The organism is Bacillus salipaludis (assembly GCF_004358205.1).
Map to the genome: position 1 here is coordinate 1 of NZ_SMYO01000015.1, position 92336 is coordinate 92336.

General features: G+C 38.3%; 78 protein-coding genes and 4 pseudogenes. 59 read left to right on the forward strand and 23 right to left on the reverse strand.

Translation table 11 applies throughout. The features are described 5' to 3' along the window. Positions 1-380 precede the first annotated feature (380 nt). Positions 381-920 carry an ECF transporter S component gene (locus E2K98_RS23835; RefSeq protein WP_133338620.1) on the reverse strand — a complete coding sequence of 180 codons (540 nt, stop codon included), beginning with the start codon at positions 918-920 and terminating at the stop codon, positions 381-383. Positions 921-1090: 170 nt separating this feature from the next. On the opposite strand from E2K98_RS23835, the gene E2K98_RS23840 reads away from it, so the two are divergent. From E2K98_RS23840 to E2K98_RS23880, 9 genes and pseudogenes are all read left to right on the forward strand, one after another. Further along, positions 1091-1939: a pyridoxamine kinase gene (locus tag E2K98_RS23840; RefSeq protein WP_133338622.1), complete on the forward strand. Its 849-nt coding sequence runs from the start codon at positions 1091-1093 to the stop codon at positions 1937-1939. 195 nt (positions 1940-2134) lie between these two features. Beyond that, positions 2135-2314 carry a hypothetical protein gene (locus tag E2K98_RS23845; RefSeq protein WP_133338624.1) on the forward strand — a complete coding sequence of 60 codons (180 nt, stop codon included), beginning with the start codon at positions 2135-2137 and terminating at the stop codon, positions 2312-2314. Between the two features lie 596 nt (positions 2315-2910). Further along, positions 2911-3548, forward strand: a pseudogene (locus tag E2K98_RS23850) (DUF3885 domain-containing protein). A gap of 448 nt (positions 3549-3996) precedes the next feature. Further along, a complete protein-coding gene (locus E2K98_RS23855) occupies positions 3997-4698 on the forward strand; it encodes a GNAT family N-acetyltransferase (protein WP_133338626.1) in 702 nt (233 codons plus the stop codon). Between the two features lie 152 nt (positions 4699-4850). Further along, positions 4851-5130 (forward strand): annotated as a pseudogene (locus E2K98_RS23860) (DUF2200 family protein); the annotation flags it as partial. Between the two features lie 49 nt (positions 5131-5179). Continuing rightward, positions 5180-5929: an NAD(+)--rifampin ADP-ribosyltransferase gene (gene arr / locus E2K98_RS23865; RefSeq protein WP_133338628.1), complete on the forward strand. Its 750-nt coding sequence runs from the start codon at positions 5180-5182 to the stop codon at positions 5927-5929. A 419-nt stretch (positions 5930-6348) separates the two neighbouring features. Continuing rightward, positions 6349-7983, forward strand: coding sequence for an acetolactate synthase large subunit (locus E2K98_RS23870; RefSeq protein ID WP_133338630.1), 1635 nt, complete (start codon positions 6349-6351; stop codon positions 7981-7983). Positions 7984-8018: 35 nt separating this feature from the next. After that, entirely contained in the window at positions 8019-9452 is a 1434-nt protein-coding gene (locus E2K98_RS23875; RefSeq protein ID WP_133338632.1) for an aldehyde dehydrogenase family protein, read from the forward strand. 223 nt (positions 9453-9675) lie between these two features. Next, positions 9676-9969, forward strand: a complete 294-nt coding sequence (locus E2K98_RS23880; protein WP_133338634.1) for an HNH endonuclease — start codon at positions 9676-9678, stop codon at positions 9967-9969. 187 nt (positions 9970-10156) lie between these two features. Here E2K98_RS23880 and E2K98_RS23885 read toward each other — a convergent pair whose 3' ends face one another. The 4 genes from E2K98_RS23885 to E2K98_RS32130 form a co-directional block, all read right to left on the reverse strand. Then, positions 10157-10585: a pyridoxamine 5'-phosphate oxidase family protein gene (locus E2K98_RS23885; RefSeq protein WP_133338636.1), complete on the reverse strand. Its 429-nt coding sequence runs from the start codon at positions 10583-10585 to the stop codon at positions 10157-10159. A gap of 183 nt (positions 10586-10768) precedes the next feature. Next, complete coding sequence (locus tag E2K98_RS23890; protein ID WP_235824918.1) at positions 10769-11818, reverse strand: DUF3231 family protein; 1050 nt, start codon at positions 11816-11818, stop codon at positions 10769-10771. A 232-nt stretch (positions 11819-12050) separates the two neighbouring features. Continuing rightward, entirely contained in the window at positions 12051-12194 is a 144-nt protein-coding gene (locus E2K98_RS31160) for a hypothetical protein (protein WP_165976357.1), read from the reverse strand. A gap of 98 nt (positions 12195-12292) precedes the next feature. Beyond that, positions 12293-12421, reverse strand: a complete 129-nt coding sequence (locus E2K98_RS32130) for a hypothetical protein (protein WP_268884132.1) — start codon at positions 12419-12421, stop codon at positions 12293-12295. Positions 12422-12637: 216 nt separating this feature from the next. On the opposite strand from E2K98_RS32130, the gene E2K98_RS23895 reads away from it, so the two are divergent. Next, the gene (locus E2K98_RS23895) at positions 12638-13807 is read left to right on the forward strand and encodes a glycosyltransferase family protein (RefSeq protein WP_133338638.1); all 1170 of its coding nucleotides are present in this window, start codon (positions 12638-12640) and stop codon (positions 13805-13807) included. A 73-nt stretch (positions 13808-13880) separates the two neighbouring features. Here E2K98_RS23895 and E2K98_RS23900 read toward each other — a convergent pair whose 3' ends face one another. Beyond that, the gene (locus E2K98_RS23900) at positions 13881-14078 is read right to left on the reverse strand and encodes a hypothetical protein (protein WP_133338640.1); all 198 of its coding nucleotides are present in this window, start codon (positions 14076-14078) and stop codon (positions 13881-13883) included. Positions 14079-14394: 316 nt separating this feature from the next. Here E2K98_RS23900 and E2K98_RS23905 point away from each other — a divergent pair, with 316 nt between their 5' ends. Beyond that, positions 14395-14613, forward strand: coding sequence for a hypothetical protein (locus E2K98_RS23905; RefSeq protein ID WP_133338642.1), 219 nt, complete (start codon positions 14395-14397; stop codon positions 14611-14613). 509 nt (positions 14614-15122) lie between these two features. Here E2K98_RS23905 and pdxR (E2K98_RS23910) read toward each other — a convergent pair. Next, positions 15123-16574, reverse strand: coding sequence for a MocR-like pyridoxine biosynthesis transcription factor PdxR (gene pdxR, locus E2K98_RS23910; RefSeq protein WP_133338644.1), 1452 nt, complete (start codon positions 16572-16574; stop codon positions 15123-15125). Positions 16575-16705: 131 nt separating this feature from the next. Between pdxR (E2K98_RS23910) and E2K98_RS23915 the strand changes: the two genes are divergently transcribed. Both E2K98_RS23915 and E2K98_RS23920 read left to right on the forward strand, forming a co-directional pair. Then, the gene (locus E2K98_RS23915; RefSeq protein ID WP_133338646.1) at positions 16706-17323 is read left to right on the forward strand and encodes a LysE/ArgO family amino acid transporter; all 618 of its coding nucleotides are present in this window, start codon (positions 16706-16708) and stop codon (positions 17321-17323) included. 157 nt (positions 17324-17480) lie between these two features. Next, the gene (locus tag E2K98_RS23920; protein ID WP_165976358.1) at positions 17481-20408 is read left to right on the forward strand and encodes a right-handed parallel beta-helix repeat-containing protein; all 2928 of its coding nucleotides are present in this window, start codon (positions 17481-17483) and stop codon (positions 20406-20408) included. Between the two features lie 149 nt (positions 20409-20557). Here E2K98_RS23920 and trmL read toward each other — a convergent pair whose 3' ends face one another. Then, on the reverse strand, positions 20558-21028 hold the full coding sequence (trmL, locus tag E2K98_RS23925; RefSeq protein ID WP_133338650.1) for a tRNA (uridine(34)/cytosine(34)/5-carboxymethylaminomethyluridine(34)-2'-O)-methyltransferase TrmL: 471 nt from the start codon (positions 21026-21028) through the stop codon (positions 20558-20560). Positions 21029-21115: 87 nt separating this feature from the next. Continuing rightward, positions 21116-22390: an MFS transporter gene (locus tag E2K98_RS23930; RefSeq protein WP_133338652.1), complete on the reverse strand. Its 1275-nt coding sequence runs from the start codon at positions 22388-22390 to the stop codon at positions 21116-21118. Positions 22391-22537: 147 nt separating this feature from the next. On the opposite strand from E2K98_RS23930, the gene E2K98_RS23935 reads away from it, so the two are divergent. Continuing rightward, positions 22538-23452: a LysR family transcriptional regulator gene (locus tag E2K98_RS23935; RefSeq protein WP_235824919.1), complete on the forward strand. Its 915-nt coding sequence runs from the start codon at positions 22538-22540 to the stop codon at positions 23450-23452. A gap of 195 nt (positions 23453-23647) precedes the next feature. Here the strand turns inward: E2K98_RS23935 and E2K98_RS23940 are convergent, their stop codons facing one another. After that, positions 23648-24688 (reverse strand): NAD(P)-dependent alcohol dehydrogenase, encoded by a 1041-nt coding sequence (locus E2K98_RS23940; protein ID WP_133338656.1) that lies wholly within the window; start codon positions 24686-24688, stop codon positions 23648-23650. Between the two features lie 261 nt (positions 24689-24949). On the opposite strand from E2K98_RS23940, the gene E2K98_RS23945 reads away from it, so the two are divergent. The 11 genes and pseudogenes from E2K98_RS23945 to E2K98_RS23995 all read left to right on the forward strand — a co-directional run bounded on the left by E2K98_RS23945 (position 24950) and on the right by E2K98_RS23995 (position 33860). Continuing rightward, the gene (locus E2K98_RS23945; RefSeq protein ID WP_133338657.1) at positions 24950-25366 is read left to right on the forward strand and encodes a MerR family transcriptional regulator; all 417 of its coding nucleotides are present in this window, start codon (positions 24950-24952) and stop codon (positions 25364-25366) included. A gap of 201 nt (positions 25367-25567) precedes the next feature. Beyond that, on the forward strand, positions 25568-26740 hold the full coding sequence (locus E2K98_RS23950; RefSeq protein ID WP_133338658.1) for an MFS transporter: 1173 nt from the start codon (positions 25568-25570) through the stop codon (positions 26738-26740). 397 nt (positions 26741-27137) lie between these two features. Next, positions 27138-27536 carry a DoxX family protein gene (locus E2K98_RS23955; RefSeq protein WP_133338660.1) on the forward strand — a complete coding sequence of 133 codons (399 nt, stop codon included), beginning with the start codon at positions 27138-27140 and terminating at the stop codon, positions 27534-27536. A 65-nt stretch (positions 27537-27601) separates the two neighbouring features. Next, positions 27602-28570, forward strand: a complete 969-nt coding sequence (locus tag E2K98_RS23960; RefSeq protein WP_133338662.1) for a ring-cleaving dioxygenase — start codon at positions 27602-27604, stop codon at positions 28568-28570. A 26-nt stretch (positions 28571-28596) separates the two neighbouring features. After that, on the forward strand, positions 28597-29574 hold the full coding sequence (locus tag E2K98_RS23965; RefSeq protein WP_133338664.1) for a ring-cleaving dioxygenase: 978 nt from the start codon (positions 28597-28599) through the stop codon (positions 29572-29574). A gap of 8 nt (positions 29575-29582) precedes the next feature. Further along, positions 29583-29729, forward strand: a pseudogene (locus E2K98_RS23970) (family 1 glycosylhydrolase); the annotation flags it as partial. Positions 29730-29983: 254 nt separating this feature from the next. Beyond that, positions 29984-30877, forward strand: a complete 894-nt coding sequence (locus E2K98_RS23975) for a DMT family transporter (RefSeq protein WP_133338666.1) — start codon at positions 29984-29986, stop codon at positions 30875-30877. A 491-nt stretch (positions 30878-31368) separates the two neighbouring features. Further along, on the forward strand, positions 31369-31944 hold the full coding sequence (locus tag E2K98_RS23980; protein WP_133338668.1) for a LysE family translocator: 576 nt from the start codon (positions 31369-31371) through the stop codon (positions 31942-31944). Positions 31945-31969: 25 nt separating this feature from the next. After that, on the forward strand, positions 31970-32749 hold the full coding sequence (locus E2K98_RS23985) for an AraC family transcriptional regulator (protein WP_133338670.1): 780 nt from the start codon (positions 31970-31972) through the stop codon (positions 32747-32749). 33 nt (positions 32750-32782) lie between these two features. Continuing rightward, complete coding sequence (locus E2K98_RS23990; RefSeq protein WP_235824920.1) at positions 32783-33217, forward strand: MBL fold metallo-hydrolase; 435 nt, start codon at positions 32783-32785, stop codon at positions 33215-33217. 265 nt (positions 33218-33482) lie between these two features. Beyond that, positions 33483-33860 carry a hotdog domain-containing protein gene (locus E2K98_RS23995; protein WP_133338672.1) on the forward strand — a complete coding sequence of 126 codons (378 nt, stop codon included), beginning with the start codon at positions 33483-33485 and terminating at the stop codon, positions 33858-33860. A gap of 137 nt (positions 33861-33997) precedes the next feature. On the opposite strand, the gene E2K98_RS31165 is transcribed toward E2K98_RS23995, so the two are convergent. The 4 genes from E2K98_RS31165 to E2K98_RS24005 form a co-directional block, all read right to left on the reverse strand. Beyond that, positions 33998-34171: a hypothetical protein gene (locus E2K98_RS31165; RefSeq protein ID WP_165976356.1), complete on the reverse strand. Its 174-nt coding sequence runs from the start codon at positions 34169-34171 to the stop codon at positions 33998-34000. Positions 34172-34496: 325 nt separating this feature from the next. Beyond that, positions 34497-34649 (reverse strand): hypothetical protein, encoded by a 153-nt coding sequence (locus tag E2K98_RS31170; protein WP_165976359.1) that lies wholly within the window; start codon positions 34647-34649, stop codon positions 34497-34499. Between the two features lie 279 nt (positions 34650-34928). Beyond that, positions 34929-35201: a hypothetical protein gene (locus E2K98_RS24000; protein ID WP_133338674.1), complete on the reverse strand. Its 273-nt coding sequence runs from the start codon at positions 35199-35201 to the stop codon at positions 34929-34931. Positions 35202-35538: 337 nt separating this feature from the next. Then, positions 35539-36087, reverse strand: a complete 549-nt coding sequence (locus tag E2K98_RS24005) for a TetR/AcrR family transcriptional regulator (protein ID WP_133338676.1) — start codon at positions 36085-36087, stop codon at positions 35539-35541. A 217-nt stretch (positions 36088-36304) separates the two neighbouring features. On the opposite strand from E2K98_RS24005, the gene E2K98_RS24010 reads away from it, so the two are divergent. The 5 genes from E2K98_RS24010 (at position 36305) to E2K98_RS24030 (ending at position 42188) form a co-directional block, all read left to right on the forward strand. Next, positions 36305-37060 (forward strand): carboxymuconolactone decarboxylase family protein, encoded by a 756-nt coding sequence (locus E2K98_RS24010; protein ID WP_133338678.1) that lies wholly within the window; start codon positions 36305-36307, stop codon positions 37058-37060. Between the two features lie 30 nt (positions 37061-37090). Beyond that, a complete protein-coding gene (locus tag E2K98_RS24015) occupies positions 37091-37954 on the forward strand; it encodes an aldo/keto reductase (RefSeq protein ID WP_133338680.1) in 864 nt (287 codons plus the stop codon). A gap of 117 nt (positions 37955-38071) precedes the next feature. After that, a complete protein-coding gene (locus E2K98_RS24020; protein WP_133338682.1) occupies positions 38072-39244 on the forward strand; it encodes an MFS transporter in 1173 nt (390 codons plus the stop codon). 218 nt (positions 39245-39462) lie between these two features. Further along, positions 39463-40440, forward strand: coding sequence for an aldo/keto reductase (locus E2K98_RS24025; RefSeq protein ID WP_133338684.1), 978 nt, complete (start codon positions 39463-39465; stop codon positions 40438-40440). Between the two features lie 293 nt (positions 40441-40733). Beyond that, positions 40734-42188 carry a DEAD/DEAH box helicase gene (locus E2K98_RS24030; protein WP_133338686.1) on the forward strand — a complete coding sequence of 485 codons (1455 nt, stop codon included), beginning with the start codon at positions 40734-40736 and terminating at the stop codon, positions 42186-42188. A gap of 127 nt (positions 42189-42315) precedes the next feature. Here E2K98_RS24030 and E2K98_RS24035 read toward each other — a convergent pair whose 3' ends face one another. Next, positions 42316-42732, reverse strand: a complete 417-nt coding sequence (locus E2K98_RS24035; RefSeq protein WP_133338688.1) for a DUF1284 domain-containing protein — start codon at positions 42730-42732, stop codon at positions 42316-42318. Positions 42733-43129: 397 nt separating this feature from the next. Here E2K98_RS24035 and E2K98_RS24040 point away from each other — a divergent pair. Beyond that, positions 43130-44496 (forward strand): IS1182 family transposase gene (locus E2K98_RS24040; RefSeq protein ID WP_133338690.1). Its coding sequence is split into 2 segments (ribosomal slippage): positions 43130-43844 and positions 43844-44496, totalling 1368 coding nucleotides; the frame shifts between segments, so codons are not numbered across the junction. 269 nt (positions 44497-44765) lie between these two features. Here the strand turns inward: E2K98_RS24040 and E2K98_RS24045 are convergent. Then, a complete protein-coding gene (locus E2K98_RS24045) occupies positions 44766-45563 on the reverse strand; it encodes an HAD family hydrolase (protein WP_133338692.1) in 798 nt (265 codons plus the stop codon). Between the two features lie 266 nt (positions 45564-45829). Further along, positions 45830-46759, reverse strand: coding sequence for a carbon-nitrogen hydrolase family protein (locus E2K98_RS24050; protein WP_268884134.1), 930 nt, complete (start codon positions 46757-46759; stop codon positions 45830-45832). Positions 46760-46856: 97 nt separating this feature from the next. Here E2K98_RS24050 and E2K98_RS24055 point away from each other — a divergent pair, with 97 nt between their 5' ends. Next, the gene (locus tag E2K98_RS24055; RefSeq protein WP_133338694.1) at positions 46857-47735 is read left to right on the forward strand and encodes a LysR family transcriptional regulator; all 879 of its coding nucleotides are present in this window, start codon (positions 46857-46859) and stop codon (positions 47733-47735) included. Between the two features lie 93 nt (positions 47736-47828). On the opposite strand, the gene E2K98_RS24060 is transcribed toward E2K98_RS24055, so the two are convergent. Then, the gene (locus tag E2K98_RS24060) at positions 47829-48698 is read right to left on the reverse strand and encodes a LysR family transcriptional regulator (RefSeq protein WP_133338696.1); all 870 of its coding nucleotides are present in this window, start codon (positions 48696-48698) and stop codon (positions 47829-47831) included. 198 nt (positions 48699-48896) lie between these two features. Between E2K98_RS24060 and E2K98_RS24065 the strand changes: the two genes are divergently transcribed. The 6 genes from E2K98_RS24065 (at position 48897) to E2K98_RS24090 (ending at position 55085) form a co-directional block, all read left to right on the forward strand. Continuing rightward, a complete protein-coding gene (locus E2K98_RS24065) occupies positions 48897-49790 on the forward strand; it encodes a DMT family transporter (protein ID WP_133338698.1) in 894 nt (297 codons plus the stop codon). A 198-nt stretch (positions 49791-49988) separates the two neighbouring features. Beyond that, complete coding sequence (locus E2K98_RS24070; RefSeq protein WP_133338700.1) at positions 49989-50573, forward strand: nucleotidyltransferase family protein; 585 nt, start codon at positions 49989-49991, stop codon at positions 50571-50573. A gap of 198 nt (positions 50574-50771) precedes the next feature. Next, positions 50772-52934: a xanthine dehydrogenase family protein molybdopterin-binding subunit gene (locus E2K98_RS24075; protein ID WP_133338702.1), complete on the forward strand. Its 2163-nt coding sequence runs from the start codon at positions 50772-50774 to the stop codon at positions 52932-52934. Then, positions 52931-53407, forward strand: a complete 477-nt coding sequence (locus E2K98_RS24080) for a (2Fe-2S)-binding protein (RefSeq protein ID WP_133338704.1) — start codon at positions 52931-52933, stop codon at positions 53405-53407. Before E2K98_RS24075 ends, E2K98_RS24080 begins: the two co-directional genes overlap by 4 nt. Then, on the forward strand, positions 53392-54270 hold the full coding sequence (locus E2K98_RS24085; protein WP_133338706.1) for an FAD binding domain-containing protein: 879 nt from the start codon (positions 53392-53394) through the stop codon (positions 54268-54270). The genes E2K98_RS24080 and E2K98_RS24085 overlap by 16 nt, the downstream gene beginning before the upstream one ends. 20 nt (positions 54271-54290) lie before the next feature. After that, positions 54291-55085, forward strand: a complete 795-nt coding sequence (locus E2K98_RS24090; RefSeq protein ID WP_133338708.1) for an XdhC family protein — start codon at positions 54291-54293, stop codon at positions 55083-55085. Between the two features lie 207 nt (positions 55086-55292). Here E2K98_RS24090 and E2K98_RS32135 read toward each other — a convergent pair whose 3' ends face one another. Beyond that, complete coding sequence (locus tag E2K98_RS32135) at positions 55293-55421, reverse strand: hypothetical protein (RefSeq protein WP_268884133.1); 129 nt, start codon at positions 55419-55421, stop codon at positions 55293-55295. A 264-nt stretch (positions 55422-55685) separates the two neighbouring features. Here E2K98_RS32135 and E2K98_RS24095 point away from each other — a divergent pair, with 264 nt between their 5' ends. Together E2K98_RS24095 and E2K98_RS24100 are read left to right on the forward strand one after the other, a co-directional pair. Further along, complete coding sequence (locus tag E2K98_RS24095) at positions 55686-56021, forward strand: DUF1904 family protein (protein ID WP_133338710.1); 336 nt, start codon at positions 55686-55688, stop codon at positions 56019-56021. Positions 56022-56045: 24 nt separating this feature from the next. Further along, positions 56046-57203 carry a pyridoxal-phosphate-dependent aminotransferase family protein gene (locus E2K98_RS24100; RefSeq protein WP_133338712.1) on the forward strand — a complete coding sequence of 386 codons (1158 nt, stop codon included), beginning with the start codon at positions 56046-56048 and terminating at the stop codon, positions 57201-57203. Positions 57204-57284: 81 nt separating this feature from the next. Here E2K98_RS24100 and E2K98_RS24105 read toward each other — a convergent pair whose 3' ends face one another. The 4 genes and pseudogenes from E2K98_RS24105 to E2K98_RS24120 form a co-directional block, all read right to left on the reverse strand. Next, the gene (locus tag E2K98_RS24105) at positions 57285-58211 is read right to left on the reverse strand and encodes a D-alanine--D-alanine ligase (RefSeq protein ID WP_133338714.1); all 927 of its coding nucleotides are present in this window, start codon (positions 58209-58211) and stop codon (positions 57285-57287) included. 4 nt (positions 58212-58215) lie between these two features. Continuing rightward, positions 58216-59664 carry a MocR-like pyridoxine biosynthesis transcription factor PdxR gene (pdxR, locus tag E2K98_RS24110; RefSeq protein WP_133338716.1) on the reverse strand — a complete coding sequence of 483 codons (1449 nt, stop codon included), beginning with the start codon at positions 59662-59664 and terminating at the stop codon, positions 58216-58218. Between the two features lie 268 nt (positions 59665-59932). Further along, entirely contained in the window at positions 59933-60601 is a 669-nt protein-coding gene (locus tag E2K98_RS24115) for a YjbE family putative metal transport protein (RefSeq protein WP_133338718.1), read from the reverse strand. Between the two features lie 327 nt (positions 60602-60928). Beyond that, positions 60929-61832: pseudogene (locus tag E2K98_RS24120) on the reverse strand (DMT family transporter). 149 nt (positions 61833-61981) lie between these two features. On the opposite strand from E2K98_RS24120, the gene E2K98_RS24125 reads away from it, so the two are divergent. The 19 genes from E2K98_RS24125 (at position 61982) to E2K98_RS24210 (ending at position 91454) form a co-directional block, all read left to right on the forward strand. Next, positions 61982-63394, forward strand: a complete 1413-nt coding sequence (locus tag E2K98_RS24125; RefSeq protein ID WP_165976360.1) for an aminotransferase-like domain-containing protein — start codon at positions 61982-61984, stop codon at positions 63392-63394. A gap of 378 nt (positions 63395-63772) precedes the next feature. Continuing rightward, complete coding sequence (locus tag E2K98_RS24130) at positions 63773-65251, forward strand: amino acid permease (RefSeq protein WP_133338722.1); 1479 nt, start codon at positions 63773-63775, stop codon at positions 65249-65251. A 178-nt stretch (positions 65252-65429) separates the two neighbouring features. Further along, the gene (mutM, locus tag E2K98_RS24135; protein WP_133338724.1) at positions 65430-66239 is read left to right on the forward strand and encodes a bifunctional DNA-formamidopyrimidine glycosylase/DNA-(apurinic or apyrimidinic site) lyase; all 810 of its coding nucleotides are present in this window, start codon (positions 65430-65432) and stop codon (positions 66237-66239) included. 149 nt (positions 66240-66388) lie between these two features. Continuing rightward, the gene (locus E2K98_RS24140; RefSeq protein WP_308914293.1) at positions 66389-67057 is read left to right on the forward strand and encodes a helix-turn-helix transcriptional regulator; all 669 of its coding nucleotides are present in this window, start codon (positions 66389-66391) and stop codon (positions 67055-67057) included. A gap of 17 nt (positions 67058-67074) precedes the next feature. After that, on the forward strand, positions 67075-67890 hold the full coding sequence (locus tag E2K98_RS24145) for a pyruvate, water dikinase regulatory protein (RefSeq protein WP_133338756.1): 816 nt from the start codon (positions 67075-67077) through the stop codon (positions 67888-67890). A 3-nt stretch (positions 67891-67893) separates the two neighbouring features. Continuing rightward, a complete protein-coding gene (ppdK, locus tag E2K98_RS24150; RefSeq protein WP_133338728.1) occupies positions 67894-70560 on the forward strand; it encodes a pyruvate, phosphate dikinase in 2667 nt (888 codons plus the stop codon). Positions 70561-71261: 701 nt separating this feature from the next. Then, complete coding sequence (locus tag E2K98_RS24155) at positions 71262-71453, forward strand: YbxH family protein (RefSeq protein WP_026576670.1); 192 nt, start codon at positions 71262-71264, stop codon at positions 71451-71453. A gap of 124 nt (positions 71454-71577) precedes the next feature. Further along, a complete protein-coding gene (locus tag E2K98_RS32385; protein WP_407921227.1) occupies positions 71578-71643 on the forward strand; it encodes a hypothetical protein in 66 nt (21 codons plus the stop codon). Between the two features lie 206 nt (positions 71644-71849). After that, the gene (locus tag E2K98_RS24160) at positions 71850-74432 is read left to right on the forward strand and encodes a DEAD/DEAH box helicase (protein ID WP_133338730.1); all 2583 of its coding nucleotides are present in this window, start codon (positions 71850-71852) and stop codon (positions 74430-74432) included. Positions 74433-74826: 394 nt separating this feature from the next. Next, positions 74827-75900, forward strand: coding sequence for a Wadjet anti-phage system protein JetD domain-containing protein (locus tag E2K98_RS24165; RefSeq protein WP_133338732.1), 1074 nt, complete (start codon positions 74827-74829; stop codon positions 75898-75900). Continuing rightward, positions 75891-77399 carry a hypothetical protein gene (locus tag E2K98_RS24170; protein ID WP_235824921.1) on the forward strand — a complete coding sequence of 503 codons (1509 nt, stop codon included), beginning with the start codon at positions 75891-75893 and terminating at the stop codon, positions 77397-77399. The genes E2K98_RS24165 and E2K98_RS24170 overlap by 10 nt, the downstream gene beginning before the upstream one ends. A gap of 3 nt (positions 77400-77402) precedes the next feature. Then, entirely contained in the window at positions 77403-78149 is a 747-nt protein-coding gene (locus E2K98_RS24175) for a DUF6063 family protein (RefSeq protein WP_133338736.1), read from the forward strand. Beyond that, positions 78127-82590 carry a hypothetical protein gene (locus tag E2K98_RS24180; RefSeq protein WP_133338738.1) on the forward strand — a complete coding sequence of 1488 codons (4464 nt, stop codon included), beginning with the start codon at positions 78127-78129 and terminating at the stop codon, positions 82588-82590. Before E2K98_RS24175 ends, E2K98_RS24180 begins: the two co-directional genes overlap by 23 nt. 123 nt (positions 82591-82713) lie before the next feature. After that, positions 82714-84054, forward strand: a complete 1341-nt coding sequence (locus E2K98_RS24185; RefSeq protein WP_133338740.1) for a 3' terminal RNA ribose 2'-O-methyltransferase Hen1 — start codon at positions 82714-82716, stop codon at positions 84052-84054. A 2-nt stretch (positions 84055-84056) separates the two neighbouring features. Beyond that, positions 84057-86651, forward strand: coding sequence for a polynucleotide kinase-phosphatase (locus E2K98_RS24190; RefSeq protein ID WP_407921226.1), 2595 nt, complete (start codon positions 84057-84059; stop codon positions 86649-86651). A 119-nt stretch (positions 86652-86770) separates the two neighbouring features. Next, positions 86771-88045: a LysM peptidoglycan-binding domain-containing protein gene (locus tag E2K98_RS24195; RefSeq protein WP_133338744.1), complete on the forward strand. Its 1275-nt coding sequence runs from the start codon at positions 86771-86773 to the stop codon at positions 88043-88045. 323 nt (positions 88046-88368) lie between these two features. Further along, positions 88369-89844: a D-alanyl-D-alanine carboxypeptidase/D-alanyl-D-alanine endopeptidase gene (gene dacB, locus E2K98_RS24200; RefSeq protein ID WP_133338746.1), complete on the forward strand. Its 1476-nt coding sequence runs from the start codon at positions 88369-88371 to the stop codon at positions 89842-89844. A gap of 173 nt (positions 89845-90017) precedes the next feature. After that, positions 90018-91016 (forward strand): zinc-dependent alcohol dehydrogenase family protein, encoded by a 999-nt coding sequence (locus tag E2K98_RS24205; protein ID WP_133338748.1) that lies wholly within the window; start codon positions 90018-90020, stop codon positions 91014-91016. A 132-nt stretch (positions 91017-91148) separates the two neighbouring features. Further along, positions 91149-91454: a hypothetical protein gene (locus tag E2K98_RS24210; RefSeq protein ID WP_133338750.1), complete on the forward strand. Its 306-nt coding sequence runs from the start codon at positions 91149-91151 to the stop codon at positions 91452-91454. The last annotated feature ends 882 nt before the right edge of the window (positions 91455-92336 follow it).

Here is a 92336-nt window from a genome sequence, read left to right on the forward strand (position 1 = left end):
TACCCCTCATCGCTTACAAAAGATGCAAAATGCCTGGAATGCATCCTCTTGATAAACATTGTAACATTTGGTAAGCCGTATGCCTTAATAGGGCACGTACGGTTTGATAAGGGGGAAGCCTCGAGAGAGGTTTCCCTACTTTCTCTTTTTCCACTAACGGTGCATGTTACTTGAAGAAGGATTTTAAGTGAAAAGGGGGAATTTATAGTAAAAAAATATAGACCCTACTTGTTGAATTAACAAGTTCGTTTCTGTAATAGGTTTCACTGGGCGGTTAGTGAAAAAATTCAAAAGAAAGTGAGAAATAAAAATGGGGCCAGTGTGCCTGACCCCCAGTGTTTTCGAAAGAAATGGTAAATCTATTTCTTTTTGTGTTTATTTTATCGGTTAAAATAAGGAACTTTTTTCAATGCAGCACTAACCGGAAGGGCAACAATAACTCCTAATACATTTTGAACGACGTCACCAGGGATCGAAGCTACGGGTGCAACCCAATTACCGTAAAGAATAACTTCACCAATGTAATAAACAGCGATCATTACTGGCATTGAAACGATTGCTCCAATTAAATTGAAAGCAAGGCTATTGCCATTACGGCCATTTGACCAAGCTATTTTACCAACGATATATCCCTGCAGAGCACGGGAAACAAAGGTAATAGGTGCCCACAACGCCCAACCGCCGGCTAGATCAAATAATGCCATTCCGATCGCACCAGCAAGAGCCGCCTTTTTAGGACCAAAAAGAATAGCTGCGATAAAAAGCATTGCAGTCCCTAGATGAACTAAACCTCCATTTGCAGCAATTGGCAGTTTAATATTCAAGAAAGTAGATAGGAAAACAAGTGCAATTAACATGGCAGTAAGAATTAAATCAAATGTTTTGTAACCTGGTTTTGAATAAGTTTGTGTAGTTTGCATAGTTCTAACCCTTCTTAACTGAATTTTCTATGATTTTAGCAAATCACTGGCATATATAAAAGTGTCAATTTATTAAAAAACTATATGGTCAGTTAGAAAGGAATTTTCCAAATTCTTTATTTGTGGTAATATGAAAAAAGTTTAAGACGGACAGCTTTATGGGGGTTATTATGAAGAAAGTTGCTGTAATACAGGATTTATCATCTTTTGGAAAATGTTCATTAACAGCCGCGATTCCGGTTCTTTCGGTAATGGGTGTACAGGCATGTCCTTTACCAACGGCCATATTAACGGCGCAAACCGGTTATCACAGTTTTTATTGTGAAGATTTTACATCTAAAATGAAATATTTCATTGAGGAATGGAGCAAGCTTGAGGTTACCTTTGATGGAATCCATACAGGATTCGTTACGGGTGAAGAGCAAATTAAAAATATTTTTCTTTTTTTAGAGAAGTTCCAAACAAAGGAAACCCTTTTACTTGTTGATCCAGTAATGGGGGATTTAGGAGAAGTTTATAAGCTTTTTACCGATGAATTACTGGTACTTATGCGAGAACTTGTAAAGCGTGCTGATGTGATTACACCAAATGTTACGGAGTGCTGTTTATTATCCGGAATATCTTATGAAAAGTTGCATCGCTATTCAAATGAAAGGGACTATATTAAAGCGGTCGATGAGGCAGGGAATATTTTGCAGCAAGAAACTGGCGCTCAGGTTATTATTACTGGAATGAATCCACCGTCAGCAGATACCGATAAGCAGTATATCGGAAATATGTATTTGGACGGAAACAAAACCTTTTATCGTGCGATGGAGTATAACGGTATGAGCTATTCTGGTACAGGTGATTTATTTGCATCGGTGATTATGGGAAGCATGATGCGCGGGGAGAGTTTGGAAAAATCTGTACAGCTTGCAGAGGCATTTCTAACAGCGGCCATTCAGGATTCTTCCAAAGGGCAAGTTCCTAGCGTAGAAGGAGTTAACTTCGAGAAATATTTGAAAATGCTATTATAAAATGTCTATTATCTGTTAGAACCATAGAAACCGGACAAAAAAGCCAACAAACAGAATAAAAAGGCAATGACAGAAGTAAATATTTTAATAAACTTAGATCGATTGCGTGCGACACAAAAATTGTAACAAAACATTCACAAGGATTTTTCATAAAAATGCAGAATTACTCTGTATAATCTGAAAGGTTGTGAATGTATGAAAAGTCCAATGGCAGCCGTTTCTGCGTATGAAGAAGATGGAATTTATTTTAGGGTCTATCAAGTGAGACACCGGATTAAGGTTTATGCTCGAAGGGGCAAAAAAGCCGTAATCGAACACGGCAGCACACCAGTCCAAGCTGCTGTTAAAGCAAAAAGAAGATTAATGTCACTGTGAATATAGACCTATGCCGACTCAATAGAGATTCGGTAATTTTGTTGGAAATCCTGTTTGTAGCGCCTTTACTGGCGCTTTTTATTTTATATGTGCTTCAAAGGGTTATATTGAATAAATTCATAAATCAGAACTTTAATAAATAAGTCATATTCTATAAGTTTTTGAAAAATTGCACTTAAACCAAACGGAGACAAAGAGTTGCTGATCAGGCTGCCATTTATACAGCTTTTCTTATATCACTAAAGGGCGGGATAGTTTTGAAGAAGAGGCTGGGGAACCTTAATGGAAAATGTTTAATAAATGGAGTAGAAAAGAGGTAATGGTATGGGGCAAATAAGGTTAATAATTTCAGCTATATTATCTTTGATAGTATCAATATTGAATTTTACAGACCACAGATATGTATACGGTATATTTGGAGTAATTATATTTGTTTTTGTGGTAATTGAACTGATCAAACAATTAACAAGCAAAAGGATAAGTTCTTAAACAAACGAGTAGCTTTTGTTAAACACAAGGTTGCAGCGGCAGTCTTCTTTTTTATTTAGTTGTTAAAGGACAATGGGTTTAATGAAGGAAATAAAGGAGGTGGTGAAATGAAAATAAGCCACTTTATGAATAAGAATTTCCCCAATTTAGAGCTTAGACCGCCTTTGTTTTATAGTTGGGATATTGGAATTCGTTTTGAACTAGGGGTGGAGTGGAAAAGAGAATATGATTATCCTGACAACCCTTATATAGTGGGGTGTTATAAACGGGCTATTACTTTATTCGAAGCCTTAATTCTCCATCAGAGGAACTTTTTGTCGTCATGGATGTAAATGATTTTAATAAAGGCAAAAATATTAGACATCAGTTAAAAAACTTTTCTCGCTATGTTGAAAAATCATTATTGTTCAGGGTGAAACATCAAGCAATGCCTTATATATTCCCAGAGGATAATGAAGAAGGTACATTTAAAACTCATAGATTTTCTCTATACTGCAAAACATCTGATTTTAAATACATTCCATTGTTAAAAGCAATTTGCAATCGAGACTTAGGGTTAAAGCCAAGTATTTCCCATAGAGTTTACTTCATAAATATCAATAAGAAAACTATCTTTCACGTGTACGATGACAGAGGTTGTGATCTATTAGCGGCATCAGTCGAAACAATTAGAGATATTTATGAAAAATACAATGATTGGATTTTAGATTATGATAGGAATGAAATAGTGAAGGTGTTTAAATAATGGAATATAGTTCCTCTTCTTTTGCAAGCTGGGGGCTTATGTATAAACATGCGTGTTTGCATACGGACATATTTTGATTTTCCAATGTCATAGCAAAAAGAAGAAAGGGGATATTTTCATTTGGAGAAATCCACTCTCGTCTTTACAGACTACTTTTTTCATATATTTTCATAGTTTAAATCTTACACGAATTAGAATGATTTCTGAAAGAAAAATGGCAAAATAGTGAGATGCCTTTCATCACTTCATGGTAAAATTATACTGTATTTATAAATTATAGGGGGCGTATAGTTTGGGGCAGTCCAGCAAGTTTGTTTTGTTTAGGGTTTTTCTTTGCTGGTTTCGGCGTTTTTATTAAACTATCAAGAATGCTAAAAAAATCAAATAAGAAAGTTAGGTAAAAGCATCAAATAGCAGCCAACATAATGTAAAGAAATGTGGTGATTAAATGAATCAGAGAATAAACAAATACAATCAGCCAATTGGTGAGGAGTTGTCCAATTGGCAGAAAAGAAAATTCCCTTCAGATATCTATTATGTCGGAAAGTATACCATTGTCACTAGATTATCTCGTACACATACCAGAGATCTCTATAACGCCTATAAAAATTCTCACCCTAGTAATTGGACCTACTTAACCGACGAACAACCTCACGACTATGAAGCGTTTGAAAAGACATTACTCGAAAAAATAGAAAGCAGCACAAACATCTATTATGCCGTGTTAAATAAAGAGACAAACAAACCGCTTGGGATCTTTAGTTTAATGAGGATAGATCAGGCAAATGGGGTGATCGAAGTAGGAAGTATTAATTTTTCGGATGAATTAAGAAGAACAAGAATGTCTACCGAAGCACACTATTTATTAGCCATGTATGTATTCGAAGAACTCCAATACCGGCGCTATGAATGGAAATGTGATTCCCTTAATGCTCCTTCCATTCATACAGCAAAACGTTTAGGATTTCAGTTTGAAGGCACCTTTAGAAATGCCATTATCTATAAAAACCGCTCACGAAACACCAGCTGGTTTTCAATGCTAATTGAAGAATGGCCTCTACATAAACAAGCATTCACTCAATGGTTGGCAGAGGAGAACTTTGATGACAAAGGAGTTCAGGTTCAAAGATTAGAAGCATTTAAGCAATAAGAACAAAATTGCATGCTTATTTATTAAAGCAAACGAGCGCTTTAAATGAAGAATTTGTGATTGACATTCAATGAGTTTCTTTAATGAAAGTGAGAAGGATCTAACGATGAAGCTTTCTTATAATGGACAACTAATTACAACAAAAAGCGGAGAAAAAGGGCCGCATAAAAGAAGAAATCGATGCAGTCATTTGTTGGCTGACTGGATATGATGAGCATAGTTTGCAAGAGCAAATTATGAAGAATATTGTTTATGAAACTTTTTTAGTCAAGCCCGCAAATAAAACCCAATGCTGCCAAAATTACAGGCGTGATTTGTGGTCATCGAGTTGAGAAATTCAAAGACCCGCTCATGCAGAAAATAAGGAAGCTTGACAAACTAATCGACGAATTATCAAAGTGCAAGCCAATGGAGAAGATTTTGAGAAGTTAAATTCCCGGGTGTACTCATAATAACAATCAATTAATTTGGAGGTAATTAGATGAATATAAAATTTGATCCAAATAACGTCGTTATTAAACTCTGTATGAGTGGGATGGGATTGGAGGATAGTGGAAATATTGAAGATGCAGTCAAGGTGTATCATAAAGCATGGCACGAAGCAACAGACGACTATGAAAGGTTTATTGCAGCTTATCATTTAGCTCGTCAACAAAAGAGTATTACAGACAAATTAAAATGGATGGAAACATCTCTTCAGTGTGCACTAAAAATAAATGATGATAATGTGAAGAGTGCATACTCAACGTTATATTTAAACATTGCCAAATGTTATGAGGAGTTGTGTGATACTGAGAATGCAAAAAGAAATTATGAATTGTCAAATTCATCTAAGGGTGCACCTTCTGATATAGGACCATTTTACCATGGGACAAGGGCAGATTTGAAGGATGGTGATTTACTAACAGCAGGTGGAAATTCAAATTACAAACCTGGGCTTAAAATGAACCACATTTATTTCACTGCTAATGTCAATGGCGCAGGACTTGCTGCAGCTTTAGCAAAAGGAGAAGGAAGAGAACGAGTTTATATAATAGAACCAATAGGTGAATTTGAAAACGACCCAAATGTTACTGACAAAAAATTTCCTGGTAACTTAACACGTTCTTATCGTTCAAAAGAACCTTTAAGAATTATTGGTGAAGTAACAGAATGGGCGAAACTGACAACTTTGGAGCGACGTGAATGGCACGAAAATTTAGCTAAAAACAAGGGCGAAATTATTAACTGAACATAATTCAAGATGTTACAATGCAAATGACTTTTTGAAAATAGAATAAATACCGCCCCAAGATGAAAGAAAATATTATCTAACTGGTTGCTGCGTATCCAGTTTCAATTGCTGAGTTTGCAATGGTATCCTTCACCAGCACCCCATGTGTTGCCACACACACTCAGCACATGTGCGAGAGTGGGAATAAATGAGTATATAATAAAGACGTCAAAACACTTACAAAGGTTGTTAAATCGACTTTTGTGAGTGTTTTTTTATAATCCACTGAAAATCAATCATCGATGTTCCGTATAGGAAGCTTTGGATGATGAATTTCATCCTTAGTAATCTTGAAGACCACCATTACATAAATTCATCCTTCCAAGAAAAAACTATCCATATCATAAACCACAGTTCAATTGATTGGAGGAGGCAAATTGAAGGCTTCGGATTTATTTGTGAAATGTTTAGAAAATGAAGGGGTTAAGTATATATTTGGCATTCCTGGTGAGGAAAATACTGATTTTGTTGATTCCCTTATTGGTTCTGATATTGAATTAATTCTTGTTCATCATGAACAAGCTGCAGCTTTTATGGCTGATGTTTATGGCAGACTTACAGGAAAACCGGGGATTTGTCTGGCAACACTTGGGCCAGGGGCAACCAATTTACTAACGGGGATCGGGGACGCCTATCTTGATCATGCGCCTGTTGTCGCGATTACGGGTCAGGCTGGTCTAGAACGAATCCATAAGGAATCCCATCAATATGTCGATATTATAGGTGTTTTTGAGAAAGTAACAAAATGGAATCAACAAATCCGGGTAGCCCATACCATCCCTGAAATCGTCAGAAAAGCCTTTAAAAAAGCTGTCCTTGAAAAGCCTGGTGCAGTTCATATTGAACTTCCCGAAGATATTGCCATGGAAGAAACGGAGGGCAAACCGCTTCCAGTTACACCAAATCCAGCTTCCAGTCCGACAAAAAGCGAAATCATAAAGGCTGCGATGGCCATTAATCGTGCGAAAAAACCAATCATCTTAGCGGGGAACGGAGTCATTCGCGATAGAGCAACGGATGCGTTAAGGGAATTTGCTGAAGCAAAGAATATACCGGTTGTAAATACCTTTATGGCAAAAGGGGTTTTGCCTTCTAATCATCCCTTAACCCTTTATACGGTGGGGATGCAGGCGAAAGATTATGTGCTTTGTGGATTTGACCAAGCTGATCTGATTATTACTGCCGGCTATGATTTTGTTGAATATTTGCCAAAATATTGGAATGATGAGGCAATGAATCCGATTATCCATATTGATAGTCTTCCTGCAGAAGTAGACGCCTACTATCCTCTGGAAGCAGAATTAGTCGGGAATGTAAAAGAGGGGTTAGAAGCATTAAGTCCCCTAGTTGAAGGAAAAGAATTATGGCCAGGAGTTAAAAAATTAAAAGCTCAACTGGTTGAAAAACTTCATGCATTGGATGAGCTCTCAGGAAGACCTGTAAAACCGCAAAGAATTATTGCCGATTTGAAAAAGGCTGAGAAAGGCGAAGCCATAATCATTTCGGATGTTGGGGCGCATAAATTATGGATTGCCCGGCTCTACCAGCCCGAAAAGCCGAATCATACCATTATCTCGAACGGATGGGCTTCGATGGGGATTGCGGTACCTGGTGCGATTGCGGCCAAACTGGCCTTTCCCGAAAAACCGGTAGTTGCGGTTACTGGTGATGGCGGTTTTCTTATGAATGGTGTCGAATTGGCAACAGCCAAACGCCTTGGACTGGCATTTGTAGTTGTCATTTTCCATGATTCGAAGTTCGGTTTAATTGAGTGGAAACAGCTGAATAAATTTAATCGCTCAAGTGATATTACCTTTACGGATCCTGACTTTTTGGAGTTCGCAAAAAGTTTCGGCGTGACAGGAGTGAAAGTAACTCATTCTGACGAATTATTACCTGCTTTAGAAAAAGCGATTGCAAGTCAGGAAATTGTACTCATTGATGTCGATGTTGATTATTCAGAGAATGTAAAGCTGTCGAAAACACTTGGGGATTATATTTGCCGATTATAGAAATGATTCGTTACAAGACTGGAGGAAACTGAAGGATGAAGAAAAAATGGCCATTATGGATCGGTGGGAAGTGGCAGGAAGCAAAAACATATGAACCATTGTATAATCCCCATACCAATGAGGAGTTAGCCGAGATCGGACAAGCCGAACCAGCTGATGCTGAGCTGGCTATAACGAATGGACATGAAGCGTTTCAAAAATTCAAATCTTATCCGGCACATGCCCGGGCAGAAATCCTAGCAGAAGTCGCAGACATCATGGAAGAACGCAGTGAGGAATATGCGAAAATCATTGCTCTTGAGGGGGCTAAATCCATTCGAAATGCCCGCGAGGAGATTAGCCGTACTGTTCAGACTTATCAATTTGCGGCAGAAGCAGCAAAGAATAATTATGGAGATCAAATTCCGATGGATGCGGCGATTGGAGGGGAGAATCGCTTTGGCTTTACGATTCATACCCCTATTGGTGTCGTAACGGCAATTACTCCGTTTAATTTTCCTTTTAATCTAGTTGCCCACAAAGTCGGTCCGGCAATCGCAGCAGGGAATTCGATTGTCTTAAAGCCGGCTGAACAAACACCCTTAAGCTCCTTAGTTCTTGCCGAGATTTTTCAAGAGGCTGGGCTGCCTGATGGAGTACTTAACATTGTTCCTGGTAAAGGGGAAGTGTTAAGTGAAGTTTTAACAAGTCATCCTTTTGTAAAAAAAGTAACCTTTACAGGTAGTGTTGAGGTCGGTCATATTATTCAACAGCAGGCAGGGTTTCGTAAACTTACGCTTGAGCTTGGGTCAAATTCCCCGTTGATCATTGATGAAGGTGTTGACCTAGACAAAGTGGTCGAACGAAGTGTGATGGGGTCTTTTTCCTATAATGGTCAAGTATGTATCTCCATTCAGCGAATTTATGTCCATTCATCATTTTATCAAGAATATTTAGATCGATTTATTCGCAGAACGAAAGAGCTTGTGATCGGTTCACCACTTGATGAAAAAACAAACATAACGGCAGTCATTTCGAAAAAATCTTTGGAACGGTTACAGAGCTGGCTGGATGAAGCAGTTATGGAAGGGGCAAAAATTGAGTGCGGCGGAACGGTGGAGGGGAATGTCATGGCACCAACCGTTTTAACGAATGTGAACCGCGATTCAAAAGTATTTCGTTCTGAGATATTTGGCCCAATCGTTTGTATTTTCCCATTTGAAACATTGGATGAAGCGATCAATGACGCGAATGACTCCCGTTACGGATTGAATTCAGGCATCTTTACACCCAGCGTTGAAAAGGCTTTTTATGCAGCGCAGCGCTTAGAAACAGGCGGGGTCATTATCAATGATATCCCAACCTTCCGGGTTGACAACATGCCTTATGGCGGCTGGAAGGATAGCGGTGTCGGAAGAGAAGGCATCAAATATGCGATGAAAGAAATGATGGAGCAAAAATTTATTAGTTTTAAATTGAGTGATGATTAAGTAGCTAGTACCTGACCCCCAGTGCGTTAATGCTTTAACTTGCTGGGGTTCATTTTTATGGTGAATGGGGTAGCTCACATTGTCTTAGAGCTTTGCTGTTAAACTAATCTTTCTGAATAGTAAAATAGAAATACTTATTGAGGTACCGTGGTCTATCAAATGACAATCGTTCCTCTTGGCTTGTTTTCATGATGTAGAAAAAATTTTGAAAGAAGGTAAGACGGTGGGGACATGTGAATTATGCGGAAGAAGTGAGGTTGAGATTACAGTGCATCATTTACTTCCAAAGGAAATGGGAGGAACCTTTGGTGCAACAGCCAATTTCTGCATTCCTTGTCACAAGCAAGTTCATGCACTTTATACCAATGAGGAAATCGCCTCTCGGTTGTCAACTTTAAAGGATTTGCGTGAAGATCATCAATTAAGCCGCTTCGTCAAATGGATTCGAAAGCAAGCTCCAACCAAGTTAATGAAAATTAAGAAATCAAACCAAAGAAAGAGGAAGGAGCTGGGCTAATTTTTTTAAGCCGTTTTCGCCCTAGGGAATCCGATTCGGACACGATTGCTCATGGCTACATTTAAGCTGTCCGAAAAGCCTTTAAATGGAACACTTTTTATACCAAGAACAACAAAGTATACGAAAAGAAACTTATTAAAAGAAAAAAGCACCTAAAATACGGTGCAAATGTTTGCATTTGAGTTTCTCAATTCTCTAAATTGAGTTCTTGTGGTGGTTCACCATTTAGGTTTAAAATGCGGACGGTTTCAGGTTTTATTTCAAGAAAAACGTAGTTTGGATCTTCAGGGCCCTCAAACCATTGTTCAAATGACTTGTTCCAGTATTGTTGTTTCACTTTTGGCGAATCATTAAGAATGGATGTTCCGGAAATTTCAACATAGGAATCGTTTTGGCCTTGTTTTTCGTATCCTAACAAAACTGATACGGAAGGATTTTTCTCTATTTCTTCAATTTTCTCCGTATCCCTTTTCGTTGGTGTATATAAGGTTAAATTATCATTATAAAATGTCATGTACCGGGAATGGGGCTTATTATTTTCAACAGAAGAAAGGACCCCAGTTCTGTGTTCAGTAATAACTTTTAGCACCTTCTCTTTCATTGATGAATCTCTCATTGAATCTACTCCCTTTAATATATTAACATTAATTTTCCTCTTAATAATTTTAAATAAACTGTAAAATTAACCCATATCAAAATGAAAATATTATAAGGAAAAGGAGCAATACAAGTGGAAGTAACTGACGTAATTAAAACACTAAATCAATTTTTAAAAGGACAATATATGGGTATCTGTATCTTAAGCCCTGTCATACGCTTCTGGTGGTGCTTCCAACCAACCCTTACTAATCATGATATTCATACCATCATCGACAAAGGCGCCAATGTTGATAAGAGTTCTTATATACAACATATCGATATCTCTTCTTGCAGTTACCGCCAGTGAGTTTCCAAATGACCTTATTTTCATTGCAAACATATCCACTTTATGAAACAACATTATTTTATCGGAAAAAGGAGGATAGGTAGATGGTGTAACACAATGGTCTAGGTAAGCTGGTGATTGTATGTGTTCAAGATGAAGTTTTTCCTTATATTGTTTTACCGCTTTATCAGTCATGTCTAAACCTCTTTTAAACAAAGCTCTTATCTTTTCATCTTGAACGATTTGATGAAAGCCAAATAATAATGCCATACTTGTGGTGTTATTCTCAATGTTGTCCCAAAGATGAATAATCTCTAATGCCTGTAATGGTCGGACATTTCCAAAATATCCATTTAAGTAGCTTTGTTTATTGATTTTATCAATTCCGTCTGGTATTGGAATGATAGGAGGGGCTGCAATGAATTTTTTTTCCATTAAAATACTATTGATTTGCCCTAAAAGGACGCTTGTACATTCATTACAATAAATAAAAAACTCCCTTACATCCTCTCTCATTACCAATGGAACTGCTACAGCGTATAGGCTCATACCTGCCTTCGCAGCATATTTTAAATAGTGAACATAAAATTCATCTTCATATAAACGAGGGGCTCCAAGATTGACATCATCTTTAGTAAATCCAATTGGGATGGGGAAATTTTCCTTCTTAAAAAATCCTTCTGACCTTTGTATGAAATCCCTCGATAAAGCTAAACCATTTTCCAAAAGCAGCCTAATATCTTCATCCTCGCAATGATGAAGATAATAACTTAAAATTTGAATGGACATGCTGTTTCCCATATAGGTAGCCCAAAGTTTACCAATTTCAAAAGTTGATAACGGTTGGGTCTCATCTAATATTTTTGGATTTATATTTAGCGGTTTCATCACATTCATTGGATTTAAATCTTTATCCGTGGTCATAACTATTCTCCTTTTTCCCGCATTTCTGTTTATGATTTCCATTGGAAAAAATTTAATTCCCACAAATCTGACCTTTTCCTTTAATTAACATTGTTAATGTTTGCTAGTGGGAACGGAACCCCTATAGGCTTTTTGGTTTAAAAACTTTTTTTCTGCGCTATATAAGAAAAATTCCTCCATCCACAAAAAACAAAGCCCCCTCATAACAGAGAAGGGCTTCCACCTTTCATTTTTATGGCTTTATAACTAATTCAGAAAAGTGAACTAGCTTTATATTTAACGGAGAACCTTCATCCACTATTTCACAATAACCGGATGCATATTGATGAAGAATTGTATATTCCTTACCTTCAAAGATTACTAAGATTTTCCCCATTAAATCACATCCCACTATTTTTACACTAATAATACTTGAATGACCTTTAAAAGTCTGTGTCCGTGTAATGACAATTAAGTAATTAAAAATGGAAAGGATTAACCCTTCCCAGTTGAATGTTTGATCTCCACTAATAAACGGACAATGATTAAGCTGAAAATCGTCGACAGAAAGGCTGTCCCAAGTCCGATTTTAATGATTGTGTTATCTTTATTTTTTTGGAACATTTCGCTCGCTCCTTTGGTAAACACTTTTTTGTTATTAGTTCACCCTAAAACATCCAATAATTTTATATAAATTCATGGGAATGAAAGTACTATCGAAAAAAGTAATCATTTCTAGTTTCTCTAGTGTAAATTTCTAGTGAATAGACTTATACCGTTACAAGTTATAGGAAATTCACATATCGATAGATAAACGGAAATAGAAAGGGATGATCGCTTTTGAAGATATTATTTCTAGAAAGTCACCCAATGTGGATTTATGGTTTACCGAATGGTTTTAAAGAAGAAGGGCATACGGTGATGATTTCTGGACCAATAAGTAAGGAAAATATTTTGGAAATACTAGATTGGTTTAAGCCTGATTTAATCATATCTCTTGGATGGACACCTGAACATTCGAAAGAAAAATGGCCCTGGATTCGAGAGGCTATTAAAAAAACAACGATTCCGTTCGTTTATTGGGCTACAGAAGACCCTTTACACACTGAAAATTTTACACTACCTCTTATTAATGCAATTCGACCAGATTTTGTTTTTACCGTTACCCCTTCATTATGTGAATTATACGAGAAGCTAGGTTTTAAAGCTGCTCATTTAGATTTCGGGTACCATCAGAGTGTACATTATCAGGTACAACCAATGAATAACTATCGTTGTGACATAGCGGTAGTAGCGAATGCTTATCCTGAATATCTTGAAGAAAATCCAGATGAATACCGTTCGAGATCCTTAAAAAGATTAATAAGGCCACTGATCCAGAATGGAATACGTGTTGATTTTTGGGGAAAGGATTGGGAAAGAATGGGTAAGTTTTTCGGGAAAGAAATTCCAATTAATTGGATTCATGGCTATATAGACTACAGGGACGCCTATAAAGTCTATAGTTCTGCCAAAATCGTGATTGGATTGCAAAACTCTCGAACACAACTTACTCAGCGCACATACGAAATTCTTGGTTCTGGTGGGGTTTTATTTACATCGGATACATCGGCCGTTCGAGATCAATTTAAACCAGGTAAAGATTTAATTATTACATCCTCCTCTGAGGAAACAGTAGAGAAGATTCAATATTATTTAAAAAATGATTTAGAAAGGCAGCAAATTCGTGAAAATGGTAAAATAGCTGTCAAAAAACATTCCTATCGAAATAGAGCAAAGGAAATGCTAGAAGTATTAGAAAATAGAGGTGTTCTAAGAGAAATCGGAGATATTATCCATTTTTCGGAATTTCTCAAAGAAATCTATGAAATGCATACCGTTTCTCCAGGTGATAATCTTTCAAGAATTGCCAATATATATAATGTCCCGATTCAACAATTGATAGAACTAAATAATCTAAGCTCAAATAATTTGTATGCAGGTCAAATCCTTAGAATAAAGAAAAAGTAGTGCCGGGGGGACGGTTCTCTCGGCTTTTTTGGTGCCAGACTCAGAAAATGAATAAAGATATACTCATAGATTTTTATTTGCGCAAATATGCATGTGTATCCGTAAATGTATGGATTTCCAGGTTGTCATTCAGTCTAACAAAGTGTGAAACAAACAAGGCAAAAGCAATCGTTAGAAATACCGGGATTACTACAAGCAATTCAGGATTCTTTCTTTTTCTTTTCATTTTTTTATACTTTTTTAAGCTAACAACCTTACTTTTCTTGTTCAAGATCAGTTGCCTCCGTTTTTTTATACATATCCACTTATAAATATAATATAACAATATCTGAATTTTGTAAAAATTATATTTAATCACTACTCTCTTTTTTGTGGTCCAAGCCCCTTTATTTAAACTACCTGTGATTCCTCACGTACAATTACTGTTGCAGAATGGGTAAAAAAGGCAAATGAATAAAAGCTGAAAGAGCTAATCGACAAATTTTTGATTAGCTCTTTTATATTATGGATAATATATTTTATTTACAATTTGGGAAACTTATCTTTGGAGGATAGATTAAAAGCTACTGGCTAAAGGAGCAAATATTATGTTTAAAAATAAAAAAATGGCATTCGCTATAGGGATGCTAATCATTCCATGGCTATCTGTACCCTTTCTTGGGAAAAAATCATTTTTCAGGTTTTTACCTGTAGCAAGTTTTACTAATTTATTCATAAGTATGTTCAGTGTCATTGCTAATAAGAGAAAATGGTGGATTAATAAAAACCCTCTATCTCCCGGTTTGGTCGATTTACATATATATTAGGTCCTTTTTTTGTAGCCACATTATGGATATTTAAACTGACCTATGGCAATTTTTTAAAATATTTTATTACAAATGCAGTATTGGATGTTATTTGTGCTTATCCTTTTGCTGAAATATGGGAAAGAGTAGGAGTATTTAAATTAAAAAAATTAAGTCATACGATGTGGTATTTGTTTTGTATTTCTTTAGCTGTTATTATTTATGGGTTTCAAAAATTAGTGGAAAAATCGATAAGGGAAGTGAACGGTCCCAAAGCTAAAGAAAAAAACAACTAAATTGGAGGCAATACTTTGGAGCATTGCCTTTCTGGGCTTGGGCAATTTTTACATTCGTAATATATTAATAAAAATTGGTTGAAAACTTTTCAGATTCAAACAAAGTAAATGACTATCAATTTTATATACAATTTGATAGTCATTTTCCATTACATGTTTTCATGTTTGCAAAAGCAAGCGAAACTATTTTTCCAAAACATTAGAAAGGGAAATACAAGCATTAGGACCTGTGTTCTATTTCGCTAACCTTCTAACAATTGCCGATAAACGGAGTAAACCATTTTCTATCTGTGAAAGTGAGGCAAATGAATAAGAAATCCGCAAATATTGTTCAGATTGGTGATCATACACATTCCCTGGATTCAGTAAGATTCCTTCTGAAAGTGCCATTTCAAATAATTTTCGAATCGAAATCGATGGGATTAAACGGACCCATACATAAAATCCGCCTTTTGGTTTTTCCCATACTGCAAGATCAGAAAAATATTTATTCAAAGTAGTTAACGTAAAATCTCTTCGTATTTTCAATTCTTTTCTTACATCATTAAGTTGTTGAGTATAAAGTCCACTCGAAAACCACTCCGTGGCTGCCCACTGAGATAATGAACTAGAACCATAATCCGTTTGCATTTTAATATCTGCTAAATGCTCGACAACGGGTTCTGGGCCAACAATCCAACCAATTCGGAGACCGGGACTTAACGATTTCGATAAACTTCCCAAATAAAGGACAAGACCATTTTTGTCAAACGCTTTAATTGGCATTGGAGGTTTTTCATCCAGCCATAATTCTCTGTAAACATCATCTTCGATTAAGGGTAACCGCTCTTGTTGACAGATCTCTAACAATTGATGGCGTCTTTCCTCAGTCATTAGGGTTCCGGTCGGGTTATGAAAAGAAGGAATAGTATATAGTAGTGCCGCTTTATGTTGTTTTTTATATTGAGATATGTGTTTGGTTTCAATTCCTTCCCGATCCATTGGGGTTCCAATTAACTGCATTCCCGCTGACTGAAAGACATTTAATGAATGAAGATAGGAAGGCTTTTCAGTTAACACGGTAGAACCCCTATGCAGTAAACCAACACTAATAAGCTGTAAAGCTTGTAAAGCACCTGATACGATTAAAATTGAAGAAGGAGAAGCTGGAATCCCCATTGTTTTTAAATAGCTGGCCAATTGTTCCCTTAATGGCTGCAACCCCTTAGGTTCTTCATAACCATAAGAAATTTCTTTTGTAGACAATTGATTAAAAACTTTTTTCATCAGAGTGTTGGGAATTAGGGATGGCGATAATTCCCCGGTTCCCAAGCGGATGATATTAGGATAGAATTCAGCTTGATTGATTTCCTTAATCGTTGGCAGGTTTGGCTGATGAATACCCACATTAACGTATGAGTTCCAGTCTGGGGGAGGGGTGGTGGCTAAAAGATTCCATGTATTATTTACCACTCTGGTTCCACTCCCGCTTTTCCCTTCAATAAGTCCTTCCGCGATTAATTCATCATAAGCCGCTACCACTGTACTTCGATTGACTCCCAAAGAATTCGCTAAGGTACGTTGGGGAGGTAGTTTAAATCCGATCGTCCACTCGCCATTTGATATTTTTTCTTTCATAAAATCTGTAATTTGTCTATGTAATGGGACAGATGAAGATTTATTTGGTTTCCAGTCGATTGTAAACATAGGTTTAGGACTCCTTTCTATATATGATTATATAACTTGGTTGGGTTAGATGCCATCCAATTGGATGGAGACATGGACACCATTTCTAACTAAAATAGGTTTAGGTTATAGAAAGAAAGGAAGAAGATTTGATGTTTGAACCATTTATTCATGGATTTATTCTTGCGATAGGATTGATCCTGCCACTCGGTGTCCAAAACGTTTTTATTTTTAATCAAGGAGTCCTGCAGCCTCGTTTTATTAAAGTCGTACCAGCCGTCATTACCGCTTCCTTGTGTGATACTTTTTTAATCTTGGTGGCTGTTTTGGGAGTTTCATTTATTATTCTTGGTTCCGTATGGATGAAGACCATTTTAATTGGCGGAGGGTTTATCTTTTTAGTTTATATGGGATGGACCACATGGAATAGTAAACCAAGTAATCGAAAGGAAGAGATCGAGAAGAAATTTTCTTTGAAAAAACAAATCCTATTTGCCGCATCTGTTTCCCTACTGAACCCACACGCCATTATGGACACGATGGGTGTGATTGGAACGAGTTCATTACGATACCATGAGGAAGAAAAAGTATTTTTTACTTTTGCGTGTATTTTGGTTTCGTGGATTTGGTTTTTCGGACTTTCGCTATTTGGGAGAATAAGTGGAAAACTCGATAAATCTGGAAACTTTATATTGGTATTGAATAAAATATCAGCCTTAGTTATGTGGGGGGCAGCTGTTTATCTTGTGCTGACATTGTTTATAAACTAATGAAAGGGATTGGGATTCCAATCTCTTTTATTTTTATAGAGGTTAACCAATTTATGGAAGTATAGGAGTATTTTACTTTTAAATAGAAAAAAAGTAGGATATGATTCTTACAGTCTATTAAATGAATACATATATCTTCTATGAAAGGAAGTTCAGAATGCGTCTACTTGTTTTTCATATTTTCACATGCCTGGCGGTTTTGGGCATTGTTTTTTCCGTGGGTGGAAAAGTTGCTGCGGAAGAAAATACCGTTACCCTAAATGTAGCTGATTTTGGGGCAAATGGATCAGATGAGGTAGATGATACCGCCCTAATTCAGGAAGCACTTGATGCAAATAAAGATGATGGTACACAAACGACCATTGTAGTCCCGAACGGTACCTATTTAATCACTAAAACTCTCAAAATTAATTCTAATACTCATTTACTTTTATCCGAAAAAGCAGTGATCGTTAGGAATAAAACCTTTGGTCCGATGTTACGGAATGCAAATCGTGCACCTGGTTATACAGGCAACGAAAACATCGTAATCGAGGGAGGTACTTGGGATGGGAATGCAATAAAGTTTCCAACAAAAGATAATATGGGTTTTGATAACCTTGAATTTGGTCATGCAAATAACATTACAATCCAAAAGACCAATGTTATTAACAATTTTGGAGCGCATGCCATTGAATTTGCAGGTGTTAAAAATGGGCAGGTACTAAACAGTTCTATCTCGGGCTACTATGAATCTGGAGGAAACCACAAAAAGAAGGAAGCCATTCAGCTTGATATTACACATGATAATATTGTTACGCCCTTTTTCGGGGCCGTGAATTATAACGATGACACACCTTGTCAAAACATAACCGTTCAAGGAAATACAATCGAAAACTATTCAAGGGGTGTTGGGAGTCATATCACAGTAAAAGGGATCTATCCTCAAAACATTGTGATTGAAAATAACACTTTTAAAAATTTAACAGATGAAGCAATTGATGCACTCAACTATAAGGATCTTACAATCAAAGATAATATATTTGTAGATGTCGGTTCAGGTGTGGAATTTACCACACAAACCGTCAATGGGGCCTATGATCCGAATGATACCGCTATTCCCATAAAAATAGAGGATCAATTTTCAATTAAAATTACAGGAAATCAAATTACAAGAGTCCATACAAACCCATTCCAAATTGGCAACGGGATAATATTATCTGGGACAAATGATTACCCAATTAAAGATGTTACGATTCAGAATAATAACATAAGTGACTGTGATGAAAATGGTATTTATTTGAACTTTACAAATAATGCTTTGGTTTCAGGGAATACTGTCAAAGGTTCAAAAAAATATGGGATTGCAGCTCAGCATTATTCCTCTAGCAATTCGATCGATTCAAATATTTTAACAGGGAACCAGAATCATGGAATCTCTATTTTTGATCATTCCAATTCCACTATTACGAATAATGATATTAAGAGTAATAAGGGAAGTGGAATCTCTATTACCTCCTATTCTTCTGATAACAAGGTTGATAATAACAAAATCACAGACAATGGATTGTATGGTGTTGCTGTGAACGAAAATTCTGATCGAAATCTAATTAATGATAATAATATTGTCAATTCAGGTTCTCAAGGGGTTAGGCTTCATGGTCAAGCGCCGACACCTGACCAGTCTAATAAAGTAACAAATAATACAATTAATAACAGTGGATATGATGGACTCATCCTTGAAAATGCGCAGAATTCCGTAATCACTGGAAACACCATTTCTGGCTCTAAGAAAAATGGGGTAATCATTAGCAAGACATCAACAGGCAATACTTTTAATTCTAATACCATTTCTTCAAGCGGCCAAAACGGGATCTCCATTAATGATCACTCATCTGCTAAGGTCATGAATAATAATATCAATACCAGCAAAATAAACGGGATCAGTATTAGCGCCTACTCGAATTCAAGCATTGTGCAAGAAAATACCGTAAAGGATAGTGGACAAAGCGGTGTTTCGGTTATTTCTAATTCATCGAATAACACAATTTCAAAAAATATAATCAATGCGAGCAAGATGGATGGCGTATATGTGGATCATGCAAATGGAAATCAACTTTCGAGTAATACAATCCAGGCACCTGGTGGTTCAGGCATTTCAATCAACAATTATTCACAAAAGAATAAAGTGAATCAGAATCAAGTGAACAATCCAAAATTGCAAGGGATTCAAGTTGCGAACCATTCAATAGCTGATTTGACTACTAATACGATTAATTACGCAGGACAAAATGGAATAGCGATCAGTGCATCTTCATCAGGAAATACGGTAAATAACAGTATTATTTTTTCAAGCACCAAAAACGGAGTCTTAATTTATGACCACTCGGCTGCAAAAATGTCAGGAAATAATATTAGTAAAAGTAGGGAAAACGGGATCAGTATTAGCACGTATTCTAATAACAGCAATTTATATAAAAACGCAGTTAAAGATAGCGGAAGAAACGGGATTTCAATCAGTTCATATTCATCAAAAATTATAGTTGATAGTAATGATATAAATAACAGTGGTAGATATGGAGTTGGCATCAGTGGCGGTTCCGTGAATGATGGTATAAAAAATAATACCGTTACCACATCTCTTAAAGGGATTTCCTTAGTGGGAACGAAGACAAAGCAAGTAAAAACCAATACGATTTCCAGCAATACGGTTAAATCGAGCAAGGCAAACGGGATTTACTTGGCATATGCAAGTGGAAATAAAATTTTTAAAAATAAAATTTACTCATCAGGAAGTTCTGGGATAGCCATTAAGTATTATTCAAAAAAAAACACAGTGGACCAAAACAAACTGGATCATTCAAAAAAACACGGCATCCAAGTGTATTCCCATTCTTCCGCATTCATTACAAAAAATAACATTTATCGTTCATCTGAAAACGGGGTGTCCATCAGTTTCTATTCTAATCACAGTACAGTATCGTCAAACACGATTAAGGATAGCGGGAAATATGGAATCGCTCTAACCAGCCATTCCAGTTCCAATAAAATCGGTAAAAATACGATTGTGAGAAGTACAAAAGGGAAAGTTTATAAAGCGAAATGAAGTGGCCAGGGGAAGGTTCCTCTGGTTTTTTTGTTGGAGAAAAAACAATGAGAATGGTCTTATAGGAAAAAATGCACAATATGACACTCCATACTAAAATAATTGTTTCTTCTAGCAATGGAAAAAAATCTTCCAAGATGGAAGATTTTTTATCTTAAATTGGGATATCCTTGCTGACGCAAAGCCTCATACACCAATATAGCAGCTGTATTCGAAAGGTTCAGTGAACGAACATGTTCATTCATAGGTATTCTCAAAAAGTGATCTTTATTTTTTTCTAGTAAATCTTTAGGTAATCCAGTTGTTTCTTTTCCAAACATAAAATAATGCTCCTTTGATCCATCACTGAAATCAAAGGATGAATGTGGTTTTTCACCAAATGTCTCAATATAGTAAAACTCACCTTGATTTCTTGAAAAAAAGTCATCCAATGAGTCATAATACGTTATGTTTACAGACTGCCAGAAATCTAAACCAGCTTGTTTTATCATCTTTTCATCTGTTGAAAAGCCAAGTGGTCGGATTAAATGCAAGGCAGTATCCGTTGCCGCACAAGTACGTGCAATATTTCCAGTATTAGCCGGAATTTCTGGTTGATATAGTACAACATGAATTGCCAAGAATGGTCACCTCTATCTTATTTTCACTCTCCAAATTATAGCATATTATTATGCAGATTCATGTGGCGGTGGGCTTTCTATGCATTTCTATAAAGTCATTATTTCTTCTTTAGGTAATTGACTTGAATGTTGTTTTTTTATAATAATGACAAATAAGCTTGCTAATAAACAGAACACTCCTGCCAAGAAGAATGCCCACGTGTACGTGTTAAAAAATTTATAGATTAGACCTCCTCCATAAGCAGCTGTTGCAGCACCTACCTGATGAGATGCAAAAATCCAACCATATACGATTCCACTTTTAGTAGTGCCAAAAATTTGTCTTGAGATGCTTATCGTTGGTGGTACAGTTGCAATCCAATCTAATCCATAAAACACCGTAAAGATAACCAGCATTGTAGTGGAACCTTCATTTAATGCATAAGGAAGTAATAGAAGAGAAGCCCCTCTAAAACCGTAGTACCAAAATAATAGCCATCGATTATCGAAACGATCTGAAAGCCAACCGGATAGAGTTGTTCCTACTAGATTAAAGATTCCCATAAACGATAGAAACGAAGCCGCTGTAACTAAGGGTATTCCAAAACTTATACAGTAAGAAACAAAATGTGTACCAACTAAACCGCTTGTTGATAGTCCGCAAATAAAGAAACTACCAGATAATAACCAATATTCCTTCACCTTCACAGCTTCGAATAAACCTTTGAAGGCAATAACAATTGGGTTTTCCTTTGGTCCTTCATTACTCTCTTGTATTTCTTCTTCAAGACCATATGGAAGAATACCAACATCTTTTGGTTTGTTTTTCATAAATAAAAGGATGATTAATAGCATAATGATACTAAGGATCATCATTAAACCAATCGCCGGGCGCCACGAATAATGATCGATAATCGTCGCTAAGACAGGAAGTAATATTAACTGACCTGTTGCTGAACTTGCCGTTAATATTCCTACTGCAAGACCTCTTCTTTTCTCAAACCAATGATTCGCAACATATGGACTTAATACGGTTAAAAAAAGACTTGATCCCAGCCCAATAATAATGCCCCAAATGAGAATCATCTGCCATGATTGATTCATAATGAAGGTAAGAATGATACCTATCAGCAAAGTTGCCATAGATGCAATCATCATTTTCTTTAAGCCAATCACATTAAGTAATGCTGCCATAAACGGGCCAGATATGCCATATAAAAACATACTAATGGCAAAAGCGAGTGCAATTTCAGATCGATCCCAGCCAAATTCCTTTTCAAAAGGGTCAATGAAAACTCCCGATGATGACATGACAATTCCGGCTGCAATAATCGAGAAAAAGGTTATGGCAAGAATAAACCAGCTATAATGTATACGCTTCAAAACTGAATCACCTCTGTTGTCTTCATTTTCTTGATTTTTCTTAATCTTAACTTGAAACTATTTATTAGTAAAATTGAAATTTATGAAGTTATCTATTGATTTTTTTGATACTATACAAGAAAGAACAATGTGAAAATGGGTGAATTGATGGAAATACGCCATTTTGTTACGTTTAAAAAAGTCATTGAATTGGGGAGCTTCACACAAGCAGCAGAACAGTTAGGATACACTCAATCCACGGTCACTTCTCATATTCAGGCACTTGAAGAACATTTAGGAGGACCACTGTTTGATCGGATGGGTCGAAAGGTGAGGTTGACTGATATTGGCAAGAAGTTGTTGCCCTTTACCCAAGAGATTTTAGATACCTATGAAAAAATCGAAAGCATTACCAGTGATGAAGAGGATATAAGAGGGGAGCTAAAGATTGCGGCGCCTGAATCTCTAACGGTATACCGCCTAGAACCTGTATTAAGAGAATATAGAAAGAAATTTCCTCATGTTAAGATCCGATTAAGTAACGCAAGCTGCGGAGATAACAAGAGATTCATCCTTAATGGTAGTGCAGATATTGCCTTTGTCATGCTGCCACAGTTGCAGGAATCAGATTTAGTCGTCCATTCGTTGTTGGACGAACCGATTGTCCTTGTTGGAAGCCCTGATTGTTGTTCGCTGAATACTTTAGATAAAAGCTACGATAATCAAAAGATCAGCGAGTGTTTGATTGTGAACGAAAAAGACTGCAGTTATCGATCAATGTTTGAAGAATACCTTGGAGAACGGGGAATTGTACCTTCGCACAAGATGGAGCTTTGGAGTATAGAGGCGATGAAACGTTGTGTAATGAGTGGGCTTGGTATTGCTTACTTGCCTTTGATGACAGTAAAGGATGAAATTATAGCAGGAAGGTTAAAAATTATTCCATGCGTTGGTGACTTTAAACAGATTTTGTCCCATGTCGTTTATCACAAGAACAAGTGGATTTCCCCGGCGTTATCCATGTTTATCGATATTACCTTGAAACATGCAAAAGACTGGTCATGTGCGGAGATTACTTGTTAGGTGAACTTAGTATTTTTCCTTAAGAAACGTCTTTTTGCTCCAAATATATTTGAAAAAATACAATAGAAAGTTGTAAAAAGGGCAAAATTCACGAGGGTTAAAATTAAAATGACCAGAGGAAGGTTCCTCTGGTCATTTCGTTTAAAAAAATATGGACAGTCTCCACTTACCTTTAGAATTTAACAATTACGCAACTCACATTGTACTAATGTCAATTACGAATCGATATTTGACATCAGAAGCTAAGACACGTTCGTAGGCTTCGTCAATTTGATCGGCTGAAATGACTTCAATCTTTGGAGCAATGTTATGTTCTGCACAGAAGTCTAACATCTCCTGAGTCTCCCGGATGCCTCCGATCATTGAACCGGCAAAGGAGCGGCGATGACCGATTAAATTAAATACGTTTAATGACAGCGGTTCTGCTGGTGCACCAACGTTTACAAGAGTGCCATCAAGATTGAGCAAACCTAAATAGGCATCCAAATTAATCTTCGCACTTACTGTGTTAATCATTAAGTCAAAGGTTCCGGCCAGTTTTTCGAATGTTTCTGGGTCACTTGTCGCATAGTAATGGTCTGCGCCTAATGCCAGACCGTCGTCCTTTTTCTTCAATGTTTGTGACAAGACAGTTACTTCGGCACCCATGGCATGTGCAATTTGGACAGCCATATGACCAAGACCGCCCATACCTACAACCGCTACTTTCTTACCTGGACCGGCCCCCCAATGGTTTAGAGGTGAATATGTAGTAATACCGGCGCAAAGTAATGGTGCTGCAGCGTCAAACCCAATGCTGTCAGGAATTCTGACTACGAAGTCCTCTGTTACAACTATGTGGGTAGAATAGCCACCTTGAGTAGGCTCGCCGTATTTGTCAACACCAGCGTAGGTAGGGACATTTCCTTTGAGACAGTATTGTTCTTCTCCTTTACGGCAGTTCTCACAATCGCCACAGGAGTCAACCATACATCCGACTCCAACCCGGTCACCGACCTTGTACTTCGAGACCTCTGTTCCTACATCTGTGACAATTCCCGCAATCTCGTGTCCAGGGACGAGTGGATAGTTCACGGGACCCCATTCGCCATGAGCAGTATGGATATCAGAATGGCAGATGCCGGCATATTTAATTTCAATCAGAACATCATGCAAATCAAGATCACGTCTTTTAATTTCAGCCACTCGAAACGGTTTGTCTGGACCATCGACAGCTCGTGCTTTAGCAGTTATCATGAATAAAACCTCCAATAATTTTTTCAAGAGAATGCGCTTGTTCGGGGTATTATTTTAAATTCCCCTAGATTCATTACTCTTTTTTTCTCTTGCAAAAACTAGAATAATCCCTATAGTTAACTCTAGGTCAAGCGATAAGGTTTTAAGCATAACTCCACAAATGATTTCGTTAAGCTTTGACATTTTTCATACAGCATGATAGCATGCTTTCGAACATAGAGTTAACTCGAAATCTATATCATAAAGAGTAGGAGATAGATGATGAAGACATATTCGATCAGCGAAGTTGCAAAAGAATTGAATCTCACAGTATATACCTTGCGTTACTACGACAAGGAGGGACTTATGCCTTTTGTTGAACGGACACCCAGCGGAACACGATTGTTTAAAGAATCCGATATCGGTGCTTTAAAAGTAATTGAATGCCTGAAATCCACAGGGATGCCTATTAAGGAAATAAAAAATTTCATTGATTGGTGTTCTGAAGGGGATTCCACCTTGCAACGAAGATATGAAATGTTTCTGGAGCGAAAAGCGAATGTAGAAGCACAAATGGAAGAACTAAAAAAAACCATGGAAGTCATCGAGCATAAATGCTTATATTATAAGACTGCATTGGATGCCGGAACAGAAGATATTCATAAAAATGATAAAATAGAGGTTTCCAATCATAATTAACAGAGGAGAGCCACAAGTACTTCATACATGTCTATATGAAGTACTTGTGGCTCGTTTGTATTATTTACTACCTGGGTGAAATCAAGAAAGAGCTCTAAAATTATTTTTTTACAAAAAATTTTTCCCTTGATTTAGAGTTAACTCTAACGTTTATACTTACTCCTGTCATGAATGCTGATTAAAATTAAAGGAGTTGTTTTTTTGACTAAACCAAATCATTTGTTGATTTTCATATTAACTATAGGAGTATTCGGTATCTTAAATACCGAAATGGGGGTTATTGGGTTATTGCCTTCCATTGCTGATCACTTTCATGTCAGCATATCAAAAGCAGCATTGCTTGTTAGTCTCTTTGCTCTGACTATTGCTGTATCTGGACCAACGATGCCGTTATTGTTTTCCGGGATCAATCGTAAGAAGGTCATGTTACTTGTATTAGGTGTTTTCGTTTTAGGAAACATTGTATCCATCTTTACATCTAACTTTACGATTCTCCTAATTGCCCGTATCATTCCAGCCTTTTTTCATCCAATTTACTGTTCTTTGGCATTTACGGTAGCTGCTTCCTCGGTAAGTAAAGAAGAGGCTCCAAAAGCTGTTTCTAAAATATTTATCGGAGTATCTGCTGGTATGGTAGCCGGTGTACCGATCGCCAATTTTATTGATAATGCCGTTTCGTATGAAATGGCGATGGCATTCTTTGCTATTGTTAATTTTGTTGTTTTGATTGCTACATTGATTTTTGTACCAACTATGCCAGTGGAAGAAAGACTTTCTTATGGAACACAACTTTCCGTATTGAAAAAACCTATTATATGGTTTTCCATTGTTACCGTCATTTTGTTAAACTCAGCAATCTTTGGCGTTTATAGTTATCTTGCTGAATATCTGAAAACTGTAACGAATATGTCTCCGAATACCATAAGTTTAACGTTATTCATCTTCGGTGGAGCCAATATGATTGGAAACATTGTTGCAGGAAAGTTGCTTACGCATAGTGCCACCAAATCTGTAGTATCTTTTCCTGTGTTATTGGGTGCTATTTACATCATTTTTTTCTTCACAGGACAGTTTAGGATACCTATGGCAATAATAACTTTAATTTGGGGAATATTGGCTGGAGGAATAATGGCAAATATTAATCAATATTTGATTGCGTCTTCAGCTCCCGAAGCACCTGATTTTGCCAATGGCTTATTTATATCAGCCTGTAACGTAGGAACAACATTAGGTGCAGCAGCAGGCGGGTTATTTATATCAGGAATGGGTACACAATATGTTGTATTGGTCGGAATCCTATCATTGGTCCTAAGTTTGGTAACTATTTTAATTAGAAACTACATGTTTACTCCTGCACAACAACTGTCTAGCTAGGAATATTCTTTAAGGGGATCCTTGTTCATGATTTGAAAGAACAGTGATCCTGTTCTTTCTAATAAAATAAGCTTAATGATAAAAAGATATTCACTTCACTCACCATAGGAGGATTCCGCCGCCTATGGTGTATTTCTTTTATCAACAATGAATAATATTAGAGCATTAAAATAAAAAGTTATTGACAAAAAAAATTATAAGTATTATTATTATCTCATATTCAAGATAATTAAATTCAAGATTTGTTAAGGGGGGATTAAATTACTGAATGGGAAATGCAATAATTTGCTCTTTCGGATATTAATGCAAAAATCTAAAGCAATTCATGATTGAATAAGCGCAATTTTTTTTAGAATAATATCTCGAATTCGAGATAAAATACAAGGAGGAAATAAAGATGATAAATATTGGATTATTAATCATTCGTCTGGTAATTGGAGTATTGTTCATGGGACACGGTGCTCAGAAATTGTTTGGTTGGTTCGGTGGATATGGATTGAAAGGAACCGGTGGATGGTTTGAATCCATTGGCATGAAGCCCGGGATAACCATGGCTCTATTTGCAGGATTAGCAGAACTTGTTGGGGGTACATTGTTTGCTTTGGGATTATTAACACCACTTGCAGGAATTATGATTGCGGGAACCATGGTAATGGCGATCGCGAAAGTGCATGGTGCAAACGGAATATGGGCAACATCAAATGGTTATGAGTATAACTTAACTTTGCTTGCAGTGGCAATGGGTATAGCTTTAGTGGGTCCTGGCCAATATGCTTTAGATGCATTTTTATTCTAAGTACTTTTACTCATTACAAGCGAACAAAAGAACGTAATTAATCTTTTGACAGGAGTGATTAGGAGATGGAACTTTTAGGACTACATCATGTATCAATATTAACAGGAAAAGCGGAAAAAAATTATGAATTTTATACAAAAATTTTAGGAATGAGATTGGTAAAGAAAACCGTCAATCAAGATAATACAGAATCTTATCATCTTTTCTATGCTGACGCGGAAGGAACCCCAGGGACTGACGTGACGTTCTTTGACATTCCTCATCTTGGAAAAACATACAGGGGAACATCAGATATTTCTACTGTATCACTAAGGGTGAAAAATTCGGATTCATTGTTATTTTGGAAAGATCGTTTTAAACAATACGAGGTTGAACATGATGATATTCAAAAAAGAGCAAATCGTGATACTTTGGCTTTCAGAGATTTCGAGGGGACTCGTTTAATCCTTGTCGCCGATAACGATGAAAAAGGTGTGCGAGCAGGGGTTCCTTGGCAAAGGGATGACATTCCATTGGAACATGCCATTATTGGTTTAGGACCTGTAACTCTTACGGTCTCCATTGCAGAACCAACGATCGGTGTTTTAACAGAAGTAATGGGTTTTCGATTTGTCGGTTCCTATCCATCACTTGAGGGGGATTATCCCGATATCTTGATTTATGCGACGGGCGAAGGCGGCAGTGGTGCGGAAGTTCATATTGAAACAAGGACTGATTTGCCAAGAGTTCGCTTAGGTCGCGGAGGTGTTCACCATGTTGCCTTTCGTGTTCAGAATGAGGAAGAATATGAACAATGGGCAGAGCGTTTAAAAGAGTACCGGTTACCGAATTCAGGGAAAGTGGAACGGTATTACTTTAAGGCCTTGTATTTCAGGGAACCAAACGGTATTTTGTTTGAATTATCAACGGATAAACCGGGATTTGCGACAGACGAACCAATGGAAACAATGGGAGAAGCACTGGCACTTCCACCATTTTTGGAACCAAAACGAAAAGAGATCGAAGAAAAATTACGTCCATTAATTTTAAATTAAATCTGACTTCCTAGGAGGAATATATAATGAACCATTTAAAAGGAATACACCATGTAACAGCGATTACAAGCAGTGCGGAAAAGAACTATGAATTCTTCACGTATGTTTTAGGTATGCGCTTAGTTAAAAAAACCGTAAATCAAGATGATATTCAAACCTATCATTTATTCTTTGCAGATGATAAAGGCAGTGCAGGCACAGACATGACTTTCTTTGACTTCCCTGGCATTCCGAAAGGTGTACATGGTACAAACGAAATTTCAAAGACTTCGTTCCGTGTACCAAGTGATGCTGCACTAGACTATTGGGTAAAACGTTTTGAGCGCCTAGAAGTAAAGCATACTGGTATTAAGGAGCAATTTGGCAAGAAAACTCTTTCTTTCGTTGATTTTGATGATCAAAACTATCAATTGATTTCAGACGAATTCAATAAAGGGGTAGAATCTGGCACACCTTGGCAGAAAGGTCCAATTCCATTAGAATATGCGATTACTGGTTTAGGACCTGTTTTTGTTCGAATTGCGAATTTTGATTACTTTAAAGAAATGATGGAAAAAGTTCTATTATTTAGAGAGACAGATAAAGAAGGGTCATTCCATTTATTTGAAGTGGGGGATGGCGGGAATGGTGCCTCTGTTATTGTAGAGTATAATGCCATTCTACCTGGAGCCCGCCAAGGTTTTGGGACGGTTCACCATGCGGCATTCCGTGTAGAAGATCGCTCTGTTTTAGAAGAATGGATTGAACGAATGAATGGTTTTGGATTTCATACTTCCGGTTATGTAAATCGTCACTTTTTTGAGTCATTATACGCAAGAGTGGCACCGCAAATTTTATTTGAGTTCGCTACAGATGGTCCTGGTTTTATGGGTGACGAACCTTATGAAACGCTTGGGGAAAAATTATCTTTACCACCATTCTTAGAGCCTAAACGTGCAGAAATTGAAAAATTAGTTCGCCCAATTGATACAGTAAGAAGTACAAAGGAATTTATCAAAGAATAAAAGGAAAAAGCGCATCAACTGGTGAGATGAGTAAGCGTTATGGCTTTAATTATTTTGATAAGCACGATGATGACTCTGGAACATTAGAACGCAAGAAGAAAAAGTCATTTTATTGGTATAAAAACGTTATCGCAACAAATGGTGAGGAGCTTTAATCGAATTTATAATTACTATTTAAGAGCTACTAAAGATAGCTCTTTTTTATTTTATAATCAATTTGGAAATATGTTAAAATTAAGAAAATATAAATACGGGGGGATTAAGTAATGAGATTATATTTAGATGTTTTTGAAAACGACCAACCAGCTATTCATTCCTAAGTCGAGGGATGAATTGTTACGATTAAAATCATGCCTCGTCTTAGGGAAAGTTCATTTAAATTCCCTTTTAAAAAGACGGAGGTATTATAATGAAGCAAAATTTAATTGGAGCAATCTGTTTATCTTTAGCCGCAAGCATGTGGGGCGGTATGTATGTAGTCAGTAAATATGTATTAGGTTATATTCCACCGTTAACCCTGGTATGGGTACGGTATGTTATAGCGTTTGTTTTTTTGTATATTGTATTAAAAATGACTCAAATAAAAAATGGTAATCGCACCGTTATTAAGAAAAATGATTGGTTCCTATTAGCTTGGATTGGTTTTATAGGGTACTTCGTATCCATTGCTTTCCAATTCATTGGCACAAAATTATCTGATGCACACACTGGAGCTTTGATTACATCCGCTACACCAGCTTTTATTGTGGTCTTTGCACGATTTATATTAAAGGAAAAACTGACCGTTAGAAAGATTATTTCTGTTTTATTAGCAACATTTGGAGTTGTTATTGTAATTGGTTGGGATACAAAGGTTGGAACTTACTTAACAGGAAGTATCATATTGGTGGGAGCCGCAGTCACTTGGGCGTTATTATCAGTCTATGTAAAGGTTGCTTCTAAACGTCTTTCTTCCTTAATCATAACGACTTATGCTGTATTATTTGCACTTATTTTTACTACACCGGCAATGATATGGGAACTTCAAGCGAATGATGTATATTATCAAAACATTCTAATCATTGTAGGAGTTATTTATCTTGGAGTAGTTTCAACTTCTGGAGCATTTTTTCTTTGGAATAAAGGTATGGATTTAATGGATGCTGGAATCGGCTCATTGTTTTTCTTTTTCCAACCACTTGTAGGTTCTTTTTTAGGATGGCTCTTGTTAAAAGAAAAATTAGACGTAAACTTTTTTATTGGTGGTTTTATCATAATGATAGGTGTCGTGATCGTTACCTTAAAAAAGAAAAAAACGATGTAAAGGTTAAGCGCCCGATCTGATAAATAGACGGAAAAATTCCGCTTATTTAGTAATTATTATTAAAACTAGCTTCAATAGGCGGAGAGAATCCGCCTATTGGCTCGAAAAAGTTCTAAAAGGGGAGCTTTTCCTTTGCATAACCGGAAAACCTCCCCATATATACCCCGAAACGAGCTTCATTCTGCATCTAACCGAAAAATCTCGCTTATTTTACTTATTTAATTGATAAATTAGAGCCTAATTTGATATTTTTTTCTTGTTTTTACACCCTAAAACAGAACCTGTTAGTAAAAGCAGGGGGATAGAATTTTCTGTCCTCTTTTGTATTTAAATTCCTATAAAAATAAAAACTGAAAAAAGGCTGAGCCTTTTAAGGCTAAATGAGTATCGTTAACTTTTCAGAAGTTTTATAATCCTGCAATAATATACTATAGGCATTTAATTTGAAGATGTATTATTACATGAGAAAACCTTGAAAGGAGTTTTTTCTGATGAATATTACATCTTTTTTAATTTACTGTATTATTGTTACTTTTACACCAGGGCCAACTAATATCGTCATATTATCCACCGTGCATCATTTGGGGACGAAGAAGGCACTGGAATATACGTACGGAGCAACGATTGCATTTGGTATATTACTAGTTATTTCCGCTATGTTGAATACATTGCTGATAACGATCATACCTAAAATTTTGATTGTTATACAGATCATCGGAAGTTTTTATATGTTCTATCTTGCTTATCAAATCTACAAAGCGGATACATCAAAACCAACTGTAAACCAATCTGGTACCTTTAAATCAGGTTTCCTTATGCAGTTTTTAAATCCAAAGGTGCTCCTTTTTACCATGACTGTCATTCCTAGCTTTATTATGCCGCACTATACCGCAATGCCTGCGGTGACTATAAGTGTTTTCACCATAACGCTTATTGGATTTTTGGCATTTATTACTTGGGTTCTTTTTGGTTCAATCTTCAAGAAGTTTTTACAGAATCATAGTAAGATTGTTAATATATTAATGGCTTTGTTTTTAGCATATTCCGGAATAATGATATGGTTGTAGGGAAGTTAAATAAGAGGTGAATTTAATGGATAAATTTATCTATAAAAAATCAGCAGGTGTTACTGCCTTGTCAGCAAGTATGACTGATTTTACTTATAAAAAGCATTCCCACCAGGAGTATGCTATTGGGGTAACCTTGCGTGGTATTCAACAATATAACCTGGATGGCAGCTTACAATTATCCTATCAAAATGGTGTAATGCTTTTTAATCCAGAACAGGCACATGACGGAATGGCACATGATCATAAGGCAGGACTTGATTATGTTATGCTATATATTGAGCCGCAATTGCTTTTAGAGGTTATGGAGAAGAAGGATAAAGTGCTTTTTCCGACCCCTATTGTGTATGATCATAGACTTGAACAAAGAATATTAAGTCTTGCAAAAGCAATATTACGCGAAAAAGATGAGGCAATGTGCAGTGAATTACTCTTATCCCTCACAGATAGCCTTATTCAAACTAATCTTTCTATCGATAAGAAGAAAGATAATGTTCTAATTAGAAAAGCAAAAGAGATGCTTCATGCCAACTTAGGAAATGTACTAAAACTTGATGAGATATGTAATGAGCTTAATTTATCGAAATTTCAGTTTATCAGATTATTTAAGTCTCATACCGGAATTTCACCATTCCAATATTTTCTTAACTGCAAAATAGAACGTGCAAAGCAGTTAATAGAAAAAAACGGAGATATATATTCAGTAGTAGTGGATTGTGGTTTTGTTGATTTATCTCATTTAAATAAACATTTTAAAAGCGTATACGGAACAACAGCATTTGAATATTTGTCACATATTAATTGAGGAGGAGTTTTGTATTTTAGGAGGAAAAGCTTAATGAAAACATCCAATATTATTTTCTTTGAAACAAAATTCCCAAGCGCAAACATGATCTTGATTAAGGATCAGCTCCCAATCCTTATTGACACTGGTTTTGGGAGTGATACGAAAGAAACAGAACGATTAATGAATGAAGCAGGCGTATCACCAGAAGAGTTACACCTTATTGTGAACACGCATTATCATAGTGACCATGTAGGAGGCAATTTTCATCTTCAAAAAAATAAAAGTGTTAAAATTGCTGCACACAAATGGGATGCTGATTTAATTAATGGATGTGACCCTGAAGCCTGTAGTGCAGATTGGTTAGATCAGCCTGTAGAACCTTATCGAGTCGATAAAAAGCTAAAAGATAACGATGAGATCAATACTGGAAGTAGAACCTTGAAAGTCTTGCACACACCGAGATTCCAATTTTGCTCGATGAAATGATTCGTTCCGGAGCAGCAAGCTGGCACAATAATCATTTAATCGCCGCCATCCCATATCAAACACCACTAAAGAAATGGATGAGTACCAACATAAAACCAAGAGATTGGAAACCTCTAGATTTTCTCACATAACTCCATCCCAATACTTCACTGACGAATCAGTCTCTTTATTACTTACAAAGCCGGATAGTTGAATATTATGTTATTTTTTGTAATATTCAGATTGCCATTACCCAAACAATATAAAACATTGAGGGGGAATTTATATGCCATTAAAAGAAGGAGATATCATTACTTTTGAACGGAAGTTTACTGTAAGGGACGTTGAATTATTTACAGAGATTTCAGGTGATGAAGGGATTCATCATATAACTCCAGATGAACAGGGAAGACTTGTTGTTCAAGGGTTATTAACGGCCACTCTACCAACAAAAGTAGGTGGAGATCATAACGTATTGGCACGTACTATGAATTTTGAGTTTTTACGACCTGTGTTTACAGAAGATACAATAATATGTGAAGTTAAAATTGAAAAATATGAAAGACAAGAAAATAATAGAACCGCTATTCTTGCATCCTTTTTATGTAAAAATCAGAATGAAAAGGAAGTATTAAAAGGGGATTTTTCAGGTGTTATACTGTAGATACGCCGCGGGTTTAATAAATTTTCTTGCAGTTAATATAAACTAACAATTCCTCATCACTAGTTATTACAAGAAACACGCTTGAAATACCAAGCATGTTTCTTGTGTTTATCCAGGGGTGCCGCCAGTTCCTTATATTAATTACCAGATTGATCTGTTCCTTGATCTGAGCCGCTATTTTGAGAATCACCCGCACCACCGTCTTGATTTTGTTGGGTATTTGCATCCTTATTATTGCTACAACCTGAGGCAGCTCCTACCAAGATGAAAGACGCCAATACTCCAAAAACCCATTTCTTTAAATCTTTCATTTTTAAATTCCTCCTTGATTGTTTTAATTTTTGGTACACTCCCATCATACAAAAATGCAGAGAAAATAGAATAAGGGTAACGGACTCTTAACTGATTATTAACAATTTTCATAATATTTTACCGAAATATTAAAAAGACTTAGTTCAATCTATTCTTATTATTGAATTTATTAGTCTTTTCTTCCTAAGGAAATTTTTAAAAAAGGGGAAACACCGTCATTTAGAAATTCTTTTGGAGTTTGATTAGAAAAAAGTAGAAAAATCAAAAGAAGAGATGTTTGTTTGTTGTTTTGCTTGTTTAAATGTACGTTTTATTAGGTTTTGTTCACGTTTGTTTCGCCTTTAAACGTTTTAATTTTCTTTTATGGGTTCTTATCGCTGTTTCCTTATCTTTTAAACTTGTTGTAACCACACCATTGCTTTCTACTACCACCAAATTATTAATTCCGCCTTGATAGTTTTGGTAGGAAATATACATAATAAAGATCATCCTTTCATTTAGAATAATTTTTGTTTTCCATAATTAATATGGTTATATCTTAAGGTTAGTTATGATAATTCTAACCTTTATTTTTTTAGTTTAGATTTAAATTCTGTAAATTTCTTATAAATTGTTAACCATTTAATATCTTCAGCTATCACTTAAAGCTAATAACGATAACCAGTTAAAAAAAGGATCGCCAAGATATATATAGGCGATCCTTTATATTTATATAGAATTTTAATAAATTTTTTCAGGCGGTATAAGTGAATATTATTATTGTTTATGATGCCATTTTTGAATGTGATCATGTTCATAGTGATGATCGAAATGAGTAGCCCTTCCTCCTCCAAAGCCAATCAATACTCCGAGAGCAAATAGGCATACTGAGTAGACTAAAAGGCGTTTTCTTTTTTGACGAAAATTACTGAATTCAGCTTTTAATTCATGTTTAATTTCATGTTTAATTTCATTTTTTAGAGTGTGACTATTTTCTTCGAGCTGTTCTTGAGTTTGTTCTTGAGGCTGTCCTTGAGGTTCATCTGACATTTTCCCTCACCTCCTTTATCCAAAATATATGGATAAAAGAACTTCTCATTTCTTAACGAATTGTTAAATTTTTATGAACTTTTTAATATTGTTTGGTTAGTTCTTACTAGATATTTTATTTACTTACGAAAAAATCATTTCGACAAGTATACTGGCTGTTATCACCTACCTGACAACTCCCGCCACTAAAGCAGTGGGGTTCTAAGGTACTAATACACTTTTCAACAGTACCCTTATCTGAAGGAGATTTTGACCAAGATATTGATAAACCAAATAACCTGAGTCCTGTTGAGATAGAGACTCAGGTTTATTTGATTTCTTTAAAAATGCTGTTCAATTATTCTAGGTTTCTATCTAACAATGCCCCCGTTTGTTCTGCCATAATACGAGCTGGCAATGGCATACCATTTTTGAACCACCATTCCACTGCCCCAACAACCGCCGAACCAAAAAATTGAAGAATCACGTCATCACTTAATCCTTGATTTTTTCCTTCGGTTGAATTCACTTCAGCTTTAAACTCTTCAATCACTAAATCAAGAAAGCGACTACGGAAATAGGGTGCACCTTTACTTGCTAACATCGTTGAAAAAAATAAATAATGACGCTCAAAGTATTCGTACCAGACATAATTTCCTTCTTGAAACGTCATCTCAGAGGCCAATTGGCACAGTTCTCGGAGATTGTCCATATGTTCTTCAATCATCCTATCCAGGAGGTCGTATTTATCCGTGTAATGAAGATAAATGGTTCCTCGATTCACATCTGCTCTGTCCGCAATATCCTGAATGGTAATGTCATCAAAACTTTTTTCAGACATCAGTTCAGTTACAGCATTTTTTATCGCTATTTGGCTTTTGGCTATTCTTCTATCTACTTTAGACATTTTATTTCTCCAATCACTCTAAAGATAATGAACAATTTTAATGGATTTGTTGAGTAATCAACGAATTGCGTTCATTTAACCATTGAAAGTATGAAAAGCTTTTTTATAATTATAAACAGTTGTTGATTAATCAATCAATATTAATTTTTCAAGCATTATGTTGCAGCGAACTTTTGGATTAAAAAAAGTAAATGAACTTGAAACAGGAGGCTTATTTATGGATCGCATTGAAAAGAGCAAGGAAAAATACAACCAGCTATTTGGAAATGGAGTTCCAGCCGCATATGCTACCGATCCTGATTTTCAGGACATTCTTAGCCGCTTCATTTTTGGAGAGGTTTTCTATCAAGGAAATCTAGATGACAAGCAACGTGAGTTGATTACTTTGGCAGTGCTTACCACGAACCAGACGCTGCCTCAGCTCAAGGCACATGTAATTGCCGCACTGAACGCCCAGCTGACACCTGTGGAAATAAAAGAGGCCGTTTACCAGTGTGCTCCCTACATTGGATTTCCGAAAACATTAAACGCCATCAATGAAGTCAATGAGGTTTTCAAAGCAATGAATATTGCTTTACCCATTGAAAGTCAAAAGACTGTAGATGAAGATGATCGTTTTGAGAGGGGACTTGCTGCTCAGGTAGAGATTTTTGGTGAGATAATCGCAAAAATGCGTGAGGCTGCCCCAGCAAATCAAAAGCATATGCAAGATTATCTTTCTGCTTTTTGCTTCGGAGATTTCTACACCCGCGGGGGACTTGATCTAAAAACACGAGAGCTGTTGACACTCTGCATCGTAAGTAGCTTAGGCGGCGCAGAAGGTCAAGTAAAGGCACATGTGCAGGGTAACAAAAATGTAGGTAATGACAAGGAAACATTGATCACCGCCATCACTCACTGTCTCCCATATATGGGATTTCCAAGAACACTGAACGCACTAGCGTGCATCAATGAAACGATTCCAGAAAAATAAGAAATTTAACATTTCAAAGGAGACAAAAGCATGTTTAACGAAACATACAAATTAGCAAATGGTATAGAAATTCCAAAAATAGGTCTTGGTACCTGGCTGCTTGATAATGCTCAGGCGGCACAGGCAGTGCTTGATGCGATATCGATCGGATATCGTCATATTGATACTGCTCAGGCTTATATGAATGAAGCTGGTGTAGGCGAGGGAATCTGTTCCAGCGGTGTTGCAAGAGAAGAACTTTTCATCACGACAAAGGTTGCTGCAGAAGCAAAGACCTATGATGCAGTTACGCAGTCCATTGATGAGTCTTTAGCAAAGATGGGACTGAATTACATTGACCTTCTGATTATCCACAGCCCACAGCCTTGGGTAGAGTTCCGTGAGGAGAATCGTTACTTCGAGGAAAACAAAGAAGTATGGAAGGCAATGGAGGATGCTTATAGGACAGGCAAGGTAAAGGCTATCGGTGTTTCTAATTTCCTTCAGGATGATGTAGAGAATATTCTTGCAAGCTGTGAGATCAAGCCTATGGTAAATAAGATATTGGCACATGTGAGCAATACTCCTTTGGAACTAATTGAATTCTGCAAGAAGAATGACATCCTTGTAGAGGCATATTCACCAATTGCGCACGGTGAAGTTGTCGATCATGCAAAGGTTAAGGTAATAGCGGATAAGTATGGAGTATCTGTTGCTCAAATTTGCTTACGTTATGATATCCAGCTGGGTCTTGTAGTCATTCCTAAGACTGCAAATCTGAATCACATGAGAAACAATTTAGAGCTTGATTTTGTCATCAGCGATGCAGATATGGAAACGTTAAAGAATGTAGAGCACATCCAGAATTATGGTGAGCATAGCTTCTTCCCGGTATTTGGCGGGAAATTAAAATAAAATAGGTAATGTCGTTAAATAACATTTTTTTCACCCAACAGTAGCCATGACGTAATGCTACCTTATGTTTTTTAACAAAAGAGAATCTGGAATTTCAAAGGGGTGAAAAGCAAAAATATGAAAAACACTTGGAAAATTTACTTGCTTGCCTTGATAACGTTCATGGTTAGTACATCGGAGTATGTCATTGCAGGCATTCTGGATGAAGTAGCTGCCTCCAATCACGTTTCGGTATCAGCAGCAGGACAACTGATCACCGTATTTGCGATTGCGAATGCGGTTGGTTCTCCTCTCGTTGTGATGGCAACGACAAAATTGAATCAGCGGAAGTTATTGATATTTTCTCTTATTTTAATGGTGCTTGGCAGTGTAATGACTTTTACGCTTCCTGGCTTCGGTTTTCTAATCGTCTCACGGATTATTCTTGCTTTAGGAAGTGGAGTTTTTGCCATTGCTGCGAAGACTGCTGCAGCTAAAATAGCACCGCCCGAGAAACAAGCTAGTGCTATTGGTACCGTTATTATTGGGTTTAGTGCAGCCATCATCATTGGTGTACCAATTGGTCGTGTTGTAGCGCTCCTCTACGATTGGAAGCTAATCTTCGTGGGGATCGGTGTTCTTAGTTTACTAGCAATCTTCGTTATCATCCGAACGATTCCGGCCACGATTAACGGGTCCACTGTTCCTCTGGGCAAGCAACTTGCTTATTTAAAGAACCCGAAAATAGTAATGGGCCTTGGTGTAACGTTCTTTTGGCAGTTAGGATATGGGGTGATGTATTCGTATATTGCACCATTCCTACTAACCATTACAGCAATGAGTGGACGAGAAGTGAGCGGTGCCCTGTTTGCGTTTGGTATCGCAACTTTAATAGGTTCCAAGTTTGGTGGATTTATGACGGATAGGATTGGAAACCCCAAAACTCTTGTTGGCGGTTTGATTGTCCATTGTTTAGCTCTTGTCTTACTCTCTACCATCGCCAGGTCAACTTTTGTTGCCATTCCGTTGCTTATGCTTTGGTCCTTTTCGGCATGGTCGTCTGGGCCAGGTATGCAATATAACCTGGTATCGCTTGCTCCTGAAGCTTCTGGAATTATGCTTAGCTTATATGGCTCATTCATACAGTTAGGGATAGCGGCAGCGGCAGGAATTGGTGGTATTGCAGTAAAAAGCACATCCGTACTATCAGTGAGCTGGATCGGGGCTGCATCAGTGGCCATTGCTGTAATTATTGCGGCGGTTTCATTTAGCCTTAATAGAAAAGTGGCGAATTACGAGAAAGTCGTTTAATGAAGGAGTTACTAAAATCTACAAATTAGATTGATTTGTTCATAATCAACAAATTGCGTTAAATGAAAGATTGGAAGACTCCTGTTTCTTTTTATAAATACAAACAGATGTTTAAACAAGATAATCTTCCGACGGTTCCTAGAACTGATTATGTTGCAAATAAGGATGCAAATTAACCTTATATTAATAAAAGAACGAATAAATAATGGAGGTATATAATGGAATTTCGTACAGTAGGAAAAACGGGAATCCAGGTTTCAAATTTATGTTTTGGTGCAATGTCTTTTGGCGGGGACGCTGATGAAGAAACATCTAAAGCCATGTATAAACGTTGTCGGGAAGCTGGTATTAACTTCTTCGATACTGCCGATGTTTATGGGCGTTCTGAGGAAATTCTAGGAGAATGTATTGCACATGAAAGAGACGAAATCGTACTAACGTCAAAAGTGTTCTGGAACACGGGTGCTGATGTAAATGCAAGAGGTTTGTCTCGAAAACATATGATGCAAGGGATTGAAAATAGCCTGCGTCGCTTAAGGACAGATTATATTGATTTTTATTTCGTCCATGATTTTGATGAACAAACTCCAATGGAGGAAACGCTGCGAACACTCGATGACTTGCAGCGTCAAGGAAAGATTCTTTATCCAGCAGTAAGCAATTGGGCAGCATGGCAAATCACAAAAGCATTAGGAATTTCTGCAAAAGAGCAACTTTCTCGTTTTGAATTAATCCAACCAATGTATAACCTCGTTAAACGCCAAGCAGAGGTTGAAATTTTACCAATGGCTGCTTCCGAACAAATTGGAGTCATTACTTACAGCCCACTTGGTGCTGGACTTCTTTCAGGAAAATATGGAGTGAACAAAAGTCCTGAGCAGGGGCGCCTTGTACAAAATGCCCGCTATCAAGACCGTTACGGTGCAAATGAAGATTTTATCACGGCTGAACACTTCACCAAATATGCAAAAGAGCATGATGTGAAACCTGCAACTTTAGCCGTTGCTTGGGTAAAAGCAAATCCTGCTGTTACTGCCCCAATTATTGGTGCACGTAATTTAAACCAGTTGGAAGATTCATTAGCTGCTGCCGATTTTAAAATGACACCAGAAATGTATACTGAAATCTCCAATTTATCAAGAATACCTGCACCTGCAACAGACCGAGGAGAGGTATTAACTGGTAAATGGAAATAAGGGTTACAAAGCCTTTATGAAGTGGTTTGGAAGGATGTATTCTGTACATCCTTCTTTTTTAACATTTAAGATTGGAAGTCTCTATCAGTTTTTGGCTTAATCAAGCTGGCAATTAGAAAGTAGCAAAAATGATTCAAACAATGAATTAGGTTTGCATATGATTGGCATCTACTCACAAAAAGGATCCAACTATGAAAGAGATATTGAAGTATAATATCAATTCATTTATTGCATTCAATCAAGGAGTTTAGTCCAATATAAAAATAATCAACACTAAGAAGGGGTTTTGAAGTATGACAACATTTCATGAAATGGGCATTAGTGAACCCATTCAAAGAGCAATTACGGATATGGGATTTGAGGAAGCATCCCCAATTCAAGAGAAAGCCATTCCCATAGCTTTGACAGGTAAGGATATAATTGGTCAAGCTCAAACAGGTACAGGAAAGACGGCTGCCTTTGCCATACCGATCTTGGAGAAAGTAGATACGAGCAAAAAATATGTTCAGGCGATTGCAATTGCACCGACAAGAGAATTAGCTATTCAGGTTTCAGAAGAGATCAATCGGTTATCGAAATACATGGGCATAACTTCTCTCCCAATTTACGGAGGTCAGTCAATAGATCGTCAAATCAAGGCCTTAAAAAAGGGACCTCACATTATTACGGGAACACCTGGAAGACTTTTGGACCACATTCAACGTAAAACACTGAAGTTAGATCGCATTTCTGTGGTGGTTTTGGATGAAGCAGATGAAATGTTAGATATGGGCTTTTTGGAGGATATCGAACGAATCCTCAAAGAGACCCCTGAAGAAAAACAAACCTTGTTATTCTCTGCAACCATGCCCAAACCGATTCAAAATCTTGCGGAAAGATTTATGAGCAATCCAGAGTTAGTAAAGATAAAAGCGAAGGAAGTTACCTCTCCAAGTGTAAAGCAAATTTATTATGAGGTAAATGAACGAGATAAATTTGATGTACTTTGCCGTCTATTAGACGTGGATAACCCGGAATTAGCGGTGATTTTTGGAAGAACCAAAAGACGCGTAGATGAATTAAGTGATGCATTGAATAAAAGAGGGTATCTTGCGGATGGGTTGCACGGAGATTTAAATCAACGACAGCGAGATGTCGTGATGAATAAATTTCGTGAGGGCACCATTGATATTTTAGTTGCGACCGATGTGGCTGCGAGGGGAATTGATGTTTCAGGGGTAACTCACGTCTACAATTTTGACATTCCTCAAGACTCGGAAAGTTATGTTCATCGAATTGGTCGAACAGGGCGAGCAGGAAAGACGGGGGTAGCTATTACATTTGCAACACCGAGGGAAAAGGGACAGATTCACAGTATTGAAAAAGCATCGAAAGGTAGGATCGAGCGTAAATCTATACCGACAGTAGCGGAGGCAATGGAGTCTATACAGCGAGCGGCAGTAGAAAATATGATTCAATTGGTTGAAGAGGAGGATTACACACAGTTTAAGCAAGCTGCAAGCGAATTGCTCGATCAATATGATTCGATAGCATTGGTTTCAATTGCATTGAAATTGTTGTCGAAGGAACAGCGGGATGTTCCCGTTCAGCTGACCTCCGAGGCACCGAGATATGCCAAGAAACCAAAGACACAAGAGAAATCAAGGAGAAACTATAAAGGGAATAGGGACTTTGGGGGAAAAAGGGGAAATGGTAAACGGAAAAAAACCTCCATGTCCTCTCAGAAAAAAGAAAGGATAATAAAATGAATAAAAGGAGGATGATATTTGCTATCATCCTCCAATGCCAAATCATTTGTCGAATTGACGAAAGCTGTCATATCAACCCAAAATATAAAATTGCACAAAACGGAACGATTTAATAAAAGGCGAGGACTTATTTAACTTCCCTTAAGCCCTTCCCTTCAAGAATCTCTTGAATACCTTCTTCACAAACTCCATATGAACGCCAGAAACAAGTTTCACACACAGTTTGAATATCGGAGGGTACGACATACTTTTGGATGTGTGACTCAACGTCCTCCCAATTCAGAACTTGCCCGATTTTTAGCTCCAATTTCTCTAAAATAACGGCATCTCTTTCATAAATATTATCGTGTTGGCAGTGATATTCACCGGAGTTGGGGTACTTTTCACACAAATAATCAGGTTCATTTACAAGCTGAATACACGTCTTGGGGTCGTTTCTTAAGGTTTGATGCAAACGTGTCATATTTTCCACGTATTCTTTGGAATAGCCCATTCCACGATATCCAAGAAGGCAAAAAAGATGATGACCTCGTAGCTTATACATAAATTTCCCCCAGTTCGATAATATTTAAATGTTAACTAAAAGAATGGAAAGGTTAACACACTTATTCATCATAACATATCACACTTGATAAGCTGAGAAATTTTTATTTAACTTGCACATCTCCTTGGCAGTTGATTGCAGTACAGCTTATCAGGCGACTTATGTATCAATAATTCATGGGGAATGAACTAAAATATTTCAGTGATTAGCTACCTGATTCACCAGGGTTCACCGCAACGCTTTTTAAAATGCATACACAAAAAAGGGACGGAATATCCGTCCTCAGGCTGTCGAAATACCTTGGACAGTCCTTTATTTTATTCATTTACTTTAACGATTAACCGCGTTATTTTGTTATAATATAATTAACAAAATTATTAATAAAGTGGTGAATCCCATGCTCAAACCTAAAGAGTCCACTCAAAACGAATATGAATTTGTATCAATAGATGAAATGGTTCCTGACGATCACCTTCTGCGTTTAATCGATAAATATATTGATTTCTCGTTTCTTCTAGAAAAAGTACGTCCATATTATAGTGATGATAACGGGCGCCCCTCTGATCCACTTATCCTTTTTAAAATGATGCTTATTGGATATATTTACGGCATTCGTTCCGAACGACAATTAGAAAGAGAAATAAAAATGAACATCGCCTACCGTTGGTTCTTAGGTTTGAAATTCCATGACCCAGTTCCCCATCATTCTACAATTAGTTGGAATCGCCAACATCGTTTTAAAGATACAGATATTTTTCAGGAGATTTTTGATGAAATTGTTTTACAGGCAATGAACTACAAGATGGTTGGTGGTCGTGTTTTATTTACGGATTCTACTCATTTAAAGGCAAATGCAAATAAGAACAAGTTTACAAAGAAAGAGGTCGAAGTAGAGACTCGCGAATATTTTGATGATTTAAACAAGGCAGTTGAAGAGGATAGATTTAATCATGGAAAAAAGCCATTAAAGGAAAGAGAGGAAGTGCAAGAGACTAAAGAAATACGTGTCAGTACAACAGACCCTGAATGTGGATTTATGTCCCGTGAAAACAAGCAAGAAATGTTCTGTTATCTTGATCATCGAACTACAGACATGAAGCTCAATATCATTCAGATGTGTATGTAACACCTGGAAATGTTCATGATTCTGTTCCATATCTGAATCGTTTGGACCGTCAGGTCCAACGATTTGGATTTAAAGTAGAAGCTGTTGTGCTAGATTCTGGTTATCTAACTAGCCCTATTTGTAAGGGACTTTCTGATCGAAAAATCTTTGGGGTTATTGCCCATAGGAGATATCATCCTACTACTGGTTTATTCCCTAAATGGAAATTTACATACGACAAGGAACATGATAAGTACATTTGTCCCAATAGCCAAGAGTTAATGTACAAAACAACAACCCGTGAGGGTTATAGAGAATACAAGTCTTACTCAAAAAAATGTGTAAACTGCCCCCTTTTATCCCAATGTACGCGTTCAAAAAATAAGGTGAAGGTCATAACACGACACGTTTGGGAGGAGCACAAAGAAAAGGTAAGATTAAATCGCTTACCTAGATCGGGAAAAATGCTTTATAAATTTAGAAAGGAAAAAATTGAGCGAAGCTTCGCAGACTCAAAAGAGCTGCATGGGCTTCGCTACTGCCGGTTACGGGGATTAAAGAAGGCTAGCGAACAGGCTCTTCTTACTGCGGCTTGCCAGAACATGAAAAAGATTGCCACACACTTAACCAGGCTGCAAACAGTGTGTGGCAATACTTAAAGTTATTATCCCCTGTTGATTGGAGCGGAAGGTGCGTAGACTCCTGCGGGAGTACGGGGCAGGGGAGACCCCGCAGGCGCCTAAGCGCCGAGGAGGCTCCCCGGCACGCCCGCGGAAAGCGAAGCACCTGGAGCGGAAATCAACAGGACTTTGAGCAGGGACAATTATTGAAAAATCTGTTGGTTATACTCCGACAAACTAAAAAATTGCCGAGAAAGATACCCTTTCTCGACAATCTGGGGACGGAATATCCGTCCTTTTTGAATAACCTAAATCACATTTGATTCATATGATTTATGAAGATAACGTTCTATAAACTCAGCTAATCCATCATTTTCATGGTGTCCTGTAACAAAATCTGCTGCTGCTTTAACCTCTTCGCTCGCATTCCCCATTGCCACACCAGTCCCGACATGCCGTAGCATCTCTATATCATTGGGTCCGTCTCCAATGGCAACAACTTCATTTGGACTAATTCGAAATTCGCGAAGTAAACTTCTTATAGCAGACCATTTGGAAACATTAGGAGCAACCAGTTCGAACCCGTCATTCCAATTGATGACATCTGCTTCGTTTTTAAACATAGCGGAAAATTCCTGACTTGGTATACCTGTTCGAACACTATATTTAAGAACATCTTGGTAATTTGCCTGTCTTAAATCTCCAATATAACTTGGCGGAATTTGCCCAACTTTAGTCCAATAATCGATTTCTTCATTTGTTTCCTTACAATAAAGTCCATTTACTGTATGGATCATAACATTACAAGGATTTTCAGCGGTCAGATCGTGGAAACGTTCTTCGTTTAGTCGGACGGTTTTCATTTGAATAGCTCTTCCTGTCACTGCATCGTGAATAGCGGCACCATTCAAACAGATCATAGGAGTTTGCAATCCAATTTCTTTATGGTAAGGAGCGGTTACTTCATAGTGTCGACCAGTAGCAAGGAAAACCTTGACTCCCTGATTCATAAGCTTATAAATGCCTTCCATATTTCGGCGGGTAATGTTGTTTGAGGCTGTTAGTAGTGTACCATCCATATCAATAAATACTGCACGCACATTCATTTATACTGCCTCCTCATTCGTTGATAAACGAATCATATCATCTGAATATTAAATCCTTGTAAACTCAGTGTATGGATTAAATAAATCTTGTAGGGAAGCAAGGGATAGGGCTTGCAGGGCGTATCCGATTCAAAAGGATTTTTAGCGTGTCCGCACTCTATTGTATGTGTGATTTTATACTTATACAACCATTTACCCCTTACCAGAGTAAGCATTTATTACAGGTGGGTAGGCACTTTTATGAATAAAAATACCAAAAAGGAAATCTATTGCTTTTCTTCATTCACGATTAATTGAAACACATCTTTGCGATTATAATGTCCGACAACATCAAAGTCAAAATGACCCCGTGTGATGTCATCCAAATCTAAAGTCGCATACAGTATTTCTTCTTTTCCAAATACTGGCTCAACTATAAATTGACCAAGTGGATTTACGATGCAACTTCCACCTCGCGTAATTTCATTAGGCATTTTTTGCATTTCCTCTGATTCAAGTAAATCAACTTCATACATATCCTTAGTACTATATTGATTGCAGGATAAAACAAAGCAACGGCCCTCAATAGCAATATGCCTCATAGTAGAAAACCAAGTGTCACGCGAATCAGCAGTAGGTGCGACATAAATCTGAATCCCCTTTTCATACATAGCTGCGCGTGCTAGAGGCATATAGTTTTCCCAGCAAATCAGCGAACCAATTTTGCCATAAGGTGTATCAAAGACAGGGAGTGTACTCCCATCACCTTCACCCCAAATGAGACGTTCACTACCTGTTGGTTTTAGTTTTCGGTGTTTACCCAACAGTTTTCCATCTGGACCAAAATAAATAGCAGTGCAATATAGTGTTCCTCCACTTGTTTCTTGGTCGCGTTCAATGACACCAATAACACTATAAGCACCTGCTTTTTTCACTGCTTCTCCTAGTTGTTCTGTTTCCACTCCGGGTACCGTTATGGCATTTTTGGCGTAACGCACAAAATCATTGCGTCCACTTGCAGAACGGCTGCCTACTACTGCCCCAAAGCTCATCCCCCGTGGATACGCCGGGATAAAAGCTTCCGGAAAAACAATAATATTGGCTCCTTTTTCCCCAGCTTCTTCGATAAACTTTATGGCCTTGTTAACACATTTTTCTTTATTCATTACAATTGAACCCGCTTGAACGACTGCAACTTTACATGAAGTCACTTGAATCCCTCCTTTTTCTCAAATTTTAAGGGGAGTCGATTATAGTGTAAAATATATGATAATCATATTGATTATGCCTAAAAGGAATAATGGAGGAAATTGAATGAACTTACAAGACTTCGAGGTATTTAAAACAATTGTGGAGTGTGGAAGCTTTTCTAAGGCGAGTGAGAAGCTATTTATCGCACAGCCATCCCTTTCTAAAACGATTCAAAGGTTGGAAAAAAAGCTCGGCGTAACACTCTTTGAGCGTTCTAATCGAATTATTCGTTTAACCGATGAAGGTGAGCTTGTATATGAAAAAGCGATTATAATGCTTCAGCAAATGAAGGAGTTGAATATACAGCTTGAAGATATGAGTGAACATGTAAAAGGGCATTTAAAAGTCGGACTGCCACAAATTATTGGCACATTTTTCTTTCCACAAGTGGCAAAAACTTTTTCTAAAAAATATAAAGGGGTCACACTTGAAATTGTCGAAGAAGGGGGATTGAGTGTAGAAAAGCTCGTTGAAAAAGGGGAAGTGGATGTAGCTTTTGTAGTGTTACCTACACAAAGTAAGGAACTAGAAGAACAACTTATTTTTGAAGCACCGTTTGTTGCCTGTTTGCCAAAAGGTCATGTTTCAAAAGATGAAAAGCAGATTTCACTTGCACAACTACAACACGATGACTGGATCATGTTTGATCCTACATTCGCTTTGCGTCAGGTAGTTCTAGATAGTTGCCGTAAGGAGCAATTCGTACCGAATATTGCATATAGTACAACTCAATGGGATTTGTTAATGGCATTAGTTCGTGATGGACTAGGCGTTGCTATTGTTCCAAGGCCATTAACTGAAATGATCTCACAGAATCTTTGTGTAAAAGTAATCTGCAGTCAATATATCCCATGGAAAATTGGAATCGTTCTGAAGAAAAATGCATATAAAACACATGCGTTGCAGGCTTTTTTGAACATAGTGTCGGATGTTTACAAATAAGATGATAAAACCCATTAATGCCCGACAACTTCTTTATAGTAATTTGATGCTAAATGACGGGATTCGAGAGTTTCATAAAATGTAAATACTCATTCACTCTCTGTTCCTATATGATAAATATTCTAAAAATTTCTTGGATGCAAGGGAAAGTGATTTTTGTTCTCTCATCGCAACACCAATATTTCTATAAGCAGGAATTTCAAGCTCTTTCGCAATAATTTTGTGTGGAATACGCTGTAGGATCAATTCTGGTAATATACTGATTCCTAGCCCATTTTCCACCATAGACATAATGGCATAGTCATCCCAGGTTGTAAAATTAACATGCGGTGAAATATGGTGCCTCTCAAAAATTTCAGAGATTTCTGCTTTTGCCCCCTTTTCCAACAGCATAAACGGACTGTTCAGTAAGCCGTTGATCGGAAACTTTTCGCAATTAGCAAGAGGATGATTTTGTGGAATCACTGCCAGCAAACGGTCTTGTTCCAAAAAGATTGTTTCAAGTTCTGATTTTGTCGGTAGTCGCAAAAATCCAAAGTCAACACGCCCATTTAGGATCCAGCTCTCAATTTCAGTATAATCACCAAGCAGAAATTCAAAATCTATTAATGGGTAATCCTTCTTAAAAATTTTAATAATGTTAGGGAGCCAATGAGATGCTACGCTGGAAAATGTCCCAATACGAATCATTCCGGAATCCAAATTATGTAAGCCTTCGATCTGCTTCATTAAGATTTCATACTCATTGCAAATTCGCTTTAATTGGGGCAGTAACTTTAAACCATCAGAGGTTAAATTAATACCGGCACGTCCTCTTTCAAAAAGGAAAATCCCCCATTCCTTTTCTAAATCGTTAATCATACGGCTAATCCCAGACTGTGAATAGTCCAATATTTCGGCAGCTTTTGTAAAACTACCCAATTCTACTGCTTTGACAAATGCCATATATTTTTGGATATTCATATCTCTTTCCTCATCCTATCTGATTTTGTCATACCTATCATGATAAACATTCGTTTTTGTAATGTGTGTAAGTATGATAAATTATTTCTATTAATTATTCAAGTTAGGAAAGGAAAAGGTGTATGACGATGTATTTTGTGAGTGATATTATGCAAAAAAACCAGACAGCTACAAGTCTCTTAAAAGTAGGGTTGAATGATGAAATCTAAAATTCAGTTTATATTATCAATGATTATTTTCGGTACAATTGGTTTAGTTGTTCGAAACATTGGTCTATCTTCGAGTGAAAGAGCTTTACTTAGCAGTTTCATAGGATGCATATTTTTACTGTTAATATTCTTCATGATTAAGAAAAAAATATCATGGAAAGTAGTTAAATCAAATGCTTTATTTTTGATTCTTTCAGGTATTGCATTGGGAGGAAATTGGATTTTTCTTTATCAATCGTATGACCATACGACAATTGCCAATGCAACGCTAGGTTATTACTTTGCACCTGTTTTTGTGATGATTCTTTCTCCTTTTGTACTTCGGGAACAATTATCCATCAAGAAAATTGTGTGTATTGGTGTAGCAATCATAGGGATGTTAATGATTGTAGGGGAGGGATTGAGAGCATACAGCTCAGATGATCTGCTTGGACTTTCCTTTGGATTAATCGCAGCTGCATTTTATGCTGCGTTATTGCTTTTAAATCAATTTATTAAGGATATGGGAAAGTTAGAGCTGACCATCATTCAGCTTGGAACAACCACTTTACTTCTAATGCCATATGTATTCTTGACTTCCGGCTTTGGTATCTTTGAAGTATCAAGCTCTTCCATTCCTTTTATTTTAATTTTAGGGATTATCAATACAGGGATTGGGTTTTGGTTATTTTTCTCTGGTATGGAAGGATTAAAAGGACAGAGTATAGCTATGCTAAGTTATGTAGATCCATTTGTAGCTATATTGATTTCCGCCATTATCCTGCAAGAACAAATGACAATTGTTCAGGTGCTTGGTGGTGTACTACTATTAGGCTCTACATTTGTTAGTGAAATTAGATCATTCCACTGTTCAAATCAATTAATGAAAACACCAGCTGAATAAAGTTAAAAACAGTGAAGGCATTGGTGTCCCACTGTTTTTTATTTTAAGTATGATTAAGTGTTATTTCCATATTCCATTCATTTCCCGGAGTCATGCCAAACTTTGTCATTCCATATAATAAAGAAAGTTAACAATGCGGGAATAAATTCACAAGACTGATAGAGGGTTAAGAATACTGACCGGTAGAAGGTGACAAATATGGAAGCCATCATCCTAGCTGCTGGATACTCCAGCCGAGCGAATGCATTTAAGCTGACGTTGCCACTGGGGCAAAAGACCGTCTTGGAGCAAACCATCTCTAAATTTGAAGGGATATGTAGCAGGGTCATCGTCGTAGCCGGGTTTCAAGCGGAAATCATCCAAGAGGAAATCGCAAAAATCAGCAGTAAGAATGCCTATTCTTTTCAAATCAAGTTTGTCTATAATGAAAACTTTACCCAGGGGATGTTTCGTTCCATTCAAGCAGGCTGCAAGGAAGTACAGGGCACAACCTTCCTGCTAACACCTGGAGATTATCCGCTTGTTAAAAATGAGACCATTCAGCTAATCGCAAAATCCAAAGGGAACGTCGTCATTCCCAGCTTTCATTATAAAGGTGGTCACCCCATCAAATTATCAAGTGAAGTGAAACAGGAAATTCTTGAAACTCATCCAGATCGAAATTTGCGTGAGGTTCTCAACCATTACGAAAAGAACTATATGAATGTAGAGGATCCAGGAGTATTAATGGATGTGGATACGCAGGAGGATTACCAAAAAGCCCTAAGTTATTTTAAAGCTTAAATTTCTCAATATTTTTCCGTTTAATCCATGCAGTTTCATTCGATTAGCTTTCCAGGTCGAATGAAGCTGCATTTTAATTGCTTTTTATTTTCATAAAAATTAATCATAAAATAGGTTGCTTATTTATAAAATCGGAAGGAAGAGGTTTCTATCATTCTATGTCCCCTTTTAAAAAACGAGTCGAAGGGTGTTGCTGCCATGAATCTCAAAGACATAAGCATTTCAGTACCCAAAAAGGACCATAAAGGTAAAGTATCAGGTCAATTACCCTATATTAGTGACTTGAAATTAGAAAATATGGTATATGGTGTTTTGTACCGGTCGCCCATAGCATACGGAAAAATCTTATCCATACAATTACCAACCCTCCCGGAAGGATATGAAGCTGTTGGAGCAGAGCATATCCCCGGACCGAATTATGTCAAAATTATCAAAGAAGACCAGCCCATTTTTGCCAATGAGTGGGTCCAGTATATTGGTGAGCCGATTCTGATGCTCGTTGGAAAAGACCTGGATATTCTGTACAGTTTGTTAGATGAAGTAAAGATTGAATTTGAAGAACAACAGGCTATTTATACATTGGACGAAGCGATCCAGCAAAAATCAACATCCGGGGTTATGATGTCTTGCTATGAATTTGGGGAAAGCTTAGAGACTATTTCAACGATCGAGCAGGGGGCTCATCAAATCATCGAAGAAGAATATGATACTGGTTATCAGGAGCACGTCTACCTTGAGCCACAAGGAATGCTCGCCATTTATAAGGAGGATGAAATTGTCGTCCAGGGATCGATGCAATGTCTTTATTATATAAAAAACGCGCTGGTAAACGCTTTAGCGTGTGGTGACGATGAAGTCAGAGTGGTTCAAAGTCCTACTGGCGGTGGCTTTGGCGGCAAAGAAGATTTTCCCTCGATGATGGCTTGTCACGTCGCAGTTGCTGCAAAAGCAGTTAAAAAATCAGTGATGCTCGTGTTCGACCGTTCTGAGGATATGGTGGTGACGACCAAAAGGCATCCGGCCAAACTAAAATATCGAACGGCCCTTGATCAGAAAGGAAATATTTTGGGCATGTGTGTGGATGTTTTTCTTGATGGCGGAGCCAATGAGGGATTGAGCTCTGTCGTATTACAGCGCGCCTTAATAAATAGTGCCGGTGTTTATAAAATTCCTCATTTTCATGCAAAAGGATATGTCTTAAAAACCAATACTGTTCCCAACGGAGCCTTCAGAGGCTTTGGAGCTCCACAAAGCTTTGCTGGAATCGAGAGTCATATGGGACATCTTAGTAAACTAGCAAACATCGATCCACTTGAATATAAACGAAAATACCTCGTCAAACAAGGAGACCCCACGATTACTAAAGGAAATTTCCGCGACCCAATCTTAATGGAAGAAATGATTGAGGATTTGCTAACCAAATCTGAATATAAAAGGAAAAAAGAGGAGTTTCAGCGTTTAAATCAACAAAGCCAGCGCTATAAAAAGGGCATCGGAACCTCGTTGTTCCTCCACGGCTGTGGATTTACCGGCAGTGGCGAACGTGATCATATTAAAGCAACGGTGAAACTGGTTAAATCAAAAGACGGAATGGTTATGATAAAAATCTCGAATTCTGATATGGGACAAGGAATTTATACGACGCTAAGTAAAATTGTTGCCAAAGAACTCGACCTCCCATTTGAGAGAGTTTTATACCCTAATCCCGATACAAAAGAGGTTCCCGACTCCGGTCCGACTGTTGCCTCTAGGACGACGATGATTGTCGGAAAATTGCTTGAACGGGCCGCAAAAAAACTGAAGGAACAGTGGAAAAAGGGGGTCGAACAGGAAGTAGTCGAGCATTATGTTCACCGTGAAATGATTCCTTGGAACGAATCGAACTTCACTGGAGATGCCTACCCTGCTTATTCATGGGGAACCAATATCGTAGAAGTAGAAGTGGATACAGTAACAGGAAATGTAAAGTTAGAAAAAGTCTACGGCAATTATGAAGTTGGGAAGGTCATCGATGAACTGATTATGAAAGGCCAAATTGACGGTGGTTTAGCTCAGGGACTAGCGTACGGTTATCTAGAAAAGATGACGTCAAAACAAGGCAGAATCCAGCAAAAAAGCATATCGGATTATGGTCCGCCGACTTCATTGGACGTTGTTACAATTGAAAGCAAGGTCTTCGATAACCCCTATGCTGATGGTCCATACGGGGCGAAGGGCGCAGGTGAATTAACCTTAATCGGCGGTGCTCCAGCAGTCCAAGCGGCGATCGAGGATGCATTGCAAATGTCTTTTCAGCAAATTCCGATTACACCGGAAGTCATTATGGAAAGTCTTCTATTGAAAGAAGGTGAAGAGGGATGATTAAATTCACACTAAATGGAAGAATCGTAGAAACGGACGCCCCTCCTACAGTAAGATTACTTGATTTAATAAGAGATGAGTTTGAGTTAATCGGAACGAAGGAAGGCTGTGGGGAAGGGGAGTGCGGAGCCTGCAGTGTTTTTGTAAATAACCTCCTGCAAAACAGCTGCCTTATTCCCATTGGCTCGATTGCTGGTGCTGATATTCAAACGATTGAAGGGATCATTGAAACGGAACAATTTAAGATTTTAGATGAAAGCTATTCTATTGCTGGTGGCGTGCAATGTGGCTATTGCATTCCAGGGATGATTATGGCAAGTGCAGCTTTGTTATCAAAAAATGCTCATCCTTCAGAGGCTGAAATTCGTGAAGGGATTTCCGGAAATCTGTGCCGATGTACCGGCTACAATATGATTGTAGATGCGATTAACCTAGCAGCTAAGAAAGGTGACGGCTTATGGCAGAAAAAATAGCCGCGTACCGTTTCGAACGTTTAGACCAAACCTTGAGCCAATTGAATCGAGAAGACTGTGCCATCATCGCCGGTGGTACAGACGTCATGGTTCTTCATAAAAGTGGAAGAGGAGTACCCCTGAAAATCCCGAAACCGATTGTTTTTATTGATCATCTTTCCGAATTAAAGCAGATATATCAAAACCAAAAGGATCTCCACATCGGGGCCTGCTGTACCTATAGTGAATTACTTGAACATCCATTAATTCCCGGATCATTAAAGAAAGCCATTCAAACTATTGCTGCCCCGGCCATTCGAAACAGAGGAACATTAGGTGGTAATATTTGCAACGCCTCTCCAGCCGGTGATACACTTCCGTTATTATATGTATACAATGCAAAGCTTCTGTTACGCTCCATAAATGGGGAACGCACCGCTAGGATCAGTGATTTTATTCAAGGTCCACGACGGATTCAACGCTTTCACAATGAAATCGTAGCGGAGATTATTCTTCCTTCTATTTTAGAAGAAGATTCTCAGGTCGTTTTTGAGAAAGTCGGCAACCGAAACGCAGATGCCATTGCCAAAGTATCGTTTGCGGGTTTCATCAAGATAAGCAAAGATCGAATCGATGACATTCGCTTGGCCTTCGGGGCGGTCGGACCTACGATGGTCCGTTCCCTTGATATTGAGAAGATGTTGGTTGGAAAACCGATTCCATTAGCCGATGCAGACATCGCGACGATTGTGGCAGCATTTGAAAAGATTATTCGGCCCATCGACGATCAACGCTCCACTGCGGATTACAGAAAAACGGTAGCGTTAAATCTTTTACGTTATTTTCTCAACCAGAAGCACGATCAAACGAATTCATTTTCTTAAAAAAGGGGGGGGAGATCTTCATGCTGCTGATGGAAAAAGTAGCCTTATTGACACGGCAAAATGAAACCTTTGCTTTAGCCATGATTATTGAATCAAAGGGTTCTACTCCCAGGCATGTAGGGAAAATGATTGTTTACCGTGATGGTACGATAGAAGGGACTGTCGGAGGGGGCTTGGCTGAACACTATGTGATCGAAGAATGTGTAAAGGCGATCGAAAATGGTCAATCGAATATCGTTGAATATAAATTGAATAAATACGCAAAAGACGGGATCGACATGGATTGTGGCGGTACGGTACGGGTTTTTATTGAAGTGTATACCAGCAGGCCAGAACTCGTTCTGGTTGGAGCCGGTCATATAGGCTACGCTGTGGCAAAGCTTGCTGATTTCCTGGAATATCCCTATTGCATTGTCGATGATCGTGTGGATTATTGTACTAGGGAACGCTTTCCCCATGCGGCTAACCTTTTTGTGAATGAAGATATTGAAAAGGCTTTGCTCGCAGCCAATCTAAATGAAAAGTCCTATGTGGCGATTTTTACAAAGGATTGTGATGATATTGCCTTAAAAACTGCACTACAATTTCCGTGTGCCTATATTGGAATGGTTGCCAGTAAACGAAGAGCCATCCATGTATTTGAAAAACTAAAAAGTGAAGGGGTCACACCAGAACAGTTGGAACAGGTTCATTCCCCAATTGGATTGAAAATTGGATCAGAAACATCGGAAGAAATTGCTATCGGGATTATCGGAGAAATCATCAAAGTCAACAGGGAAAAAAGGACTTTGAAAGTGAAACAATTAAATAGGTGACCAGGGGACCCGTAACCGGAGTGACGGTTCCTCTGGTTTTTTTTCGTTGGGAAAAAACTATGGGAATTCTCCCTGCGAAATTTTCTAATTAGTAACAAGTAGCATGGGAATTTAGCGGGTATAATTCAATAAGAATGCTGCCGTTGCGGCAGCAAATTATTTAAGGAAAGCCCCTGATATGAGTGAATTCCGCTAGTGAAGATGATTTTATTGCTTTTTCAATTCATTAACAATTTCATTAATGCGTTTTTCCACTTCATAAAGGTTCTTCTGCATCCGTTCACGTCGACTGGTTAAGACCTGTAATTCCTGTTTCAATTCTTCTGATTTGCTCATGATTTCCCTCCGGATTATGATATATCATTAATATGCCAGCAAAGAAACCATTTTAATATAAATCGTTAAAATCTTCAATTGCTTTTTTTAATGGATTAATTTTAAATTTTCCAGTAATAAAGAGGTGTGTGGTAAACCCTGCAACGATTAGCACAACTTCCTTGGGAAAAACGTTTTTGAAGTGATGGAAGGCGGGATAATTGGAAACAAACTAGGTAACGGATATAATCGGATTAGATTACAAAATACGGGAGGGGATTTGAAGTGCCACATTTATTTATTCGTGGAATAACAGTTGAGCAGGTGAAAACCATTAGTAAACCACTCGTACAGGAATTAGCGGATCTTTGTGCCTGCGGGACGGACAATTTCACACTCGAGGTTGTCCATTCAACTTTTGTTTTTGATGGAAACGAGGTGCCGGGATATCCATTTATTGAAGTGAAATGGTTTGAAAGAGGGCAGGAAATTCGGGACGAATTTGCGAATATTATCACGAAACAGGTTCACTCGCTCGAGATCCCGGAAGTAGAAGTTGCTTTTAGTACGTTTAGAGAATCTGATTATTATTTAAATGGGAAGAGTTTTGCGGAAGAATAATCTTTATAAACCGGAGGGAAAGGTATGAATCCAAATATATTAAGACATCCAGGGCCGACACCAATTCCTAAAAAAGTTGAACTGGCCATGGCGCAGGATATGATTAGTCATCGTACGGAGGAATTTGTTAAGTTATATCAAGAAACAACACATCGAGTGAAGCCTATTTTCGGAACAAAGCAAGATATTTTGCTTTTGCCATCAGGGGGAACAGCTGCGTTAGAAGCGGCAGCGGTCAATACTGTTTCTCCAGGAGAAGAAGTAGTCGTCATCACGGTTGGCGCCTTCGGTGATTACTTCGTTTCAATTTGTGAGAAATACGGCTTTCATGTACATAAGCTTGCAAAGAATTGGGGCGAGGCCTGTACGGAAGAAGATCTGACTGAATTTTTGAAGCCGTTATCCAACATTAAAGCTGTTTTTGCTACTTATAATGAAACTTCTACCGGAATCTTAAACCCGATCAATCAATTAGGCAAGGTGGTGCGCACTCATACAGAAGCACTCTTCATTGTCGATGGGGTGAGCTGTATTGGCGGTGCTCCAGCTGAAATGGACGAATGGGGCATCGATATTCTCGTAACAGGTTCACAAAAAGCGATGATGCTTCCACCAGGACTTTCGCTTTTAAGTGTAAGTGAAAGAGCCTGGAAAGTGATCGAGGCGAATCCTACACCTGCGTATTATTTAAATTTATTGAGTTATCGGGAGTGGGCTTCAAAAGGGATGACGCCTAACACGCCTGCGATTTCCTTGATTATGGGACTTTCTGCTGTTTGTGACTTAATTGAGGAGGAAGGCGGATTTGTGAAAACCATCGAACGACATGAAGTAATGAAAAGTATGGTTCGTGAAGCCATGAAGGCTCTCTCCATTGGATTATTGACAAGTGATGAGTTTGCCTCGCCAACGATTACTGCAATCCGAACACCGGAAGGTTTGGAGCTACCATCCTTTTTGGAACATTTAAAGAAGAAATATCACCTTGATCTTGCCGGCGGGCTTGGCCATCTGCAAGGTAAAATTTTTAGATTTGGACATATGGGCTATTGCTTCCCAAGTGATATCCTCGAAGCTGTTTCCCTGATCGAAGCAGGGCTACAGGATTTTTCCTATTTATTTGAACATGGGGCAGGAGTTAGGGCGGCACAAAAGGTTTTCTTGTCTACACTAAGCAAGTGATAAGATTTTTACTAACGAACCCTTCGTTTCTATTCAAACGAAGGGTTTTTTAATTCTCCCCATGGAAATTCTAGTTAGTGTTTATAATCTCTTATTAATACCTTCCATTGCTCTTACTTTAAGTGAATTTTCAATGATTATGTCAAGCAGCTTATGATAAGGGATCCCCGCTGCTTGTGCGCTTTTTGGCAACAGGCTATTTTTTGTCATCCCAGGTAATGAATTAAGTTCTAACACATAAGGGATCCCGTTTTGAATCATCATGTCGATTCGGGCATAAACACTACATTTCAATGCTTTATAGCAAGTCATTGCTGCAATTGCGACTCTGGTTTTTGTTTCAGGCGAGAGCTCGACCACCTCTTCAATGGTAGCCGCATCATCATATTTGGAGGTATAATCAAAAAACTCTCCCTTATGACGAATGGAAATCACCGGTAAAAGCTGTCCGTCCAATATCGAACAAGTGATTTCCTCGCCCTTTATACACTTTTCGATCACCACTTCAGCATCCCATTTGAATACTTCAGCAATCGCAGCCGTTACCGAGTCTTGGTCATAAACAATTTTTACTCCTACACTTGAACCACCTGAATTAGGTTTCACCACTACTGGGTAACCCATCTTGTCTAGTTCATCCATATTAAGTTCTTCGATGTTCGTTAGGTGAATCCAATCCGGTGTTTGCACTCCTTCATACCGGATGATTTTTTTCGAGATATTCTTATCCATGCATAAGCTGCTGGACAGGACGTTGCTCCCGGTATAAGGAACTCCAAGGGTTTCAAGGGTACCTTGAATGGTGCCGTCCTCACCGAACTTGCCATGTAGCGCTAGTAGCGCAACATCAAGATTTTTCGCCTTTTCCACTAAATCTTCTTTGTGATCTAGTTGGATCGGTACAATTTCATATTTATTTTTATCTAATTGCACCATCATTTCTTCACCTGTCATGAGCGAAACTTGTTTCTCGGAAGAAACCCCTCCCATAATGACGCCAACTCTCATTTTTTTAGCCCCCATAATGATTTTTTATTGTGTCACCTATGATCGTAATTCCTTGGATAATCTCGCTTTCTTTCAGCCGAGAAAATCCTAATCGTAACGTATGCTTTCCACTATTGTCCGTGTAAAAAACATCGCCTGGAGAAAAAACAACTCCGTTTTGGTAACATTTTTCTAAAAGTTTCCGTGAATCGATGTTGTTTTCTAGTTCTATAAAAAGGTGGAGTCCACCGTCACCCGTTAACCGTTTGAAAGGAATAAGTTGCTTACAATAATGAACAGCTAATTCATACTTTTTTTTATAGACGGATTTCGCTTTTTTAATATACTTCTCAAAGTAGCCATCATTCAAATATTGATATAACACCGCTTGATCCAATGTAGACGTATGAATCGTTCGGGCTCGTTTCATACTTTCCAAGTAATAAATCAACTCTTTGTCTGCTAAAATCCATCCGACCCGCAATCCAGGAAAAAGAATTTTAGAGAAACTGCTAATATAAATGACATGATTGCCGTGTCCGGCGAAGGCAGCCAACGGTGCCAGATGTGACCCTGAGTAACGTAATTCTTCATTAAATCCATCCTCAACAATCGGAAGCTGATAGGCGGAAAACAGCTCCATGATTTCCTTTCTTTTTTCAGAGGACGTTACGATTCCAGTTGGATTATGATAAGACGGAATCAAGTAGGCAAAATCATACTCTTTTTTTGATAAGGAGGTTTCTAACTTCCTAATATTGACCCCGTCATCCTCCATTTCAATTCCATCGATTTCAAAGCCATGTAATCGAAAGAGCTTAAGGGCAGAGTGATGGGTTGGATTTTCACAAATAACACGGCCGTTCTTTTTATTTAAAGAAGATAAAAGGAGATCCAGAGCTTCCGTGAAGCCATTGGTAATTAAAACATCCTTATTTCGAATGTCTACCCCTTTAATTTCCATGTAGTGAAGGAGGTATTCGATCAGTGGTTTATAGCCCTTTGCATATCCATAGTTCAGAACAATGTCTCCCTCAATGGACATCCGATTTAAAAAAGCTCTTTTAAAATTTTCTACATCAAAAAGCTTTTCATCAGGGGCGATACTCGTAAAAGAGATCATTTCCTTATTCCAGCGGACTCCATGCTTCATAAGGTCCATTTCTTCTGCCAAAAAGGATTGGTTATTGATTTTTTCAGTCCAATTCAACTGGATGGATGGGGATTTGAAGGTCTCAACGTGACTTACAAAGTTTCCTTTTCCTTTTACCGCATAGATCATGCCTTCTTGTTCCAAATCCGCATATGCCGTTAGGACGGTGTTTCGGCTGATGGATAATAACGTGCTAAGTTCACGTGTGGATGGAAGCTTTTGGTGCTCAAGTAAATGTCCGTTGGTGATCATTCTTTTTAAATATTCCTTCAGTTGAATATATACAGGACGGCCTTCCGTTAACTTAAAATCGTTAAACACTGCATTCACCCCCTTGCTAACATTTTTACATAACAAGCGCCTTTTGCAAAAGGTCCACACCATATGTATTTTTACGGTGTTGTGGTAGGTGTGTACTGAAGATTATTTTGAAACTAAATTAAATATCCTTTTTGCGAATTGGATGGATGAATTAGACAAGAAGGTGGGGGCTATTTGATGTTTATGAAAGATCGCCTCGGAGGATTACTTAGCATTTAGTATTAACAAGTAGAAAAAGCACCGATCAATGAATCGGTGCTTTTTAACTCTATGCAGCAGCTTTTTCTTCTTTTGCCATGTTGTTCTTTACAAATACTGCTACCACCAAAATGATAGCCATAGCAATCGGAATAACTAAGTGAAAGGAGTCTGGAACTAAGATGTGGAACTTTTCTAATCCTTTATCTTCAACCATCATTTTACCAGCAGCAAAGGTTAATAATCCTGCACCGGCATACACGATGATTGGAAATTTCTCCATTAAATTCATTAGTAATTTGCTACCAAAAATAATGATTGGGATGGAGATGAGAATTCCAATCGCAATCGGTAGAATTCCTTCTGCAACGCTTGATAACGCGATCACATTATCAATAGACATGGCGAAATCGGCAATCGCAATCGTTTTGATTGCTCCTAGAACTTTGTCGGATTGTTTGATATTCGGATCGTCTTCTTCTTTATGTGCGATTAAATTGTAGCTGATTCGCAATAAGATTAAACCGCCCACTAATTGCACGAATGGAAATTCTAGAAATTGAATTAAAATGGTTGCTGCTAGAATCCTTAAAACAATCGCCATTAATGTCCCGCCGAAAATGGCTCGATTTCTCATGTGCTGTGGTACTTTACTCGCAGCTAAGGCGATAACCACTGCATTATCACCCGATAACAGAATATCGATTCCAATTAAACTTAAAATTTGAAGAACCGTCATGTCTTTAATTCCCCCGTATTTATGTATATTTTTTGAACATCTATGATATTGGTATATCATATTTTGGGTGATTTCGGACATAATTTTTATGTACTTAATATGGAAAATCCGACCAAATCTATTTTTTATGGTTATTAGATCGGAAAACGAGAGAATTTAGTGCCCATCCGAGAATATTTGCCGCATATCCGATAGTTAGATCGGAAAACGAGAGTATTGAAAGGTTATCCGAGAGTATTTAACGTTCATCCACGAGTATTTGCCGCATATCCGATAGCTAGATCGAAAAACGAGAGTATTGCTAGGTTATCCGAGAGTATTTAGTGCTCATCCACGAGTATTTGCAGTACAACCGAGAGTTAGATCATCCTGTTTGATCTTCATGCTGGAAATACTTACCCCAACTAAGGTAATCACCCCGCCGACAAGCGTAATCCATGTAGGTACTTCATTTAAGAAAATCCAAGAGATCACAAATGCAGCGACAGGAGTTAAATATAACGAGCTTGTTGCAGCCAATGCACCGGCATTTTCGGTTACATAGGCCATAGCCAAATATGGAAGAACAGTAGGAACCAGCCCCAAATAAATAACCGAAAAAGTAGCAGAATAAGAAGCTGCAGCAATTTCATTTCCTAAACCCGGTAAAAAGATCAGCATGAAAAGTGTACCTGCAAGAATCGTATAAATCGTAAAAGGGATGAAACCGTATTTTTTTAAATAGTTTGATTGAAAGATAAAATAAAAGCTCTCTCCTAAGGCGGCAATCAAAATAAAGATTACCCCCTTTTAGATACGCAGTTTGTGGAATTCCTGATCCGAACGAAATCATCGCAACACCTAAAAAGGCGATAATTGAGCCAATCCACCCCATTTTATGAAATTTTTCTTTTGAAAAAACGACTGCTAATATAGCTGAGATTATAGGTGTAGTGGATACGAACAAACTGGCCATTCCGGCACTCACCGTTTCTTCGCCAATACTTAAAGCAGTATGGTAGGTCATGAAACCGAGAAAACCAAGTAAAAGGATGAAGGGGATATCCCTTAAATCTGGTAGTTTAATTTTTTTAACTACCGCAAAAATAATGAGGATAATGGAGCCAATTAATAGCCGGAACAGGGCAAGATGTTCCGGACTATACGATTCTAGTGCAGCCTTGATTCCAGGAAAAGCCGATCCCCATGCAACAATGATCAAACTATATGCAACGAAAAGTCTACCATTCATGATTCTCCCTCATTTCTTTCATATATTGAAGAGTGCCAACCGCCCATTAGGGAAGACGAAATTATAAAATTATAATAAAATATGAAAGAATCGAAATCGCCAACCAATTGAAAAAGAAAAAAACCAACAAATATGAAAGAATGATGTTTATGAATAAAAAGCCTCGATACCTGCAAATCGTTCACTGGATGAGGGAGAAAATTGAACAGGGCGAATGGGTAATTGGGAGTAAAATCCCAACCCAACGTGAAATAGCAGAAAAATTTGGTGTCAACAGAAGTACGGTCATAACGGCAATCGAAATCGTCAAGTCTGAGGGTTTATTGGAGGGAAAAACCGGCAGCGGTATTTATGTCATTCACAATCAATGGTCCCTTAATTCGGAAATGTCTCCCCCAGACTGGAATGATTTAACGAAATGGTCCCTGCAGCCCTCAAGTGTTCATACGGTACAACTGATTAATGAATTAGAAACGAGAAAGGATTTAATCCAACTAAGTAAAGGGGAGCTTGGACCTGACTTGTTTCCTCATTCAGAAATCGCCAAAGCAATGGGGGCAGTCTCAACCCAGATTCAGGATTTTGGGTACGGTGATGGGTTAGGGGATCTGGGATTAAGAAAAGAGATTAGTAGGCATCTCCAAAAAAGCGGCATCAAGATAAAACCGGAATGTATCTTAATCGTCTCAGGCGCCTTACAGGCACTTAAATTAATTACAGTTGGAATATTGAAAAGAGGGTCAACCGTGTTTTTAGAAAACCCTTCGTACTTACATTCCGTCAATGTATTTCCGGAAGAGATGACAATCAAGAGAATCCCTGTCGATGGGAATGGACTAAGAATCGAGGAGTTATTTCAACAAACCTTTACAAGAAACGCCTCTGCCCTGTTTATTAATCCTACCTTTCACAATCCGACAACAACTAATATGTCACTGGAACAAAGAAAAATCTTGCTAGAAAAATGCCAGCATTATAAGCTGCCCATCATAGAAGATGATATTTTTAGAGATTTATGGATGGATGCACGGCCTCCTGCTCCAATAAAAGTATTAGATAAAAATGGACAAGTTTTATATATTGGCAGTTTTTCAAAAACGATTGCGCCCGGTCTGCGCATTGGCTGGTTGGCGGGACCTGAAGCGGTCATTAAACGCCTTCGGGATGTGAGAATGCAAACCGATTATGGTTCAAGTTATTTGTCTCAGTTACTAGTAAAAGAGCTGCTTGCATCAGGGATGTATGAAAACCATTTAAAGAATGTTAGAACCATCCTTAAAGAGAGAAGAGATTACCTTCTCCAATTACTTACTCTTCATTTAAGTGATGTTGCTTCCTGGTCCAAACCATCAGGGGGATTATTTATTTGGGTTCTTTTTAAGAAAAAGATCAATATGCAAAAACTATTTAAGCAATGTATAAATGAAAATGTGTTAATTAATCCGGGCTATATTTATCATGACCATCAATCATCGATTCGCTTATCGTATTCCTATGCAAGCTTTGAGGAAATGGAAATGGGGATCTTAACCCTAAAAAAGAGTTTGCTGGATGTTGTATAGTTAAATAGTATTTTTAATATATTTATTTTTTTGAAAATTAATAATAGTTGTCTTGACATGATATTTTTCAGTCCATATAATAATGAATGAGGACAGTGGAATTTCGTTAAACTGTCGCTAATTAAGAAAGCGATTACATAAAGTTAAAAAGAGTTGTCCCTATACACATAATATTAACTAAAATCAGACAGACATTGGGCACTTCGTAAGGAATATTCGAAAGTCGAACCTCTTTATTGAAGATAGATGTCTTGTCTGGTTTTTTTTATAACCAAAACAATTAAAAAGAATAGAAGGGAAGGGATCAAGAGGGAGAAATTAAGGGGGAAAAGGTGAAAAATATTAAACTTATATTTCAATAGTAAAGGCGGGACGTGGATGGCAGTTGTTAAAGAGGTAAAAGAGGAAATTCATAATAGTGGAGAGATCACCATTAAACGTAATTTAAAGGCTCGTCATATGACAATGATTGCGATTGGCGGATCAATCGGAACAGGTCTCTTTTTAGCTACGGGAGCTTCCATCCATACGGCTGGACCAGGTGGTGCGCTGCTGGCATATGGATTAATTGGAATTATGGTATATTTTTTAATGACAAGCCTTGGGGAAATGGCTACTCATATGCCGGTTTCCGGATCCTTCGCAACCTATGCCGGCCGGTTTGTAGATCCAGCACTTGGATTTGCATTAGGGTGGAATTATTGGTTTAACTGGGCAGTAACCGTGGCAGTTGAAATTGCGGCATCGGCTATTATTATGAAATTTTGGCTTCCAGATGTTCCAAGCATTGTGTGGAGCGTACTGTTTTTAGGACTTATGTTTTTATTAAATGCTTTATCCGTTAAAAGTTACGGTGAGTCAGAGTATTGGTTCGCACTAATTAAAGTTATTACCATTATTGTTTTCATTGGCGTAGGCCTTCTGACGATTTTCGGTATTTTGGGCGGTGAATCTCTCGGCTTTAAGAATTTTACAATTGGAGATGCTCCTGTACACGGCGGATTTATGTCAATATTAAGTATATTCTTCATTGCCGGGTTCTCGTTCCAAGGAACAGAACTAGTCGGGATTGCTGCTGGGGAAAGTGAAAATCCTGGTAAAAACGTACCAAAAGCTATCCGACAAGTATTTTGGCGTATTCTATTATTCTATATTGGCGCCATTGCCGTAATTGGTCTTGTCATTCCATTTACAAGCCCTCAGCTATTAGGTGGAGACGTTGATAGCATTGCGGTGAGTCCGTTTACTCTCGTATTTGAAAAAGCAGGGATTGCCTTTACCGCTTCTGTCATGAATGCTGTTATATTAACATCCGTTTTATCCTGCGGATCTTCAGGATTATATGCAGCGACACGGATGCTATGGTCGATGGCAAAGGATGGCCAGGCACCTAAATTTTTGCAAAATGTAAACAAGCGTGGTATTCCAATGAATGCCCTTGTTTTAACGACCATTATTGGAGCATTAGCGTTTTTAACTTCAATCTTTGGGGATCAAGTCTATACATGGTTATTAAATGCTTCCGGCTTAACTGGTTTTATTGCTTGGTTAGGTATTGCCATAAGCCACTATCGATTTAGAAAAGCCTATAATGCACAGGGAAAAGACTTGAATCAACTAAAATACAAAGCAAAGTGGTTCCCGTTAGGTCCGCTGCTTGCACTTGCAATGTGTGTCGTGATTATTCTTGGCCAAAACTATCAAGCATTTACGGCCGATAAAATTGATTGGTACGGTGCAGCCGTATCCTATATTGGATTGCCAATCTTTTTAATTGTTTGGCTTGGATATAAAATCGTCCATAAAACGAAAGTAATCCCGCTTAAAGAATGTTCATTTGAAGAAGAGCAATATTAATACAGGAGCAAACCGGACCAGGTTTGAAAAAATGTCCCTCCAGTGTGTAGCTGGAAGGACATTTTTTTAGAATTCAAGCGGAATTTGCCCTCCAGGGATGTCCGGTTTTTTTGCGTTCATTTTTTTAGGAGTTTAGGAAAAGATATTCGGTAAAGGAAAAATATTGGAGGGAATCAAGATGCCTGAACTTCCCGAAATGGAGAATTACCGAAGATTATTAAATCAACGGATTGCTGACCACGTCATTACAGATGTGCAAATTAACCGTGAAAAATCTATTAATGTAAAGCTCGAACTTTTTATAAACAGCGTTCTTCACCAAAAGGTTGCGACCGTTGACCGGAGAGCCAAGCATTTGCTTTTCCATCTTCAAAATGGACAAGTCCTGTTATTGCATTTAATGCTTGGCGGGTGGATGTTTTACGGGACAGAGGAAGAAAAACCGAAACGGACGATTCAAATTCGATTATCCTTTGGGTATCAGCATTTATATTTCATCGGACTACGGCTTGGCTATCTACATTTATATAATGAAAATGCCGTGCAGCAAGAGTTATCTGATTTAGGCCCGGAACCACTGGAAAGCAGCTTTACTTTAGAAGCATTTTTGAAATTAATGGATCATAAGCGTGGAAAAATTAAGGCTAAGCTTCTTGACCAAGGATTTATTGCTGGGATTGGGAATTGCTATTCAGATGAAATCTGCTATCATTCCGGAATATTGCCAACAAGGGAAATCCAAGAGATACGGGATGAAGAGAAAAGCCATTTGTTTGATTCGATGAAAAATGTACTGACCGATGCCCTTAATCATGGGGGATATTTAGAAAATCCATTTTTTATTGGAGATACAAAGACAGGGAGCTATAACCAGTTTTGCAAGGTGTATGATCGTGAAAAGCAGCCTTGCTTTCGCTGCCGAACACCGATTGAAAAAACAACCATTGCATCACGAAAATCCTTTTTCTGTCCTGTTTGTCAAAAATGAGGCTCACCTCCTTGAGGGAGCCTTTTTAAAGGGAAATTTTTAATAGTTTTGAAAATTGTCGAAAATAGTATAAATAAATGTTTCGCATTTTGGTTAAATGTAATATACTATATGTAAATAAGTATAACACATTTAAAAAACTCCGTCAGATTAGGACCTATTTTTTTGAGAGGAGGGCGGAAGTTATTAAACTAACAAAACGACAGGATGAAATCTTGCAAATTGTAAAAGCAAGCGGACCAATTACCGGGAAGGAAATTGCCGAGAAACTATCGTTGACAAGGGCAGCTCTAAGGCCTGACCTGGCTATTTTAACGATGTCCGGAAATTTGGATGCAAGACCCCGGGTGGGCTATTTTTATAATCAGGAATTAGAAGTAAAACAACATGCAGAAAAGTTTTTACACCAACAAGTAAGTGATTTTAAAGCCCACCCAATTGTTGTTGAAAAATCCACCTCAGTTTATGACGCAATTGTTCAGCTTTTTTTAGAGGATGTCGGCACACTTTATGCGGTTGATGAGGAAGGAAACCTAGCAGGGGTCATTTCCCGGAAGGATTTGCTTCGAACCGCAATTGGTAATCAAAACCTCAATGAGCTCCCTGTTAGTGTCATCATGACACGGATGCCGAACATCGTTACCATTCGCCCAGAAGAAACCTTGCTAGAAGCAGCAAAAAAGATGATTAATAATCATATTGATTCCCTACCCGTTGTGAAGGAAGTGGATGACCATACATATTTACTTGTAGGTCGGATTACCAAGACAACGATTACACGTGCATACCTTGAAATAATGGACCAAAAACTTGGTTGAGGAGAGTGGCAGGAATTTTGGATCAAAAAGAAGTGGTCTATGTTGTATCAGACTCAGTTGGGGAAACGGCTGAGCTTGTGGTAAAAGCGGTGGCTACTCAATTTAATGGGGGCCATGTGGAAATCCGCCGCAATTCCTATGTGGAGGATTTTGAAGATATTGAAGATGTGATTTCATTGGCAAAAGAGGGCCATTCGATTATCGCTTATACCATCGTTGTTCCAACCTTAAAGGATTATTTGGATCAGCGGGCTGGAGAAGAGGGGATTTATGCAGTTGACTTATTAAATCCTTTAATGAATGCCTTTACAACAAGATTTAATAAAACCCCCCATCACCAGCCTGGCATGATGAGAAAATTGGACGAGGAGTATTTCCGTAAAATTGAGGCCATCGAGTTTGCAGTTAAATATGATGATGGCCGTGATCCTCGGGGAATTACCAAGGCGGATATCGTGTTAATAGGCGTATCAAGAACATCTAAAACACCGCTTTCCATGTATTTGGCACATAAACGCTTTAAAGTAGCGAATGTTCCATTGGTTCCAGAGGTTCCGCCTCCGGATGAATTATTCGAAATACCGCGCCGAAATTGTATTGGTTTAATCATTTCTCCGGATAAATTAAATGAAATCCGGAAAGAACGCTTAAAAGCACTAGGACTTGGTTCGAAGGCAAGCTACGCGAGCTTTGAACGAATTTTGGACGAACTAGAGCATGCAGAAAAAATCATGAAACGTGTTGGCTGCCCGATTATTAATGTTTCCAATAAAGCAATTGAGGAAACAGCCGGTCTCATTTTAGATATTTTAAAAAAAGAGAGGAGCTTTTAATCAATGGAAAAATACGTATACCTTTTTCATGAGGGAAATGGCGATAAGAAAGAATTGCTTGGAGGTAAGGGTGCAAACCTAGCGGAAATGACGCGGATTGGCCTTCCTGTACCTTATGGATTTACGATTTCTACACAGGCATGTAACGCATACTATGATTCTGGCAAAAAAATTCCCGCTTTAGTAGAGGCTCAGGCATTAGAAGCACTTAGCCGTTTGGAAGAAAAAATGGGGAAACGATTGGGCGATGCGCAAAATCCATTACTTGTTTCTGTACGTTCCGGTTCTGTTTTTTCGATGCCGGGAATGATGGATACGGTTCTAAACCTTGGGATGAATGATGAAACCGTTGTGGGAATGGCAAAGTTAACAAACAATCCTCGGTTTGCATATGATTCCTATCGCCGTTTTATCCAAATGTTCAGCAATGTTGTGTTAGATATCGATACGTATTATTTCGAACAATTTTTAGAAGAAGTTCGTGAGCATAAAGGCTATAGCTCTGATCCTGAAATGAGTGCTGAAGACTGGCAGGAAGTGATTGTCGGTTATAAATCAATCGTCAAAAAGCATACAAGAAAAGAGTTTCCACAGGATCCAAAAGAGCAGCTATTCTTAGCCATTAATGCCGTGTTCGATTCCTGGAATAATCAGCGTGCAATTGTATACCGCCGCTTAAACAAAATCCCGGATCACTTAGGAACGGCTGTTAATATTCAAAGCATGGTTTTCGGTAATATGGGAAATGACTCAGGTACAGGGGTCGCGTTCACACGAAATCCTTCGACTGGTGAACATGTTCTATATGGTGAATACTTGATTAATGCACAGGGCGAAGATGTTGTGGCTGGAATTCGTACACCACAGCCAATTGCAACACTAAAGGACGAAATGCCGGAAGTTTACCAGCAATTCACGGAAACGTGCAAACGCTTGGAACAGCATTATCAGGAAATGCAGGATATTGAATTCACCGTTGAGCGCGGAAAACTATTTATCTTGCAAACTCGTAATGGAAAACGGACTGCACAGGCGGCCATCCGCATTGCCGTTGAAATGGTGGCAGAAGGTATTATTGATAAAAAGACCGCGTTGCTTCGAGTGGACCCAGATCAACTAAATCAATTGCTGCACCGCCGCATTGATGATAAATACCAGCGTACATTGTTAGCGAAAGGCTTACCGGCTTCACCAGGTGCGGCAACTGGCCAGGTTGTCTTTGATGCAGATGAAGCAGAACAACTAGGTAATGAGGGTAAAAAGGTCATTTTGGTCCGTCCGGAAACGACACCAGATGACATTCATGGGATTGTTGCATCGCAGGCAATTTTAACGAGCCGCGGCGGCATGACAAGCCATGCTGCTGTTGTCGCAAGAGGGATGGGGAAAGCTTGTATTTGCGGTTGTGAGCCATTGAAAATTGATTTGAAAGCGAAGCAATTTACGGTTGGTGAAACGGTTGTAAAATACCGTGAAACCATTACAATTGACGGTTCAACTGGTGAGATTATGCTTGGTGAAATTCCAATGATTGATCCTGAGTTATCAGATGAGTTCCAATTATTGTTAGCATGGGCGGACCAAGAGCGCAAAATTGGTGTTCGTGCCAATGCGGATAATCCTGAGGATGCTCAAAAAGCGTTTGATTTCGGTGCAGGTGGAATTGGTTTGTGCCGTACAGAGCATATGTTTATGGATTTAAAGCGAATTCCAATTGTCCAAAAAATGATTTTAGCGGAGAACTATGCTGAGCGGATGGAAGCTCTTGATGAGTTATTGCCAATGCAGCAGGGCGATTTTGAAGGAATCTTTGAAGCGATGCAAGGGCATCCGGTTACGATTCGCTTGCTAGACCCGCCATTACATGAATTCTTACCGGATAAAGAGGAGCTTTTAGTCGAAGTAACAAAGCTGCAAATTTTAAATCCGGGTTCTACAGAATTAAAGGAAAAAGAATTATTGCTTAAAAAGGTTCGCCAATTGGATGAGTTCAACCCAATGCTCGGCCACCGCGGCTGCCGTTTGGGAATGATTTTTCCAGAAATTTACGATATGCAGGCCAAAGCGATTTTCTATGCTGCGGCAAAGCTAGCTGACAAGGGAATGGAAGTAAAGCCTGAAATCATGATTCCTCTTGTCGGTCATGTGAATGAACTGAAGGAAATGCGTCAATTGGTGGTTGATGCCGGTGTTCGTATTCAAGAGGAAACGGGTAAACAGTTTGATTACACAGTTGGGACGATGATTGAGATCCCGCGTGCTGCGTTAACGGCGGATCAGATTGCGGAGGAAGCTGATTTCTTCTCGTTTGGTACGAATGATTTAACACAAACGACTTTCGGTTATAGCCGTGATGATGCGGAAGGAAAGTTCTTGCAGGCGTATATCGAGCATAAGGTGCTTCCGGATAATCCGTTTGCTGTGCTTGATCAAGATGGCGTAGGGAAATTGGTTGAGATGGGCGTGAAGCTTGGCCGTGGAACGAAGCCTACTTTAAAAACAGGTATTTGCGGCGAGCATGGCGGTGAAAAGAGTTCGATTGATTTCTGCTATAGAACCGGCTTGGATTATGTCAGCTGTTCACCATACCGTGTGCCACTGGCTCGTCTTGCAGCAGCACAAGCGACGATTCGTCATGAAAATAAAGAAGAGGTTTATACAACAGCATAAGGTTTGTTGGATAGAGCGGCTCCTTTTTGGGGGCCGTTCATTTGTTTTAATTGGGGGGTATTACCCGGTCGAATGGGTTTTCGGTAAAAAGGGAAAAGCAAAGGAGTTGCATTACCCGATTGATCGGATTTTTCTGTGAAAAGGGAAAAGCAAAGGAGTTGCATTACCCGATAGAGCGGATTTTTCTGTAAAAAGGGAAAAGCAAGGGGGTTTCATTACCCGATAGAGCGGATTTTTCTGTAAAAAGGGAAAAGCAAAGGAGTTGCATTACCCGATAGAGCGGATTTTTCTATAAAAGGGGAAAAGGAAGGGAGTTGCATTACCCGATAGAGCGGGTTTTTCTATAAAAAGGGAAAAGCAAAAATAGTTGCATTACCCGATAGAGCGGATTTTTCTATAAAAGCGAAAAAGGAAGGGAGTTGCATTACCCGATAGAGCGGGTTTTTCTATAAAAAGGGAAAAGCAAGGGAGTAGGATTACCCAGTTGAGCGGATTTTTCTATAAAAAGGGAAAAGGAAGGGAGTTGCATTACCCGCCAGAGTAAATTTTCCCCTAAAAAGATAAAAGGAAACATGTTCCTATCCCCTTAAAGAAGAAAAAAGTGCCATAAGGTAAAAGAACACTCTACAGTATCCACAAAAAAGGATGAATCCCCCAAAATCCGCAAATACTAACCAAAACAAGGAAAAAGGAGCATGATGATGGGGGCAATTGAAAGAAGCGGTTACCGTTTTGTACCGGAATATAGCGTTATCGCGCAAAATGGAGCCATCCATGTATATAATCGCGAACATTTCATCGAAGAAATTAAATTTCAGTTTTCAGGAAAATTTCCGGAGCTAGATCAAATCGAGGATTTAGTGGACCAGTATTGTACCCAACATAATATTTAAGGGAACGCTTGTTCGATGTGGAAATTTATGCTATAATTAGAAATGCAATAGAATAGGATCTCTCAAGGGTGGTCGGATCACTCCTATCGAAAGGGGGTGATGCCGTTTGACAGTTTATGAAGCTTTGACGCTGGCAATTTCATTTGCAGGTCTCATTGTCACCGTGCTGTCATTTAACAAAAAAAAATAATCCACCCTTGAGCCGACAAGCATAAACGGTGGATTATCTCTTCCAATATGCCGACTCCCCATGGGGAACCGTCTATTGCATTGACCGAGTAGTTCTTTGTCATGCTCGGTCTTTTTTACTATACGATCTCTATGACCCCATTATACATAATAATAAGAAAAAAAGAAATCAGAAAAGATGCAAATTTTTAAGAGGAGATTAGCGAAATGAGTAAATTAACTGTCATTTATCCTCAAGCGGTCGAACATACGAAAAAAAAGCTAAATGAAGATATTGATCATTATTTGGAATCGAAAGAAACGATCCCAACTTTTGAACAATACCTCTCTGATCGAAGCCAGTATACCGAACAAATTTGGATTAATGTTTGGCTGAATAAATCCACCAATGATGTTCCAAGGAATGAAAAAAAGGCATTTTTAAAGGAAAAAGGATTTGTGGTTGAAGGCATCGACCGGAAATTAATTAACAAACTGTTTCGAGATGAAATGCGGACATATCAGCCGTTTGATGCCATGGAGTGGCTGCAGGACACCTTTCAAGGTGAACAAGAAATATGGGAAAAGCGGTACCATCAAGCAAAGGCAAACTTTATAAAACGGGAAGAAGAGAGCAAACGACAGGCTGAAAAACAGCTGCTGCAAAATGAAATTGACTCTTTTGCGGCAGAGTTTATTGAGGAGAACTATCAAAATTTCTACCTTTATATCCGAAGATTTGTTGCCGTTCAGTTGGAAGCAGATTTCGAAAACAATCCTAAATTCCAATCCGTTGACACCTTTGCTCTCGAAGAAAAACTAGTCAACCAAGGGAATTTTGATCCGAATGCTTATACCACTTTGGCAACGTTTTTTGAAGAACTAACCGGGGACATCCATAAAACGCTTCATTGGGGCAGAAGCTTTTACGAATACGAAACCTATTTTTTTGTATATGAAGGCTTAATTTCTGACTATGTTTCTGAACTTTTGCCGCAAAAGGTATTTGAACAACTTCCGGAAAAAATCCATCAACAATTTAAAGCCATCTTTAACGAAGAACTGACCACCTCTTTCGTGAAAAATTGTATTGAAAATCTCATATATGAGGTAGAGGAATATTTTACCCAGGATATTCAGGACGAATATGTTTCGGACCTCTTAAAACTTGTAGATCTTCCATTTGATTTAGAGGTTCATCGAGAAATTTTTGAAAAAGATTTTGCGGAACGAGAACGAAAAAAAGCGGAAGAGGAAGCGGAATTACAACGAAAAAGGGAAGAAGAGGCCCGGATGATGGAGGATATTTTCGGCCAGGAATACAATCCATCATTGGGCAGGCAAATTCGTTATATTCTCCATATTGGAGAAACCAATACGGGGAAAACGCACCATGCCCTTGAGCGGATGAAGGTAGCCGGCAGCGGTATCTATTTAGCGCCGCTACGCCTTTTGGCGCTTGAAGTCTATGATAAGTTAAATGCCGAAGGAACACGCTGTTCCTTAAAAACGGGTGAAGAGGAAAAAATCGTTCCTGGGGCCAATCATATCTCCTGTACGGTTGAAATGTTCCATGAAAAAGAATTCTATGATGTGGTGGTCATTGATGAGGCACAAATGATTACCGATAAGGACCGGGGATTTTCTTGGTATAAGGCAATTACGAAAGCGAATGCTCAAGAAGTGCATATCATTGGGAGCCGAAATTCGAAAACGATGTTGCTCGAGCTTTTAGGTGATTCCGATATTGAGATCCATGAGTACAGCCGTGACACCCCGCTTGAAGTGGAATCAAGGGAATTTCATATCAAGCATATTAAAAAAGGGGATGCGCTCATTTGTTTTTCAAGACGACGTGTCCTAGAAACAGCATCAAGGCTGCAAAATGACGGACATAAAGTCAGCATGATCTATGGCAGCATGCCACCGGAAACAAGGAAAAAGCAAATTCAGCAATTTAATGATGGAAAAACAAAAGTCATTGTTGCTACAGATGCGATTGGGATGGGATTAAACCTGCCCATCCGAAGAATTGTCTTTTTGGAAAATGAAAAATTTGATGGAACCAGAAGAAGGCTGCTTACCTCTCAGGAAGTGAAACAAATTGCCGGGCGGGCCGGCAGAAAAGGAATTTATGATGTCGGGAAGGTTGCTTTTACAAATGATATTAAAACGATGCGCCGACTGTTAATGCAGGAGGATGAGCCGGTTCATACCTTCGCGATTGCACCGACCAATTCAGTGTTTGAACGTTTCCAGCGCTATTACCGTGATCTGGGGACTTTCTTTGAGCTATGGGGAAAATTTGAAAGCCCCAAGGGAACGAAGAAGGCATCTTTATCTGAGGAGCGGTCACTTTATCAGTTGATTGCCGGGACCGATATTGAAGCTAGACTTCCATTGATGGATCTTTACGGATTTCTGCACTTACCTTTTTCTAAAAATGAACCGGTGCTGACCAAGCAATGGGAGCAAACAATGTATGCGATTATCGACGGAAGAGAACTTCCTGAACCTATCGTTAAAGACCGCAGCCTAGAGGAGCTTGAACTTTCCTATAAAGCAGTCGGTCTCCACCTGTTGTTTTTGTACCGTTTAGGTGAGAAGACGGAAGCAGTATATTGGGAACGTCTGCGTGAAGAGGTCAGTGACCAGGTACAAGAACGTTTAAAAACTGATATCAAAAAATTTGTGAAAAAGTGTAAAAATTGCGGAAGAAAATTGCCTTGGGATCATGCTTTTCCGATTTGTGATTCCTGTCATGCAGCAAAATACCGCCGCCATCGCCATGATGATGAGTTTGAATTTTAAAATACGCTGTTTTCGCAACGATTGAGGTATAAGCAATTAACATTGAGACCACCGTGTGTGGTTTGGTAGGTTCGATTCCCTAGTCGTTCCGATAACGATAATCATTACTTGCCGCATGGTGAATTTTTTCACTTATGCGGTTTTTTTGTTTATTTATCGTGTGATTTTTAATCTTTGTTTCCGGTCTTTCCTAAGCAGATTTAGGAACTTCGTGAATTATTACAGTTAAACAAGGAATTTTTGGTGGTTCCTGTGTCCAGTGTATTGGTAAATTGCAATCTGCTATTCTTTTAAGAAAAATTCATTTACCAACAAAAATGCAACTAGTTTATAATATAAGGTGTCTAAAATAAGTATTAGTGGTCAGTGCATGATACAAGGAAGAATTAAGTAGGTGAGTACAATCGATGTTATTGAAACAAGGGTGAGAGCTTTTATTGGAGATATTCAACACCCTAAACAGAAAAAGAAAATAAATATTAACGATTTAGAAATTCAGTTGCGCAAGCTAATGGATGATTATTTTGAAATGGACGGTTATTCGTTGTTTTATCGTGCAATTAAAACTTTGCAAGCTGAAGAAATCCTTATCCCCATTCAAAATAATCAAAACAATGGTAAAACACCAGCACTGCCATTATATTGCTGGGTAAATGTAAAAGTTCAAGCAGCCAAATGGGATCGCCTAGAGATGATGAAATTAATTGACCTGTTTGATTTTTCCTACTATGAACGACATCCCGAATGGCAAACGAATGACGAATGGATGCGAATCCAGAATTTATATACTTTTCTAAAATCCAGTTCGGAACGGGAAATCGTGTCATTAGAAGAGAGAAGCCTGGAGCTCTTCGGTCATGAAAAATTCTTAATTGATCGTGATAGCTTTCCTGATGGAAAGGGCTTTTTAGCTAGAATTGGAATATCAGAAGACCAACTTAAAATGGTGAACTATGGGGAGCCTTTCGTATTTTGGATGAAACAAGGGAAAGAAATGAAAGATATTAAAAGGGTACTAATCGTCGAAAATCTATCTTTCTTTCATACTTCGATTAAATTATTGGAAGCGAATAAACTCGATTATGCACCTGAACTAATCATTTATGGTGAAGGGGCCAAAATTGAAAGGAGCTTTGCCTTTTTCTTTCGGATGTTTCCCAAATCATCCTATCTTTTCTACTACGCAGGAGATCTTGATGCCGCAGGATACGGGATCCTCATTCGGCTTATTGAAAAATACCCGGATTGCTGTATTCAGCCTGCCTTAAAAATTTATCGCAAAATGCTAGAATGTATAGAGAAAAGGAATGACCAGAAAATCGGTCAAACCCAAAACCTCAAATACCGTGATCAATTTTTTCAATGGTTTACAGAAGATGATCAAGAACTACTAATGCAATTATGGGAGGAAAATAAGCGGATTCCACAAGAAGTCTTAACAATCGAAACATGGGGGAGATGGATGTGAACGAATCATGGGAAGGTTTTGGCAAGCGTTTGCAGCGATTAAATCCACTGTTCGAGCTTGGTAGGGGAATGGAAGTAGGAGAGTTGAAGCCTCATATCCAGACAATTCTTATGCAAGTGCTCCTTACCATTTTTTATCGAGAATTGAATGATGATGATCATCGGCGGAAATCAGATATTAAGTATATAGTAGAGGATTCCATTAAGCAGATGAAGCTTTTAGCAGACGATAAACAAATTGAACGGATTACAAGCGGGCTTTTATATCAGGGAAAAGAAGAGTATAGTAAACCGTTTGAGGCCTTATATTACGATGAAATAAGACAATCCTGGGAAATGCAGACATTTAGATATGTCACGATGGATGAAATATATACGAATTTAGAGCTAGGCGGAACCATAGTTTATAAACTTACAGATGTTTCTCAAGAAATGATTTTTATGAGCAGGGAAATGGCGGAGGAATTCTCCATAACGATAGAGCAACTTTATAGTATGCAGTTGATTAAAAACGGTAATTTTAGAAAAGCTACTCGTAACCTCGATCACCTCATTTCACGCGTAAACCGCTTAATGGCAAAAGAATTCACTTTTCAAAAGGAAATGATTAATAATCCCAAAATCTTATTGATTGAACAAGAATGGCAAAGGGCCGACAACCGTGTTGAAATTGAAAAGCAATTTGACGAAGAAAAAAATCACTTCCGGACCATTACTAGGATGATAGAAAAGACGAGACGTAGAAATGAAGAGGATGATTTTATTCAGAAAGAATTGATTCTTCTCCAAGAAAAAATTGGTCATACAAGGCAGTTGCATGATCGTTTTGCCAAACTAGTCATACAAAATATCTCCTATGAGATGAAATTAAAGGCAGAAAACCCTTCCTTGTTTTGGGAAACCAGCCTGGTATCCTTTCGAGAACATATTTATGAAAGTATGTTACTGAAAGAAGGAGTTCAAAGTTTCGAGGCTATCGAAAAAGTCCTTTCCCCCTTATTTTCACCAAAAAATGAGTTTATCTTGCCGCTTGAATGGATTTGGGGAGAACAAGAATTTGATGAAAAACAACTAACGGATGTTGTAATCGAAGAGGAGGCAGAAATAAGCGAAACTCCTAAGCGAGTGACGGACTGGGCGTCTGTTATAAAGGCATGGAGTTATGTTTTTCAACATTTACAAACATACGGAGAGTTTTCATTAGCTGATTTATCAACACTGCCATTGGAAGTCCAGGATCTATGGTTTGAAGAATATGAAACGATTGATTTATGGATGATGTTTGATAAAAAGCCGCTAAAGGTTCAAGTGCTGCATCGGAGGGAAGAAACAATTAGTGATGAGAGGGAAATTCTTCTTTATAAACTAATGCAGGAATACCCACAATTTCAAGTGTTTGAAGGTTCGAAAATCTATACCATGTTTGATCATCGAGAAGAGCCATTCCAATGGTATCAAATGAAAATTACCCCATTTAAAATATGTGTCCAGGAGGGATAAACGTTGAATGCAGAATCAATCAAAAAAGCTTCTGCTGTCTATTTTACTCTATTAAAAGATAAAGTAATTGACGAAAATAGCGAGCACTTCCAATCGTATTTTGATCCGGAAGTAAGACAGACCGTTCTATTATTAGCAGACGAGTCGGGTACATATATCATCGAATCGCCTAAACGGATCCATCTAGTTGTCCAGCCCACCGGCTCCGTCTTTGCTACGAATTTTACACATTTGAAAGAGAAGCATAAGCAAGTCGAAACGAAAAAACACTTTCATCTTATTAGCGTTGTGATTATGTCTTTCTTAGCAGCGATTGACCGGAACCAGGCGGCCAAAATCCGTATGAAGCGGGAAGGAATTAGCTACTACTCATTAGAGAGGCAAGTCAACGACCTCATAATGAATTGGGATAATATTCTAAAAGCAAAACCTACCTTCGGTGAAGAAGAGCGAATCGATATGAAGGAAGTTGTGACAACATGGAAATACATGGAGGTCGACACAGAAGATTATGGTGTTAAAAAAGGCAATAGACGAACCAGAATTGGTTTAATCGCCAGCGCTATGCGCCTATTAGAGACGGAGGGGCTGATCATCATTCTTGATCGGGATGATATTCCAAAGGTAATTCCTAAGAATGAGCTTTTTGAGCGTATTGAATACCTATATCACGATTACGACCGTTATGAATTACTAAAAAAATTAATGGCTACAGAGGAGGAGCAGCATGCCGAAAATCCATCGAATTAGAATTGTTGGCCTGAAGTATGATGGCATGCAAAAGCAATATAAAGACACCACTTTTAACTTCCATAATGAAGAGACATCAACAAATGGTCTCATTGCAATGATGAATGGCGGAGGGAAAGGGGTATTCTTACAAACCATTTTCCAAATCCTTAAGCCTGGTACCTCATGGGGAAAACAAAACAATCGTTATTATCAACAGTTCTTTTTTAATAATAAAGAGCAATTTATTCCGTATACCTTTCATGTTCTTATTCAATGGGAATTGGACGGTTCTGACAGCCGGCATCTGGTAACGGGGGGCATGTTCTCAGCCGAACAAAGGATTTCGATGAACGAAGAAAGTGGAAATGAAAGCAAAACGTTAGAACAAGAAGCGAAGATCCTCCCTAATATTACCTTTTATACAAGAGAATTTGAAGGGAAAGAAGAGGTATCGCTTGAGCATATTCCACTATATGAAAATGATGAGGTTGCTGAAACCGAAAGCTTGAAGGACTACTTAAAATGGAATGGATATGACGTTTACCGAGATACGAAAAAGCACTATCGCATTCTTGATACATACGGAATTAACCGTAAAGACTGGGATATTATGAAGGATATAAACAAGGATGAAGGCGGCGTTGGGAAATACTTTGAGGGATCTGAGGATGATCATTCTCTGTTCCAAAAACGAATCATTCCTACAATTAGCCAAGTCTTACATCGGACGGAACATCATAAGGACGATCTAGTGGAGATTTTCAAGAGTCAAGCAAGTATTGCGAAGGATTTGCCGGTTCTCTTAAAAAGAGAGCAAGCACATAAGGAATTTTTAGAAGACATTGTCCCTTTTGAAGAGAATCTAGCAAAAGGTGCAGCGCATAAAGAAATTGTTAATGGCAGTATTAAGGTAGGAAGACAACTGCTTGGAGCTTTGGAGCATTTGAAGCAATCGGAAGTGGAAACGCTGCTTACTTTAGAAAAAGACATTGAAAGATTAACAATCACACAAGCAGATTTACGCTTTCAAAAAGAAAACCTAGACTACGCCAAAGCTCATAGAGAGGTATTAGATTGGGAGAAGAAATTAGTAGAAGAAAGGAATAAGCATACTTCCTCTCAAGCAATCGTTCAGGAGAAACAGGAAAGAAAAGAGCTGCTAGCCTTTCATGCCTTATTGAAAGAGTGGAGTGAAAATGAACAAAGTATTCGCACTCTCGCACAGCAGATAACGACATTAGAACAAAATAGCGGCTTAGAGCAAGTGAATCAAAGAATGGATGAAATCAAAAAAGAAACTAAAAAGCAGTGGGAGCATTCTTATCTATCCCTACAAGAAGCTGTAAAGCTGTATTTGGGTTATCAAAAGTTTTTAAAGAAAAAAGGAAACGAACTTACACAACAGGATAAACAAAAGACAAAAGAGATTGCCCAGCTTAGTAGTGAAATTGATTTTTTATATACACAAATCCATACATTTGAGTCTAAGGAAGAAGCGCTCATCAAAGAGTTTGGCGACCGCATAACCTATGACTTAAAGGGCTTTATCCAGTTTCTTTCTAAACAAATTGATGATAAAAAGGCTTTGTTAGAAGAGCTGCAAGCAAAAGAGAAAGAATCTAGTGGACGGCAAAATCAACTTGCGACTTTACATGGTACGCTCGGTCAATCGATTCAGTTTTCAGAAGAAAAATGCGGAGAGTTAAAAGCTGCAATTGAGGAGCAAAAGCCAAAAGAAACAAAACTATTAGATAGGCTCCATGGCTTATTAGATGATGTTACTGCACCGTTCACACACGCGCTTCTTTCGAAATATGCGATACAGATTGAAGAGGTCCTAGTAAATAATAGAGAACAAGGGGAACAAATTAAAAAAGACCTTTGGGAAATACAACTAGATCATTCCTTAAATGATGAGCACTTCTGGATTCCAAATAAAGATGTGAAGGAATTAAAGGAATGGATCGATGAAAAGACGGGCATTGATGTGTTTTATGGGACCCAATTTCTTCAATCCTTACGTGCAGAGGAAATGACGAACCACCTTATGGCAAACCCACTTCTTCCATATGGGGTGGTCGTTAGTGGCCAACAATGGCAAAAAATTAATCAGCAGATTCTTTCGGGAAGAATGTTTAAAAGCCCTGTTCCGATTTTCATGCGTGAGGAAATGAACAGCAAAAATCAATCGCCATCCTACGTGATCATTAACGGAACAGAGAAAGAGCTATTAAGTGACAAAAATCTATTTATCGACTGGAAAATAAAGATTGCTAAACAAATAGAAGAAAAGAAAGATACTCTAATTGAAATTGAAAAAACCGAAACTTCCTTACGTCAAATTTTAAAAGAAATTGATCGGTTTATCTCAAGTGAGCTTTGTATTGATCTCGAGAAATCTTTGATTCAAGAACAAAACGCACTTCTTTCTAAGAAAATTGAATTACAAGATGTTACGACAAAACAGGAAAAAGAGAAAGAATTACAGCTTCAGCTAAATGAGCAGCGGCAAAAGGCCATTCAAAAAATAGATAAGCTTACAAGAGATGTGGAAACCTTAGAGGATTTTGATAAAGAAAAAACAACTCACCTAGTGAATAAACAGGTGAAACTAGAAAAAGAGAAGCAAAAGGAAGCCTTGGTCAATAAACAATTAGAAATAGGGAAAGAGCATGAAAAAATTGTTGAACTACAAAACCAGTGGAATCAAACATATTTAGAATGGAAGCTTACAAACGAACAAAATATAAAGGAGATCGCCGTCTTTATTGAAACAGCGGCATTTCCTGTTGATGAAAAAGCGGAGCAATGTGAAGAGGTCCCACGCTTATCACCACATTTATTAGAAGAGATAAATGGAAGCATCAGAGAGTTAATACAACTTCAAAAATCAAAAGAAGAACAGGCTAGAGAATTATTGGTTATTCAAGCAAGAAAAGAAACAGAACAAAAGCAACAAAAGAAATTAGCGAAAAAACTTGATACGCTTAACAAAGAATGGCATAAAGCTCCGGTACCAGATGAACCTATTAGTATATTAGAAAATATGCTACAAACCGCACAGAAGGAAGCGAAAGCAGCAGAAAAAGATGAACGGGAACAAGGTACAGCTGTAACAGTGGCAGAAACGTCCTTAAAGCATGCGACTGAGCAACGTGACAAGTCAGGTAAAAAAGTAGCAAAGCTTGAAAAACAGCCTGAAGAATGGGAAGAACTTGACTTAGAACTAAAGGAAGTCGAAATAAAAGATCAAACGAAAAAAACGATAGAAGAAAAAAAGCAGGCGGAAAAGCGCCAAAAAGAAATAGAAGCCAACATTACTGGTTATGAAGGGGATTTGTTAACATTATCCGTTATCCTTAAGGAGGAAGCTCTAGCATTTACGGATTCGGATTTAGAAAAAGTTAAAAGTCAAGGAAAAGCCTGTATCTTATCCTGGTGTGAAGAGCAACAAGCAATACAGGAAGATGGACAGGAGAAACATGCAAAAATCGAACAATCCTTGCGTAATTTAAAGCTTACAATTGAAGGAAAAGATTGGGAGATTCGTTTTAAAAATGATGTGTTAACCACATTAGATCATATGGATACGAGGCATTATTCGCATATTCAAAGCATTGTTCAAAATATGAAGCGTTTTTCTCAAAGTGGATTGGAACAATTAGAACGTGACAAGGAAAGGGCAGAAAAGGCTCAAAACTTCTGGGCAAGCCGTGCCAGCATGAAGGTCATGAGCATTTCAGAGGCGATTCGTTCCATGATTGCAAAAATGAAGCTGAAAAATGAACGAGGAAACTTTCCACTCGTCCAACTAAAAGAAGACATTTTGCCTAAAAAGGCTGAAGATATCGAGCCTTTGCTGAAGCAGCATTTTGTCGCTGCCATAAACAAAATTACGAAACAATTTGAGGTGATTGATAGTAGTAATCAAGCTGTAGATCAAGAAATAAAACAACTCATTAGTGATGAGCAAATATTGTTTGTATCTTTGCGGAATCGGTATCCTGAGCTACTCGTCTATAATATGCGAACGGATAATGCCTTTATGTACGGGAAACCGCAAAGAGAGCATTATTCAACCTGGCAGACCATTAATCAAGGTTCAAGGACGAAATCCGATGGTAGTGGAGGTCAAAAGCTATCAGCCCGAATGGTCATGATGATGATGTTATTATCCGTTAAAAACGAGACAGATCAAAGCTGGGTTCCTTTAGTCTGTGATAATCCATTCGGACAAGCTGCGTCGGCACATGTCCTTGATCCGATTTTCTCTGTTGCCGAAAAACTGAAGTTCCAATTCATCGTCGTCACTCCGCCCGAACTAGTGAAAACAGAAATCAGTCAAAGATTTGATGCCTATTATAAATTGGATTTTATTCGCGAAAAAGGAAAAGAAATTGTTACGGATACGATTGTTCCGGCATTTCGGATATACCAGGAAGCTGAAGTAACTCATTAAGTTAAAACAATGATTTGCTCAAAATGCCACACAGTCTTGTGTGGCATTTTTCTTCTGCTTGGCAATCATTCCTTTTATGTGAAATAATGGTAAAATGATACTCCGTAAAGTGAGGTGCAGAACATGCAACTTTCATTCACTATAAGGGGGCAGGGGGCGGAAGCCGTTTCCTATCTTCTTGCTAAAAATCCAAATAATCTTTATGAACGGGACGAAAAGGGATTTAAAACCCGAATTGTCTACACAACCTTTACACCGGATGAGATCCAATTTCTGATTTATGTAAAACCAGATGCTATTGATTTAGTGCGGAACTCAGCGGACATATATGATATTACCTCCTACATAAATGATCGCGAGTTTGCGGTTAGCAGTATTTTCACTTCAGCCATACGTAAAGCACTGGGCACTGCGCTAAATGGGAAACCACAAGAAGGATATTCGAAATGGGTTCAGCATCCTTTTGAAATGGAAATAGCCTTTGGTCCGGTTGCGTCTGATTTAAATGATGAGGAAATCCATGCATTATTCGAACCAATTGGCTATCAGGTCAACCTTGAACGAGGGGTGGCAAATAAGAAAATTCATGATAAAAGCTCGGCAAAATTCATTACCTTAAAAGGGCAGCAGTCCCTTCAAAATGCCCTGAAGCATGTGTTTCTTCTTATCCCGGTGTTGGATAACTATAAGCATTATTTTATTGATGAAAAAGAAATTGAAAAACTAGAGCGTTACGGGGAAGGATGGCTTGAAAGCCATCCGTTAAAGCAGTTGATTGTAAAACGGACATTAAGATTTGAAAACCTTATATCACAATCAAAGTTTTTTGAGATGGAACCGCCTAAGCCTGAGCTGCCAAAGGTTCGCTTAAATGACCTTCGCTATCAAGCGATAATTGATTCTATTAAAGGATTTCCAAACAAAGAAACGATTATTGACCTTGGTTCCGGTGAAGGAAAGTTATCGACCTTGCTTGGTTTTGTAGAAGGAGTAAAGGAGATACTTGCGGTAGAGCCCTCGAATAAAGCTCGGTTACGTGCCTTGGACCGGTTTCATCAAGCGAAGGAACAAGGCATATTTCTTGAACCTACCACAATGGCGGGCTCACTGTTTTATTTTGACGAACGATTGCAGAATAAGGACATTATGATTTTATGTGAAGTAATTGAACATATCGATGAAGCTCGGTTGGGGAGAATATTCAGAATGATTTTCCAGGATTATCGCCCACAGGTCCTAATCGTAACGACACCCAATCAAGAATACAATGTCGTCTATGAAATGGATGAGGAAATGCGGCATAATGACCACCGCTTTGAATGGACACGAAATGAATTTCAGCAAAAATGCGCCGAATGGATAGCAGGATGCTCTTATCGTGTTCAATTTCAAGGAATTGGTGAGGAGCATCCAACCTTTGGGCAGCCGACACAAATGGCGATATTTACAAGGAAGGAGGGATGATGATGAGGACTATTCATTTGCCCCATGCAGGAATTGTGTTATTTGTCGGACCATCTAATTCGGGAAAAACAACGCTTTTAAACCGATTAATCGCGGAAAATGTAATTCTCTCCTCTGAAGTCGTGAGTTCGGATCAGTTCCGCGTTCTTGTAAGTGATGTTGAATTTATCACTTGGAATGATCGGCCGAGGGATGAGGCGGATGCATTATATGATAAATATAACCAAATTTCTAAAGAGGCATTTCAGGCAATGGACTTTTTAATTGAAAAACGTTGCCGACTCAATAAAGTAACCCTGATTGATGCCACGCACTTACGGGTGGAAGATCGCGAGCGGTACCTGGAAATTGCAAAAAAACACCATGTCCCGGCCACAGCTATCGTGTTGAACCTTCCAGAAAAAGAGTTGCTCGAAAGGGATGAAGAAAGGGAATACCCCCGCGGGCGGAAGAGAATTAAGCAGCAGTTTCAACAGTTCCAAAAAACACTTCGTTCCATAAAAAAAGAAGGGTTTCAACGTTGTTATGTTTTAAATGAGGAAGATATCCAGACTATAGAAGTAAGCCGTATAGAAAATCCACTTGTAATCGATGTGGGTAATGGGATTGATTTGATCGGTGACATTCATGGGTGTTATGACGAGTTTCTTGATTTATTGAGAGAGCTTGGTTACATCGAAAACCAGGAAGGCTATTATGTACACCCTGATGGGCGAAAAATTCTTTCGTTGGGGGATATAATGAGCCGCGGACCTCGCTCCATTGATACCTTGCAATTTTTCCATAAGCATGTCGAAGCAGGTCTGGCTTATATGATTGACAGTAATCACGGCTGGAAAATTGCCCGTTGGTTGGATGGGCGTCAAGTAACGCTTGCTCATGGCGATGAGAAAGTTGAAGCAGAGTTTGAAAACTATGAAAAACGATTTGGAAAAGAAGCTACGGTTACTTTTAAGAAACATTTAAAGGAAATGCTTTTAGAGGCAAAATCTCATTATATTATCCAGAGAAATGGAGTAAATGTCGCTGTTGCCGTCCATGCCGGCATTAAAGATTACTATATTGGCAAGCAATCGCCTAGGATTTCCGATTTTTGCCGTTATGGCGATACGGATGGCCTTGATGAAAACGGGAAGCCGCAGCGAAAGGATTGGACGCTTTACCATAAATCAAGTGAGCTAATTCTTTGGGGGCATGACCCGAAACCGCAGCCCTTGCAAATCAACAATACCTTGAATATTGACCAGGGGGTTATATTTGGCGGCAGGTTAACGGCATTTCGCTATCCCGAAAAGGACTTGGTTTCAGTGAAAGCGAAGCAGGATTATGCCAATGTTCCTGACAATCCTTTAAAGGAATGGGAGAGCAAAAGGCTTGCCCCTCCGAATATCCGTAAATTTATTGATGGATTTGCTGTTATGACAGAGCAAAACAGGCATATTGCGATTGCGGCCGATGGAGTCAAGTCTGCTTTAGATGATCTTTCTCATTTTACTGTACCGATTGAGGAAATCCCTTATATTCCGCCAACGATGAGCCCAACGCCAAAGCCTTCAAGATTAGAGGGATATTTAGAGCATCCATTGGAAGCATTTGAATATTACCAAGCAAACGGAATCGATAAAATGGTCGTCGAGAAAAAGCATATGGGCAGCCGCGGGATTTTGTTTCTTTTTAAAAATAAACAAGTAGCAAAAGAGTATGTGGGCACGGAAACATTGGGGAGCATTTATACCCGGACAGGACGGCCGTTTTTTCAAAAAGATTTAGGCGAACGGATTTTGGAGATGCTCAATCGCGACTTAAGCGGGTATTTTGAAAAACACAACACTGATTTTGTCCTGCTTGATGCTGAAATTCTCCCGTGGAATTTGAAGGCGAAGGAATTGATTCTTAATCAATATGCGCATGTAGGGGAAATGGCGTTGCTGGATCGGAAGAAGATAAAGCAGATGCTTGAAAAGGCGATTGAAAACGGTAAAGGTGTGACGGAGTGGCTGCAGGAAACGAAGGTAGAGCTAGTGGAAGCGGAGATATTTAATGAAGTCTATCAAAACTATTGCTGGGAAACAGAAGGAATAGAGGGAATTCAAATTGCTCCATTCCATACCCTTGCCCATAGCAATCAATCGTTTTTCGACCAACCGCATCTGTGGCACATGGAAAAAAATCGTGAGTTTAGCCGACTTTCTACCTTATTTATAGAAACGGAATATCGTGTGGTATCGGATGAGGCTTCAATCGAGGCGGCGATCAAATGGTGGGAGGAAATGACGGAAAATGGGCATGAAGGTTTTGTGGTGAAACCCGAAAACTTTGTGGCCCGCCATAAAGGAAAACTCCTTCAGCCGGCCATTAAAGTAAGAGGACGCAAGTATTTGCATATTATTTATGGGATAGATTATTTAAAGCCTGAAAATCTGGTGAGGTTAAAACAAAGAAATGCCGGGAAAAAGCAGCGTAATGCCTTGAAGGAATTCTGCCTGGGGCTTGAATCGGTTCAGAGATTTGTCCGGCGGGAGTCATTGGAAAGAGTACATGAATGTGTACTGGGCGTGTTGGCGCTCGAGGCGGAGCCGATTGATCCGCGGTTATAAAATAGGGAGTTACCTAGTTCTATTTTCCTTTAAATAGCTAAAATTTCTTCACACTCTCAAGTATATTAGCAAATCATCTCCATAAGATGGTTAAAAGGATGCAGAAAAGGTGTGATGAAATGGCGGTACATGTGGTTCGTAAAGGAGAGAATTTGTGGGGGATATCCACGTTGTATGGGATACCCATGCAAACCATTGCCCAAGTAAATGGTTTAACTTCTTCAACATCCCTCGTACCCGGTCTTGCACTTTATATTCCAGATAAACTAATGCCCATTCGCTATTACCGTATAAAAGCTGGGGATCATATTTGGCAATTAGCTAATCAATTTAATACGAGTACCGCTGCGATTCTAGCAGCTAATCAGGGTATTAGCCCAAATCGGCTAGTTATCGGTCAAATCATTGCAATTCCCTCAGCTATAAAAATGGAAATAGCAACTCTTGGCTTTATTGTTCCGTCTGCAATAGAAGATATTCTTTCTACACTTGATACGTTGGCTAACCAACTAACCTATTTAGCAATCGTTGCCTATTCCTTTACGGAAGAAGGCTTTGCTTTTAATGAGATTGAGGATTCTGACATAGTAACAAAATGCAATCAATTGAACATTACACCTTTATTGATGATCCGAAATTATACGAAAGGTGACTTTAGTGCTGAGCTGGCAGGTAAAGTGTTAGAAAATCCAGTTTATCGGCAGAATTTAATTGCAAGCATTGTTAACTTAACCATTCAAAGAGGATTTGGCGGGGTGAGTATCGACCTTGAATTTATTCCTCCGCCAAGGCGTCAGGACTTCAATAAATTCCTAACGGATTTAAAAAGGGCATTAGGCAATCTGATTCTTCATGTAAATGTTCATGCCAAGACGGCTGATATTCCGACGAATCGCATTATTGGTGCTTATGATTATAAGGCTATTGGAAATGCAGCTGACATTGTCGCTGTGATGTCCATTGACTACGGGTATCCAACAGGTCCGCCTGATCCGATTGCGCCTATTACTTGGATGGAGCAGGTCGTCCGTTATTCACTAACGCAAATCAATCCGCGTAAATTGCAGATCGCCCTGCCTCTTTATGGGTATGACAAAATTGCTTCAACTCATTCTACGCATGCTTTATCTGTTCTTGCTGCTCAAAACCAAGCGATTGCAACCGGACAACAAATTCAGTTCGACAATTCCGCGAAATCCCCATGGTACCGATATTGGAAAAACCTCGAGGAACATGTGGTCTGGTTTGAGGATGTTCGGAGTTATATGGAAAAATATAAATTAATGGATGTATATCTGCTGTTAGGAACTACTTTTTGGCAATTAAGTCTGCCTGCTCCGCAAAATTGGGAATATCTTAGTCAAAAAATATCAGTTGTAAAAAATATCATTTGAATGGTCTGGCAATTTTTTTTTCGAAAACTTTTGGACAAACCTTAATGAAGTGTCTATGTTAAAGGACAATGTTAATCTTTGAACAGAGTTGATTGGAGCGGAAGGGACGAAGACTCCTTGAAAATGCTGACGCATTTCCTTCGTGCGTGTGCGAATTCAAGGATGCAATTCAATGTCCTGTGGCAGTACGGGACAGGGGAGACCCCGCAGGAGCGAAGCGACGAGGAGGCTCCCCGAACCGCCCACGAACCGCTTGTGCCTGGAGCGGAAATCAACAACTAAGTTTAACAGAACCAATGAAATAAGGAGGGTTGAAAAAAGGCTTGAGTAAAAGAGTAAAAAATTCACTGCTTATATTCGTTCTTTTCATTTCTGTAGCGGTACCTTACATACACGAAACCCCTGCTGAGGCCAAATCCTCAGTATCACTGGATCAAAAATTAAATCATCTCCTCTTGAATGAACCTGATTTAGGCGGTGCCATTGCCGGAATCAGTGTACGGTCAGCATCATCAGGGCAAATCATTTATGACCACATGGGGAATACCCGTCTTCGAGTGGCTTCAAATATGAAATTGTTGACCGCGGCTGCGGCACTAAATACTTTGGGGGAGAATTACCGATTTAATACAGAGGTGCTGACAAAAGGCAGGATAAAAGGAAAAACCTTGTATGGCAGCCTGTATTTAAAAGGAAAGGGCGACCCAACCCTTTTAAAAGCGGATCTTGACCACATGGCGGAGCAGCTTAAACTGAGCGGGATTGTTAAAGTTAAGGGTAACCTGATTGGGGATGATTCCTATTTTGATCATGTCCGTTATTCAACCGATTTACCTTGGTCGGATGAAACCACCTACTATGGTACGCAAATTTCCGCTTTGACCGTTTCTCCTGATCAGGACTATGATGCGGGAACGATTATTGTACGTGTTAAGCCGGGCAGCCAAAAGGGATTGAAACCAACTGTATCGATGTCACCGAAAACAAGCTTTGTAAAAATAATCAATCAAGCGGTAACAGTAGCTTCTGATTCTAAAAAGGATCTTAAAATAGAGCGGGGACACGGAAATAACATCATCACGATTTCTGGAACCATTCCGCAGAACAGTAAAAATGAACGGGAGTGGATAGGGGTTTGGGAACCAACGAACTATACACTTGCACTATTTAAGCAATCCCTTTCCGAACATGGCATTAAATTAACTGGAAAAATTAAAACAGGGATAACGCCTAAAGTTGCAATAGAGCAAGTCAGTCATTCCTCGATGCCGCTTTCCAAGCTGCTCGTTCCCTTTATGAAGTTAAGCAATAATGGTCATGCTGAGGTTTTGACTAAGGAAATGGGCAGAGTGAAAAAAGGTGAGGGAAGCTGGGAAAAAGGTCTTGAGGTCATTCAGAATGAGCTCCCGAATTTTGGGGTCAACCCGCAAACCATGCTGCTCAGAGATGGGTCTGGTATATCCCATGTGAATTTAATACCAGCCAATCAAATTTCACAATTGCTATATTCTGTCCAACAAAAATCTTGGTTTCCATTTTTCCTGAATTCACTGCCGGTCGCGGGTGAAAGTAAAAAAATGGTAGGGGGATCCCTAAGATACCGTTTGAAGACCCCGTTAACAAAAGGCAAGGTTTGGGCAAAAACAGGCACGATTAGCACAGTTACTTCATTGTCAGGATACGTACAAACCAAAAGCGGGGAAAAACTGATTTTTTCCATTTTATTGAATAATTTGTTGGATGAGAAAAAAGGGAAGAAGATTGAAGACAGGATTGTTGAGATATTGGCGGGTTCGTAAAAAGGGTGAGGAAATTTCTTAAGAGGTTCCTTCTCCTAGCGTAAAACCTGGAGTGCCCTCAAAAATGCAACCAAAGTTTAAATCTTTTTACTTTTCACACTACTTACCTTTAAGATGTTACTTAGAGACATTTTCTTATTTTTAGGTAAAACAAATTAAAGGGAGTGACTAGAGTGAAATCACAAATAATTCAATCCTTTGGTGATCCATCAGTATTTAAATTAAAAGAGATTTCAAAACCTGAATTGAAACCCGGACATGTACTTATTCAAGTAAAGGCTACAAATGTAAATCCAATTGATATCAAAGTCCGTGCTGGTGCAGTTCCAGCCGTTGCGCCCGAGTTTCCAGCAGTTTTACATGGAGATGTGGCAGGGGTGGTAGTTTCAGTGGGTGCAGGAGTAACCGAGTTTAAAATTGGCGATGAGGTGTTTGGATGCGCGGGTGGATTTAGAGGGACGACTGGCGGCGCACTTGCAGAGTTTATGCTAGCAGATGTTGATTTACTTGCTCATAAGCCGAAAAATTTGACGATGGAAGAAGCCGCAGCTTTACCACTAGTTACTATCACCGCTTGGGAAGCTTTATTTAATCGTGCAAGGCTTATAACTGGACAAGATCTATTAATCCATGGAGCCACCGGAGGTGTAGGACACATCGCCATTCAACTAGCCAAATGGGGAGGAGCGACAGTCTTTACAACTGCCTCTTCGCAAGAAAAGCTCGAGATTGGCAAGCGCCTTGGTGCTGATGTAACGATTAATTATCGAGAAGAAACCGTTCATGACTATGTACAAAAATATACAAACGGTAAAGGATTTGACGTCGTGTTTGACACGGTAGGAGGTGAAAACCTTGATCGCTCTTTTGAGGCGGCAGCGGTACATGGAACGGTATTAGCTATTGCTGCGCGTTCGACTCACGACCTCTCTCCCGTGCATTCGAAGGGACTTTCTCTTCATGTTACCTTTATGCTGTTGAAGATATTAAACAAAGAGATGCATAAACATTATGGAGAAATTTTGAAGAAGGTTGCTAGGGTGGTCGAGGAAGAGAAACTTCGTCCGCTTTTGGATTCAAACATTTTCACGTTTGATGAAGTCTCAGAAGCCCATGAGTACATGGAGTCAGGCAAGGCTATAGGAAAAGTTGTTTTGAAAAATAGTTGGTAATCTTATTGAAAATTGAAATAGGATTACCAACTTTACGTTCATTAAAAAGTAGATGGTCAATAGAATCTTTATAAGATTCTCAATGTACCGTCTGCTTTTATTTTTAAGCGAATGGGATTTAATGGTTTTCAGTTGCAAAATCAATCTTATAAACAAATGTTTTACAATGAATGCATGAGATATAGGAATGAAATTGGCCAAGATACAATTGATCAACTTCAACGTATATTTAATGTTCTACCATATAAGAATGTCGAGGAATTACAAACGGATAGTCTTAGCAATTCCGTACCAAATTCTAAACTCATTTCCTCTAGTGGTTTCGACTTCTTTTCGATTCTTGAAAGTGCAATTCGTGAAGCGGATCGAAAATGGAGGGAAGACGAATTTGAACAGCGGAACAAGAAAAAGAAAAGACAAAAGGGGATGGATCGTTAGACTACCTGTTAGCAAATAAAAAAGCTGCATCCTTTGCAACTGAAAATCCGATGAATAAGTCAATGAAAGAATTATATGTACATTAATTTAGGAATTAAAATATTAAACAAAATACACAAAAACTAATGGTGCTAGAACTTCGTCAATATGATTTTTATTTTAATTCTTGACAGTCTATAATTCTTATTTAGGATATTTATTCATTAATTAAAAACATGGATAGGAAAAGGTGATTCAAAAGACTATTTTAATTGCTTCTTCCGCAAATTTTTCTAACAGTAATCATAATTACCTTTTTCTCCGTTCCAAAAATTGATGAATAATTATTTTGTATAGTTATGTCAATCACTTTTTCTTTTATTTTGTTAATAGCTTAAAGAAAAAGAACGAATTCCGATGTAATTAAATTTGTAAAATACTTATCAAACAAGTGGAATTGAATATGTAATTTGGCTATTTAAAATGTTGCACATATCATAATTGAAGAAGTTAAAAAACCAGGAGCTTACCTGGCTTAGTCACAATGGTAATGAGGTGGAAACATACTGGTTGAAGGCAATTATTTGTATATATAATATTGCATATGTGGAGTTTAGTTTTGGGTATTTGCCTAATTTATAAAAATATGGGCGTCCAACGGAGCATAATAGGCATATTTAGTAACGAATTGACATCCTTAATAGATACGTAAATTTACATTATTGATGAAAAAAAGGGGGGGGCCAGTTAAAAAGTACCCTATAGAGTAGACACTTAAAAAAAGTGCTTTCTATAGGGTACTTTTTTTATATAATTTAATAACACAACTAGAGACATACTGGAGACGGAGAAATCATGAGTAAAAAGACTTTTACAGAGAAAGAAATCATAATTTTATCTAAA

What these genes read in the sequence shown, in the direction of transcription:
- E2K98_RS23835 (WP_133338620.1), bottom strand. Translation starts at nt 920, where the DNA reads ATGCAAACTACACAAACTTATTCAAAACCAGGTTACAAAACATTTGAT.
- E2K98_RS23840 (WP_133338622.1), top strand. Translation starts at nt 1,091, where the DNA reads ATGAAGAAAGTTGCTGTAATACAGGATTTATCATCTTTTGGAAAATGT.
- E2K98_RS23845 (WP_133338624.1), top strand. Translation starts at nt 2,135, where the DNA reads ATGAAAAGTCCAATGGCAGCCGTTTCTGCGTATGAAGAAGATGGAATT.
- E2K98_RS23855 (WP_133338626.1), top strand. Translation starts at nt 3,997, where the DNA reads ATGAATCAGAGAATAAACAAATACAATCAGCCAATTGGTGAGGAGTTG.
- arr (WP_133338628.1), top strand. Translation starts at nt 5,180, where the DNA reads ATGAATATAAAATTTGATCCAAATAACGTCGTTATTAAACTCTGTATG.
- E2K98_RS23875 (WP_133338632.1), top strand. Translation starts at nt 8,019, where the DNA reads ATGAAGAAAAAATGGCCATTATGGATCGGTGGGAAGTGGCAGGAAGCA.
- E2K98_RS23885 (WP_133338636.1), bottom strand. Translation starts at nt 10,585, where the DNA reads ATGAGAGATTCATCAATGAAAGAGAAGGTGCTAAAAGTTATTACTGAA.
- E2K98_RS23890 (WP_235824918.1), bottom strand. Translation starts at nt 11,818, where the DNA reads ATGACCACGGATAAAGATTTAAATCCAATGAATGTGATGAAACCGCTA.
- E2K98_RS31160 (WP_165976357.1), bottom strand. Translation starts at nt 12,194, where the DNA reads ATGGGGAAAATCTTAGTAATCTTTGAAGGTAAGGAATATACAATTCTT.
- E2K98_RS32130 (WP_268884132.1), bottom strand. Translation starts at nt 12,421, where the DNA reads ATGTTCCAAAAAAATAAAGATAACACAATCATTAAAATCGGACTTGGG.
- E2K98_RS23905 (WP_133338642.1), top strand. Translation starts at nt 14,395, where the DNA reads ATGTTTAAAAATAAAAAAATGGCATTCGCTATAGGGATGCTAATCATT.
- pdxR (WP_133338644.1), bottom strand. Translation starts at nt 16,574, where the DNA reads ATGTTTACAATCGACTGGAAACCAAATAAATCTTCATCTGTCCCATTA.
- E2K98_RS23915 (WP_133338646.1), top strand. Translation starts at nt 16,706, where the DNA reads ATGTTTGAACCATTTATTCATGGATTTATTCTTGCGATAGGATTGATC.
- E2K98_RS23920 (WP_165976358.1), top strand. Translation starts at nt 17,481, where the DNA reads ATGCGTCTACTTGTTTTTCATATTTTCACATGCCTGGCGGTTTTGGGC.
- E2K98_RS23935 (WP_235824919.1), top strand. Translation starts at nt 22,538, where the DNA reads ATGGAAATACGCCATTTTGTTACGTTTAAAAAAGTCATTGAATTGGGG.
- E2K98_RS23940 (WP_133338656.1), bottom strand. Translation starts at nt 24,688, where the DNA reads ATGATAACTGCTAAAGCACGAGCTGTCGATGGTCCAGACAAACCGTTT.
- E2K98_RS23945 (WP_133338657.1), top strand. Translation starts at nt 24,950, where the DNA reads ATGAAGACATATTCGATCAGCGAAGTTGCAAAAGAATTGAATCTCACA.
- E2K98_RS23955 (WP_133338660.1), top strand. Translation starts at nt 27,138, where the DNA reads ATGATAAATATTGGATTATTAATCATTCGTCTGGTAATTGGAGTATTG.
- E2K98_RS23960 (WP_133338662.1), top strand. Translation starts at nt 27,602, where the DNA reads ATGGAACTTTTAGGACTACATCATGTATCAATATTAACAGGAAAAGCG.
- E2K98_RS23965 (WP_133338664.1), top strand. Translation starts at nt 28,597, where the DNA reads ATGAACCATTTAAAAGGAATACACCATGTAACAGCGATTACAAGCAGT.
- E2K98_RS23975 (WP_133338666.1), top strand. Translation starts at nt 29,984, where the DNA reads ATGAAGCAAAATTTAATTGGAGCAATCTGTTTATCTTTAGCCGCAAGC.
- E2K98_RS23980 (WP_133338668.1), top strand. Translation starts at nt 31,369, where the DNA reads ATGAATATTACATCTTTTTTAATTTACTGTATTATTGTTACTTTTACA.
- E2K98_RS23985 (WP_133338670.1), top strand. Translation starts at nt 31,970, where the DNA reads ATGGATAAATTTATCTATAAAAAATCAGCAGGTGTTACTGCCTTGTCA.
- E2K98_RS23990 (WP_235824920.1), top strand. Translation starts at nt 32,783, where the DNA reads ATGAAAACATCCAATATTATTTTCTTTGAAACAAAATTCCCAAGCGCA.
- E2K98_RS23995 (WP_133338672.1), top strand. Translation starts at nt 33,483, where the DNA reads ATGCCATTAAAAGAAGGAGATATCATTACTTTTGAACGGAAGTTTACT.
- E2K98_RS31165 (WP_165976356.1), bottom strand. Translation starts at nt 34,171, where the DNA reads ATGAAAGATTTAAAGAAATGGGTTTTTGGAGTATTGGCGTCTTTCATC.
- E2K98_RS31170 (WP_165976359.1), bottom strand. Translation starts at nt 34,649, where the DNA reads ATGTATATTTCCTACCAAAACTATCAAGGCGGAATTAATAATTTGGTG.
- E2K98_RS24000 (WP_133338674.1), bottom strand. Translation starts at nt 35,201, where the DNA reads ATGTCAGATGAACCTCAAGGACAGCCTCAAGAACAAACTCAAGAACAG.
- E2K98_RS24005 (WP_133338676.1), bottom strand. Translation starts at nt 36,087, where the DNA reads ATGTCTAAAGTAGATAGAAGAATAGCCAAAAGCCAAATAGCGATAAAA.
- E2K98_RS24010 (WP_133338678.1), top strand. Translation starts at nt 36,305, where the DNA reads ATGGATCGCATTGAAAAGAGCAAGGAAAAATACAACCAGCTATTTGGA.
- E2K98_RS24015 (WP_133338680.1), top strand. Translation starts at nt 37,091, where the DNA reads ATGTTTAACGAAACATACAAATTAGCAAATGGTATAGAAATTCCAAAA.
- E2K98_RS24020 (WP_133338682.1), top strand. Translation starts at nt 38,072, where the DNA reads ATGAAAAACACTTGGAAAATTTACTTGCTTGCCTTGATAACGTTCATG.
- E2K98_RS24025 (WP_133338684.1), top strand. Translation starts at nt 39,463, where the DNA reads ATGGAATTTCGTACAGTAGGAAAAACGGGAATCCAGGTTTCAAATTTA.
- E2K98_RS24030 (WP_133338686.1), top strand. Translation starts at nt 40,734, where the DNA reads ATGACAACATTTCATGAAATGGGCATTAGTGAACCCATTCAAAGAGCA.
- E2K98_RS24035 (WP_133338688.1), bottom strand. Translation starts at nt 42,732, where the DNA reads ATGTATAAGCTACGAGGTCATCATCTTTTTTGCCTTCTTGGATATCGT.
- E2K98_RS24045 (WP_133338692.1), bottom strand. Translation starts at nt 45,563, where the DNA reads ATGAATGTGCGTGCAGTATTTATTGATATGGATGGTACACTACTAACA.
- E2K98_RS24055 (WP_133338694.1), top strand. Translation starts at nt 46,857, where the DNA reads ATGAACTTACAAGACTTCGAGGTATTTAAAACAATTGTGGAGTGTGGA.
- E2K98_RS24060 (WP_133338696.1), bottom strand. Translation starts at nt 48,698, where the DNA reads ATGAATATCCAAAAATATATGGCATTTGTCAAAGCAGTAGAATTGGGT.
- E2K98_RS24065 (WP_133338698.1), top strand. Translation starts at nt 48,897, where the DNA reads ATGAAATCTAAAATTCAGTTTATATTATCAATGATTATTTTCGGTACA.
- E2K98_RS24070 (WP_133338700.1), top strand. Translation starts at nt 49,989, where the DNA reads ATGGAAGCCATCATCCTAGCTGCTGGATACTCCAGCCGAGCGAATGCA.
- E2K98_RS24075 (WP_133338702.1), top strand. Translation starts at nt 50,772, where the DNA reads ATGAATCTCAAAGACATAAGCATTTCAGTACCCAAAAAGGACCATAAA.
- E2K98_RS24080 (WP_133338704.1), top strand. Translation starts at nt 52,931, where the DNA reads ATGATTAAATTCACACTAAATGGAAGAATCGTAGAAACGGACGCCCCT.
- E2K98_RS24085 (WP_133338706.1), top strand. Translation starts at nt 53,392, where the DNA reads ATGGCAGAAAAAATAGCCGCGTACCGTTTCGAACGTTTAGACCAAACC.
- E2K98_RS24090 (WP_133338708.1), top strand. Translation starts at nt 54,291, where the DNA reads ATGCTGCTGATGGAAAAAGTAGCCTTATTGACACGGCAAAATGAAACC.
- E2K98_RS32135 (WP_268884133.1), bottom strand. Translation starts at nt 55,421, where the DNA reads ATGAGCAAATCAGAAGAATTGAAACAGGAATTACAGGTCTTAACCAGT.
- E2K98_RS24100 (WP_133338712.1), top strand. Translation starts at nt 56,046, where the DNA reads ATGAATCCAAATATATTAAGACATCCAGGGCCGACACCAATTCCTAAA.
- E2K98_RS24105 (WP_133338714.1), bottom strand. Translation starts at nt 58,211, where the DNA reads ATGAGAGTTGGCGTCATTATGGGAGGGGTTTCTTCCGAGAAACAAGTT.
- E2K98_RS24115 (WP_133338718.1), bottom strand. Translation starts at nt 60,601, where the DNA reads ATGACGGTTCTTCAAATTTTAAGTTTAATTGGAATCGATATTCTGTTA.
- E2K98_RS24125 (WP_165976360.1), top strand. Translation starts at nt 61,982, where the DNA reads ATGAATAAAAAGCCTCGATACCTGCAAATCGTTCACTGGATGAGGGAG.
- E2K98_RS24130 (WP_133338722.1), top strand. Translation starts at nt 63,773, where the DNA reads ATGGCAGTTGTTAAAGAGGTAAAAGAGGAAATTCATAATAGTGGAGAG.
- mutM (WP_133338724.1), top strand. Translation starts at nt 65,430, where the DNA reads ATGCCTGAACTTCCCGAAATGGAGAATTACCGAAGATTATTAAATCAA.
- ppdK (WP_133338728.1), top strand. Translation starts at nt 67,894, where the DNA reads ATGGAAAAATACGTATACCTTTTTCATGAGGGAAATGGCGATAAGAAA.
- E2K98_RS24155 (WP_026576670.1), top strand. Translation starts at nt 71,262, where the DNA reads ATGGGGGCAATTGAAAGAAGCGGTTACCGTTTTGTACCGGAATATAGC.
- E2K98_RS24160 (WP_133338730.1), top strand. Translation starts at nt 71,850, where the DNA reads ATGAGTAAATTAACTGTCATTTATCCTCAAGCGGTCGAACATACGAAA.
- E2K98_RS24170 (WP_235824921.1), top strand. Translation starts at nt 75,891, where the DNA reads ATGGATGTGAACGAATCATGGGAAGGTTTTGGCAAGCGTTTGCAGCGA.
- E2K98_RS24180 (WP_133338738.1), top strand. Translation starts at nt 78,127, where the DNA reads ATGCCGAAAATCCATCGAATTAGAATTGTTGGCCTGAAGTATGATGGC.
- E2K98_RS24185 (WP_133338740.1), top strand. Translation starts at nt 82,714, where the DNA reads ATGCAACTTTCATTCACTATAAGGGGGCAGGGGGCGGAAGCCGTTTCC.
- E2K98_RS24190 (WP_407921226.1), top strand. Translation starts at nt 84,057, where the DNA reads ATGAGGACTATTCATTTGCCCCATGCAGGAATTGTGTTATTTGTCGGA.
- E2K98_RS24195 (WP_133338744.1), top strand. Translation starts at nt 86,771, where the DNA reads ATGGCGGTACATGTGGTTCGTAAAGGAGAGAATTTGTGGGGGATATCC.